This is a genomic window from Pseudonocardia sp. Ae505_Ps2, assembly GCF_001932425.1.
Lineage (GTDB): Bacteria > Actinomycetota > Actinomycetes > Mycobacteriales > Pseudonocardiaceae > Pseudonocardia.
In genome coordinates, this window is sequence record NZ_MCIP01000001.1 from 96,844 (window position 1) to 209,333 (window position 112,490).

Below are 112,490 nucleotides of genomic sequence, written 5' to 3' on the forward strand. Positions count from 1 at the left end.
GTCATGCACTGGTCGACCTGGCGCCGTGAACGCCAACAACAGGCCCGCGACTGCCACTACCGCCGACGCGGCGAACGACCCCCGAGCTGATCAACTGCCGTTGCAGTACAAAGCCTCATTGGCGAGAGTCGTCCAGGATCACGCATACTGAACGATTCAACGCCGCTCTTGCGCTAATGTCATGGCGAGGTGTCTGATTCTTGAAACGCTGACCTCCCAAGAGTGTTTGCTCTGCCACCACGAGGGTTCGATCGGCATTGCAGGCTGATCGCAGACCTGACGTATTCCTCGACTAATATCTTGAACGTTATTCGGATTGACAAACACGGCATTATCTTGAAGTGTCTCACGGAACACAGGAATGTCACTCACCACCGACTTCGTGCCGAAGAATGCCGCTTCGACCGGAGGCATCCCGAAGCCCTCATCGAACGACACGAAGACTAGCGCTCGAGTATTCTTGTACAACCACGTCAGCTCTGAGTCGCCGATATACCCAGTAAACAGAATCTCATTCCGATCTATCCCTTCGCGTGCGGATTCAGACAACTGTGATTGACGCCCATCACGCTCGCCGACCACTACCAGCGGAAAATCCTTGCATACAAGCCCGCTCGCTCGAGCTGCGTCGATCGCCCGTCCAAGGTTCTTTCTCTTATTGAGGCGTCCAACAGCGAGAATGAAGCTATCGGCGACCAGGCCGAGTCGCATCGCGACAGATTTCGTTGGCGTGATCTCGGTCAGTTCACTACTGAGGCCGAGACCGACTGCATCTACAGGCCGGGAGACATGCCTTGCGATTCGCTTGGCCTCAGATTCAGACGAGGTAACGATCGAGTCGGCGAATCGAGCGGTCAGACTCATGCCGCGAAAGTATGCACGCTCGACGAAGGAGAACCACTCCGGGTGCTCGAGGAACATCAAGTCGTGTATGTACGTCAGTTTAACGGCGGGATTCTTCAAGATCGGAGTAAAGTTCTGACCGATGTACACGCACGGCTGAAAGTCTCTCAAAGCCGCCCCGCTGCCCAACGCCACACCCAAGCCGTGGGGGCGCAGCCGGGTCCAATAGTAGACACCTGGGAAGTCGCCACCCTTGGCCAGCTCGTTGCGGTTGTTTTCGTAGAACACTCCGGCCAACTCGTCCTGCGGATATTCCGTGCTCCACGTGGTCACAATATCGCGAAGAACATGCCTGTTCGACGGCGGGCCCTCGAACCACCAGTAGCAGTCGAACATGACTCTCAAGCTTCTCTCCTAGCGGATAGGTGCAGCATCTCGGTCCTTCGGACGACAGGATCTACCAGGCTCGACGCATCACGAATTCTGCTCCGCACTGACTGTGTTGATCAAGCAAAGTCTGAGGTGGCGCTCGAGCACACAATCGATCATACTATTGACGTCTGTGTCAGCAGCCATACTGACATGCGCACCGGCCGGACGATGGGCTGTGATCGCAGCAGCAGTCCTGTTTTAATTGTTCCGCGGTCGGGCATAACCGGCCTCGGTCTCACAGAGGGCGTATCAGGCTTGCCACTCGTGCCGCTCTCCCACGGCGTCGTGCACGGCACCTTCTCACCACTCACCGTGACCGCGCTGATCCCGCGATCGCAGCCGAGGGATCAGGACACCGGCTACGCCGCGTCGCCGTTCGTCGCTCCCCGACGCTGCTGGCAACACAGCACCACGTGCGGCTCCACTCTCGCGGCCCGGTTCGACCGGGCGGACGACCTGCGGCTGTCCGGACTGGAGTCCGACGACGCACCGAACGGCCGCACCCGCCGGGCGCTCGACGTCACCAGGCCCGCCTGCAGCGTCGAATGCGAGAACGGTTCGTCAGCGTCGACCGTCCGCTACCCGCGTTGGTAGCCCGGTGCCACATGCGCGTCCTCGATCCACCCATGATCGACCGCTGAGCGTGACCGCACCGCCGGCCGCGCCTACACGGTCCTCAACGCCGTCGCCGCGCTGCTGCATCCTTCTGCTCGCCCCGGTAATGCTGGCCGTCGCGATCGCGGTGAAGCTCGACGGCGGCCCGGTGCTCTTCCGCCAGTCCCGCGTCGGCAAGCACGGCACCGAGTTCGGGATGCTGGCCCGCACCGCCGGTGCGATCGCCCGCGCCGGGGGCGCCTACTGACCCCGTTCCCCCACCTCCTCCACGACGGCGGAGATCATGAGGTGCATGACCGGGGTCGGGTCACCGCGGTCGACCGTCCACCGACCTGCGCCGGCCGGGTATGTTTCCGAACCGGAAGCACCGGGCCGAGGCGGCGTCGCTGCGGCGCCCCAGGTCGCAGCAACGCACCATCGCGCTGCGTAAAACTAGAGTTACGGACCGTGTCCGTTCCCGCACGGTGTGAGCCGGCGAACAGACACACGGCGCTAACAGTGCGGTAGTGGTGTTCGGTTCCCCTGTACGACAGGCGCCGCCGCCCACCACGCTCCCCACGAAGGAACGGATACTCAGCCCATGGATCCCGAGACCCCCGTCGTCATCCTCTGCGGAGGCAAGGGCACCCGCATCCGGGAGGCCTCCGAGAGCCTGCCGAAGGCGATGGTCGAGATCGGCGGACGGCCGATCGTCTGGCACATCATGAAGACCTACCGGGAGCACGGCTTCCGCCGGTTCGTCCTGTGCCTGGGCTACAAGAGCTGGGCGATCAAGGAGTACTTCCTCGACTACCGGGCCCGCTCCGCGGACTTCACCCTGTCCATGTCGGACCGGCACCGCATCGACTTCCACAACAGCGTCGACGAGGACTGGGAGATCACCTTCGCCGAGACCGGCCTGGAGGCCGCGACCGGCTCGCGCGTCCGGAAGATCGCGCAGTACGTCGACACCGAGAACTTCTTCCTCACCTACGGCGACGGCGTCGGCACCGTCGACATCACCGCCCTGGCCAAGGAGCACGAGGAGTCCGGGAAGATCGGCACCGTCACCGGGGTGCACCCGACCTCCAAGTTCGGCGAGATGAACGTCGAGGGCGACCGGGTCGTGGAGTTCAACGAGAAGCCCACCCAGGTCACCGGCTTCGTCTCCGGCGGCTTCTTCGCCTTCCGGCGCGAGTTCCTCGACAGCTACCTCGGCGAGCCCGGCGGCGACGGCGTCTGGCTCGAGCACGAGCCGCTGCAGCGACTGGCCCGTGACGGGCAGCTCAACGTGCACCGCCACGAGGACTTCTGGTCGGCGATGGACACCTTCAAGGACTACGAGTACCTCAACGACCTGTGGTCGCGCGGCGAGGCGCCCTGGAAGATCTGGGCCTGATCGGCCTTCACCGCGGGTCGGGGAGCGACGGCTCCCCGACCCGGTGGCTCATCAGGTCCCCCGGCTGGCAGCCCAGCACCGCACAGATCGCCGACAGCGTCGAGAACCGGATCGCGCGGGCACGGCCGTTCTTGAGCACCGACAGGTTCGCGTGCGTGACACCGACCCGGCGTGCGAGCTCGGTGAGCGTCATCCCCCGCTGTGCCAGCAGCGCGTCGAGGTGGATCTCGATCGCCGCCCCGTCCTCCGCCGGCACCGCTACACCGTCCCGTCGAGCTCGCGCCGCATCCCGACGCCCTCGACGATGATCGAGCGCAGCAACAGGACCCCGACGCCGACGGCCACCGTCGACCACTCGAGCGCCGCGCCGAACGCCGGGCCCAGCTCACCGCCGACGGTCGCACCTGCCAGCACCTGGCTGCGCAGGTACGCGGTGGTCGTCGCCTCGACCAGGGCCCACACCGGCTGGCCCGCCAGCGCCCAGCCCAGCAGGCCCACCCGGTGCGGCAGGCCGTCGCAGAACAGGCCCCGCTCCCGCGCCAGGTCCAGTGCCCGCAGCGCGAGGCCGATGACCACCGCCCCGTAGAGAGTGGGCAGGAGCTGCGGCAGCTCGGCGAGCACCGAGCCGAGGCGCGGCGAGTCGTGGCCGGTCACCAGGGGCGCTCCCTCGACCATCCGCGCGGAGTCCGCCAGCGGCGGGTGGTCGTACCCCAGCTCGAACACGTACGACGTCGGCTCCCCGGCCAGCGACTGTCCGATCTTCCCGACCGCCGCCGCGGCGAGGACCGCCAGCCCGACCGCCAGCAGCACGAAGTAGAGCCTCGCGACCAGCCTGACGGCGCTGAGCACCCATGAATCCACTGTCATGACACCCCCCCCAGATGCATCGTTCCTCGATACATCGAAGAACAGTACATCGAGGAACGATATAGATCACGACGGCGTCGAGCTCAGCGCCTCCGTCGGGTTGCGGTCCGCGTACTGCGCCACCGACCCGTTGCGGACCGCTCCCCACAGCTCCGCGCTGCGCTGCTCGTCCAGGTGGACGACCGACTGCTCGCCCTCCCGGCCCAGCCCGGCCACCGGCGCCGTCACGAACGCGACGCCCGACCCGCGTAGGTTGCGGTTCTCCAGGGCCAGCCGGACCAGCCCCGTGTTCGACAGCGAGTCGTCCACGCTCACCGCGTCGCCGACACTGGTCGCGAACGAGTAGAGCGCGGTCGGGTCCGTGGTGGCCTTCTCCTGCACCGTCGCGAGCAGCGCCTTGATCGCGTTCTGCTGGCGGGCGGCGCGGTCGATGTCGCCGTTCGGGAGGCCGTGGCGCTGACGGACGTAGGCCAGGGCCTGGGCGCCGTCGAGGTGGTTCTCCCCCGCCCGGAAGTCCACCCCGGCGTTGCTGGTGGCGTGCGCGACGGTCACGTCGATGCCGCCGACCGAGTCGACGAGCGAGGTGAACCCGGCGAAGTCGACGACGCCGAAGTGGTCCACCCGCACCCCGGTCAGCTTCTCCACGGTCTCGATGAGCAGCGGGGCACCGCCGAAGGCGTAGGCGGCGTTGATCTTGTTCATGCCGCGGCCGGGGACGTCGACCCAGGAGTCGCGCGGGATCGACACGACGCTGGCGTGCTCGCCGTCGGGGGCGAGGGTGCCGAGCATGATCACGTCGGACCGCTGGGAACCGGCGTCGACCCCCGGGGCGGCGTCGGTGCCGGTGGTGGGTGCCTCGGCCCGGGAGTCGGTGCCGACGAGCAGGAACGTGGTGCCGCCGGACGTGGCGGGACGGCTGCCCCCGTCGATCCCGCGGAACGCGTCCGGGATGCGGGCGATGCCGCCGCCGATGCTGGAGGTCAGGTAGGCCACCACGCCGCCGACCGCGAGCAGCAGCACGAGCACCAGCGCCAGCAGCACGGCCAGCACCCGCCGCCCGCGCCGACGGGGAGGCCCGCCACGCGGGCCGGGCACCACGTCGTCGTGCCGGGTCGGGGGGGACGGCATTGCGCATCGGGTCTCCTGGGTCGGGCGTGGGCGGTCGTCCGGTCCGTCGCGGCCACGCGCACGGCGTTACGCGACACCGCACGGTCCCACTCCCGGTGGTGCGACACGCCACCGGACCGTGCACGACAGACCTTCAGTGTGCACACAGCGCAGTCACAGGGACGTGCTGTGTCATCAGATGCAGGGAACCCACGGCGCTGGTGCTGACGGTCCCGACGGACGGGGCGATATCAGGGGCAGCACGGCCGCACGGCCCTCGTGCACCGAGGAGGAACCATGAACGTCACGCCCGAGACCCCCGCCACCACCGTCCCCGTCGGCACCGCCCCCGCCGCCGCGATCCCGGCTCCGCGGGCCGCTGCCGAGAACACCGCACTGCCGCCCGTCGCGACCACCTCGGTCGCGGTCGACCTGTGCCGCTGCGGTCACGAGCGCGACGCCCACGACCACTACCGCGCCGGCACCGACTGCGGTGTCTGCGGCACCTCCTGCCGCGCCTTCCACGCTCGCACCGGTTCCGCCCACGGCCGCCCGTCCGGTCGCGCCGCCCGGCTCACCTCGGCCCTGCTGCGCCGTCGCTGATTCCCTGCGTCCCCGGACGGTCCGCCGGGAGGCGGGGCACGAAGGCCCTCCCGGCGCCGGCCGGGCCGGGTCACGCCCGGACCGGGAGCGTGTCGGGGAGCAGCCACCGGCCGCCGGTCGCCTCCACCTGCGGCAATGCGCGGCGCATCTCCGGGAGCAGATCGTCGACGAACAGCAGCACCGACCGCGGCGCCGCCGCGACGAGCGCGTCCGGGGCGACGATCGGGATCGCCGTCCCCGGTGTGCGCCTGCCCTGCTTGGCGACCGAGCCGTCGGCGATCGCGGGCAGCAGGTCCGGGCCGATCCCGGCACGCGACAGCAGCGCCACCGCCCGCGACGCCGCGCTGTAGCCCCACACCGGGCGACCGGCGGCGCGCTCGGCCTCCAGGAACTCCCGCACACCCGTCGTCGTCCGGTCCGCGGCCCGCTGCAGTGACGAGACCGTCGCCGCGTCGCGCACGCCGGCGGCGTCCTCGGCGGCGACCATCGCCCGCACCGACTCCTGCTGCTCGCCGCCCGCCCGCGCGACGAGCAGCACGGTGCCGCCGTAGAGCGGGAACCACCAGGCCCGGACCGCGGCGAGGCCGACGGTCTCCAGCATCCCGACCAGCGCCGGGGTCGAGTAGTAGGCGAAGTGGCCGTGGCGCAGGGCGTTCCACTGCGCGCCCTCGACGATCGCGTGCAGCGTGTGGAACCCGATCACCAGCGTCCCGCCCGGCCGCAGCCGGGCGGCCCGCTCACGTACGGCGGTGGCCTGGTCGGCGTCGTGCATGAGACCGAGGTTGTCGACGACGACGTCGGCCGGTTCGTCCGGTGCCACCGGCGTCGCGCCGGTCGCGGAGAGGTCGGCCACCCAGGAACCGCCGTGCGGGCTGCCGTACTCGACGAAGGACACCCCCGGTCCGACGACGCCGGCCGCGGCGAGGGCGGCGACGGCGGACCGGCCCTGCTCGACCAGTGCCGCGGGCTCCAGGCCGACGACCTCCTCCACCCCGCCCGGGTCCTCGGCGAGCTGGGCCAGCCCGCAGGCGTCGCACAGCCACATGCGCAACGGGGACGTCGCGTCCGGCCCCGGGTCGGCGGCGGGCGGGAAGGTCGCGCAGTCCGGCTGGACACCGAGGTCGAGCACGACCTCCCCGTCGGTCCCCGCGCAGAACCGGCAGGCCGTCATCGGCGGCCCTCGTCGCGCGTGCTGGGGACCTCGACCGGAGCGCCGTCGAGGGTGCGCAGGTAGTCCGCCCAGGACGGCGCGACACGGTCCCGTTCGCTGGTGACCGACGGCGGCATCGGCCAGTCGACGCCGAGGTCGGGGTCGGCCCAGTGCACCGAGACGGCCTGGATCGGGTCGTGCACGCGGTCGATGGCGTAGCAGACGTCGGCGACCTCGCCGACCACCTGGAGCCCGACGAGCATCCGGCGCGGCACCCGGATCGAGACCAGGTCGCGGTCGTCGAGCCGGACGGCGACGTGACGGCCCAGCGTCGGCGACTCCAGTCGTCCGTCGACGACGACCAGGTGCGCCGCGCCGTGCGCCACCCGGATGATCTTGCCCTCGCCCCCGTGGTTGCGGCCGTGCAGCCCGCGGAGCACGCCGTGCCCGGAGCGGGACTGGCTGTCCTGGACGTAGTCGGCGCGGGTGATGCCCCACTGTCGCGCCACGGCGTCGTCGTAGGTGCGGGAGAAGAAGCCCCGGTCGTCGCGGAAGGGGCGCGGCCGGAAGAGCAGCACGCCCTCGATCGCGGTCGTCTCGACGTCCATCAGTGGTTCCTCCACCGCCGGCGGCCCGGTCGGCCGCACCGCGGGCGAGGTCGCCCCACCACTGATCAACGTTACGGGGTGTCGCGACGACGACGGCCCGTGCGGCGCAGACCAGCAGGAACCGGGGCGTTGCGCAACCGAACAGTGACCTTCAGTGACGATTGCGGCGGCCGAGCATCCGCACCACCGGGCCCAGGACGCGGCCCGCGGCGTCCCGCATCCGGGTGTCGGGCACCTCCACCACCGCGGTGTCCCGCCGCTGCGCGTCCAGCGCGGCCGACGCCACCTGCTCCGGGGTCGCCCACCGCCACGCCGGGACCCAGGACACGTCCTCGCCGTGCCGCTCGTGGAACGGGGTCCGGGTGAACCCCGGGCGCACCACGGTCACCCGCACCCCGTGCGGCGCCGCCTCGTGGCGCAGCGCCCCGGCGAGCGCCTCGACCGCCGCCTTCGTCGCCGAGTAGACGGGGGTGCCCGCCGTGGGGTGCACCGCCGCCGAGCTGGACACCATGACGACCCCGCCCCTACCGCGGCGCAGCATCGGGGGCAGCGCGGCCCGGGAGAGCCGCGCCACGGCGGTGAGGTTCAGCGCGACCTGGGCGTCGATGTCGTGGTCGGTGTGCTCGGAGAGCGTGCCCGGCCCGGCCGTCCCGGCGTTGTTCACCAGCAGCCCGACCGGGGCCTCGGCGATCGCCTGCTCGGTGGCGGCCAGACCGGCGTCGGTCGCCAGGTCGGCGACGAGTGTCCGGGACCGCGGCACCCCGGCGGCGACATCGCCGAGCCGCTCCGCGTCGCGCGCCACCAGCAGTACCGGGACCCCGCGGCGGCCCAGCTCCCGGGCGAACGCGGCGCCGATCCCGCTCGACGCGCCCGTCACGACCGCCTGTTCCGTCATCACGGTCCCTTCCGTCCCCCACGCCCCGGGTCCGGGATCTTGGCATGATCGGAGGTGTGTGTCACCGCCGCGTCCTCGTCACGCTCGTGCTGGTCGTGGCGGTGCTCGCCGGCTGCGCCGCCGCGGCCGCACCCCCGGCACCGTCGGGATCCGAGCCCACGAGCGCCCCCGCGGTGTGCGGGCTGTGGCTCGCCACCGGTGGCACCCCGACCGACGAGCAGGTCCGCTACGCGGCCGGGCGCTACGGCGTCGTCGTCCTCAACGCCTGGGAGACCGACGTCGCGCAACGGCTGCGCGCCCAGGACCCGGGGATCGTCCTGCTCGTCTACAAGGACCTGTCCTCCACCCGCGGCTACGCCGAGGTCGGGCTGCACGGCGGGCTCCTGCCGACCGGCGTCGACGGCGCCACCGCCGACCCGGCCTGGTTCGCCACCGACACCGCGGGCCGGCGCATCGAGTGGGCGCCCTACCCGCAGCACTGGCAGATGGCGGTGTGGGACGAGGCCTACCAGCGGGCCTGGACCGACCGCGTCGTCGCCGAGACCGTCCGCGACGGCTGGGACGGGGTGTTCGCCGACAACGACATGTCCTCGCTGCGCTTCTACTCCGACGCCGTGGTCGCCGGGACCCCCGACCGCAGCGGCACCGACGCCCTGCTGCGTGACGGCCTCGACGCGCTCGTGACCCGCGCCGGGACCGCGCTCGGCGAGCAGGGCAAGGTGCTCGTGCCGAACCTGTCCGAGGCGCGGCTGTTCCCCGGCCGCTGGACCCGGCACGCGCGCTTCGGCGGGGCGATGGAGGAGAACTTCGCCCAGTACGGCGACGACGGCGCCCTCACCACCTGGCAGGGCCACCAGTGGGCGGAGATGCTCGCCGCCCCACCGCAGGACCTGACGCTCCTGGTCACCGCGACCGCCGGACGGCCCGAGGCGCGGCCCGGCGCGGCCGAGCGGGCCGGGTTCGCCGGGGCCGCGCTGCTCGGCGGGCCGTCGCGCTCCTGCTGGACGCCGTCGACCACCCGGGACTACTCCCTGCCCGAGTGGTCCGGCTACCGGTCGCTCGACCTGGGCGCGGCGACCGGACCCGCGGTCCGCGACGGACGCACCGGTGTGTGGACCCGCGGGTTCGCCGGCGGCTGGGTGGCGCTCAACCCCACCCCCGACGACGCCGAGGTGCCGGCCCCGGGCGGGCTGCGGACCCTCGACGGGGGCCAGATCGGGGACACGGTGAGCATCGGATCCGCCGACGCGACGATCCTGGTGCGACGCTGACCCGCCCACCCCGGTCAGCCGAGCAGCGAGCGGTAGAGCGCCAGGTGCGACCGGGCCGACGCCGACGCCGAGTACCGCTCGGCGGCCCGGGCGGCGAGCAGCTTCCCGGTCAGGCCCGGGTCGGGGTCGGCGAACAGCGCGCGCAACGCCGTCGCCAGTGACTCCGGGTCGCCCGGGGCGGCGGTGAAGCGGGCGGCGCCGGGGGCGGCGAGCATCGTCGTGGTGTCGCCGGTGTCGGTGGCGAGCACCGGCTTGCCCGCGGCCATCGCCTCGATCACGACCAGCGGTTGCTGCTCCATCCGCGACGGCACGACGACGGCGTCCGCGGCACGCATCAGCTCCGGCACGTCGGTGCGGAACCCGAGCAGCCGGATCCGGCCGCCCGAGGCGGCCGCGCGGGCCTCGATCGCGGCGCGCTCGGGGCCGTCGCCGACGACGGTCAGCGTCGCGTCGGCGGGGAACACCCCTGGCCGCTCCACCGCGTCGATCAGGTCGGTGATCCCCTTGCGGGGCAGCAGGAGCCCGGCCGTGAGGAGGTGACGCACCGGCCCGGCGGGCGGGTGGGGCGGGCCGAGATCCAGGCCGTTGTCGATGTGCACGAGGCGGCGCGCGGGCACCCGCAGCCGCCCGGACAGGAACCGGCGCATCGGTTCGGCGCAGACCACGGTGCGGTCCAGCACCCGCCCGACGACGGCGTCCGCGGCGAGCGTCGCGCGGGTATAGCGGGACGGGGCGGGCGCTGCGGCGGTGCCGCGGAACCACGCCTCGCCGACGTCCTCGGGGACCCCGTGGTAGGTCTGCAGCAGCCACGGGCGGCGGCGGCGCCACGCCGTCGTCGCGAGGACGAGGCCGGCGCGGCGGTCGTGGGCGTGCACCAGGTCCGGGCCCCAGTCGTCGATCCGGGCGAGCAGCGCACGGGCCGCGGCGACGTCGGTCTTGTCCCCCACCCCCGACTCGGTGAACACCTCGGCCGGTACGCCGGGCCCCCGGGCGGGCCGCGGGCCGAACACCCGGACCGTGGCGGCACCGGTGCGGTGGAGCTCGCGGGCCAGCGTCAGGCACACCTCGACCGGGCCGCCCCGGTCCTGGGTGAGGACGAACGCGACGCGCGGCGGCCCCGCGGGGCTCACTGGGCGCCCCGGTACTCGCCGGGCATCGCCGACGCGGGCAGCGGGGTGTCCGAGCGCGCCCCCAGGAACCACACGCCGCTGGCGCCGTCGGACTGGAAGGGCTCCGGGATGACGCGGTCCAGCAGACGCAGCCAGGACAGGGCCAGCCGCACCGCCCGCCCGGCGGCGCGGGAGCGGGTCAGGCCGGTCACGACGGCACCGATCGTCCAGATCAGCTGCACGCCGGGCCCGCCGACCACCCCGGACCCGATGCGGTCGAAGCCGCGGAACAGCCAGCGGTGGCCGGACTCGGTGAACCGGGTGAAGTCGTAGGGGCCCTCGTGGACCTGCTGCAGGAACGGCGTCTCGGCGTAGACGAGACCGCCCGGGACGAGCACGCGGTGGATCTCGGCGACGACCGTCGCCGGATCGAGCACGTGCTCCAACACGGCCTGCACCACCACGCCGTGCACGACCCCGGCGGCGAACGGGATGCGGTGCCCGTCGGCGACGAACTGCACGTGCGGGCTCGCGTAGATGTCGAAGGCGAGGACCTCGACGCCCGCGTCGGAGTAGAGCCGGTCCGCGCCGTTGCCGATCTCCCCGCCCCCGACGACGAGCACCGTCGGGCGGGGGTGCCGGGCGCGGAGCCGGTCGAGGAACACGTCGAGGTTGCGACGGGTGCCGCTGTCGGGGTTGGTGATCCGGCGCAGGTTCCGGCGCAGCGCGGCGAGCGCGCCGTGCCCCCGGTCGATCTCGCTGGCGGCGCCGCCGGCGAGCAGCCGGTCCTTGTCGAGGACGCTGGTGGCGAAGTCGACGTACACCGGGGTGCCGCCGACGTGGAGCGGCTCGTCGGGCCACTCGACGAACGCGCTCAGCCGCTCTGCGGGTGCGAGCATGTTCCCACCTCCGGGTCGGTCGGGCGGGCCCCGTCGTCCGGGGCGTCGCGAAGCCCACCGCGCAGGTCGCGCAGCAGGTCGAGGTTGGTCACCGCGGCGACGGCGGCCACCGTCACGACGACGACGGTGCCGGCCGCCAGCAACGCGGGCACCGAGGCCGGGTCGTCGGCCCCCGCGGCGCGGACGGCGAGGTCGGCGAGCTCGCCCGCGGCGAGCGCCGCGGCCAGCCCGCCCACGGTCCGCAGCACCGGCCACGGCCGGGGGAGGCCACCGGCCCGGTACAGCACGAGCAGCGCGGGCGGGACCACCAGCCACACCGCGACGAGCTGCGCCCAGGCCGTCGCGACGACGCCGTGGGGGACCAGCAGCGCCAGCCCGGCGACCAGCAGCGCCAGGTGCGCGAGCTGCAGCAGCAGGTAGGCACCCGGCCGGTCCACGGCCCGCACGACCTCCTGCAGCATGTACTGCAGGCCGAAACCGAGGCCGTACCCGCAGAGCACGACGAGTACCGGGGCCGCCGGGGCCCAGCGGCCGTCGAGCACGACGATCCGTTCGGCGAGCAGGGCGAAGGCCACGTAGGGCACCCCGGCGAGCACGAGCAGCGCCCGGACGAACCGGGTGACCGCGGGCCGCAGGTCCCGGCGCTCACGGCGCAGCCGGGCGTACACCGGGAACGACACCGCACCCAGCACCAGCGACACCATCACGTACGGCGCCCAGGCGATCCGGAAGCCCAGCGAGTACACGCCGACCGCGTGCGGGCCGAGTGTGCGGGACACGGCGAGGTAGTCGACGTTCACCAGCAGCACCGCGACGACCGCGCCCGGGCCGACGACCCGGGTCCAGCGCAGCGCCTCGGCGGCGGCCGCGGTGTCCCAGCCGGGGCGGATCCGCACCCCGGCGGCGATCCCGAGCAGCGACAGCGCGCCGAACCCGCCCGCCGCGAGCGAGACCGCGAGCACCGAGGAGACCAGCGCGGACCCGACGTCGGGGACCATCCGGCGGCGGAACTGCAGGCTCCGGTGCATGAGCCCCATCTGCACGCCGCCGGCCGCGGTGAACGGCAGCGACAGCGACGCGATCCGCACGAGCGGTTCGGCGTGCGGCGCGCCCATCGCCGCCGCGATCGGGGCGGCGCCGAGCAGCCCGGCCAGCGCCAGCAGCACCCCGATGCCGACCGAGATCGTCATGAGGACGCCGGCCATCGTGCCGGGGTCGCGGTCGGTGCGGGCGACGATGTCGAAGACGCCCATCGACTGCACGACCTGCCCGACGCCGATCAGCGCGACGGCGACGGTGACCAGGCCGAGCTCGGACTCGGTGAGGAACGCGGCGAGCACGACCGTCAGGACGATCTGGCTGCCCTTGGCCAGCAGGTTGACCAGGCCGAGCCACAGGGTCCCGCGGGTGGCGCTGCGGGCGAGACCGGAGGCGGACCCGGTGTCGGCCCCGGTCGGGGTCACGGTCATCTCAGGACACGACGGCGGCGAGCACCCGGGTGCCCGGGCGCAGGGAGCGGACCACCGCGTCCAGGTCGGCCCCGTCGGCGGCCCGGTCGACGACGAGCACGAGCGACTCGTCGGCCCGCCCGCCCGCACGACCGCCGGGTTCCCGGGCCAGGTCGGCCTGCAGAGCGAGCACCGCGTCGGCGACGCCGGGCGACCCGGCAGCGACCTGGACCGGGCCGCCCGCGGCGCGGGCCAGCACGAGCAGGCGCTCGCCGGCGTCGGGGTCGCGGGCGCTCAGCACCGGGACGATCCCGTGCCCGGCCGCGACCAGCGTCGAGAGCACCGAGCGGCGCACGTCCCCGCGGCGGGCACGCATCCGGCCGACCAGCACCACGGCGGTGCCCAGCCCGGCGAGCGTCCCGGCGATCAGGCCCAGCCCGACGCCGAGCGTGAGGTCCGGGCCCTTCTCCAGCAGGGTGGCCTGCCGGTCGAGGACCCGCAACGTCCCGGCCGGGGCGAGGAGGTCGGCGGCGGCGACGCGGCCGGCGAAGGCCTCGGCCAGGCGCGCGGCGAGCTCCGGGGACCCCGCCGAGACCGACACCCTGGCCACACCGGAGCCGGCGAGCAGCTCCACCGACACGTCATCGGCCAACTCGGTGGGGGCCGGACTCCCGGGCACCGCGGCGGCGACGGCGTCGAGGGTCGACGGGGAGGTCACCAGGTCCGCGATCGAGGGCATCGCCAGGGTGACGACCTCGCCGTAGCTGGTGGACACCCCGGACTCGCTGATCAGCGCGGAACCGGTGGAGCCCGAGGGCAGGGCGAGCAGCCCCACCCGACCCTCCCAGCGGCCGGGCAGCACCGCGAACACCCCCGCGACGAGCGCAGCCACCAGCAGGCCCACGAGCACCGCGACCGCGGCGACGCGCAGTCCCGGGCGGCGCGGCCCGGCGGCCGGGGCCGTGCGGGTGGGCGGCTGGGCGGGGCCCAGAGGCGTCGTGCCCGGGGCGTGCCGATCGCGCACCACACCGTTCGACCTGCTCACCACGTTCCTCCCCCACCGGGCGGTCCTGTCGATCTCCCGGCTTCCCCTGACTCGTTCCCGGCCGTCGATCCGTTTCCCGGAGCCGTCTCCGGCGGGGATGACATGGGCCACTCCCCAGCGACCAGCTCGGCGACGAGCGCGGCGACCCGGGCCGTCACCCGGCTCCGGTCGAACAGCTCCTCGGCCCGGGCGCGGGCCGCCCGGCCCTCCCCGGCGGCCAGGCCGGGCGCGGCGAGCCGCAGGGCGATCGCGTCGGCGAGCGCGGGCACGTCGCCGGGCGGGACGGTCCGCCCGGCCGGTCCGACCGCCTCGGCCATCCCGGTCACCGCGAAGCCGACGACCGGTCGAGCGCTGGCCATCGCCTCCAGCGCCACCAGCGGCATGCCCTCCCACCGCGACGGCAGCACCACGACGTCCGCGGCCCGGTGGTACGGCGCGGGGTCGGTCGTCGGCGGGTGCAGCAGCACCGAGTCCCGCAGCACCGGGTCGGCCGCGCAGCGTGCCCGCAGCGCGTCGGCGTCCGGTCCGTCGCCGACGACCAGCAGCCGCGCACCGGGAACCCGGGCACGGACCGACGGCCAGGCGTCGAGCAGCAGGTCCTGGCCCTTCTGCTCGGTGACCCGGCCCAGGCACAGCGCCCACGGCCCCGGTCCGAGGCCGAGCACGGAGCGGGCGTCGTCCGGCCCGCCCGCGGTGAACCGGTCGAGGTCGACCCCGTTCGGGACGACGACCGCGGCACCGCCGATCCCCGCCGCGCGGCCGGTGGCGAGCTCGTCGGCGGAGACGCACAGCAGCAGGGAGGTCCAGCGGGCGCCGACCCGTTCCCAGGTCCGGGCGGCGCGGGCGAGGGGCCCGGCGACGGCGTCGAAGGACCAGGCGTGCGGCTGGACGATCGTCGGGACCCGACCGCGGACGGCGAGCCGCCCGGCCAGCCCGGCCTTCGACGAGTGCAGGTGCACGACGTCCGGTGCGGTGCGGGCCACGATCCGGGCGAGCGCGCGGACCTCCGCGAGGACCGACCGGCCGGGCGAACGGGTCGCCTGCCAGGTCCGTACCGGCACACCGGCACCGCGGGCGGCGTCGGCGAGCGGACCGTCGGGGCAGGCGAGGCTGACGTCCCAGCCGCGCTCGTGCTGGTCGGCGCACAGCGTGCGCACGACGGCGGCCACCCCGCCGTCGACGGGCTGGCTGACGTGCAGGACGCGTAGGGGGCGGCTCATCGGGGCTCCGCGGGGTGCGGTCGGTGGCGGCGTGGCGGCATGGAGGTTCAGTGGACGGACGCGAACACGACGATGTTGTCGGTGTAGGAGCGGACGGCACGGTCGAACGACCCGCCGCAGGTGATCAGCCGGAGCTGGGCGTTCGCGGTGCCGCCGTAGACCTCGGCGGCGGGGAAGGCGTCCTTCGGGTAGGTCGCGACCCGGTCGACGGTGAAGGTGGTCCGCTTGCCGTCGGTGCGCGGGACGACGATCTGCGCGCCGACCGGGATGTCGCGCAGCCGCCAGAACACCGCGGGCCCGGCGACCGAGTCGACGTGCCCGACGATCACCGCGGGCCCGGCCTGGCCGGGCCGGGGACCGGCGGCCCACCAGCCGATCCGGCCGAAGTCGACCGGGGCGCCGAGCGTCCCGTCCGGGCCGACGACCAGCTGTTCCGGTGCGCCGGCGGTCAGTCCGATCACGGGGACCACCAGCCCGGACGGCGGCGCGACCGGACGCGCGGCCCGGGACCCGGTCGTCGCGACGGTGGCGGCGCGGGTCGCCTCCGGGGCGGACGGCCCGGTGACCGAGGCGGCGGTGACCACCGGCGGCAACGACGGCCCCGGCTCCGCCGCCGGGGTCAGCACCGGGACCAGCGGCAGCGCGAGCACCGCGGCGGCGACGGCGGCCCGGGCCGCGGGCCCGCCCGGGGTTCGGGCGACCCCGGCGCGCGCGGACGCGCCCACCCCGGACGCCGCCGCCCGCAGCCGCCGGACCGGCCCGGGCGGGGTCCGCAGCGGCGGGGTCCAGGCAGGGGCGGTCGGCGTGCGCAGCGGCGCCCGCCAGGGCAGGCCGGTCGCGTCGAGCCAGGTCGGGTCGGGGGTTCCGTCGGGACGGGTGCCCTCGGTGCGGGTGCCCTCGGTGCGGGTGCTCTCGGTCCGCGGCACGGCCACCGTTCAGCCCCTGCGGCGGGCGGCGCGGAGCACCGAGGTCCCGTAGACGAGGACGGGCGCCGCGAGCAGGCACAGCACCAGTGGCAGCACGCCAGGGCCGTCGTCGTCCGCCGTGCCGCCGGCACCGGCGGGGACGCCGCCGCGGGGCGGCGGGACGCCGCCGTGAGCGGCGGCGGGCGCGGGGCCGACCGGCAGGCCGGGGGTGTCGGTGATCGGGTGCGCCGTGAGCGCCCCGCCGGGGCCACCGGTCACGACGACCGTGGTGACCGACCCGGCGCCGACCGGGAGCTGTGCGGCCTCGGTCGCGGCGCCGGAGGACAGGCGCACGTCCCAGGTGCGGGCCGCGACGGTCGCGTAGTCGGTGACGGCGCCGTAGGCGAGGTCGGTCGCCAGCCGGGGGCCGCCGACCGCCAGGGCCTGCAGCGGGGTGGGCGTCCGGACGCCCTGGACGATCCGGACCCGGCCGGAGCCGGCGGCGGGCGCGGTCAGGTCGTCGGGGACGAGGTCACCGCGGACCTGGCCGGAGCCGGTGTCGAAGAAGAACAGCGACTGCGTGGTGCCGGGTGCGATCTGCAGCCCCGCCGACAGCGGGGCCGGCCCGGCCGGGTCACTCCCGACCGGGCGCATGGTCACCGTGTAACGACCCGGGACGAGCCGCAGGTAGCCGGTGACGTCGCCGTACGCGGCGTCCCGGGCGACGACCTGCTCGGTCGAGCCCGCGCCCTCGGGGCCGGAGATCGTCGCGACGACGGCGCCGGTCCCCGGCGACAGGTGGCCGAGCCGCAGCTGCCCTGTCGGCTGCGCCGCGCCCGCGACCGGCGCGAACGCCAGTCCGACCGCCATCGCGAGCAGGACCGTGCCCACGAGGACGGCGGCCCGTTCACGCCCGCTCCGCCCGTGCATCCCGCTCTCCCCCCGCCCCGTGTCCGGCTCGGTCGCCGAGTCCATCGCATTACTGAATGCAACGATCTCGACAGCGAGACTACCCACGATCAGGGCATAGTGGCCAAGTTCGTCACTCTGCGTGCCCGACCGTGGACGAGCGGCTCACGCGGCGGCGGTCAACCACGGTTCCCAGGCCGGCAGCGGCTCCACGGCCAGCACCAGGACCCCGGCCCCGTTGCGGGCCGGCGGTGCCGGAGTGGTGCGCAGCGTCCAGCCGATCTCCTCGATCAGCCGGTCGGCCTTGCGGGAGTTGCAGGCCTTGCAGGCGGCGACGCAGTTCTCCCAGCTGTGCGCCCCGCCGCGGCTGCGCGGGACGACGTGGTCGATCGTGTCGGCACGTTTGCCGCAGTAGGCGCAGCGGCGGGCGTCGCGGCGCAGCACACCGGCCCGGGTCATGGGGACGACGCGGCGGTAGGGCACCCGGACGTAGCGGGACAGGCGCAGTACCGACGGGGCGGGGAGCGAGAGGGACTCGGAGCGGAACTCCGCCCCCTCGAGCGCCTCCTGGAGGCACTCGGCCTTGCCGGAGAGCAGCAGGCAGATCGCACGTTTCGACGTGACGACGGCCAGCGGTTCGAAGCTGGCGTTGAGGAGCAGGACCCGGGACCCCGCCGGGATGCGAGCCGTGGTCGGCGGCTCGGTCCCCGGTGCCGGGACGGGATCGTCGGGGAGCGGGTCGACCGCTCTCAGGTCGCCAGGGACGATCATCTCGGCACCACTGGGGACGGGTTGTCGGTACGGCACGCGACCACCTCCGGAACGCACGAGGTCCGTGATGTAGTCGACCATACGGAAGCCCGGTTACGCGAGGGTGATAACGCGGCCTCGGGGAGGTGACCGCGCGGCGCGGGCGCCCCGGGACCGCACACCCGCCCGCCGGTGCCGCACGACGGCCCTCCGGGTCCGCGCGACCGTTCGTCGGATCGGACCAGGTCAGGTCAGGACGACCGCCAGCACCCGATCCCGCTCCGGGACGGCCGTGAGGACACCGGTGAGGTCCTCGGTGCGGGTGCGCCGCGGGTCCGCGAGTGCCACGACCGCGCCGGGCCGCGCCGGGCCGGCCACCGGACCGTCGCGCAGCGCGAGTGCCTCGGTGATCCGCCGGGCGTCGGTCTCCAGGCCGAGACCGGCCGGCACCACCCGGGTGCGGTCCGGCCCCGCCAGCAGCCGGATCCGGTCGACGAGCACCGGGTCCGCCGCATCCAGCACCGCGACCGGGCCGCGGCCCGACGCGGCGACGGCGCGCAGCAGTCCCGAGTGCGGGGTGGCACGTCGGCGGGGCAGCAGCGCCGCCCCCGTCACGACGGCGACGACGATCCCCGCGAGCAGCGCGAGCGCCGCGGCCAGCGTGGTCGAGGTGGCGACCGGGGTGACCGCGGCCCGGGTGTCGACCGGCACCAGCCGCCCGGCCGGGTCGAGGACGTCGGCCGCCACGACCTGGTCGACGACGGCCTCGGCCAGCGCCTCCGCACGGCCCGGGTCGGGGTCGCGCACCGAGATCCGCGCCAGCCCCGACGCCGGGACCAGCTCGACCGACACGGCGCGGCGCAGCTGCTCGGGGTCGGGACCGCCGGGCACCGCCGCGGCCGCCCGGCCCAGCAGCGACGGCCCGGTCACGATCTCGGGCAACGCGGGCAGGGCCAGCGAGACGACCTCGCCGTAGCTGGTCGAGACCACGGGGCGGGCCGGGTCCAGCGAGACGGTCGCTCCGACGTCCGGGCGGGCCACCAGCGTGACGCTGGCCTGCTGGGTGACCGGTCCGAGCGCGACGGCCAGCAGCACCGCGGCCGTCGTCGCGAGCCCGGCCAGGGCGGCGACGCCGGCCAGCCAGAACCGGCCGGGCCCGCCGGCGCCCGCGGCACGGGCGTCGTGGAGCAGCGCGTCGTAGTCGGCGGCCAGCGCGGCCGGGTCGTGCTCGGCAGCCACCCGGGCCCGCCCGGCCGCGGCCAGTGCCCCGCGGCGGCGCGGGTCGGCCAGCCCGTTCAGCGCGGCGGCGACCGCGGCCGGGTCGCCCGGCGGTACGAGCAGCCCCGCCGCGGGTGCGTCGGCGCGCGGGCCGAGCGCCTCGCGGACCCCGTCGACGTCGGTGGCGACCACCGGGAGCCCGGCGGCCATCGCCTCCAGGACGACCATCGGCAGGCCCTCCCAGTCGCTGGTCAGCACGGCGACGTCGGCGGCGGCGAGCAGGGTGGGTATGTCGTCGCGGGCGCCGAGGAACCGCACCCGGTCACCCAGGTCCGCGACGCGTTCCTCGAGCCCGGCGCTCAGCGGGCCGTCCCCGGCGAGCAGCAGCACCGGCCCGCCCCGCACCGCGCGCCAGGCGTCGAGCAGCACGTCGTGGCGCTTCTGCGGGACCAGCCGGGCCGCGCACAGTGCGACGCCGACGTCGTCGGGCAGGCCGAGGGCGCGCCGGGCGTCGGCCCGGGCGGGCAGCACCGGCGGGGTGACGGCGTTGCGCAGCACCGCGATCCGGGTGTCGTGCAGGCCCGCGGCACGCAGCCGGTCGGCGACCGCCGCGGACACCGCGACCACGACGTCGGCGGCGCCCGACAGCAGCCGGGCCGCGGCCGGGTAGTCGTCGGCGGCGACGCCGTGGAACACCGTCACCAGCGTCGGTCGGCGGCGCCGGGTGTGCGCGGCGAGCCGGCAGACCAGCCCGACCAGCACGTTGTGGGCGAGCACGACGTCCGGGCGGTGCCGCCGGAGGGCGGCGGCCACGGCGAGGGCCCCGCGCAGGATCCCCACCGGGGTGCGGCGTACCAGCGGCATCGTCTCGGTGCGGTACCCCTGCGCGGCCAGCTCGTCGGCCCGCACCCCACCCGAGGACAGGACCATGGTGTCCCAGCCGAGGCCGGTCCCGTGCCGGGCGAGGTCGGCGACGACGCGCTCCGCTCCCCCGGTCCCCATCTCGTTGACGACCTGCAGGACCTTCACCGGATCGCTCCCTCGCTGCGCAGGCCCACGGCGCAGGCCGCGGCGGTCAGTGCCCACAGGGGCATGTAGTACTGCTCGGACAGGAACGTCGAGGCGACGCAGACCGCGATGAGCGCGGTCTGCACGGCCAGCGGCAGCAGCCGCCCGGGGCCGGGGCCGGCGGCCCGGACCGCCCGCTCGGCCGACCACAGCGCCGCCGCGATCATCCCGACGAAGCCGGCCAGACCGAGCACCCCGAGCTCGGCGGCGACCTCGACGTACATGTTGTGGGCGACCGGGGTCTGCTCCTCCAGCTCGGCGTTGTGGGACGCCGCGAGGTAGTGCGAGCGGAACCCTCCGGGCCCGACACCGAGCAGCGGTTGCTCGGGCAGCAGTGTGGCCGCCACCTCCCAGCGCAGCGCCCGGCTGTCGATGTTGGAGGCGGCGACCTGGTCCTTCTGGGAGAGCGCGCGGCCGACGTCGTCACCGAAGCCGGCGACCAGCCCGACCCCCGCGACCACGACGGCGACGGCGGCCGCGGCGAGCACCCGGGGCGCGATCGCCCCGCGCACCGTCAGCCACACCATGGCGACGACGAGCGCGATCATGCCGCCGCGGGACACGGTCACCGCCGCCCCCAGCACGAGCAGCACCAGCAGCACCCCGACCAGCACCTGCGCGGCCCGGGGTGCGCGCTCAGGCCCGTCCCGGCGCGGACGGCGCAGCCACAGCGCGAGCAGCAGCGGCACCGCCGAGACCAGCACGTAGGCCAGGTCGTTGGGGTCCTCCAGCGGCCCGGTCGCCCGCGGCGAGCCCTCGATGAGGAAGCTCCACAGGGCCCCGCTCGCGGCGACGGTCGCGCCGGTGACCGAGGCCCACACCGGCACCCGCACCGGGACCTCGCGGGAGCAGACGTCGATCAGCACCGTCACGGTGACCAGGAACGACACCCAGCGCTGGGCGTAGCTCATGGTGAAGGTGTCGCCGGCGTGCACCGCGGTCGAGGCGAGCACGGCCACGGCGAGCACGGCGAGCGGCACGTGGACCGGGTGGAAGCGCGGCAGCCGGAACGGGCGCAGCCGGGCCACCAGCCACACGAGCACGAGCGTCGCCGCGGGGAGCTTGGTGACGACGTCGTTGATGTCGAGCAGGTACCCCTCGCAGGAGGCCACGCCCACGGTCAGGAACACGAGCCCCTGCAGCAGCCGGGCCAGCGGCGTGCGGGTGGCGATCTCCTGCACCAGCGGGGTGCCGGGCCGCGGGCCGGTGTCCCGCAGGACCACCCCGGCCGGTGCGGTCCGCTGCACCATCCCGCCTCCGCCCGCCGCCCGCCGTGATCCGTACTGCGGTGCATTCGGCCGTTCACCAGGGATCGTTACCGCTCGTGGCGGAGATCGACGACACTGCGGCGTAACGCGGGTGCCACTCCGGGACGACGGTCATCCCAGCAACCCCGACAGAACGGACGAGAATGGGCCACCACCGTCAGGCACGTCCGCGGTTCAGCTTCCTGTCGACCGCCTACCGCACCGAGCACGCGGTGTCGGGGATGATCGGGTCGGTGCAGGCCCAGACCGATCCGGACTGGGAGCTCGTCGTCGTCGACAACGGGATGTCGGACGAGATGGCCCGGATCGTCGGTTCCCGCGCCGAGCGCGACGCGCGGATCGTGCTGGTCCGCCAGCCCAACCGGGGCGCCGCGGGCGGGATCAACCGCGCCTCGGCCGAGTCCTCGGGCCGGTACGTCACCCTGCTCAACTCCGACGACCGGGTGCTGCCCGAGTTCTGCGCCCGGCTCGGCGACGTGCTCGACTCCCGTCCGGACCTCGCCGCCGTCACCTGCGACGCCTGGTTCACCGACGCCGCCACCGGGGCGCGGCTGCCCGCCTCCTACCTGGAGAACGCCGGGGCGCCGACACCGGACCCGGAGCACGTGCTGACCCTGCCCGAGCTCATCGAGGGGCCGTGCCCGTACTACACCGGGGCGGTGCGCCGGGAGGTGTGGGACGCCCACGGCCACGTCGACGACGCCGGGGTGACCGTCGCGGACCTGCACCTGTTCCTGCGGATCGTCGCGGCGGGCCACCGGATGGTGACGCTGCCCGAGCGGCTCGCGAGCTACGCTCAGGCGCCGCAGTCGCTGTCCCGCGGCGGGCCCGCGGTGCTGGCCGTGGAACAGGCCCGGGAACGGGCGGTCCGCGCGGCCGCCGCACGCTCGGACGACCCGGCCGTCGCCGCCGCCCTGGAGCGGGAGCTGCGGCGCAGCCGGCACCGCCGCGGTGTCGTCGGCGCCCGGGTCGCGCTGTTCGAGGGCGATCTCGCGACCGCCCGCGCCCGGGTCCGGGCGGCGTTGCGGGAGCGGACCGACCCGCGGACCCTCGCCGTCGCCGCCGCGGTGCTGCTCGCCCCGGGCGCGACCCGCTGGGCCTACCGTCGCTCCCGGGGCGGGAAGGTCCCGGCGCCGGTCGTCCCGGTGCGGGTCACCGACGCCGCGCGCTGCGCGCGCTCACCCGGTCCGGCGGGCCAGCACGACGAGCTTGTTGCCCCGGCCCATCCGCCGGAACAGCGCCTCCGCCGCGGGCCAGCCGCGCGCGAGCAGCCGATCCACCGGGCCGGAGCCCTCGGCCCCGTGGTCGAAGGTGGCCTGCATCTTCGCCACCGGCGAGGTCATCCGGTGCACCTCGACGACGGTCACCCCGTGCGGCGCGAGGACCCGTTCCAGGCCCCGCTCGGTGAAGTAGATCTTGTGTTCCCAGTAGTACATGTTCTTGGCCAGGTCGATCCGCCCACCGGTGGCGCGGTGCAGCGCACGCACCAGCGGCCGCACCGGGAACGCGGCGTCCGGGGTCTCCAGCAGCACCCAGCCGCCGGGACGCAGCCGGGACAGCGCGTCGGTGAGGAACGGGCCAGGGTCCGCGACGTGCTCGATCACATCCCAGAGGGTGACCACGTCGACCTCGGTGTCCTGCGCGGCGAGCTGCTCGGGGGCGAACACCGTCAGCCCGCGGGCGGCCGCGCCGGCCAGCGCGCGCTCGTCGACGTCGGACCCGACGGCGTCCAGCCCGCGGTCCCTCGCCCACGCCAGGAAGTTCCCGATCCCACAGCCCACGTCGAGCACCCGACCGCACCGGCCGGCCCGGTCCTCCAGCCGGTCGAACACGGCGGCGTAGCGCTGCTCGTAGCCCACCCGGACGGCGTCGCCGGCGTAGACGTCGAACTTGTAGTCCTCCCAGTACTCCCCCGCCGTCGAGCCGCCGGGGACCGGGTCGCGCAGGAACTCGGTGCCGCAGCCGGTGCAGCGCAGCAGCCGGTACCGCTCCTGGACGACGTGGCGGAGCAGCCGGCCCGGCGCAGCGCAGGCCGGGCAGGCGGCGGCACCGGCCGACCCGGTGCCGGACGTGCGCTCGGCATGGTCGGCGTAGTCGGTGTGGTCGGCGTGGTCGGTGGTCATGGACGGCACCTCGTCTCGCGGCGGATCGTGCACCGCTGCGCTCGTGCCGGACCTGCCCGCCGTTACCCCCCGAGGGCGCCGATCACGTCCGCGAGGAGGTCGTCGGTGTCCTCCACCCCGCAGGACAGCCGCACCAGGCCGTCCGGCACCGCGTCGCCCCACCGGGCCCGCCGGTCCGCGGCCGTGCGCAGTCCGCCGAAGCTCGTCGCCGAGTCGACCAGCGTAGCGGCGGCCAGGAAGTCCGAGACGGCGTGGGTGTCGGCCAGGGTGAACCGCAGGATGCCGTTCCAGCGCCGCATCTGGGTCCGGGCGAGCAGGTGCGACGGGTCGTCGGCCAGCCCGGGCCAGCGGACGTCCCGTACGCCGGGGGTCTCCCGCAGCGCGACGGCGAGCGCGCGGGCGTTCTCGGCCTGCCGGCCCAGCCGCAGGTCCAGGGTGCCGAGCCCGCGCAGCGCCAGCCAGGTCTCCATCGGCCCGGCGATCGCGCCGCCGCGGGTGCGGAAGGCGCGGACCCGCTCGTGGTGCACCGGGTCGGCGGCGGAGACGTGCCCGAGCAGCAGGTCCCCGTGCCCGGACAGCGCCTTGGTGTCGCTGGCGACGACCAGGTCGGCCCCCAGCGCGAGCGGCTGCTGCCCGAGCGGGGTGCACGTGGTGTTGTCGACGGCGACGACCGCACCGGCCGCGTGCGCGGCGGCGGCGACCGCGGCGACGTCGCAGACCTCCAGGCCGGGGTTCGACGGCGTCTCCAGCATCACCAGCGCGGGCCGGTGCCGGGCGATCGCCGACGCCCAGTCGCCCGCGGTCGCGCAGTAGGCGACCGGCACCCCGAGCGGGGCGAGCTCCTCGTCGGCGAGCAGGCGTGCGACGTAGTAGCCGTCGCTGGGCAGCAGCACGCCGCGCCCGGCGCCGGTGAAGGCGCGCAGGACCGCCGCGACCGCGGCCATCCCGGACGGGAACACCGTGCACGGCCCGCCGTCTAGCTCGCCGACGGCGGCCTCGAACTCCCGCCACGTCGGGTTGTCCGCGCGGGCGTAGAAGTCCGCGCCCTGGTCGGCCTCCTCCGGACGTCCGAGGTGGTACGTGCTGGTCAGCACCGGTCCGCGATGGATCGGGTCGCCCACGGCGTGGGCGTGCTGCTCCCCGCCGTGCACACAGCGGGTGCCGTCTCCGAGCATGGGGTTCACTCCGGTTTCGGGGCCCGGGAGATCAGTTCCTTGGCCATCTGGTGGGCGGTCATGCCCTCGTGGCAGACCCGGCGGACCGCGTCGGCGATGGGCAGCTCGACCCCGGCGCGCTCGCCGAGCTCGCAGATCGACAGGCAGGACTTCACACCCTCGGCGACCTGGCCGTGGTTGGCCTTCTCCGCCTCGGCGAGGCTCGCGCCGCGCCCCAGCTGCTCGCCGAAGGTCCGGTTGCGCGACAGCGGGGAGCTGCACGTCGCCACCAGGTCGCCCATGCCGGCCAGGCCGGCGAAGGTCAGCGGCGAGGCGCCGAGCGCCATCCCGAGCCGCGACATCTCGGCCAGCCCACGGGTGATCAGCGACGCCCGCGAGTTGTCACCCAGCCCCATCCCGGAGGCGACGCCGACGGCGAGCGCGATGACGTTCTTGCCCGCCCCGCCCAGCTCCGCCCCGACGACGTCGGTGTTGGTGTAGGCGCGGAAGTAGCCGGTCGCGCAGGCGGTCTGCAGCGCCACCGCGCGCTCGTGGTCGGAGCAGGCGATGACGGTGGCCGTCGGCTGCTCGTGCGCGATCTCCGCGGCCAGGTTCGGCCCGGACACGACGGCGAGCCGGTCCGCGCCGACACCGGTGACGTCGTCGATGACCTCGGTCATCCGCTTGAGCGTCCCCAGCTCGACGCCCTTGGCCAGGCTGGTCAGGGTGACCCCGGCCGGGACCAGGTCACGCCACTGCTCCAGGTTGGCGCGCAGCGACTGCGACGGCACCGCGAGGATCACCGCGTCGACACCGTCGAGGGCCTCGGCGGCATCGTGGGTGGCGCGCAGCGTGTCCGGCAGCGCGACGTCGGACAGGTAGTCCGGGTTGCGCCGGTCGGCGTTGATCGCCTCGGCGATCTCACAGCGGCGGGCCCACAGCCGCACGTCCCGGCCGGCGTCGCCGAGGACCTTCGCGAACGCGGTGCCCCAGCTGCCCGCGCCGAGCACGGCGACGCGCTGGATCGAGTGCACCGGCTCGTTGACCGGGCGCTCCCCGAACGACGGGACCCCAGGGACGCTCATCGGCCTGCCTCGCTCTCCGGGCGTCGGCGGTAGAACTCCTCCGGCGCGTCCTCGTCGCGGACCTCGGCGAGCAGCTCCCGCACCCGTCCCATGATCAGGTCGGTGACCTCGCGCAGGACGTGGGCGTCCAGCGGGCGCCCGCGGTAGGCGCTCAGGTCCACCGGGTCCCCCGCGCGCAGCACGACGTCGGTGCGCGGCAGCGGGCGGAACTTCTTCTCGTAGCCGTTCAGGACCTCGCGGGTCCCCCAGTGCACCATCGGGATGACCGGCGCGTCCGAGGCCAGCGCCATCCGCGCGACGCCGGTGCGCGAGCGCATCGGCCACCCGTCGGGGTCCCGGGTGATGGTGCCCTCGGGGTAGATGATGACGATCTTGCCGTCGGCGAGCGCCTGCGTGCCCGCGGCGAGGCTCTGCTGGGCGTCGGCGGAGTCGCGGAACACCGGGATCTGGCCCGAGCCGCGCAGCACCGCGCCGAGCACCGGCACGTTCCACAGGCTGCTCTTGGCCAGGAAGCGCGGCACCCGGCCCGCGCTGTGGACGTAGGTGCCGGTGTGGATCGGGTCCAGATGGGAGATGTGGTTGCCGACCAGCAGCGCACCGCCGCGGGCCGGGAGGTGCTCGCGGCCCTGGTAGCGCGGCCGGCCGGTGAGCCAGCCGATCGAGTAGAAGAACGGGACGGCGAGACCGACCCAGAATCCGCCCTTCTCGCGTGCCACCGGCGGCCTCCTCCTGCCCGCCGCTGCGGCGGGTCGTGGGGTCGTCGCGGATCGGGATGATCCGGATCTGATCCGTGGAGTCTCCCCACAGAGGCCCCACGCTGTCACGCGGGGTGCCAGACTGGGGCCGTGACCCTGCGGGTGGACCTGGTGGTGCCGGTGAAGCCGCTGCCCCGCGCGAAGACCCGGTTGCGTGGTGCCGCCGACGGCGGGGTGGGTGATCTCGGCGCGCACCAGCGGCTCGCGCTGGCCCTGGCCCGCGACACGGTCGCCGCCGCCGTCGCCGCGACGGCGGTCCGGCACGTGCTGGTGATCTCCTCGGACCCGGCGGTGGCGGTGGAGGTCGGCGCGCTCGGCGCCGAGGTCGTCACCGACCCCGGGCGCAGGCTCAACGGCGCGCTGCGCCACGGTGCCGCGCTGCTGCGCTCGCGCGACCCGCACGTCGCGCTGGGGGCGCTGCAGGCCGACCTGCCCGCCCTGCGCCCGGCCGAGCTCGACGCCGCCGTCGCCGCGGCCGCCGTGCTGTTCGACGGCGGCGCGACCCGCGCCTTCCAGCCCGACGCGCCCGGCGAGGGCACCACGCTGCTGCTGGTCGCCCCGGGGCAGGACCTCGACCCGCACTTCGGCCGCGGGTCGGCCGCCCGGCACCGTGCCTCCGGGGCCCGGCCGCTGCCCGGTGACCGTCCCGGTCTGCGCCGCGACGTCGACACCGCCGCCGACCTCGACGACGCCGTCGCCCTCGGGGTGGGGGCGTGGACCCGGGCCGTGGTCGACGCCCGGCACGGACCCCCCGCCGTACCCCGCCCACCCGGATGTCACCCGCCGGGGGAGGCCGTCGCCCGACGGTGTGGCACACCACGTACGTGACGGTGTGGCAGGCCACGTACGTGACGTCGTCGGCCGGGGCCGTGTCCCCGTGGACGGTTGCGGAGCGGTACGAAACAATCGTGACGTGAGCGACGACTCGGCGACCCCGGACGGACGGAACGGCACCTCCGCGCACCCGGGCGGCCGTCCCCGGACGGCGGCGCGCCGTGCCCCGCGGCCGGCGTCGCGGCGGTTGCACACCGCGAGCCGCAGCGTCGCCGACCAGGCACCGTCCGCGGAGATCCCGGCCCAGCAGCACGCGCCCTCGGGTCCCGCGGCACCGCCCGCCCCGCCGGCCGCCACGCCGTCGCCGAGCCAGGGGGCGGCCCCGATCGCGCCGCCCGCGGGGGCGACCACCCCGGCGTCGACGATGGGCGAGCTGCTCCCCGAGGACCGCTACCTCAACCGCGAGCTGTCCTGGCTCGACTTCAACGCCCGCGTGCTGGCCCTGGCCGAGGACTCCAGCCAGCCGCTGCTGGAGCGCGCGAAGTTCCTCGCGATCTTCGCCTCCAACCTCGACGAGTTCTACATGGTCCGGGTCGCGGGCCTGAAGCGCCGCGACGAGACCGGCCTGTCCGTGCGCAGCGCCGACGGCCTCACCCCGCGCCAGCAGCTGGCCCGGATCACCGAGCGGAGCCGCGCGCTGTCGCGGGCGCACGCCGAGGTGTTCATGGACGAGCTGCTCCCCGAGCTCGACGCGGCCGGCATCCACCTGCGCAGCTGGGAGGACCTGACCGACGCCGAGCGCCTGCGCCTGTCGGACTACTTCACCGAGACAGTGTTCCCGGTGCTCACCCCGCTCGCGGTCGACCCGGCGCACCCGTTCCCCTACATCTCCGGGCTGTCGCTGAACCTGGCGGTGACCGTCCGTGACCCGGAGGGCCGGACCGAACGCTTCGCCCGGGTGAAGGTTCCGAACAACGTGCCGCGGCTGGTGTCGGTCGACCCGCCGGACACCGACACCCGCGCCGGGAACCGGCAGTGCACGTTCCTGCCGATCGAGGACCTGATCTCCGCGCACCTCGGTGACCTGTTCACCGGCATGGAGGTCACCGAGGTCCATCCGTTCCGGGTCACCCGCAACGCCGACCTCGAGGTCGAGGAGGACCGCGACGAGGACCTCCTGCAGGCCCTGGAGCGCGAGCTCGCCCGGCGCCGGTTCGGGCCGCCGGTGCGCCTCGAGGTGCTCGACACGATGTCCGAGCACGTGCTGGAGCTGCTGCTGCGCGAGCTCGACGTCGATCCCAACGACGTCGTCACCGTCCCCGGGCTGCTCGACCTCACCAGCCTGTGGCAGGTGCACGGGGTCAACCGCCCCGACCTGAAGGACGAGCCGTTCCGCCCCGCGACGCACCCCGCGTTCGCCGAGCGGGAGACCCCCCGCAGCGTGTTCGCGACGCTGCGCGAGGGCGACGTGCTCGTGCACCACCCCTACGACTCGTTCTCGACCTCGGTGCAGCGCTTCATCGAGCAGGCCGCCGCGGACCCGAACGTGCTCGCGATCAAGCAGACCCTGTACCGCACCTCCGGCGACTCCCCGATCGTCAACGCGCTGATCGACGCCGCCGAGGCGGGCAAGCAGGTCGTCGCCCTGGTGGAGATCAAGGCCCGGTTCGACGAGCAGGCCAACATCCGCTGGGCGCGCGAGCTGGAGAAGGCCGGCGTGCACGTCGTCTACGGCCTCGTCGGGCTCAAGACGCACTGCAAGACCTGCCTGGTCGTGCGCCAGGAGGGGTCGGAGATCCGTCGGTACTGCCACATCGGCACCGGCAACTACAACCCGAAGACCGCGCGGCTCTACGAGGACGTCGGCGTGCTCACCGCCGACCCGACGATCGGCGCGGACCTCACCGACCTGTTCAACTCCCTCACCGGCTACTCGCGGCAGACCTCCTACCGGAGCCTGCTCGTGGCGCCGTACGGGATCCGCCGCGGCATCGTCCGCCGCATCGACGACGAGATCGAGGCGCACCTGTCCGGCGAGGCCGGCGCGCGGGTGCAGATCAAGGCGAACTCGCTCGTCGACGAGGCGATCATCGACGCCTGCTACCGGGCGTCGCAGGCGGGGGTGCCGGTCGACATCGTGGTGCGCGGCATCTGCGCGATCGTCCCCGGGCGGCCGGGGCTCAGCGAGAACATCACCGTCCGGTCGATCCTCGGGCCGTTCCTGGAGCACTCCCGGGTGCTGCACTTCGGCTCGGCCGACGAGTACTGGATCGGCTCGGCGGACATGATGCACCGCAACCTGGACCGCCGGGTCGAGGTGATGCTGCGGGTCGCCGACCCGAAGCTCGCCGACCAGCTCGGCGCGATGTTCGACTCCTGCCTGGACCCGGCGACGCGCTGCTGGACGCTCGGCCCGGACGGGACCTGGTCGCCGTCGCCCGCGCCGGGATCGGAGAACATCCGTGTCCGCGACCACCAGGTGGAGATGATGAACTCCCGGCGAGGGAAGAGCGAGGACTGATGCTCTCCGCGCAGTTCCGGACCGACGGGGCCGAGGTCGACCCGGCGGGGATCGCCGACGTCGTCGCGGCCGGGACGGTGCCGTGGCGCCGCGCGGACGACGGCACCGTCGAGGTGGCCCTGGTCCACCGCCCCCGCTACGACGACTGGTCCTGGCCCAAGGGCCACCAGGACCCGGGCGAGGCGCTGACGTCGACCGCGCTGCGCGAGACCGTCGAGGAGGCGCACCTGGAGTGCCGCCTCGGCGCGCGGCTCGGCCACACCGCGTACGACGTGCCCGGCAAGGGCCACAAGGTCGTGCACTACTGGGCCGCCGAGGTCGTCCGCGACCCCGGCTTCACCGCCACCGACGAGACCGACGAGCTGAGGTGGCTGCCCCGCGACGAGGCCGCCACGCTGCTCAGCCGCCCGGCCGACGCCGAACTGCTGGACCGGCTCGACCAGGTGGGGCCGCCGTCGTCGACGGTGGTGCTCGTGCGGCACGCCAAGGCGGGCAGCCGGACCGCCTGGGAGGGCGACGACGACCTGCGCCCCCTCTCCGGCACCGGGTTCACCCAGGCCGACCGGCTCGCGGACTTCCTCGCCCGCTTCGGCCCGGACCGGCTCGCGACCGCCCCGCCGCTGCGCTGCGGCCAGACGATCGAGCCCTACGCACGGGCGTCCGGTGCGGGCGAGCCGGACGTGGAGCCGCTGCTGGGCGAGCACGGCTACTGGGTCTCACCCGCCGACGGCCTGGCCCGTTTCCGCACCCTCGCGGCCCAGCCCGGCGTGACGCTGCTGTGCAGCCAGGGCGGGGTCATCCCGGACGTCGTCGGGCACCTGCTGGCCGACGCGGGGAGGTCCCCCGACCCCGACCTGCCCTCGCACAAGGCCAGCACCTGGGTCCTGGGCTTCGGCGACGACGGCGCCCTGCTGTCGGCCGACTACTACCGCCGCCCGCCGGCCTGACCCGCCTCGCCGTCCCGCTCCGCCCGCCTCCCGGCATCCCCGGTGCCGCACCACTCGTCGATCAGCACCTGAGTGCTGTTCGGGCCCGGATCGACAACACTGGTGTGCTGATCGACCCCGGGTCCGGGAGGTGCCCTCCTCGCGTCGGGGTGTGCGATCGCGAACGGGCGCACCGGTTCCGGCCCGGCGGAGGTGGGCAGAGGTGCAGGGTGCGCGGGTGGAGGAGCCGTTCCGGGGGTCGGACGCCGTCGCGCGCGGGATCGTCACGCCGGCGCGGCTGCGCGGGCCACGGTTCGTGCGCCTGTTCCCCGACGTGTACGCGTCCGCCGCGGTCCCCGTGACGCCGGTGCTCCGGGCCCGGGCCGCATCGATCTACGCCGGGCCGCTCGGGGCGGCGTCGGCCTACTCGGCGGCCGAGATCCTCGGCGCGTCCTGCGGACCATGGGGTGCACCGGCCGAGCTCGTCGCGCCACGGCGGATCCGGCCCCGCCCGGACCTGCTCGCCCACCAGGGCGTCCCGCTCGAACCCGGGCTCTGCGACGGCGTCCGGGTCACCTCGCCCCGCGCCACGGCGTGGGAGCTGTGCCGGCGACTCGAACTCGTCGACGCCGTCGTCGCCCTCGACGCGCTCGCCGCCCGGAGGCGGGACCGGCCGGTGTTCGTCCCGCTGCGGGACACACCGGCACCCGAGCAGCGGAAGCTGTCCCGGATGCGGGTGCCGTGTCCCGGCTTCGACCCCGCCGACCTGCTGGTCCTGCGCTCGCTGTACCCGCACGTGCGGGGCTCGGCCCGACTCGACCGGGTCGTCGCGCTCGCCGACCCGCGTGCGGAGTCCCCGCCCGAGACCCGGCTACGGCTGCTGCTCGTGCTCTCCGGGCTCCCGGTCCCACAGGTCCAGTTCCCGCTGTACGACGACCGGGGCCGCCCCTGGGTGCGGTTCGACCTGGCCTACCCCGACGCCCTGCTGGCGATCGAGTACGACGGCGCGGAGCACGACGACCCGCTCGACCGCGTCCGCAACGCCCGCACCGCGGCGCTGGGATGGCAGACCCTGCGGATCACCGCCGACGGCCTCACCCGCAACGCCCGGCGCACCGTCAGGACGGTCCGTGCCCTGCTCGCCCAACGGACCCGCCTCGCGTCCCGCTGACCCGCACCGGCGCCGGCTCGGTCGGGCAGCACCGCGGGACAGGAGCGAGCCGCACGCGACGCCACCGGCCCGGAACCGCCTGGCTGCCCCCACCCAGCTCGACCCGCCCACACCGGCGCGCTCGCCGGGCCACCCCGATCCCAGGGCGCACACCGTCGGAAGCCCGTCGATCAGTACATGAGCGCTGTCCGCACCCGCTCGAACAGCACTCATGTACTGATCGACACGCGCAGGCAGCGCTGGGCGGGTGGGGCGGGGAGCGCGGGGGTGCGGTTACTTCTCCGCGGCGGTCTTCCGTCGGGCCGGCTTCTTCTCCGCAGCAGCCCCCTTCTTCGCGGAAGCGGCCGGCTTCTTCTCCGGGGCAGCTGCTGTCCTCGCCGGGGCAGCCGTCTTCTTCGCCGGAGCGGCCGTCTTCTTCCCGGGGGCGGCGCCGCCGGCCGAAGGGGCTCCGCCAGCCGGAGCGGCTGCGGCGGCCGGGGCGGCCGGGGCGGCTGCGGCGGCCGGGGCGGCCCGCTCGGCGCGGCGGGGGGCGCTGGTCGCGTTCGCGGCGGCGGCCTCGCTGGCGGCCACCCGCTCCTTGAAGGCCGCACCCGGCCGGAACGACGGCACCACGGTCTCCCCGACGGGCACCGTCTCCCCGGTGCGTGGGTTGCGGGCGGTGCGAGGAGCACGTCGACGCGGCTCGAACACCCCGAACCCGGTCAGGGTGACGGTCTCACCGCGGCCGACCGCGTCCACGATCACGTCGACCATCGCGTCGACGGCCGCCGTGGCGGCACGACGGTCTCCGAGCCGGGCGGTCAGCGCGTCGACGAGCTGAGCCTTGTTCATGGTCACGAAAGGTAGGGCTGCGCCCTGCCGCGCACCAGATCCCGGCGCGAGTCCAGGTCGCATACCCTCCATTGGTACAGGTCCGAACGGGTGATCACCACGACTTCTGTCAGGTCATGGTGACCACCCGTGTTCGGTTCAGGCCAGCGTGCGTGGCATCCGGGCGGGCCGGGTTCCCTCGAACGCGGTGATGTCGGCCTCGTGCCGCAGCGTGAGTCCGATGTCGTCGAGGCCCTCGCGCAGCCGCCACCGGGCGTAGTCGTCGATCTCGAACGGCACGGTCAGGTCGCCGGCCTGCACGGTCTTCTCGCCGAGGTCGACGGTGACCTGCGTGCCGGGCTCGTTCTCCAGCTTCTTCCAGAGCAGCTCGACGTCGGGCTGGGCGACCTGGGCCGCCACCAGACCGGCCTTCGCCGAGTTGCCGCGGAAGATGTCGGCGAACCGCGAGGAGATGACGACCCGGAAGCCGTAGTCCATCAGCGCCCAGACGGCGTGCTCGCGCGAGGACCCGGTGCCGAAGTCCGGTCCGGCGACGAGGACCGACCCGCGGGCGTAGGGCTCGGTGTTGAGCACGAACGACGGGTCCTGGCGCCAGGCCGAGAACAGGCCGTCCTCGAAGCCGGTGCGGGTGACCCGCTTGAGGTAGACCGCCGGGATGATCTGGTCGGTGTCCACGTTGGACAGGCGCAGCGGCACGCCGATCCCGGTGTGGGTCTCGAACTTCTCCATCAGTCCAGGTCCTCCGGGCTGCTCAGGGTGCCGCGCACGGCCGTCGCGGCCGCGACGAGCGGCGACACCAGGTGGGTACGACCGCCCTTGCCCTGCCGCCCCTCGAAGTTGCGGTTCGAGGTCGACGCACAGCGCTCGCCGGGCGCGAGCTGGTCGGGGTTCATGCCCAGACACATCGAACAGCCCGCCGAGCGCCACTCCGCGCCGGCGTCGAGGAAGACCTTGTCCAGCCCCTCCTCCTCGGCCTGGAAGCGGACCCGCATCGACCCCGGGACGACGAGCATCCGCACGCCCTTCGCGACCGTGCGCCCGTTCAGCACATCGGCCACCGAGCGGAGGTCCTCGATCCGGCCGTTGGTGCAGGACCCGACGAAGACCGCGTCGACCGGCACCTCGCGCAGCGGGGTCCCGCCGGTCAGGCCCATGTAGGACAGCGCCTTCTCCACCGCGGCGCGCTCACCGTCGTCGGTGATGGCGGCCGGGTCCGGCACCGACTCGCCCAGCGGCAGGCCCTGCCCGGGGTTGGTGCCCCAGGTGACGAACGGGGTGAGCTCGTCGGCGTCGATGTGCACGACCCGGTCGAACTCCGCGCCGTCGTCGGTGCGCAGGGTGCGCCAGTCGGCCACCGCGGCGTCCCAGTCGTCGCCGGCGGGGGCGTGCTCGCGGCCCTTCAGGTAGGCGAAGGTCGTCTCGTCGGGGGCGATCATGCCCGCGCGGGCACCGGCCTCGATCGACATGTTGCAGATCGTCATCCGGGCCTCCATCGAGAGGTTCTCGATGACGTTGCCCCGGTACTCCAGCACGTGGCCCTGTCCACCGCCGGTGCCGATCTTCGCGATCACCGCGAGGATGACGTCCTTGGAGGTGACGCCCGGACGCAGTGTGCCGTCGGAGCTGGTCACCTCGATCGCCATCGTGCGGAACGGCTTGAGCGGCAGCGTCTGGGTGGCGAGCACGTGCTCGACCTCGGAGGTGCCGATGCCGAAGGCCATCGCGCCGAACGCGCCGTGGGTGGAGGTGTGGGAGTCCCCGCAGACCACCGTGGTGCCCGGCTGGGTCAGCCCCAGCTGCGGGCCGACCACGTGCACGATCCCCTGCTCGGGGTCGTTCATCGGGTGCAGCCGGACGCCAAACTCCGCGCAGTTGCGCCGTAGGGTCTCCACCTGGACCCGCGACACCTCGTCCGCGATCGGGGCGAGCACGTCGAGGGTGGGGACGTTGTGGTCCTCGGTCGCGATGGTGAGGTCCGGACGCCGGACCGGGCGGCCGGCGAGCCGGAGACCGTCGAACGCCTGCGGACTCGTGACCTCGTGCACCAGGTGCAGGTCGATGTAGAGCAGGTCGGGCTCGTCACCCTCGCCCTTGCGGACGAGATGCCGGTCCCAGACCTTCTCGGCCAGCGTGCGCGGCTTGTCTGCGGTGGTCACGCCCGCCTCCCTCTGTGATCTGATCGCGGTGGACTTCCCAGATCGTGGGAAGTTAGTGTCGGAACGTGGGACAGTCTAGCGGGATCGGCGTGCTCGACAAGGCCGTGGGGGTTCTCCGGGCGACGGCGGAGGGGCCGTGTGGCCTGGCGGAGCTCTGTGAGCGCACCGGGCTGCCCCGGGCGACGGCGCACCGGCTCGCCGTCGGCCTGGAGGCACACGGGATGCTGCTGCGCACCCCGGACGGGCGCTGGCACCCCGGCCCCACCCTCGGCCAGCTCGCCGGCGGGCGGCCGGACCCGCTGCTCGACGCCGCGGCCGCGGTCCTGCCCCGGCTGCGCGACATCACCGGCGAGAGCGTGCAGCTCTACCGCCGCGACGGGATCCACCGGATCTGCATCGCGCACGCCGAGCCGCCGTCCGGGCTGCGCGACACCGTGCCCGTCGGCTCCCGGCTGCCGATGACCGCGGGCTCGGGGGCCAAGGTGCTCGCCGCCTGGTGCGACCCGGCCACCCAGCGCCTCATCCTTGCCGACGCCAGCTTCTCCGAACGCGTCCTCGTCGACGTCCGCCGCCGCGGCTGGGCACAGAGCGTCGCCGAACGGGAGGCCGGTGTGGCGTCGGTGTCGGCCCCGGTGCGCGACGCGGCGGGCCAGGTCGTCGCCGCGGTCTCGGTGTCGGGACCGGTGGACCGGATCGGGCGCCGGCCGGGGGTCCGCTGGGCCGCCGACCTGCTGGCCGCCGCGGACGCCCTGCAGCACCGGCTCGTCTAGGGGGCGCCCCTGCCGAGCCGCACCCCCTCCCACGTCCCGAGTCGGTCGAGGTCGTGGTTCCGGGCTCCACTACCGTGTGGTGGTCCGGCACCGGGCCGGACCCTTCGGACATGGTCGGCACACCGGGGAGACGATGGGTTACCTGCTGGGCATCGACGTCGGCACCACTCGGACGGCGGCCGCGGTCATCCACGCTGGCACCGTCGAGATGGTCACGCTCGGTGACCACTCGGTCGACATCCCGTCCGTGGTCTACGTGGCACCGGACGGCGGGCTGCTGTTCGGCGATGCCGCCGAACGCCGGGCCCTGACCGAGCCGGACCGCGTCGCACGCGAGTTCAAGCGGCGCATCGGCGACCCGACGCCGATCCCGCTGGGTGAGCAGTCCTTCGCCCCCGAGCAGCTGTCCGCGCTGCTGGCCGAGCACGTCGTCGACGTCGTCGCACGCACCGAGGGCGGCGCACCCGACCGCATCGCGGTGACCCACCCGGCGTCCTGGGGAATGCACAAGTGCGACCTGTTCGCCGCCGCCCTGGCCGAGCGCGGCCTGACCGTCACCTTCCTCACCGAGCCGCAGGCCGCCGCCCTGCACTACGCGACGAACGAGCGGGTCGAGCCCGGCGCGACGGTCGCCGTCTACGACCTCGGCGGCGGCACCTTCGACGCCGCCGTCGTCCGCAAGGAGGCCGCGGGCGGCGGGTTCACCCTGCTCGGCAGGCCCGAGGGTGTCGAGCAGCTGGGCAGCGCCGACTTCGACCAGGCCGTCGTCGACCACGTGCGCGACGCCGTCCCGGCCGCCTTCGAGGGCCTCGACGAGACCGACCCGAACGCCCTGTCCGCGATGGCCCGGCTGCGCCGCGACTGCCGCGAGGCCAAGGAGGCCCTGTCGGCCGACACCGAGGTCTCGATCCCGGTGTGGCTCGGCGAGGTCCGCACGACGGTGCGCCTGCACCGCAGCGACTTCGAGGAGCGCATCCGGCCCCGCCTGGAGGAGTCGGTCGAGGCGTTGCAGCGCGCGATCGCCTCGGCCGGGCTGGCCGCCTCCGGGCCGTCGGTGGTGCTGCTCGGCGGCGGGTCCTCGCGGGTCCCGCTGGTCGCCGAGCTGGTCTCCACCGGCCTCGGACGTCCCGTACAGGTCGACGCGGACCCGAAGAACACCATCGCGAAGGGCGCCGTCGTCGCGCTCGGACCGCCCGACCCCGTGCCCGGCACCGGCTCGGGCGGGTTCGGCGCGGTGTCGACGAGCAGCGGTCTCGCGCTGGCCCCCGACCCCGGCCCGCTGCCCTGGGAGAACCCGGACCCGGTCACCGACCGGATGCCGACCGGCGGCACGACCCAGCTCGACGGCGACCGCACCGCCTACCTGGAGAGCGCCCGCGCCGACCCGCCCACCGACCGCCTCCCCGTCGTCCCGCCGGTGGGCTACGACCAGACCGCCGTGCACGGCTACGGCGGGTACGGCGGTTACGACGACGGCGAGACCACCATCGCCCCCGGGCCGGCACCCGTCCGCCGCTCCCCCGCGCTGCTCATCGGCGCCGGCGGGGTCGTCGCGGCGCTGGCCGTGCTGGGCACGGTGTTCTTCTGGCCGCAGGACCGCACGATCAGCAACGCGACGCCCGAGCTGCCGGCGATCCCGACGACGACCCAGGCCCCGCCCCCGACGACCGTCGATCACGAGCCGGTGCGACAGCCGGAACGGACCCGGGAGCGGCCGACCGAGGCCGTCCCGACGACGACCGACGCGCCGATCCCCGAGCCGCCGCCGGTCGTCATCACCACGACGTCCGCTCCGCCTCCGCCGAGCTCGTCGTCCTCGTCGTCCTCGGCACCGCCCCCGCCGAGCAGCTCGACGCCGAACCCGCCGGAGGGGAACCCGGTCCCGCCGGGAACCTGATCCCACCGACAGATCGACAGTTTGGATTGATTAATCCGGACTGTCGACCTATCGTGGGTTGCATGTCGCAACCACCTACGGGGACCGCCGCCTCCACTGCCCGCGCGGTCCGGATCGGCGTCGGCCGGCTGCGCCGCCGCATGCGCGAGCACTACGACCGCGACCAGCTGACGGCGTCGCAGATCGCGCTGCTCGGCCGCCTCGACCGCGGTGGCCCCAGCACCGCCGCCGCACTCGCCGCCGCGGAGGGCGTCCGCCCGCAGTCGGTCGCGATGTCGATCGCCGCCCTGGAGGAGCGGGGCATGGTCGAGCGCCGCCCGGATCCGTCCGACGGGCGCCGGCAGATCGTCTCGGCCACCGACCTCGGCCGGCGGTTCACCGCCGACGCCCGGTCCGCCGGCGAGGACTGGCTCGCCGGGGCGCTCGCCGACCGGCTCAGCGCCGACGAGCTGCGCACCGTCGACAAGGCCATGCGGCTGCTGGAACGGGTGACCGAGCGATGACGCCGCGCCGGGGCCGCCGTACCGGGCCGTCCACGTTCGACCGCCGGCTGCTCCTCCCCATGATCGGCGGGGCCGTGCTGAACCCGGTGAACTCGTCGCTGATCGCGGTCGCGCTGGTGCCGATCGGGCTCGCCCTCGGGGCCCCCGCGACCGAGACCGCCTGGCTGGTGTCCGGGCTCTACCTCGCGACCGCGGTCGGCCAGCCCGTCACCGGACGCCTGGTCGACCTGTACGGGCCGCGGCCGCTCTACCTGGCCGGCGCCGTGCTGGTCGGTGTCGGCGGGGCCCTCGGAGCGCTCGCCCCGGACATCTGGTGGCTGGTCGCGGGGCGGGTCGTCATCGGGCTCGGGACGTGTGCGGGCTACCCGGCGGCGATGGCGCTGATCCGCGGCGAGGCCGACCGCACCGGCACCGACAGCCCGGAGGGCGTGCTGACGGTGCTCTCGATCGCGACGTCGACGATCGCCGTCGTCGGGCCGAGCCTGGGAGGTCTGCTCCTCGGGGTCTCGGGCTGGCGGGCGGTGTTCGTGGTGAACATCCCGCTGGCCCTGCTGTGCCTGGTGCTCGGTGCGCTGCGGCTCCCCCGTACCCGGGTCGCCCACCGGGGCGTGCGGGCCGCGCTGCGCCGGGTCGACCCGCCGGGCATCGCGCTGTTCGCGGTCACCACCGTCGCGCTGCTGCTCGCCCTGCTGCACCCCGACGCCGGCGCGGTCGCCCCCGCGCTGGTGGCCGTCGCCGCCGGGGCGGGGCTGGTGGTGCGCGAGCTGCGGACCCCCGAGCCGTTCCTGGACCTGCGGGTGCTCGGCGGGAACCTGCCGCTGCTGCTGACGTTCGTCCGGGCGCTGCTCACCGCGACCGTGTCCTACTGCGTGCTCTACGGCTTCACCCAGTGGCTGGAGCAGGGCCGCGGGCTCACCCCCGCGACGGCCGGGCTGGTCCTGCTGCCGATCTTCGTCACCGGGATCGGGGTGACCGCGCTGACCGGCAGGCGGCGCGCGATCCGGGGCAAGCTGCTCGTCGGCGGGGTGGCGCAGGTGCTGCTCGCCGCCCTGCTGTTCGCCCTCGGGCCGGCCAGCCCTGTCTGGGTCATCGTCGTGGTCGCGCTGCTCGCCGGGCTGCCGCAGGGCCTGAACAACCTCGCCGTGCAGAACGCGGTCTACCGGCAGGCCGACCCGGAGCGGGTCGCGTCCTCGGCCGGGCTAATGCGCACCTTCTTCTACCTGGGCGCCATCGCCGCCTCGGCCGCGGGCGGGATCGCCTTCGGCGGCAGTACGGCGGGCGACGGCCTGCCGGTCCTCGCCGCGGTGATGCTCGTCGCCTCGACGCTGTTCGTCCTGCTCACCCTCGCCGACCGTTCACTGGCCCGGCTCGCCGGGCCGGAAGGAGCACCGTCGTGACCGACCGACCGGCTCCCCGGGCTGCTCGGCGCGACCTGACCCGGACACGACGAAGGCCCCGCTCCGGAGAGCGGGGCCTTCGTGGAGTAGTCCCGACGGGATTTGAACCCGCGCTACCGCCTTGAGAGGGCGGCGTCCTAGGCCGCTAGACGACGGGACCAGGACAGTCGGCTCGGTCTCGATTGCGGACCCCTGCGCATGGAGTCCGTGGTAGTCCCGACGGGATTTGAACCCGCGCTACCGCCTTGAGAGGGCGGCGTCCTAGGCCGCTAGACGACGGGACCTTGGACGAGACCGTGCCGATTGTCAGAAATCGTCATTCCGAAGAAGTCGCGATTTCCGCTGGGGTACCAGGACTCGAACCTAGACTAACTGAACCAGAATCAGTCGTGCTGCCAATTACACCATACCCCATCGAAAAGCGGGCCTCGTTCCGGAGCGAGGCCCGCTCTCCGTTGATGTCAGTACTCTAACCCATGCTCCGGGAGCGTCGGACACCGGCCCCCAGGCGGGCGAGCGACCGCTCGCGGCCCAGCAGCTCCATGCTCTCGTAGAGCGGGGGGGACACCGTGCGGCCGCTGATCGCGACGCGGACGGGGGCGAACGCCTTCCGCGGCTTGAGCTCCAGACCGTCCACGAGCGAGGTCTTGAGCGACTCCTCGATCGCGGGGGCCGACCACTCCGGCAGGTCCGCGAGCCCGGCGACCGCGGCCTCCAGCACCGGGGCCGCGTCGGAGCCGAGGTTCTTCGCGGCGGCGTCGTCGTCGGGGGTGAAGGCCTCCTCGTCGCGGAAGAGGAAGGCCAGCATCCGGGCCGCGTCGGACAGGACCTGGCTCCGCTCCTGCACCAGCGGCGCGGCGGCGGCGAGCACCGAGCGATCGGGGTCGGTGATCCCCTCGGCCGCGAGGTAGGGCACGACCCGCTCGGCGAAGTCGTCGGGGGCGAGCAGGCGCAGGTGCGCGGCGTTGATCGCCTCGGCCTTCTTCAGGTCGAAGCGGGCGGCGTTGCTCGACACCCGGGACACGTCGAAGGCGGCGACCATCTCGTCGAGGGAGAACACGTCGCGGTCCTCGGCGATCGACCAGCCGAGCAACGCGAGGTAGTTGAGCAGCCCCTCCGGTACGAACCCGCGGTCGCGGTAGTGGAACAGGTTCGACTGCGGGTCCCGCTTGGACAGCTTGCGGCTGCCCTCACCGGTGACCAGCGGGAGGTGGGCATAGGTGAAGGGGCCGTGGCCGATGCCGACCCGGGCCAGCGCCTCCAGCAGCGCGATCTGCCGCGGGGTGGACGCCAGCAGGTCCTCCCCGCGCAGGACGTGCGTGATCTCCATCAGCGCGTCGTCGACCGGGTTGGTCAGCGGGTACAGCGGCGTGCCGTCACCACGGGCCAGCACGAAGTCGGGCACCTGCCCGGCCTTGAACGTGATCTCGCCGCGGACGAGGTCGGTGAAGGTGATGTCGTGGTCGGGCATGCGCAGCCGGTAGACCGGCGCCCGGCCCTCGGCACGGAAGGCGGCGCGCTGCTCGTCGGTGAGGTCGCGGTCGGCGTTGTCGTAGCCGAGCTTCGGGTCGCGGCCCGCGGCGCGGTGCCGGGCCTCGATCTCCTCGGCGCTGGGGAAGGACTCGTAGACCTCCCCGCCGTCGATCAGCCGGCGCAGCGCGTCGGCGTAGACCTCGCCGCGCTCGCTCTGCCGGTACGGCCCGTGCGGACCGCCCTTCTCGACGCCCTCGTCCCAGTCGAGGCCGAGCCACTCCAGCGCGTCGAGCAGGGACCGGTAGGACTCGTCGGAGTCACGGGAGGCGTCGGTGTCCTCGATCCGGAACACCAGTGCCCCACCGTGGTGACGGGCGTGGGCCCAGTTGAACAGGGCGGTGCGGATGAGACCGACGTGCGGGGTACCGGTGGGCGACGGGGAGAACCGCACCCGGACCTGGGCTGGAGTACTCATGGTCGGTCCAGCGTATCGACCCCGTCCGGAGGGGTGGTGCACGCGGGCGCCGGATGGGCCAGGGTGGAGGGTGCCGCGGCGCAGCGAGGCGCCGCACGACGCCCCCTCAGGAGGGAACACCCGTGTTCCAGCTGACCGCCCTGTACAACCACCCCGAGGACGCCGCCGCGTTCGACAAGCACTACGACGAGGTGCACGCCCCGCTGGCGAAGAAGATCCCCGGCGTGGCCCGGGTCACCGTCTCCCGTCCGGTCCCGGGGCCGGACGGCGCGCAGCCGCCGTACCACCTCGTGGCGGTCCTGGAGTTCCCGGACGCCTCGGCGTTCCAGGCCGGGATGGGCGGCCCCGAGGGCCAGGCCGCCGTCGCCGACCTCGACAACTTCGCCGGGGCCGGGGTGACCCTGCTGACCGGGCCGTCGAACCAGGTCTGAGCCGGTGGGTGGCCGCCGGGACCCGGCGGCCACCCGTACCGCGTCAGTTGGTGGCGACCTCGCGGCTCGACACGAGCGCGGCGAGCCGGTCCCCGATCGACGACGTGTTGCCGGTCGCCGCGTGGTCCCGGGTGGCCAGGTCGAACGCGACCGCGGCCTCGATGCGGCGGGCCGAGTCGCGGTCGCCCATGTGGTCGAGCAGCAGCGCGACCGACAGCACGGCGGCCGTCGGGTCGGCGATGCCCTGGCCCGCGATGTCCGGGGCCGAGCCGTGCACCGGCTCGAACATCGCCGGGTGGGTACGGCTGGCGTCGATGTTGCCGCTCGCCGCGAGGCCGATGCCGCCGGTGACCGCCGCCGCCAGGTCGGTGAGGATGTCGCCGAACAGGTTGTCGGTGACGATCACGTCGTACCGGCCCGGGTCGGTGACCAGGTGGATCGTGGTCGAGTCGACGTGCTGGTAGGCCACCGACACCTCGGGGTACTCCAGCGACACCTCCTCGACGATCCGCGACCACAGCGCGCCGGCGAAGGTCAGGACGTTGGTCTTGTGGACCAGCGTCAGGTGCTTCTTCGGCCGCCGCTGGGCGCGGGCGAACGCGTCGCGCACGACCCGGTCGATGCCGAACGCGGTGTTCTGGCTGACCTCGGTCGCGATCTCGTGCGGGGTGTCCTTGCGGAGCAGGCCGCCGGTACCGACGTACGGGCCCTCGGTCCCCTCGCGCACGACCACCAGGTCGATCTCCGGGTTGCCGGCCAGCGGGCCGCGCACCCCCGGGTAGAGCCGCGCGGGGCGCAGGTTCACGTGGTGGTCCAGCTCGAAGCGCAGGCGCAGGAGCAGGCCGCGCTCGAGGATGCCGCTGGGCACCGACGGGTCGCCGACAGCGCCCAGCAGGATCGCGTCGTGCTGCTTGATCTCGGTCAGCACCGTCTCCGGGAGCAGCTCGCCCGTGGAGTGCCAGCGGGCGGCACCGAGGTCGTACTCGGTCGTCTCCACGTCGCGGGCGACCTCGCCCAGGACCTTGAGTGCCTCGTTGATCACTTCCGGGCCGATGCCGTCACCGGGGATGACCGCAAGGCGCATGACCTCGTCCTCTCGTCGTACTGCTGGCCGCACGCTACCGCCTGCCGACGCAGGGTCATCGTTCGGCCACCCACTGGGGTGGTCCCGTCCGGGTGAGGTGTGCGCCGCACGCGGTCGGAGTACCCCCGACACACGGCCGTTCCGGGGACACCGGCGCGTGTCGAGGGGTGCGACGACGACCGCGACGGTCACCCGTCCGGGTGACGGGGAAGAAGCGCGACGACGGCGTCGTTGCCCCGGACGTGCCCACGCCCGACCGCCCGCTGCGTCGCCTCGGCTTCCTCACCATCGGCTCCTTCGACGGCGACGACCCGCGCCCCGGACACGAGACGACCCTGGAGATGATCGCCCTGGGCGAGCGTCTGGGCTTCGACTCGGCCTTCGTCCGGCACCGTCACCTGCAGTTCGGCATCTCCTCGCCGGTCGCGGTGCTCGCCGCGGCGACCCAGCGGACCTCACGGATCGAGCTCGGGACGGCCGTGGTCCCGCTCGGCTGGGAGAACCCGCTGCGTCTCGCCGAGGACCTGGCGACCGTCGACGTGCTCTCCGGCGGCCGGCTCAACCCGGGCGTCTCGGTCGGGCCGCCGATGCAGTGGGAGCACGTGCGGGACGCGCTCTACCCGGACACCGCCGACGTCGAGGACTTCGGCCGCGAACGGGTGTCGAGGCTGCTGCGCCTGGTCCGCGGGGAGCGGGCGAGCACCTTCTCCGGGACGGTCGGGATCGAGTCCTTCTCCGAGCGGGTGCAGCCGCACTCCCCCGGTCTGGCCGGACGCATGTGGTACGGCGCGGGCAGCGACTCCTCCGCCGTCTGGGCCGCGGAGCAGGGGCTCAACCTGCTCACGAGCAACGTGGTCCGCAGCGGCGGGGAGAGCGACTTCGCCGCGATCCAGTCCCGGCAGATCCGCGCCTACCGCGCGGCGAACCCGGCGGGACGGGTGTCGCAGGGGCTGGTCGTCGTCCCCACCGACTCCGCGACGCCCGCCCAGCGCGAGCGCTACGCCGCCTACGCCCGGGAACGCGACGCCAGGGTCGGCGTCCCGCAGGGCCCGGCCGGGCTGCTGTTCGCCCGCGACCTGGTCGGCACCTCCGCCGAGATCGCCGAGCGTCTGTGGGCCGACGCCGGGTTCCGGGAGGTCGACGAGGCGGTGTTCGCGCTGCCGTTCGGCTTCCCGCACGACGACTACGTCCAGATCGTCACCGACATCGCCGGCGCGCTCGGACCGGCACTGGGCTGGACCCCGCGCGGCTGACCCGCCCCGGCGGGCGGCCGCCCCGGGCTCAGTGCCCGGCGCGCGGCAGCGACCGGCGGGCCCGCACCCGGCCCGGCGCCTCGATCAGCCCGACGAGCGCGGCGAGGACCACGAGCATGCCGGGGCCGATCGTCATCGTCGCCGACGGCGGCCCGGTCACGATCGCCATCACCGACACGACGTAGGGCACGGTCAGCGACAGCCCGGTGACGAACCCGACGCCGAGCAGCACCAGGCACGCGACGCCGATCGCCGCACCGGCCAGCACCAGCGCCCGCAGCCAGCTCACTGGAGTACTCCCTCTCGACGTGGCGAGCGGACACGATCCCACGCCGGGCCCGGCCGGCACAGGTCCGTTCCCGCGATCCGGGACGTCAGTCGTCGAAGGAGATCAGCCGGATCGTCCGGGCGCCGACCGAGGCGCCGATCGGCTCCAGCACCGCCGGGTCGATCTGGCGGTCCACCCGCAGCAGCATGATGGCGTCGGTGCCGTCGGTGGTCTGCGAGATCTGGGCGGCCTCGATGTTGACCGCGGCCTCCCCCAGCAGCGACCCGACCCGGCCCATCACGCCGGGGCGGTCGGCGTACTCCAGCAGCACGACCTCGCCCTCGGCGCGCAGGTCGAAGTGCCGTCCGTTGATCTCGACGAGCTTCTCGACCTCGGCACGGCCGGTCAGGGTGCCGGACACGGTGACCTTCTCGCCGTCGGGCATGGCACCGCGCAGCTGCACCACGCTGCGGTGGTTGGCGCTCTCCGGACTGGTGGTGATCTCCACGGCGACCCCGCGCTCCTCGGCGAGCTGCGGCACGTTCACGAAGGTCACCTGGTCCTCGACGACGTGGGTGAACACCCCGCGCAGCGCGGCCAGGCCGAGGACCTGGACGTCCTCGCTGGCCAGCTCGCCCGCGACGTCGACGGTGACCGAGGTCGGGGTCCGCCCGGCGACGGCGTGCAGCGTGGTGCCCAGCTTCTGCACCAGCGGCAGCCAGGGCCGGACCTCCTCGCCGACGGCGCCGTGGATCTGCACGTTGACCGCGTCCGGCACGAACTCCCCGGCAAGCGCCAGCTGCACCGAGCGGGCCACGTCGGTCCCGGCCCGGTCCTGCGCCTCGGTGGTGGAGGCACCCAGGTGCGGGGTGACGACGACGTTCTCCAGCTCGAACAGCGGGCTGGACGTGGTCGGCTCGGTGACGTAGACGTCGATCCCGGCGCCACCGACGTGCCCGGAGCGGACCGCCTCGGCCAGGGCGTCCTCGTCGATCAGGCCACCGCGGGCGGCGTTGACGAGGAGCACCCCGGGCTTGGTGAGCGCGAGCTGGTCCTTGCCGATGAGCCCGAGCGTCTCCGGGGTCTTCGGCAGGTGCACGGTGATCATGTCCGCGGTGCGGAGCAGGTCGTCGAGGTTCAGCAGCTCGATGCCGAGCTGGGCGGCGCGCGACGGCGCGATGTAGGGGTCGTAGGCGACCAGCGTCATGCCGAACGCGGCGAGGCGCTGCGCGACGAGCTGCCCGATCTTGCCGAGACCGACGATGCCGACGGTCTTGCCACCCAGTTCGACCCCGCCGTAGGACGAGCGCCGCCACTCGCCGGACCGCAGCGCGGCGTCCGCCGCCGGGATGTGGCGCGCGGTCGCGAGCAGCAGCGCGATGGCGTGCTCGGCGGCGGAGACGATGTTGGAGGTCGGGGCGTTGACGACCATCACCCCGCGCGCGGTGGCGGCGGGGACGTCCACGTTGTCCAGGCCGACCCCGGCACGCGCGACGACCTTGAGCCGGCCGGCCGCGGCCAGCGCCTCGGCGTCGACCCGGGTGGCGGACCGGACCAGGAGCGCGTCGGCGTCGGCGAGTGCCGCCAGCAGGGCCGGACGGTCGGTGCCGTCGACGCGGCGGATCTCGACGCCGTCACCGAGCAGCTCGACGGCGGAGGGCGCGAGCGTCTCCGCGAGCAGGACGACGGGACGGTGGTCGGTGGCTGCGGTGCTCACGGTGTGCGAGTGCTCCCCGAGGTCGGTGCGCGAACGTCGACCATCCTAGGACCGCGCGGGCCGTCGCGGACCGGGACGGACGGACGGACGGGTCGTCGCACGGCACACCCCGAACGCGCGAAACCCCCGCCCGGTGTCGCCGGTACGGGGGTTTCGCGTCGCCTGGTCCGGATGGGTGCGTCCGGACCCGGGCATCCGCGGGCCGTCTGGGGCCCGGGCGGATTCATCCTGCCGGACGCGTCCGGCAGAGGGTCATACGAGGGTCACTTGGCCTTCTCGCCGACCCAGCTCATCAGGCCGCGGAGCTTCTCGCCGACCTGCTCGATCGGGTGCTCGGCGCCCTGCTGCTGCAGCTTGGTGTAGTTGCCGCGGCCGGCCTCGTCCTCGGCCACCCACTCGCGGGCGAAGGTGCCGTCCTGGATCTCGCCCAGGATCTTCTGCATCTCGGCCTTGACCGCGGGCGTGATGACGCGCGGGCCGCGGGTGAGGTCGCCGTACTCGGCGGTGTCGGAGATGGAGAAGCGCTCGTTGGCGATGCCGCCCTCGTACATGAGGTCGACGATCAGCTTGAGCTCGTGCAGGCACTCGAAGTAGGCGATCTCCGGGGCGTAACCGGCCTCGGTCAGCACCTCGAAACCGGTCTGGACCAGCGCGGCGGCACCGCCGCAGAGCACGGCCTGCTCACCGAACAGGTCGGTCTCGGTCTCCTCCTTGAAGGTGGTCTCGATGACGCCCGCGCGGGCACCGCCGATCCCGGCCGCGTAGGAGAGCGCGAGTGCCTTGGCGTTGCCCGAGGCGTCCTGCTCGACGGCGATCAGGGCGGGGACGCCCTTGCCGTCGACGAACTGGCGGCGGACCAGGTGGCCCGGGCCCTTCGGGGCGACCATGGCGACGTCGACGCCTCCCGGGGGCTTGATCAGCTCGTAGCGGATGTTGAAGCCGTGCCCGAAGAACAGCGCGTCGCCGTCCTTCAGGTTCGGCTCGATGTCCTGGGCGTAGATGAAGCGCTGCTTGGTGTCGGGCGCCAGGACCATGATCACGTCCGCCCAGGCGGAGACCTCGGCCGGCGTGCCGACCTCGAGCCCCTCGTCGGCGGCCTTCTGCCGGGACTTGGAGCCCTCGGGCAGACCGATCTTCACCTCGACCCCGGAGTCACGCAGCGACAGCGAGTGCGCGTGCCCCTGGGAGCCGTAGCCGATCACGGCGACCTTGCGGCCCTGGATGATCGACAGGTCGGCGTCGGCGTCGTAGTAGATGTTGACACTCATGGCTCTGGGACGGTTCCTCTCAGGGGGTGTGTAGCCGTCGGCTACGCGGTCTGTCTAACGGACGGCCGCGGCGGTGATGGACCGGGGGCCGCGGCCGACGGCCACCATCCCGGACTTCACCATCTCGCGGATCCCGTAGGGCTCCAGCATGCGCAGGAGCGCGGTGAGCTTGTCGGCCGAACCGGTGGCCTCGACGGTCAGTGCCTCCGGCGAGACGTCGACCACCTTGGCGCGGAACAGCTGCACGGTCTCGACGACCTGGCTGCGCACCGTGGCGTCGGCCCGGACCTTGACCAGCAGCAGCTCGCGCTGCACCGAGGCGTCCGGCTCCAGCTCGACGATCTTGATGACGTGCACCAGCTTGTTGAGCTGCTTGGTGACCTGCTCCATCGGGAGCTCGTCCACCTCGACGACGATCGTCATCCGGGAGACGTCGGGGTGCTCGGTCGGGCCCACGGCGAGGGAGTTGATGTTGAACCCGCGCCGGGAGAACAGCCCGGAGACCCGGGCCAGCACGCCCGGCTTGTCCTCGACCAGGACCGAGAGGGTGTGGAGCTCGCTCACTTCTCGCCCTCCAGGGCCTGCTCGGTGACATCGGCGACCGCGTCGACCGAGGCGGCCAGCTCGTCGTGCTCGAACTCCGGCCGGATGTCGCGCCGGACGTTGATCTCGTCGTTGCTCATCCCCGCGGCGACCATCGGCCACACCTGGGCGTCGGCGCCGACGACGAACTCCACGACGACCGGCCGGTCGTTGATCTCCATGGCCTGGTGGATGACCCGGTCGACGTCGGACTTGGACTCGACCCGCAGCCCCTCGCAGCCCATCGCCTGCGCGAGCATCGGGAAGTCCGGGATGCGCAGCTTGTGGGTGTTGAGGTCGGTGTTGGAGTACCGCTCGCCGTAGAACAGGTTCTGCCACTGGCGGACCATGCCGAGGTTGCCGTTGTTGATGACGGCGACCTTGATCGGGATGCCCTCGATCGCGCAGGTGGCGAGCTCCTGGTTGGTCATCTGGAAGCAGCCGTCGCCGTCGATGCACCAGACGACGGTGTCCGGCGCGCCGACCTTGGCGCCCATCGCGGCCGGGACCGCGTAGCCCATGGTCCCGAGCCCGCCCGAGTTCAGCCAGGTCCGCGGCTTCTCGTACTTGACGAACTGGGCGGCCCACATCTGGTGCTGGCCGACCCCCGCGGCGTAGATCGCGTCGGGCCCGGCGATCGCGCCGATCCGCTCGATCACGTACTGCGGGGACAGCGCACCGTCGCTCGGCTCGTCGTAGCCGAGCGGGTAGCGGTCGCGCAGCCCGCCGACCTGCTTCCACCAGGAGGACAGGTCCGGCTCGCCGTGCTCGGCGCGGTCGGCACGGACGGCCTCGACCAGGTCGGCCAGGACCTCCTTGCAGTCCCCGACGATCGGCACGTCGGCGCGCCGGTTCTTGGAGATCTCGGCCGGGTCGATGTCGGCGTGGATGATCTTCGCCTCGGGGGCGAAGCTCTCCAGCTTGCCGGTGACCCGGTCGTCGAACCGGGAGCCGAGGGCGACCAGCAGGTCGGCGCGCTGCAGCGCCGCGACCGCGGCGACGGTGCCGTGCATCCCGGGCATGCCCAGGTGCAGCGGGTGGCTGTCGGGGAACACACCGCGCGCCATCAGGGTGGTGACGACGGGCGCCCCGGTCAGCTCGGCCAGCTCCCGAAGCTCTTCGGCGGCCTCGGCCTTGAGGACGCCGCCGCCGACGTAGAGCACCGGCTTGGCCGACTCGCGGATGAGCCGGGCGGCCTCGCGGATCTGCTTGCCGTGCGGCCGGGTCGTCGGCCGGTAGCCGGGCAGCTGCAGCTCCGGGGGCCAGGAGAACGTGGTCTGCTCCTGCAGCACGTCCTTCGGGATGTCCACCAGGACCGGACCGGGCCGGCCGGTGGACGCCAGGTGGAAGGCCTCGGCGATCGCGCGCGGGATCTCCGTCGCGTCGGTCACCAGCATGTTGTGCTTGGTCACTGGCATGGTGATGCCGGTGATGTCGGCCTCCTGGAAGGCGTCGGTGCCGATCAGCGGCCGGGTCTGCTGACCCGTGATGGCCACCAGCGGCACCGAGTCCATGTGCGCGTCCGCGATCGGGGTGACCAGGTTCGTGGCCCCCGGTCCGGACGTCGCCATGCAGACCCCGACCTTGCCGGTGGCCTGCGCGTAACCGGTCGCAGCGTGTCCGGCGCCCTGCTCGTGGCGGACGAGGATGTGACGCACCTTCGTCGAGTCCAGGAGCGGGTCGTAGGCGGGCAGGATCGTCCCGCCGGGCAGCCCGAAGACGACCTCGCAGCCGATCTCCTCGAGCGAACGCACCAGGGACTGGGCGCCGGTCATGGGCTCGTCCACGATCCGCGGACCGGGGACGGCGGTGTCGGCGAGCGCAGAGGTGTGACTGCGGGACGTCGTGGTGCCGGCCGGAGCGGCGGACCGGCCGGGCGGCGGGCCCGGCTTCGGGCCGGACGAGCCGGACTTGGCGGGGACGGTGGTCATCTGGGTCTGCCTCGCTGGAGATCGTGTCGATCAGATGCCGGACATGGGCTGGACATGAAAAAACCCCCGCCGCCCGGTTGCTCCGGGCGCTGCGAGGGTGAGCGCGTCGTCGTTCGAGATGGTCGAACTCAGGCGACGACGCGCCCAAGAAGTACGAGAATTCGAACGGCGAACATGCGTCGACGCTAGCACGCGTCCCACGGACGGAGTCAAACGACCCCACCCGTCCGGGCCGCCGTCACCCCTCCCCCGTTTGCCACACTGGGGTCGTGAGCAGCACCGACGACCACGCCGTCCCCGCCGACACCACCTCCGCCGCCGCGCCGCGGGCCACGGCGGCGTCCCAGCAGGTGGACAGCGAGCTGGCGTGGACCCCACGGGTCCGCGACGAGGGCCGCAAGCTCCGCGTGGGCTCGCGCGCGCTGGTGTTCAAGCCGAGCCGGCTGACCATCTTCGCCATCCTGGTCGCGGTCGTCGGGTCGACGCCGCTGGTGTTCAGCCTGCCGTGGTTCTGGGTCGTGCTCGTGCTCCCGGTGGCGGCGATCGCCTGGATCCTGCGGGTCCGCACCACCGTGGACCCGGAGACGCTGACCGTGCGCAGCGCGTTCTCCTCCCGCACCGTGGACTGGGACGACGTGCGCGGTCTGCGGATCGGCTCGCGCTCGCGGGTCAGCGCGGTGCTGGGTGAGGACGACGACCTCGTCCTGCCCGCGGTGCACGCACGCGACCTGCCCGCGCTCTCGGTCGCCAGCGGCGGCCGCTTCGCCGACCCGGCCGCGGTGACCGAGCCGGAGGAGGACCCGGCCGAGGGTCACTGACGACACCGACGCCCGTCGCGGGGCGTACGGTTGCGGGCGATCGGCCCGCCGGCCGACGGGACGCGACCCGCCCCGCCGCCGTCGCGCCGCACCCCGGGCGGCTCGCGCCCACGCTCCGCGACGCGCCCACCGGGGTCCCCTCACGAACCACCACGGAAGACCCGGCTGGAGAAGACCGATGCCCGCCCTGCGTTCCCGCGTCACCACCCACGGTCGCAACGCCGCCGGAGCGCGTTCGCTCTGGCGCGCGACCGGCATGGGTGACGACGACTTCGGCAAGCCGATCGTCGCGATCGCCAACTCCTACACCCAGTTCGTGCCCGGCCACGTGCACCTCAAGGACATGGGTGACCTCGTCGCGGGCGCGATCAAGGAGGCGGGCGGGGTCGCCAAGGAGTTCAACACGATCGCCGTCGACGACGGCATCGCGATGGGCCACGGCGGGATGCTCTACTCGCTGCCCAGCCGCGAGATCATCGCCGACGCGGTGGAGTACATGGTCAACGGCCACGCGGCCGACGCCCTGGTCTGCATCTCCAACTGCGACAAGATCACGCCGGGCATGCTGAACGCCGCGATGCGGCTGAACATCCCGACCGTGTTCGTCTCCGGCGGGCCGATGGAGGCCGGCAAGGCGGTCGTCGTCGGCGGCGTCGCGCAGGCCCCCACCGACCTGATCACCGCGATCTCGGCGTCCGCGTCGTCGGAGGTGGACGACGCCGGCCTGGCCGAGGTCGAGCGCTCGGCCTGCCCGACCTGCGGGTCCTGCTCCGGGATGTTCACCGCGAACTCGATGAACTGCCTCACCGAGGCCCTCGGGCTCTCGCTGCCGGGCAACGGCTCCACCCTCGCCACCCACGCCGCGCGCCGCGAGCTGTTCCTGAACGCGGGCCGCACCGTGATGGACCTGGCGACCCGCTGGTACCGCGACGACGACGCCTCCGCGCTGCCCCGCAACATCGCCACCCGCGAGGCGTTCGAGAACGCGATGGCCCTCGACGTCGCGATGGGCGGCTCCACCAACACGGTGCTGCACATCCTGGCCGCCGCCCAGGAGGGCGAGATCGACTTCGACCTGGCCGCGATCGACGCGATCTCCCGGCGGGTGCCGTGCCTGTCCAAGGTCGCGCCGAACTCGGACTACCACATGGAGGACGTCCACCGGGCCGGTGGCATCCCCGCCCTGCTGGGCGAGCTGTGGCGGGCCGGGCTGCTCAACACCGGGGTGCACGCGGTGCACTCCCCCTCGCTGGAGCAGTGGCTCACCGAGTGGGACATCCGGTCGTCGGCGCCGTCGGAGACCGCGATCGAGCTCTACCACGCCGCGCCGGGCGGGGTCCGGACCACGCAGGCGTTCTCCACCGAGAACCGCTGGTCGAGCCTCGACACCGACGCCGCGGGCGGCTGCATCCGCGACATCGAGCACGCCTACTCCGCCGACGGCGGCCTGGCCGTGCTGCGCGGCAACCTCTCGGTCGACGGCGCCGTGATCAAGACCGCGGGCATCCCCGAGGACATCTGGGAGTTCGAGGGCCCGGCCGTGGTGCTGGAGAGCCAGGAGGAGGCCGTCTCGGCGATCCTCAAGAAGGAGATCAAGCCCGGCGACGTGCTGGTCATCCGCTACGAGGGCCCCGCAGGCGGGCCGGGTATGCAGGAGATGCTGCACCCGACCGCGTTCCTCAAGGGCGCCGGGCTGGGCAGGGTCTGCGCCCTGATCACCGACGGCCGGTTCTCCGGTGGCTCGTCGGGCATCTCGGTCGGCCACGTCTCCCCCGAGGCGGCCGCTGGCGGCACGATCGGCCTGGTCGAGAACGGCGACCGGATCCGGCTCGACGTCCGCGCCCGGTCCCTGGAGCTGCTCGTCGATCCCGAGGTGCTCGCCGACCGGCGCGCCAAGATGGAGTCCTCCGAGCGGCCGTGGCAGCCCGTGGACCGGCAGCGCGTCGTGTCGAAGGCGCTGCGCGCCTACGCCCACATGGCGACCAGCGCCGACACCGGGGCGGTCCGCCGCATCCCCTGATCCGCACGTCACGACGGCCCCGGTCCGCGCCCTGCGGACCGGGGCCGTTCGCGTCTAGGTTGATTGGCATGGCTACCGGAACCGGCCTCGGAACCCGTCGACTCGGCGATCTCACCGTCTCTGCCCAGGGCCTGGGCTGCATGGGCATGAGCCAGGCCTACGGCGACACCTCCGACCGCGCCGAGTCGATCGCGACGATCCACCGCGCCCTCGACCTGGGCGTCACCCTGCTCGACACCGCGAACGTCTACGGCGACGGCGCCAACGAGGAGCTCGTCGGCGCCGCGATCGCCGACCGGCGCGACCGCGTGGTCCTGGCCACGAAGTTCGGCATCACCCGCGACGCGGACGGCAACCAGGGCGCCCGGGGCGACGCCGCCTACGTGCGGCAGTGCGTCGAGGAGTCGCTGCGGCGCCTGCGCGTCGACCACATCGACCTGTACTACCAGCACCGGGTCGACCCGGACACGCCGATCGAGGAGACCGTCGGCGCGCTCGTCGGGCTGATCGAGGAGGGGAAGATCCGCCACTACGGCCTGTCCGAGTGCGGCGCGGACACGCTGCGCCGCGCGCACGCGGTGCACCCGCCGGCCGCGGTGCAGTCGGAGTGGTCGCTGTGGACGCGTGACATCGAGCGCTCCGTCGCGCCCACCTGCGCGGAGCTCGGTGTCGGCATCGTGCCGTTCTCCCCGCTGGGCCGCGGCTTCCTGACCGGCGCGATCACCTCGACCGGCCAGTTCGGCGAGGGCGACATGCGCCGCGGCCTGCCCCGCTTCTCCGAGGAAAACCTGGCCGCCAACCTCGCGATCGTCGACGCGCTGAAGGCCGTCGCGCAGCGCCGTGGGGTCACCGCCGGGCAGCTCGCGCTGGCCTGGGTGCAGAGCCGCGGGGAGCACGTCGTCCCGATCCCGGGCACCAAGCGCCGGACCTACCTGGAGCAGAACGTCGAGGCGGCGACGCTGGAGCTGACCGCGCAGGAGCTCGCCGAGATCGAGGCCGCCGCACCGGCGTCCGCGGTCGCGGGCGAGCGCTACCCGGAGCACCTGCAGCGCAACGTCGGGCGTTGACCCTGCGATGACTCTGCGATGTTTGCCCGTTTCCGAGGAAGGACACCCGTCGTACATGACCTCCTACGTCACGACCAACCCCGCCACCGGGAAGACCGAGAACGAGTTCCCCGAGCTCACCGACGCCGAGGTCGGTGACGTCCTGCGCCGGGTCACCGAGGCGTTCCCGTCCTGGCGTTCGACCCCGGTCGGGGACCGGGCGCAGATCCTGGTCCGGGTCGCCGAGGCCTACGAGGCCCGCCGTGACGAGCTCGCCACCCTGATCGCGACCGAGATGGGCAAGCCGGTCCGGGAGGCCGCGGGCGAGGTGGCGCTGGCGGCGTCGATCTACCGCTGGTACGCCGAGCACGGCCCGGAACTGCTGGAGCAGGAGACGCTCGACCCGCAGGGCGCCGCGGAGTCGGTGGTGCAGACCGAGCCGGTCGGGCCGCTGATCGGCGTCATGCCGTGGAACTTCCCCTACTACCAGGTGGCGCGCTTCGTCGCGCCGAACCTGATGGTGGGCAACACGATCGTCCTCAAGCACGCCCCGATCTGCGCGGCGTCGGCCGCGGTGATGGCCGAGATCTTCCACGACGCCGGCGTCCCGGCCGACGTCTACGTCAACGTGTACGCGACCAACGACCAGATCGCGGAGATGATCGCCGACCCGCGGGTGCGCGGGATCTCGCTGACCGGCAGCGAGCGGGCCGGTGCCGCGGTCGCCGAGACCGCGGGCCGGAACCTGAAGAAGGCCGTGCTGGAGCTGGGCGGCTCGGACGCCCTCATCGTGCTCGACGACGCCGACATCGCCCGCACCGCGAAGGTCGCCGCCCGGGCCCGCCTGATGAACGCCGGCCAGGCCTGCAACTCCCCGAAGCGGATGATCGTGCCGAACGACAAGGTCGAGGAGTTCGTGTCGGTGCTGGTCTCGACGTTCGAGTCGACCGAACCGGGCGACCCGACCGACCCCGGCACCCGGCTCGGCCCGCTGTCCTCGGTCACCGCCCGCGACGGCGTCGCCGAGCAGGTGCGTCGCGCCGTGCAGCAGGGCGCCACCCTGCACACCGGCGGCGACGTCGTCGACGGCGACGGCGCCTTCCTCCGCCCCGCGGTCCTGACCGGCGTCACGAAGGACATGGACGCCTACTCCGAGGAGATCTTCGGCCCGGTCGCGGTGGTGTACGGCGTCGACTCCGTCGACGAGGCCGTCTCCCTGGCCAACGACGTGGACTTCGGGCTCAGCGGGTCGGTGTGGAGCACCGACTCCGACCGCGCCCGGGAGGTCGCCGACCGCCTCGATGTGGGCATGGCCTACGTCAACGAGCACGGCACCACGCTGCCCGGACTCCCCTTCGGCGGGGTGAAGCGCTCCGGCTTCGGCCGCGAGCTGGGCCGCTGGGGCATGGGCGAGTTCGTCAACACCCGGCTGCGCCGTACGGCCGAGGCCCGCGACTGAGGGCACGCCGAGAGGCACCTCAGGGCCGTCCGCGGACGCGCCCGGCAGCCGTGGGGTGCCTCTCGGCGACCGTGTCCCGGCGCAGGGACCACGCGATCGCGACGAGGACGGCGAGTCCCCAGAGCGGCAGATTGGCGGCGACCAGCTGGTCCAGCACACCGCCGCTCCCGTTCCGGACCAGCCAGTGGGGCCCGATCGCGAACAACGGCACACCGGCGAGGAGCACCCCGCACAGCGCTCGGGAGCGGCTCCGCCGCGCGTGCTCGACCAGGACGGGCCCGAAGGCCAGGACCCAGACCCAGTGATGCGACCACGAGATCGGCGAGACCAGCGCCCCGGCGACGGCCAGTACCGCCGCCCCCACCAGCGGGAACCCCTCCCGTATGCAGCGCCGGGCCAGGACCAGTGCAGCCGCGCCCACCGCGGCGGCCGCCACGCACCACAAGCCGATCGTCACGGTGCCGGTCGCACCGGACCGGACCAGGATCCCGCGCAGGCTCTGGTTCTCGACGTAGCCGAGATCGAGCGGGATCCCGACCCCGCTGAGCCGCTCGGACCAGAAGGCGACCGAGTCCGCCGGAGCGAGCACCGCACCGAGCACGATCGACGCCGCGAAGGTGGCCAGCGCGACGACGGCCCCCCGGCGGTCACCCCGCATGACCAGCCAGACCACGAAGACCAGCGGCGTCAGCTTGACCGCCGCCGCGAGCCCGATCGGCACCCCGCGCCACCGGTCCCAGAACGCACCCCGGGCGAGCAGCCCGGCAGCGACCAGGCCGACCAGGAGGATGTTGACCTGGCCGAGGAACAACACCAACCGGACCGGGTCGGTCAGCAGCACCACCGGAGTCGCCGCCGCGAGCCACCGGGCCCGGACCGGTCGGCCCACCGCGCGCTGCATCGCCGCTCCCACGACCGGCACCAGCGCGGCCGACACCACGGTCAGCAGCGTGGCCGCGAGCGGCATCGGCACCGACGTGAGTGGGACGAACAGCACCGCCGCGATCGGCGGGTACACGAACGGCAGGGGCTCGCCGTACCCGGTCGGGAACACCTCGGTGTAGAGCGGTCGTCCCGTCAGCCACGCCTGGGCCGCCTGGCGGTACACGTCGAGGTCGATCCGGTACTGGGCCGTCCACCCGGTCGACAGGAGCCCGATGCCCTCGATCCCGTGCAGGAACAGGAAGGCCACGCCCACCGATGCGGCGAACGTCGCGAGCGGGAGCAGCGGTCCGTGGCGCGAGAGCAGCATGACGGCACCCTCCGGTGGTGGAGGGGGCCGAGGCGTCACCCCGGGGCGGGAACCCCGTCCGGCTCTCCAGGGGGATCAGCGCCCCGGTTCGACCAGTCCGCTCTCGTAGGCGACCACGACGGCCTGGGCCCGGTCGCGCAGGTGCAGCTTGGAGAACAGCCTCCCGACGTGCGACTTGACCGTCTCCTCCGCGACGACCAGGTCGGCGGCGATCTCGCGGTTCGACAGGCCGCGGGCGATCAGCCGCAGCACGTCCCGTTCACGGGAGGTGAGTGCGGCCAGGCGTGCGGTCTCCGCGCGTGACGGCGGGCGGTGGGCCGCGAACCGCTCGATCATCCGGCGCGTCACCGACGGCGCCAGCAGTGCGTCGCCTGCGGCGACCGTGCGCACCGCGGTGGCGAGCACGTCCGGCGGGGCGTCCTTCAGCAGGAACCCGCTCGCCCCGGAACGGAGCGCCTCGTAGACGTAGTCGTCGACGTCGAAGGTCGTCAACACGACGACACGGGGGCGATGGCCACGCGCGTCCGCCAGCAGCTCCCGGGTGGCCGCGATGCCGTCGAGGACCGGCATCCGGACGTCCATCAGAACCACGTCGGGACGGCGGTCCCGGACGACGGCGACCGCTTCCCGTCCGTCGGCCGCCTCGCCGAGGACGGTGATGTCCGGTTCCGCGTCCAGCAACGCCGCGAAGCCGGCACGCACCATGGCCTGGTCGTCCACCACCACGACACCGATCACGTCGTCCCCCACGGCAGACGGGCCCGGACGACGAACCCGCCGTCGTCGGTCGGGCCGCTCTCCAGCGTCCCGCCGAGCAGACGGGCACGCTCGGCCATGGCACGCAGCCCGGTCCCCGCCCCCGGTGCCGGCACGGGCGGTGCCGGCGGGCGGGCGTTGGTGACCTCGATGCACACCGGTCCGCCGGGCGTGGCCGTGACCCGGACATCGATCGCGGCGCCCGTCGCGTGCCGGACGGCGTTGGCCAACGCCTCCTGCACGATCCGGTGCACCGAGACGGCGACGACGTCGGGGACGCGGTCGCCGCCGTCCACGTCGAGGGTGACCGGGCAGCCGGCTCCCCGGGTGGCCTCGACCAGGGCCGGCAGGTCGGAGAGACCGGGCTGGGGCGCGTTCCCGGCCCGGTGCGGATCGTCGTCCGGGTCGTCGTCGCGCAGCACCCCGACCAGGCGACGCATGTCGGCGAGAGCGGACCGGGACAGGGCGGCGAGCTCGTCGAACTCGACGGCGGCCGAGTCGGGGACGCCCGGGATGCGTCGGGTCGCGCTGGCCGAGCGCACCGCCAGGACCGACAGGTGGTGGGCGACGACGTCGTGCAGCTCCCGCCCGATACGGTCCCGCTCCGTCCGGAGTGCCCGCGTCCGGAGCTCCTGCTGCTCGTCCACGAGTGCCGACCACCGGTCCCGGCTCCGGATCCCCACCGCAGCGGCCAGCAGCATCGAGACGACCCACAGCACGGCGAGCGACCACTCTGGGCCCGTCCATTGCCCCGAGTCCGGCGAGACGACCGTCCGGAGCGTCGCGGCGAGCGCCATCAGACCTCCCAGGACGGCGGTGCTCCGCGGCCGCAGCGCCGACGCCGCGACGAGCAGGATCGCCGCCTGGGAGAGATGGGTGTCCACCATCCAGGGGAGCGGTGCACCGCCGGGTCCCGGCCACGGAAGCTGCAGGAGCACCGTGGCCGCGAGTGCCCACCCCGGGCGGTCGCGGGCCACCACCAGGGCGATCGCGAAACAGACCGCCCGTGCGAGCAGCAGAACGTCGTCGAGCTGCTGGAAGGTGAGGACGGCCAGGGCCGCCACGCCCAGTGCCGCCGGCAGGAACGGCCATCGCGGCCAGACCCGGCGGCCGCTGTCCGGCCACACCGGCACCCGCGCCGACCGCACGTCCGACCACAGGCCGCCCACGTCACCCACCCACGATCGCGCCGAACTCGTCCAGCGCCGCGGTCACCACGGCGACCATGGAGGTGGCCCGGTCGCCCGGCTGGTGATCGGCGGCGAACGACAGGTACTGCACGTGGGCCTGGGCTCGCGCCCACGCGGTCTCGGCAGCGACCATCGCGGGCGGGTCCGGTGCGCCCAGAGCGGCGTGGAGCGTGTCCCGGTAGACCACGGGGACCGGCGCCGCCGGTGCGTCGGCGGGCCCGTCGGCGGGCGGCGCGGTGAGCACCACCACGTCGAGCGACCCGGCCGCGACGCGGGCGTTGCCCCAGTCCAGCAACGTCGCCCCGGACGGGCCGACGAGGACGTTCCCCCGGTGGGCGTCGCCGTGGCACAGGGTGCGGGGCAGGACGCGCAGCGCGGTGCGGGCGCGCTCGTCGTCCGCCCACCTCGCGACGAGGTCCGCCCCGTCGTGCCCGGCGGTGCGCAGGCGCTCGGCGGCGTGCCCGCACCGGGCCGCCCACCAGGCGTCGTCGACGACAGGGATGCCGCGTGGGCGGTTGCGCCGCCAGTGCGCGTGCACCAGCGCGAGGGTGCGCCACACCTCGTCGGGGACGGGGGCGTCGTCGGGCAGCGGGGTCCCGTCGACGTGCTCCAGCAGCACCCAGCCGTCGCCGGAGGCGAGCAGCCGCGGGAGCCGCACGGGGCCGTTGACCACCGCGACGGCGCGCAGCGCGGCGGCCTCGACCGCACCGGTCCGCTTGAGGACGACCGCGGTGCCGTCGTCGAGGTCGATCCGTTCGGCACCGCCGGAGCCGTATCCGCCGCTCAGCGGGGTCCGGTCGCGGACCGCGACCGTACGCCGGCGGCGCCGGGCGAGCGGGCCCAGCCAGGCCTGGTCGGGAACGGTCACCGCCGCAGCACGAACAGGACCAGCAGCGCCACCGCGACGCCGACGACCAGCGACAGCACCGCCCACGGCAGCGGGCGGCGCTGGTAGGTGCGTCCGGCGTCGAGCGCGATCCGCCCGGCCCCGGCAAACACCAGCGCCGCGGCCCCGGCGCCGAGCAGCAGGTCCAGCTCCAGGGAGTTCGCGCCGTCCGAGGCGAACAGCGGCACGCTGGTCACCGGCACCAGCGCGACCGTCACCGCGACGATCTTCGTGGCCAGCAGGCCCGCCGCGGCGAACGGGGTCAGCAGACCCAGTACGAGCAGCACGCCGGACACCAGCTGGCCGACCGCGAGCACCCACGCCAGCGGCCCGGCGAACGCGACGAACCCGGCGTCGGCGAGTGCGGCGGCGCTCGCGTCGAGACCGATGCCGCCCGCGACGCCGAAGAGCTTCCGCGCACCGGCCGCGGCGAACGAGGCGCCGACGACCAGGCGCAGCACGAGCAGCCCGATGTCGGAGGAGACGTGCGCGGGCACCGGGAGCCGCTCCGGCCGGGTCGACTCCGGCGGTGCGTCGCCGGAGATGTTGCCCCAGTCGTAGTGCTGCGTGGGCCCGCTCATGGCGCCGGACCCTACCGGGACACCGGTCGTCTCCCCCGGCGCCGCGCGGCCCCGAGTGGCGCCGGGCCCGCTCAGCGCACCGACCGGACGAACATCACCGTCACGACGGCCGCCGCCACCAGCCCGGCCGCGACCGTGTACAGCAGCGGGTAGCTGTCGCCGGAAGCCGCCAGCACCGAGACCGCGACCACCGGTGCGAGGGACTGCGAGACCGTCCCGGCGACGTTGTACAGCCCCAGGCCGAAACCGCCGTGGGCGTCGCCCTCCGGGAGCACCTCGGTCGCCAGCGCGAGGTCCACGGCCAGGAAGACGCCGTAGGCGACGAAGCCGACCGAGGCGCCCAGCACGAACGTCGTGACGTCCTGCGCCAGCGCGATCAGCAGCATCGACACCGCGAACAGCGCCGCCGAGCAGCCCACCAGCACCCGGCGCCTGCCGAGCCGGTCGGACAGCCAGCCGGCCAGCGGGGCCACCACGAGCTTCAGCACCGCGCTGAGCGTGCTGTTCAGCGCCACCACCGAGGTCGCGACCGCGACGGTCACGCCCAGGTGGTCGGTCAGGGTGTAGAGCTGGAAGTTGAAGAAGATGTAGTAGCCGGTGAGCAGCAGGAACCGGCCCGCCCAGACGAACCCGAAGTCGCGGTAGCGCGCCAGCTGGGCGAGGCGCTCGCCCCACGGGACGCGCCCGGCCGGGGCGCGCGTCCCGGGTCCGGCCGACCGGTCGGGCAGCACGACGAGCAGCGCCGCGGTCGTCAGCACCGCGAACGCGGCCGGGCCGAGGAACAGCGCGACCGGCTGGTTCCCCAGCCAGACCGCGCCCCAGGTCCCGGCGCTCAACCCGGCCTGCAGGGCGACCCCGATCCAGCCGGAGACCCGGCCGCGCCGATCCGGCGGGACCTGGTCGGCGAGCACCGCGAACAGCGCCGAGAACGCCAGGTTGAGGAACAGCGACGCGATCGACCAGCCGAGCACCATCCCCCAGCGCTCCGGCACCAGCGCGATCACCAGCAGGCCCGCGACCCCACCCAGCAGGCCCAGCACCAGCCACGGCCGGCGACGGCCCCAGCGGGAGACGGTGCGGTCGCTGAGCCAGCCGCCCAGCGGCTGGGCGACCGAGGCGAACACCGTGCCGATCGCCAGGGTGGTGGCGAGGACGGCGGTCTTCTCCTCGCCGTAGAGCTGCTGGGCGCGCAGGGCGAGCGTCACCGCCACGGGGGTGGCCGTCGTCGCCATCAGCCCGGCGAACGCGAGGAGGTAGAACGGCATGAACAGCCGCGACGTCCGAGGGGCCGGTGCGGCGGTCTCCTGCCGGGTGCCCGGGCTGGTGGTCACGGCGCGGTTCCGCCCGGAGCGGGGTCGAAGCCGGCGGCCGCGGCGAGGACGGCGTCGTTCGCCGGGGGAAGGCCGGTGCTGACCCGCACCCCGAGCCCGTCCTGGTCGCGGACCGCGATCCCGGCGGCGGCGAGGCGCTCCACGAACGCCCGGCTGCGCCCGCCGAGGCGGACCCACACGAAGTTGCCGCCGCTGGGCGGCACGTCGAAGCCGAGCGCCAGCAGTCCGTCGCGGACCCGGTCGCGTTCGGCGGCCACCGCACGGCACTGCTCGCGCATCCGCTCCTCGGCGTCCATGGCGGCCAGCGCGGCCGCCTGGCCGAGGGTCGGCACCCGGTAGAACGGCGTGCTGGGCCGGATCGGTGCGGTGACCCGCTCGGCGGCGACGAGGTAGCCCACCCGCAGGCCCAGCAGCCCGTGCGACTTGGAGAAGGTGCGGACCACCACGACCCGGTCGTCGTGCGCGGCCAGGCCGAGCACGTCGGCGACCGCGTCCGGGTCGGCGAACTCGCGGTAGGCCTCGTCGACGAGCAGCAGGACGTGCGGGGGCAGGTCGTCGAGCAGCTGCTGCACCGCCGCGGTGCCGAGTACCTCACCGGTGGGGTTGTCCGGGTTGCAGAGCACCACGACACGGGTGTCGTCGGTGACCGCCTTCGCCACCCCGGCGAGGTCGCTGCCGTCGGGGCCGTCCGGCACGGCGACGGCCGTCGCGCCGGTGTTGCGGATCAGCAGCGGGTACATCGCGAACGACGGCGCGGTGTGCACGACCGTCGTGCCGGGGGTGCAGTGCGCGGCGAGGAACTGCTGGAGCAGCGCGCCCGATCCCGCGCCCGCGACGACCCGGGTCGCGGGCACCCCGAGCCGCCGGGCGATCTCGGCGGTGAGGCCCTCGGACAACGCGTCGAGTGTGTGGCCGATCGTGTCCAGCGACCCGGTCAGCGCCTCGCGCACCCCGGGCAGGACGGGCCAGTGGTTCTCGTTGAAGGACAGCTGGTGGACGACGGGGGTCACGCTCGTCGCTCCTGTTCCTGGTCGGGGGTGGGGCCCAGCAGCACAGGGAAGGTCCGCGGGGCGTGGACGTGCACGCTGCGCCGGAAGGTCAGCTCGTCCTCCGCCGCGGTGGCCCGCAGCTGCGGGAACCGGCCGAACAGCGCGGTGAGCGCCACGTCGGCCTCCAGCCGCACCAGCGCCGCACCGAGGCAGCGGTGGATGCCGTGGCCGAAGGCGACGTGCCCGGCGGTGTCCCGGTCGGGGTCGAGCCGCGTCGGGTCGTCGAACCGGCTCGGGTCACGGTTCGCGGCCCCGGTGGACAGGGTCACCGACGCGCCGCGCGGGATCGCCGTCCCACCGATCTCCATGTCCTCGGTCGCGAAACGCAGCGAGGCGTTCAACGCCGGCGACGCCCACCGCAGCAGCTCCTCGACCAGCGCGGGGGCCGTCTCCGGCGAGGCGAGCCGCCGCCGGGCGTCCGGCTCGGTCAGCAGTACCCGGACACTGTTCGTCACGAACACCGCCGTCGTCTCGTGCCCGGCCATGAGCAGCAGCATCGCCATCGCGACGATCTCGATGTCGGAGAGCTGCTCGCCGTCCTCGGAGGCGGCGATCAGGCCGGAGAGCAGGGCCTCGTCGGGGTCGCGGCGACGCGCGGCGACCAGGCCGCCGAGGTAGTCGGCCATCTGGTTCGACGCCCGGACCAGCTCCGGCTCGGGGCACTCGTCGATCAGCACCGTCGACCAGTGGGCGAAGTCCTCGCGGTCCAGCTCGGGGACCCCGATCAGCTCGCAGATGACCTCCATCGGCAGCGGGATCGCGTACCGGCCGACCAGGTCGACCGGCTCGTCGACGGGGAGCGCGTCGAGCAGGTCGTGGGCCAGCTTCTCGACCCGCGGCCGCAGCGCCGCGATCCGCCGGGCGGTGAACGCCTGGGTCACCAGCCGGCGCAGCCGGGTGTGCTCCGGCGGGTCGAGCGAGGTCAGCATGTGCGACATCGGGGCGGGCAGCCCCGGCGGCGCCGCGGCGCGCTCGGCGGGCGGCAGCGACGCCCGCCAGTCCTTGGCGAGGCGCTCGTCGGCCAGCCCCGCCCGGACGTCGGCGTAGCGGGTGACCAGCCAGGTCGGGCCGGTCTCGAAGGTGACCTCGCGGACCGGGCAGTCCCGGCGGGCCCCGGCCAGTGCGGTGTGCGGGTCATGCCAGTAGGTCTCGAGGAACTCCTCGGACCCGGCGCTCGTGGTGGTCGTCTCGCTCATGGCGGTCTCCCCTGCTGCGGTGCCGGTCGGTTCGTGCCGGTCGTGCCGGTCAGTCCTTGACGGCCGTCGCGCTCATCCCGGCGGCCTGGTGGTGCGGCCAGCGCGCCGGCTCGCCCTTCGGGTGGTCGCCGAGCACGGTGACGCGGCGGCCGACCCGGCGGCCGGTGTAGTCGTTGACGGCGTAGTGCTGGGTGGCCCGGTTGTCCCAGATCGCGACCCCACCCTCGCTCCAGCGGTAGCGGCAGACCCGCTGCGGGCTCTCGGAGACGTCGAACAGGTGGGCCAGCAGCGCGGTGCTCTCCCCCGGGGTCAGCTGCGGGATGCGCCGGGTGAACATCCGGTTGACGTACAGCGAGCGCCGCCCGGTGTCCGGGTGCACCCGGACGACCGGATGCTCGGCCTCGCTGCGGTAGGAGCCGTTCGGGTGCTCGAAGACGTGCAGCGCGGTGAGCCCGTCGAGCAGCTCCCGCAGCGGGGCGGACAGCGCCTCGTAGGCGAGGTACTGGTTGCTCCACATGGTGTCGCCGCCGACCTCGGGGCCCTGCACGATCTGCAGCACCGACGCGATCGGCGGGGTCTGGGAGAACGTGACGTCGGTGTGCCAGACGTCGGCCTTCGCCCCCTGGTCGGAGTCGAGGAGGACGATCTCGTCGTGCCCGTCCAGCTTCGGCAGGAACGGGTGGACCTCCAGTGGGCCCAGCCGCCTGCCGAACGCCTCGTGGTCGGCCGGGTCGAGACCGGCGTTGTCGGGCAGGAAGAGCACGAGGTGGTCGAGCAGGAGCCGGTACAGGTGCGCGAACACCTCGTCGTCCACGTCGGCGAGCGCGAGCCCACGCACCTCGGCCCCCAGCGCTCCGGAAACCGGACGGACGTCGAGCGAAACCATGTGAAAACCTTTCCGTACGCATTGTTCGACCGCCGTACCGCGCCGGCGGAATCGGTCGGGGAAATGCTGTGTCGAATTGTCACGGACCCTTGTCGGAATCCGCTCCGAACTGCCATCGTCAGTGGCGGACCGACTTCCCCTCCCGTTCGTCGAAAGGAACTCCGTGACCAGTCCGACCACGCAGGACGGCACCGCCGCTCTCGCCGCACTCGTCGACCTGGCGACCCCGTTCGCGGTGCGCACCGCGGTCGCCCTGCGGCTGCCGGAGCTGGTCCGGGACGGTCGAACCGACGCCGGTGAGCTCGCCGCGGCCTCCGGTGCCGATCCCGACGCGCTCGTCCGGCTGCTCCGCCATCTCGTCTCGGCCGGACTGTTCGCCGAGCCCGCGCCGGGCCGGTACGCGCTGACCCCGGTCTCCGAGGCGTTGCTGGACGACCGCAACGCACTGCTGCGTGCCTGGCTCGACGCCGACGGGCCGGGCCTGCGGATGGACCTCGCCTACGGCGGGATGCTGCACGCGGTCCGCACCGGCCGCTCGGCCTACCCCGCGGTGCACGGCCGAGAGTTCTGGGCGGACTACCGCGCCGACGAGCGGCTGCGCCTGTTCTTCGGCGCGACGATGGCCGGCTTCGCCTGGCAGACCGGTCCCGAGGTCGCCGCCGGGTACGACTGGGCGCCGGTCTCCTCGGTGCTCGACGTCGGCGGCGGCACCGGGGCGCTGCTCCACGCGGTCCTGTCCGCGCACCCGCACCTGCACGGCGCCGTGCTCGACCTGCCGGAGGTCGCCCCGGAGGCCGAGGAGTTCCTGTCCGGGGCCGGGCTGGGCGAGCGGGCCCGCTTCGTCGGCGGCAGCTTCCTGGAGCCACTGCCCACCGGCTACGACGTGCTGCTGGTGTCCCGGGTGCTCACCGACTGGCCCGACGAGGACGCCGTCCGGATCCTGCGCCGCTGCGCCGAGGCCGTCGCGCCCGACGGCCGGGTGCTGGTGGTCGAGGTGCTGGCCGGGGAGGAGCACGCGAAGAACAACGCGTCGTTCGACCTGCAGTCGCTGACCCTGCTGGGCGGCCGGGAGCGGGCACCGGAGGCCTTCGACGTCCTCGCGGCCGAGGCCGGTCTGGTCGCCCGGGGTCGCCGGGACGGCGCGAACGGTCTGGTCGTGCTGGAGTACGCCAGGGCGTGAGGTCCGTGGGGTCATCGGGCCGCCGCACCCGACCCGCGGACCGTCCGGGCCCAGCCGGGTAGCCGGGCGGCCCGCGGGTCGGGGAGCAGCCCGATCTGGTGCAGGCGGTCCACCGGGGTCAGGCGCCGGATCCCGAGTCCGGACATGGTGTGCATGACCTCGTGCCGGATCCGGTCGTTGGCACCGGTCCCGGTCAGCGCGCGGTCCCCGATCCAGGACCGTCCGGTGATCATCCGGGCGGCGTTGTGGCTGGTCCGGCCGATGTGGTGCAGGTCGTGGCGGCGTGCGGTGTCGTAGCGGCGCAGCGCGTGGTCGACGACGTCGGCCTGCAGCGAGCCGCCCTGCCGGAGCATCGCGGCCAGGGTGTGGGCGTCGGCGATCGAGCTGTTCATGCCCTGCGCCGCCATCGGGTGCACCAGGTGTCCGCTCTCCCCGACCAGGGCCAGCCCCGGCACCGTCAGCGCCGGCGCGAGTGCCCGGGACACCGGCAGCACCTGACGGTCCGCGACACCCGCGCGGAACGCCTCGGCCACCGGGTCGAGCCCGGGGCAGCCGCGCAGCACCCGGTCGCTCCAGGCGCGGAGCCCGTCCGGCCCGAGCCCGCGCAGCTCGTCCGCGGCGACCTGGACGTACAACCGCACCCGGCCCCCCGGGAGCGGGTACCGCAGCCGCAGCCCGCCGTCGGTCACGTAGGCGGAGAAGTCCGGCGGGACGGTGCCCGCCAGCTCGAAGGCGGCGAGCCGGTGCGGGTAGTCGGAACGGGGCGCGGTCAGCCCGGCCTCGCGCCGCAGCCGCGAGGAGACGCCGTCGGCGGCGACGACCAGCGCGGCCGTGACCGCGGTGCCGTCGCACCGGACGCCGGTGACCCGGTCACCGGTCCGGACCAGTCCCTCGACCAGCGCCCCGCGCCGCACCTCGACGCCAGGGGGCAGGGAGTCGCCGAGCGCCCGCAGGATCGTCGGGTAGTCGTGGGCCAGCAGCCAGGGCTGCGGGGTGGGCAGGTGCCCGTAGTCCAGCCGCATCCGGGGCGTCCCGTCGGCGGCCCGGGCGACCAGGTGCTCCAGCCGCAGCGCACCCGCCGCCTCCAGCCGGTCCGCCACGCCCCACTCCCGCAGGATGCCGAGGGATCCCGGCTGCAGCACCTCGCCCTTGGCGACCTGCTGCGGCTCCGGGCGCTTCTCCAGCACCAGGACCCGGTGCCCGAGCCTGCCCAGCGCGCAGGCCGCGGCCAGACCGGCCACCCCGGCGCCGCACACCACCGCGTCGTACTCGGTGTCGTAATCGGTGTCGCAGTCGGCGTCGTAGTCGGTGTCGTGTCCGTGGCTCACGTCAGGGCCTTCCGGTAGCGGCCGAGCGCGCGCAGCGCCATCCCGTGGGTGAACCCCGGGTTGGCGTAGCGGCTCACCCGGCGGACGTACTCGTGCACCGGCGCGGCCGGCCAGCCGCCGTCCGGCAGGCGGGCCGCCAGCAGCCACCGCACGGCCGGTTCCACCTCCGCCGGGGCCGCACCGGCGGCGAGCAGTGCCGCGACCGCCCAGCCGGTCTCCTCCACGGTTCCCGGGGCGCCGTGGCCGTCGCCCCAGGACCCGTCGGGGTTGCGGGTGCGCTCCAGCAGGGCCCTGGCGCGGACCGCGGGCCCGTCCCCGCCGCGGCCGCAGCGGGCGAAGGTCTCCAGCACCGCGGCGGTGCCCATCGTGTGCTCGCGGTACCAGACCGACTCGAAGCCACCACCGGTCAGCTGGGCCCGGCCCAGCCAGCGCAGCGCGCGACGGACCCGCCGGTCGTCGGCCGGCACCCCGGCGTCGAGCAGGGCGTCGAGCGCCTGCGCGGTCGTCGTCGGGCAGGGGCCGCTGTTCGCGACCCTGGTGTTGCGCACGCACAGCCCCCAGGAGCCGCGGGAGTCCTGCCGGTCGGTGAGCCAGCCGACCCCCTCGGCGACGGCGGCGCCCTGCACGGTGCCGGGGAGCCTGCTGAGCACGGACACGATCTCGCCCGTCTCCAGCACCGCGGGCCAGCCGCGCCCTGCGGTCCAGCCCCAGAAGCCGGGCGGGCAGCCGAAGGCGAGGAAGGGCCGGTGCTGTTGCAGGCCCAGCAGTGCGTCCCGGGAGGCGACCAGGCGCTCGTCGTCGCCGTAGCCGGCCTCGACCAGGCCCCGTACCGCGTACATCGTCCAGGCCGCGTCCAGCGGGGTCGTGGCCCACGAGCCGTCCGGGTGCATGGACCGGCGCAGCCAGCCGACGGCGGCGTCCACCATGTCCTGGCCGACGCCGGCGCGGGCCAGCCCGGTGCAGACCAGGCCGGTCACCCAGGCGTCCTCCGACCAGGATCCCGCGGATCCCTCGTGCTCGTAGGTCTGGCGGATCACGCGCAGCGCGTTCGGTTCGGCCAGCCGGGACAGCGTGCGCTGCACCCGGGTCATCCGGCGGTGCCGGGTCTGGGCGAGCCCCAGCGCCGAGGCCATCGGCAGCCGCAGGTCGAACAGCCGCCGGTACAGGCCGGGCAGCAACGCCAGCTCCAGCGGGAAACGCCGCATGTCGGCCGGCGCGATCCAGCCGACGAACCCGTAGAACTGCCGGCACCAGAGCACGACCTCCGGGTGCGGGATCGCGGCGAGGCCGCCGTAGCGCTCCATCCACCGCCGCCCGGCCGCGACCTGCTCGGCGGACCCCGCCGGGTCGACGAGGTGCAGCGCGGCGGCCGACACGGCGGTCGGGCCCGGCTCCGCGGGCAGACCGGGCACCATCGCCCAGCCGCCGTCCTCGGTCTGGGTGCGACGCAGCCGTGCGGCCCCGGCGGCGATCAGGTCGGCGGTCCCACCGGGATCGGCGAAGTGCAGCGCGGTGACCGCACCCGCCGTCGCGAGGGTGGACCGCAGGCTGTCGGCGCCGTAGTCGAACACGCCGTCGTCGCGGCGCGACCGCAGCAGCGCCTCGGCCCCTCCCGCGATCGCCTCCGCCACCTCGTCGGCGAGCCGGCCGGTCCCGGCGTGGGCCGGTGTCATGGTGTGTCCTCTCCGTCCCCGGCATCGGCCGGGAACTCGTGCCGGGCCCGCATCCGGGCCTGCATGACCAGCGATGAGACGAGTGCGGGCAGCACCACCGCCCCGGCCACGAGCGGCCCCGCGGCACCCGCGACGACGGCGCCCGCGAGCAGCATTCGTTCGGCGACCAGCACCTCGTGCGAGCGCAGCGCACGACGGGGCGTCACCGTGCCGGGGCGCACCACGACGAAGGCACAGCCACCGACGAGCACCGCCAGTGCCAGACCACCGAACTGGGCGGCAGGCCGGTCCGCGACGACGGCGCCCACCCCGACCGCGACCATCGCCGACAGCCAGAGCACGGCCGCGGTCCGGACCGCCGTCGCGGTGCCGTGCCGGACCGGCACCGACCGGTAGCCACCCGCGCGGTCGCCGTCGACGTCGCGCACCGTCCCGATCAGGTTGGACGCGGTGTCGTGCAGGGCGAAGCCCAGCGCGGCGGGCAGCAACGCCCAGGGGGGCCACGGCGCGACGGCCATCGCCCCCACGACCATCGCGAGCGCGGAGAGCACCCCGCGGTTGAGGTTGCCGGCCAGCCCCCGCTGCTTGAACAGCCGGCTGTAGGTGATGATCCCGGCGACCGCGCAGGCGAACACCGGCAGCGTCCGCCAGTTCACCACGGTGGTCAGCACCAGCGAGCCGGCGACGCAGGCGATCCCGCAGGTCAGCGCGGCCCGGGGGGTGAGCCTGCCGGACGGGATCGGGCGGTGCGGCTTGGCGATCGCGTCCAGGTCCCGGTCGAAGTAGTCACCGAGGTAGTGCCCGGCCAGCCAGCCGAGCACCGGGACCAGCACCGCGACGGCGAGCGGCCCCGGGGAGCTGCCGCCCGCCACCAGCGCCCCGGCCAGTCCCAGCAACGCCGGGTGCCAGGTGGTGTACGGCCGCCAGGTCTCCCAGTGCGCCTGCCAGGTCCCCCCCGCCCCGCCGCGGTGCGGCACGGGCGTCGGCGCGCAGGGTGCGCCCGTCAGCGGTCACGGTCGACGGCGATCGCGGCGATCCCGGCGAGCCGGCGTGCCGCCTCGGCACCGGGGAGCTCACCGAGGCGGGCCACGGCCCGGTCGGCGTGGCCGCGCGCCCCGCACCGCGCCGCGTCCCAGAGGTCGTCCGCGGTCACCGCCGCGCGGAGCATCTCGTGCGCCTCGCTCGGGCCGAGATCCCCGGACAGGGCGGTCTCCACCGCCCGCCGCACGGCGGGTCCACCGTCGCGGTGTGCCAGCAGGACCGGCCAGGTGGGCCGCAGGTTGGCGGCGTCGCTGGTCGCGGGCTTGCCCGTGACCACGGCGTCGTCGAGGTAGGGCAGCAGGTCGTCGAACAGCTGGAACGCGACCCCGGTGTGGTGGCCGTAGTCCCCGAGCAGGTCGACCTGCCCGGCGTCCCCGCCGCCGAGCGCGGCGCCCGCCCGGCACGCCCCCCCGGAACAGGGCTCCGGTCTTGAGAGCGGCCACCTCGAGGTAGTCGTCCAGTGTGCTTCCCGGTCGGCCGGGTCCGGGCGCGACGAGCTGGGACTCCTGGACCTGTCCGCGGCACAGGTCGCTACCGGCACGGGCCAACTCGGCGACGGCCGTGACGACGGCCTCCGGCGGGGCCGCACACTCGGCGACGACGGCGAACACCTCGAACAGCAGCGCGTCGCCGGTCACGATGGCGTCCGGGACGCCGTAGCGGGCGTGCACCGACGGCCGGCCGCGACGCAGGTCGTCGTCGTCGATGATGTCGTCGTGCACCAGTGAGGCGACGTGCAGGTGCTCGACCGCCGCGGCGGCGGGGAGCACGTCCTCGCGCCGGCCGCCGACGGCCTCCGCCGCGGTGAGCAGCATGAGCGGTCGCAGGAGCTTGCCCGGCGCGAGCAGCGCGTAGCGGGTCATCTCGTCGAACCGGGAGCCGGTGTCCGGACGACGCTCGGCGAGCGCGGAGCGGACGAGGCCGCGGGCCACCGCGTCGTCCCGGGCGGTGTCGCCGTCGGTGAGCGACAGCGCCCGGCTCACTGTGCCCGGCACAGGGCAGGTCTCCGACAATTCCTCGTCGAGCATTGCGGGCGAGCGGTCCGGATCATCAGGCAGAACCTCCCCGAGAGCGGCACAGGCACGATCGGTGCCGTGTCAGCCGGTGAACGCGGCCCGAACGTACGATTACGTCATAGGTCGGGCAAGCGCTTGCGGCGCCGGCCGGACATCGCTTAACACCCGAACTCCGGGGTTTTCACCAGACTCTGCGACCGCGTTCTCCGCAGCCGCCGACACCGCCCTCGGGGCAGGAACGACTCCGCTCAGTACGCCCCGGTCACCAGGTTCGGAGGCTCCTCGCCCCGGACGAACGCCGCCAGCTGCTCGGCCGCGACGCCGTAGGCCCGGCGCATCGCCATCGGCACGGTCCCCCCGACGTGCGGCGTCAGCAGGAGCCCGGGTGCCGACCAGAGCGGGTGCCCCGGCGGCAGCGGCTCGGGGTCGGTGACGTCGACGGCGGCCCGGATGCGGCCCGAGGTGAGCTCGGCGAGGAGCGCGTCGGTGTCCACCACCGGTCCGCGGGCGCCGTTGACCAGGAGCACCCCGTCGGGCATGGCGGCCAGGAAGTCGGCGTCGACCATGCCGCGGGTCTCGTCGGTGAGCGGGACGATCAGCACGGTCGCGTCGTACCGCGGGAGCAGGGCGGGCAGCTCGTCCCAGCCGTGGACGCCGTCGCGGGCGGTGCGACCGACCATCGCGGTCTCCACCTCGAAGGGCTCCAGACGGGCCCGGGTCTTCTGCCCCACGTCGCCCGCGCCCACGATGAGGATCTTCTTGCCGGCCAGCTCCTCGGTCTGGTGGTAGTCCCACTCACCGCGGTCCTGGGCCCGCACGAACCGGTCGAGGTGGCGGTAGACGGCGAGCAGCACCGACACGACCCACTCGGCGGTCGCGCCGCCGTGCGCGCCACGGCCGTCGGAGAGCGCGACACCGTCGGGCAGCCGTCCGATCCACGCCTCGGCCCCGGCGGTGAGCAGCTGCACCAGCTCCAGGTGCGGCATCTGCTCGGTCATCGCGACGGCCTCGGAGGTCGCCAGGAACGGGGCGACCAGGACCCGGGCCCGCCCCGCCTCGTCCGGCAGCGGCTTCTCCGGGTCGTAGACGACCGGCTCCAGCCCGTCCACCTCGGACAGGATCTCGGCTCCGGCGGCGTGCGGCACGAGGACGGTCACGGGACTGCTCATGGCGTCCGACCGTACTCACCGGGCACTCACCTCGCGGGGCCTAGCCTGGCTCCTCGTGACCGCCCGGCTGCTGCTGATCGTCGCGACGCTCGTCGTGCTGCTGGCCGGTTGCGCCACCTTCCCCGACGCGGGCACGCGCGACTGGCGACCCCAGGCCGAGGGCGCCGGCGAGCTGGGCGGGCCGCCCCGGATCGCCCCGGAGGAGCAGGCACCGCCGTCGGGCCGGCCGCCGTCGCCGCAGCAGCAGGGGCCCGCGGCGGCCCCGCAGCCGTGCGTCGACCCGGACCCCCAGGTCGTGGCCGCGTGCCTGGGGCCGGTCGGGGCGGTGGCGGTGCTCCCGCAGGGCGACCACGCACTCGTCGCCGAGCGGCGGACCGGACGGGTGCTGGAGGTCCGCCGCAACGCCACGCCGCGGCCGGTCGCGACGGTGCCGGTCGATCCGGCGGGTGGGCTGACCGGGCTGGTCCTCTCCCCCGGCTACGCCGAGGACCGCCTGCTCTACGCCCTGTCCGAGGGCCGGGTCTGGCGGATCGCACCCGGTGAGGCGCCGAAGCCGGTGCTGGCGGGGCTGCCCCCGGGAGGGGCGCTGGCCGTCGACGCCGACGGCTCCTCGCTGTTGGTCGCCACGCCCGCCGGGGCGGGTCCGCTCGCCGGGGCGGTGCTGCGGATCGACACCCTGGGCCGGCCGGCCCCGGGCAACCCCGACCGCGCCTCGCCGGTCCTGGCCCGCGGGCTCACCGCACCGGGCGGGGTGTGCGTCGACCCGGCGGCACGGACCACCTGGGTCACCGACCGGACGGCCGGGCGCGACGTCCTGTACCGCGTCGCCCCGGGCGCGCTCGGTGCGCCGGCGTGGACCTGGCCGGACCGTCCCGGAGTCGCGGGGTGCACGGTGCTGCCGGGCGCGGTCGTCGTCGCCCAGAGCACCGGGAAGGCGCTGTTCGTGCTCAACCCGGGTCCCGAGGGCACCTTCACCGGTGACCCGAAGCCGGTGCTGGAGGACACCTACGGCCGCATCGGCCCGGTCACCCTCGCCCCGGACGGCCTGCTCTGGCTGGGCACCGTGAACCGCGACGGCGGCGCCCCCGGCAGCACCGACGACCGGGTGGTCCGCATCCAGCCGCCGACCGGCGGCGGGGCCAGCGCGATCTGACACCGGCTCGGCGCGGGCCCGTCTCCGGCCGAGCGCCCCGGACGCTCAGCCGAGCAGCGCGTACAGCGCGTCCAGGTCGCGGGCGACCTGCATCGCGCTGTAGACGCTGCCGTAGTTGACGTTGCCCGTGGTCTCGACGACCTTCCCGGCCCGCACCGCGGGGAGCTCGCGCCACACCGGGACGTCACGCATCGTCGCGAGCGCCCGTTCGGTGCCGGTGTTCTGCAGGTAGAATCCGTCGGCGTCGCGGAACCGGCTCATCTCCTCCAGCGGCACCTCCTGGTCCGCGGCGTAGGCGCGTTCCTCCCCGGCCAGCGAGCCGCCCAGGTCGGTCAGCACCTGCTGCTGCAGCCTGCCCGCCGTGTTCACCACGAACGTGCCCGCCTCGGGCCGCCACTGGGCGACGACGATCCGCCTGGTCGCCAGCGCCCCGCGGCGGCGCTCCCGGACCCCGGCGGCGACCGCGTCGTACTCGGCCAGCACCCGGTCCAGTGCGTCGCGCCGGTCGAGCTGGGTGGCGATCGTGGTCAGGTCGGTGCGCCACGGCACGTCGAACGAGGTCGGGACGACCGGCGCGATCCGCTGCAGCCGGGCGGTCGGCCAGTACTCACCGTCGTCCTCGGCGGAGCAGACGATCAGGTCCGGGCGCAGCGCGAGGACCTCCTCGTCGACGATCGGACCCTTCAGGACCGGCAGCCCCGGCGGGGCCGGGACCCACGCGGCCGGGGGACGCAGGCTGGTCGCCGACACCGGCAGGCCGAGCGCGACGGCGGTCTCCAGGTCGACCCGCGAGTCGACGGCCAGCACCGACACCGGCGCGACCGGGACGTCGTAGGTGCCGAGCGAGGTGGTGACGCTGCGGGTCGCGCCCGCCGGGGCCGCGCCGACGGGCGCCGACGGGCGACCGCAGGCGGCGAGCAGGCCGGTGGCGCCGACGGCGGCGAGCAGTTGGCGGCGGGTGGCGTTCTCGACGACGGGGCGCTCGAGCAGTGCAGTGGACACGGGCCCTCCGGAGGCGTGGGATCTCCGGTGAGCTTAGCCTCGCCTCACTTGGCGGTCGCGTGTCGCGGACGAGGAACGGGCCCCGGTCCGGTCGGTTGCTCCGACCGGACCGGGGCCCGTCACGCGTGCCACTCCGGTCAGGCCCCGACCCGCTCGACGATCAGCTCGCGGACCCGCTTGGCGTCGGCCTGGCCCTTCGTCGCCTTCATGACCGCGCCGACGATGGCCCCGGCCGCCTGGACCTTGCCACCGCGGATCTTCTCCGCGACGTCGGGCTGCTCGGCCAGCGCCGCGTCGACGGCGGCGACCAGCGCGCCCTCGTCGGAGACGACCTTCAGCCCGCGGGCGGCGACGACCTCGTCCGGGCCGCCCTCGCCGTCGAGCACGCCGTCGACGACCTGGCGGGCGAGCTTGTTGGTCAGCTCCCCCGCCGCGACCAGCTCGATCACCCGGGCGACCTGTGCCGGGGTGATCGCGAGCTCGGCGAGCTCGACCGAGCGGGTGTTGGCCTGCTGGGCCAGGTAGGACACCCACCACGAGCGGGCCTCCTGCGACGGCGCACCGGCCGCGACGGTGGCCTCGACCAGCTCCAGCGCCCCGCCGTTGACCAGGTCGCGCAGCTCCTCGTCGGAGATGCCCCAGTCGCTCTGGATGCGCTTGCGGCGCTCCCACGGCAGCTCGGGCAGGGTGCCGCGCAGCTCCTCGACCCACTCGGCGGACGGGGCGATCGGGACCAGGTCGGGCTCCGGGAAGTACCGGTAGTCCTCCGAGGTCTCCTTGCGTCGCCCGGCGCGGGTGTGGCCGGTCGCCTCGTCGAAGTGCCGGGTCTCCTGGACGATCTCCCCGCCCGCGTCGAGCACGCCGGCCTGCCGGCTCATCTCGTGCCGGACCGCGCGCTCGACCGACCGCAGCGAGTTGACGTTCTTCGTCTCGGTGCGGGTGCCCAGCGGGCCGCCCTTCGGCGACAGCGAGAGGTTCACGTCGGCACGCATCGAGCCCTGGTCCATCCGGACGTCGGAGACGCCCAGGGACCGGATCAGGTCGCGCAGCGCGGTGACGTAGGCGCGGGCCACCTCCGGGGCACGGGCCCCGGTGTCCGGGATCATCGTCGTGACGATCTCGATCAGCGGGACGCCTGCCCGGTTGTAGTCCAGCAGCGAGTGGTCGGCGCCGTGGATGCGACCGTCGGAGCCGCCGACGTGCAGCGACTTGCCGGTGTCCTCTTCCATGTGCGCGCGCTCGATGCCGATCCGGACGACCTCGCCGTCGTCGAGGGTCAGGTCCAGGAACCCGCCCGTGGCGATCGGCTCGTCGTACTGGGAGGTCTGGAAGTTCTTCGGCATGTCCGGATAGAAGTAGTTCTTCCGGGCGAACCGGCCCCACGGCGCGATCGAGCAGTTCAGCGCCAGGCCGATCCGGATCGCCGACTCCACCGCGGCCCGGTTGACCACCGGCAGCGCGCCGGGCAGCCCCAGGCAGACCGGGCAGACCTGGGTGTTGGGCTCGGCCCCGAACTCCGTCGGGCAGCCGCAGAACATCTTGGTGTTCGTCGACAGCTCGACGTGCACCTCGATGCCCAGGACGGGGTCGTACCGGGCGACGACATCGTCGAAGTCGACCAGCTCCACGGCCGCGGTCATGCCCTCACCTCAGCAACGTCCGGGACGCGGGCGATCAGCGGACCGCCCTCGTCGGCGTCGCGGGCGGCCTCGAACGCCGCCCCGACGCGGTACATGACGGCCTCGCCGAGCGCGGGGGCCATGATCTGCAGGCCGGTCGGGAGCCCCTCGGAGATCCCGTTGGGCACCGACATGCCGGCCACCCCGGCCAGGTTCGTCGGGATGGTGGCCAGGTCGTTCAGGTACATGGCCAGCGGGTCGTCGACCTTGTCCCCGATCGGGAACGGCACGGTCGGCGCCGTCGGCGACACGAGCACGTCGGCCTGGGCGAACGCCGCGGCGAAGTCCCGGCTGATGAGCGTGCGGACCTTCTGCGCCTGGCCGTAGTAGGCGTCGTAGTAGCCGCTGGACAGCGCGTAGGTGCCGAGCATGATCCGCCGCTTGACCTCGGGCCCGAAGCCCTGCTCGCGGGTGTTGGCCATGACCTCCTCGGCGGAGCGGCCCTCGGAGGCGCGCAGGCCGTAGCGCATGGCGTCGAACCGGGCGAGGTTCGACGACACCTCACTGGGGAGGATCAGGTAGTACGCGGCCATCCCGTACTCGAAGTGCGGGCAGGCGACCTCGACGATCTCGGCACCCAGCTTCTCCAGCCGGCGCAGCGAGGCGTCGAACGCCGAGCGGACGCCGGGCTGGTAGCCCTCGCCGCCCAGCTCGCGCACGACGCCGACCTTCAGCCCGGACAGGTCCCCGGTCGCGCCCTGGCGTGCCGCCTCGACGACGGCCGGGACCGGCCGGTCGATCGAGGTCGAGTCGAGCGGGTCGTGGCCGGCGATGACCTCGTGCAGCAGCGCCGCGTCCAGCACGGTGCGCGCGCACGGCCCACCCTGGTCCAGCGACGACGCGCAGGCGACCAGCCCGTAGCGGGACACCTGGCCGTAGGTGGGCTTGACGCCGACGGTGCCGGTGAACGCGGCGGGCTGGCGGATCGAGCCGCCGGTGTCGGTGCCGATCGCCAACGGCGCCTCGAACGCGGCCAGCGACGCCGCCGACCCGCCGCCGGAGCCGCCCGGCACCCGGGTGGTGTCCCACGGGTTGCGGGTGACGCCGTACGCCGAGTGCTCGGTGGAGGAGCCCATCGCGAACTCGTCCATGTTGGTCTTGCCGAGGATCGTGATCCCGGCGGCGCGCAGGCGCGTGGTGACCGTCGCGTCGTAGGGCGGCTGCCAGCCGTCGAGGATCCGCGAGCCGCAGGTGGTGGGCATGTCCGAGGTGGTGAACACGTCCTTGAGCGCCAGCGGCACCCCGGCCAGCGGGGACTCCGGGACCTCGCCCGCGGCGATCCGCTCGTCGACCAGCGCGGCGGCGGCCACCGCGGCCTCGGCGCCGACGTGCAGGAACGCGTGCACCTCACCGTCGACGGCGGCGATCCGGTCGAGGTGGGCCTGGGCGACCTCGACGGCGGAGACCTCGCGGGAGTGGATCTTCTCCGCGAGCTCGGCCGCGGTGAGGCGGATCAGGTCGCTCACTGCTCCTCCCCCAGGATCCGCGGGACGCGGAAGCGCCCGTCCTCGGCGGCCGGGGCGCCGGCGAGCGCCTGCTCCTGGCTCAGGCCGGGGCGGCGCTCGTCCGGGCGGAAGACGTTCTCCAGCGGGACGGCGTGCGAGGTCGGCGGGATGTCGTCGGCGGCGACCTCTCCGACCCGGGCCACCGACCCGATGATCACGTCGAGCTGCGACGCGAAGGTGTCCAGCTCGGAGTCGGTGACGGCCAGGCGGGCCAGCCGGGCGAGGTGTGCGACCTCGTCCCGGGTGATGACCCCGCCCGTCCGCTCCGCGGAATCGGCGGTCATGCCCCTCCTCTGGGATGGTGTCCGATGATGACGACGGCGGGTGGACGGTCGCGACGACGGTGCGGCGACGACGGTGCGACCGCCGGTCCGGCTGCCGACACGACCCGGCCGCTCCCGCGCGCGCCGGTCCATCGGGCGAGTCTATTCCCGCCGGTCCACCGGCCGATCGCCCCCCGGTGACCAGGTACGCACACCATGATGCGGGTGGCGGGTGACCGACGGCCCCGAGGGTGGCAGGATCATCGTTCCCGCCCGGAACCGCCCCCCGCCACTCCGGTGCGGTGCACACGCGTGCCGATGAGGCGCTCGCTGTCGAGGGAGAGGATCCACTCCGTGTCGTTCCTGCTCCGGGTCGTCCTCCCGGACAAGCCCGGCAATCTCGGGGCCGTCGCCTCCGCCCTCGGCGGGGCGGGGGCGGACATCCTCAGCGTCGACGTCGTGGAGCGCGGCGACGGACAGGCGGTCGACGACATCGCCGTGGAGCTGCCGACCAACCGGCCGCCGGACGTGCTCATCACCGCGGCCGAGTCGGTGCCCGGGGTGTCGGTGGAGTCGGTGCGCCCGCACACCGGGCAGCTGGACACCCACCGCGAGCTGGAGCTGCTCGACGAGATCGCCGGCGACCACGCGCACGGGCTCGACCTGCTCGCCGGCGAGGTGCCGCGGCTGTTCCGCGCCGGCTGGGCGCTGGTCGCGGTCAGCGAGAACGGTCGTTCCTTCCGGATCGCGGAGAGCGCCGCGGCGCCCGAGACCCGGTCCGGGGACCTGCCCTGGCTGCCGCTGGACCGGGCGATCGCCCTCGACGACAGCCACTGGGTGCCCGAGCCGTGGCGGGCGATGGACACCGAGCTGGCCGCCGCGCCGTTCGGGACCGGGGAACCGCCGAAGACGCTGGTGGTCGGACGGCCGGGTGGCCCGGTGTTCCGGCCGTCGGAGCTGGCGCGGCTGGCGCACCTCGCGGGGATCGTCGCGACGGTGCTGAAGGCCTGACCCCCGCCGCCCGCCCCGGTCCACCCGGGTCGCCGGGGCGCGGGTGCGGCGGATCCAGGTCAGACCCGGATCGACAGGGCGGTGCGGACGAGGTCGTCGTTGCCGGTCGCGAGCCAGCCGTCGGGGCGCACCAGTACGTCCTCGAAGCCGATCCGGGTGTCGATGTTGACCCGGGTCGCGTACTCCAGCACCGGCCAGGCGCCCTCCTCCTCGCCGTGCAGCAGCACGGGAACGGGGGGCTGGCCGAGCGCGCGCAGGATCCGGATGCCCTCGGCGACGGCGGTCTCCGGGTCGATCACCGTCGACTCCGCGATCACCCGGCGGGTGCCCGGGGGCAGCCCGTTCTGGCGGAGGGTGACGGCGTCACCGCTGGTCCAGACACCGAGCTCGACGGCGATGCCGACCGACCACGCGGCGTGGCAGACCTCGGTCCAGCCGAGCTCGTGCACATTGACGCCGCACACGTCGGGCTTGCCGGAGCCGAGCCGGCCCCAGGACAGGACGGTCTCGACGCGGTCCTTGGGGTCGGGCTGGATCCAGCGACCGGTCGGGACGCCGATCTCGATGCCAGGGGCCTCCTGGCGGATCAGCGACACGACGTCGCCGACCACGGCGGGCTCGATCGTCTCGGCGCCGCTGTCGTCGCGCGGGTGCACGTGCACCGAGGTGACGCCGAGCCGGGCGACGGCCCGGGCGTCACGGGCGAGGTGGCGGGCCAGGGTCGGCAACGCCGGGTGCGCGTCCGCCGGTCGTGAGCCGTTGAGCGCCGCCTGCAACACCGTGTGTTCCCCGATCCGAGTGGTCGTCCTCCCGCCGGGACGACCCCGGCGTGCGACCGAGGGTAGGCGGTGATCGTCCGCGGCCGGCGTCCGGGCGCGGACGCGTCCGGGCGACGTCGGCGTCCGGACGCCGGGCCGCGCCGGACGCCCGACACGCCCGGTGAGTGGTCGCTCACCGTCGGCGTGCTGCAGGTCCGGCCGCCGGGCGGATTCCCCGGTCACGCGGCGGACCGGACTCCGGGCCGTCAGGCGTCGGCGGCCTGCTCCCGCGCCGCGTCGGGGCCGCGGTCGAGCAGGACCTCGAACCCGGCCTCGTCCAGCACCGGCACCCCGAGCTCGACGGCCTTGTCGTACTTCGAGCCGGGCGCCTCCCCCGCGACGACGAAGGCCGTCTTCTTCGACACCGACCCGGCCGCCCGCCCGCCGCGGGCCATGATCGCCTCCTTGGCCTCGTCGCGGGACCAGTTCTCCATCGAGCCGGTGATGACGATCGAGAGGCCCTCCAGGAAGCGGGGCACCGAGTCGTCGACCTCGTCCTCCATCGCGACGCCCGCGGCCCGCCACCTCTGCACTACCTCGCGGTGCCAGTCGACGGAGAACCAGTCCCGCACCGCCGCGGCGATGGTCGGGCCGACGCCGTCGACCCCGGCGATCGGCGCGAGCGCCTCCGCGACGGCCTTCGCCCGGGCACGCGCCGCGGCCCGCTCCTGCTTCGCGGCCTCCACGGCCGCGGCGTCGGCGGCCCCGTCGCCGGGCGCCCCTTCACCGGGCGCCCCGTCGTCTGGCGCCCCGTCGCCGGCAGACCCATCACCGGCAGACCCGTCGCCGGGTGCCGCCTCCGCCTCGCCTGCGGCAACCGCCGCCTCCGCCTCGGCGGCCTCGACGTCGCCGGTCGCCTCGGCCGCGGCACCCTCGGGCGTCGACGCGGCGGCCTCGGCCGCGGCGTCGTCCTCCCCCGCCGTCCCGTCGGAGACGATCGCGACCCCGGCGGCCTCGGTGTCCGCCTTCGCCTGTGCCGCGGCGCGTTCGAGGGCCTCCATCGACCCGAACTCGCGGGCCAGCGCCTGCGCGGCGGTCGGCCCGACGTGCCGGATCGACAGCCCCACCAGCACCCGCCACAGCGGCCGGTCCTTGGCCGCCTCCAAATTCCTCAGCAGCTTGCGGCCGTTGACCGTCAGCTCGCCCTTCTGGTTGCGGAACAGCTCGGTCCGCAGCAGGTCGGCCTCGGTGAGGGAGAAGACGTCGCCCTCGTCGGTCAGCACGCCCGAGGTCAGCAGCGCCACCGCGGCCTCGTAGCCGAGCCCCTCGATGTCGAACGCGCCCCGGCCCGCGACGTGGAACAGCCGCTCCCGCAGCTGCGCCGGGCAGGAACGGGCGTTCGGGCAGCGCCGGTCGACGTCGCCCGACTTCTGCTGCACGAGCGCGGTGCCGCACTCGGGGCAGTGCGTCGGCATGACGAACTCGCGCTCGGAGCCGTCGCGCACGTCGGTGACCGGCCCCAGCACCTCGGGGATGACGTCGCCCGCCTTGCGGATGACCACCCGGTCACCGATCAGCACGCCCTTGCGACGCACCTCGTCGGCGTTGTGCAGGGTCGCCATCTCGACCGTGGACCCGGCGACCTTCACCGGCTCCATCACCGCGAACGGGGTGACCCGGCCGGTCCGCCCGACGTTGACCCGGATGTCGAGCAGCCGGGTGGTGGCCTGCTCCGGCGGGTACTTGTAGGCGATCGCCCAGCGCGGGAACCGGGAGGTCGCGCCGAGCCTGCGCTGCAGCGCCACCTCGTCGACCTTCACGACGACGCCGTCGATCTCGTGCTCGACGTCGTGCCGGTGCTCACCCCAGTACTCGACGTACTCGATCACCTTCTCGATCCCCTGGAGCACCCTGGTGCGCGGGGAGACCGGCAGGCCCCAGGCGACCAGTGCGTCGTAGGCGTGGGACTGGGTGTCGGGGGTGAACCCCTCCCGCTTGCCCAATCCGTGGCAGATCAGCCGCAGGTTGCGCGAGCCGGTGACCCGCGGGTCCTTCTGGCGCAGGGAGCCGGCCGCGGTGTTGCGCGGGTTCGCGAACGGCTCCTTGCCCGCCTCGACCAGCGAGGCGTTGAGCCGCTCGAAGTCCTCCAGCCGGAAGTAGACCTCGCCACGGACCTCGACGAGCGCCGGCACCGGGAACTCGTCGGTGCCGGTCAGCCGCTCGGGCACCTCGGCGAGGGTGCGCATGTTGAGCGTGATGTCCTCGCCGGTGCGCCCGTCGCCGCGGGTCAGGGCCCGGGTGAGCCGCCCGCCCTCGTAGAGCAGGTTGACCGCGAGCCCGTCGATCTTGAGCTCGCACAGGTAGTGCAGGTCCCCGCCGACCTCCTTCGTCACCCGCTCGTGCCAGGTGCGCAGGTCCTCGGGCGAGAAGGCGTTGTCCAGCGACAACATCCGCTCGAGATGGTCGTAGGAGGTGAAGTCGGTGGAGAAGGTCCCGCCGACGCGCTGGCTCGGCGAGTCCGGCGTGACCAGCTCGGGGTGGGCCTCCTCCAGCGCGAGCAGCTCGTGCCACAGCTCGTCGAACTGGCCGTCGGAGACGACCGGGGCGTCCAGCACGTAGTAGCGGAACTGGTGGTCGGCCACCTCGGCCGCCAGCTGCGCGTGGCGCTCGCGGGCCTGCTGGGCGTCGGACTGGGAACTCACGAGGCGCAGGTTAGCCGCGCCCCCCGACAGTCATGCGCAACCGAGCAGGGGAATCTACGGTCGGGGGATGGACCAGGCTGCCGTGGAGCTCGCGCACCGGATGTTCGACCTGGCCCGCGAGGGCGCGGCGGACCGGCTGGGCGCCTACCTCGACGCGGGCGTCCCGGTCGGCCTGACCGACCCCAAGGGCGACACCCTGCTGATCCTCGCCGCCTACTACGGCCACGACGCCGTCGTCGCCGACCTGCTGGCCCGCGGCGCGGAGCCGGACCACACCAACGACCGCGGCCAGACCGCGCTCGCCGCCGCGCTGTTCGCCCGGTCGGCGCCGTCGGTCACCGCGTTGCTGGCCGCGGGCGCCGACCCGCACCACGGCAGCCCGTCGGCGTGGGCGACCGTCGAGCACTTCGACCTGCCCGACATGCGGGCGCTGCTGGAAGCGGGGGCCTGAGCCGTGCTGAGGCTCGGGTTCCCGGTGGTCGGCGTCGTCGACCTCGACCGGGCCGCCGCGTTCTGGGCCGCCGCGCTGCACCTGCACGTCTCCGACGAGTGGTCGAGCCCGTCCTGGCGCACCCTGACCGGCTCCGACGGCGAGCGGGTGCTCGGCCTGATGCGCAGCGCGTCCCCGCCCGAGCCCAGACCCCGGCTCCACCTGGACCTCCTGGTCGACACCACCGACGAGCAGGACGCCGAGGTGGCGCGGCTGACCTCGCTGGGCGCGACCCGGCCGGCCTGGGACGACTACCCCGCCGCGCCCGACTTCGTCGTCCTCGCCGACCCCGACGGCAACGTCTTCTGCGTGGTCGACCTGAGCCGGGCGCCGTCGTCGGGGGGTGTCGGTGGCGACGCCTAGAATGCAGGTGTGAGCACCATCGAGAACGTCACCCGGCAGACCGGCACCGCCACCGACGCGCGCGTCGTCGGCGAGACCGCCCGCCGCCGGACGTTCGCGGTGATCTCCCACCCCGACGCGGGCAAGTCGACCCTGACCGAGGCGCTGGCGCTGCACGCGGAGGTCATCGACTCCGCCGGTGCGGTGCACGGCAAGTCCGGCCGCAAGGGCGTCACGTCGGACTGGATGGAGATGGAGCGTGCCCGCGGCATCTCGGTGTCCTCGGCGGTGCTGCAGTTCTCCTATCGGGACTGCGTGATCAACCTGCTCGACACCCCCGGCCACGGCGACTTCTCCGAGGACACCTACCGGGTGCTCGCCGCCGTCGACGCCGCGGTGATGCTGCTCGACGCGGCGAAGGGTCTCGAGCCGCAGACCCTCAAGCTCTTCGACGTCTGCCGCTCGCGCGGCGTCCCGATCGTCACCTTCGTCAACAAGTGGGACCGGCCGGGCCGCGAGGCCCTGGAGCTGCTCGACGAGGTCGAGCAGACCATCGGCCTGCGCCCGATGCCCCTGACCTGGCCGCTGGGCATCGCCGGGCAGTTCAAGGGGCTCATCGAGCGCAGCACCGGCGAGTACACCGCGTTCACCCGGGCCGCCGGCGGCGCGACGAAGGCCACCGCACAGGTCGTCGACGCCGAGACGATCGCCGCGCAGGAGCCCGAGTACTGGCAGAACGCGCAGGACGAGCTGGGCCTGCTCGACGAGATCGGCGCCGGTTTCGACGAGGAGGGCTTCCGCTCCGGCACGGCCACCCCGGTCCTGTTCGGCTCGGCGCTGTCCAACATCGGCGTCGCCCGGCTGCTCGACTCGCTGGTCGACCTCGCCCCGCCGCCCGCCCCGCGGCCCGACGTGAAGGGCGAGGACCGCCCGCTGGAGGCGCCCACCTCCGGGCTGATCTTCAAGGTCCAGGCCGGCATGGACAAGGCGCACCGTGACCGCATGGCGTTCCTGCGGATCTGCTCGGGCCGCTTCGAGCGCGGCATGGTGCTCACCCATGCCGCGACGGGCAAGCCGTTCGCGACCAAGTACGCGCAGTCGGTGTTCGGCGCCGAGCGCACGACCGTCGAGGAGGCGTTCCCCGGCGACATCGTCGGCCTGGTCAACGCCACCGCCCTGCGTCCCGGGGACACCCTCTACGCGGCCGACCCGGTCGAGTTCCCCTCGATCCCGGCGTTCGCCCCCGAGCACTTCGCGGTGATCCGCGCGAAGGACGCGGGCAAGTACAAGCAGTTCCGCAAGGGGATCGAGCAGCTCGGCAACGAGGCGGTCATCCAGATCCTGCGCTCGGACCTGCGCGGCGACCAGGCACCGGTGCTGGCCGCGGTGGGGCCGCTGCAGTTCGACGTGGTCACCACACGGCTGGAGACCGAGTTCAACGCGCCGGTCACCCTCGACCGGCTGCCGTACCAGATCGCGCGCCTGGTCGACGCCGAGGCGGTCGAGAAGCTGGCCGGGCAGTCCGAGTGCGAGGTCCTGCGCCGCGACTCCGACGGCGAGCACCTCGCGTTGTTCACCAACAAGTGGCGGATGGACATCATCCAGCGCAAGTTCCCGGACATGCGGTTCGAGGCCATGCCCGCCGGGTCCTCGATCTCCTGATCCGCTGAACACCGTCGCCGCGGTCGGCGCCGCGCTGCTCTCGGCGCTGCTCTTCGCGCTCGCCGCCGTCGCGCAGCAGACCTCGGCGGCGGCGGACCCGCACGACCGGGGGCTGCGGATGCTGGCGCGGCTGGTCCGCGATCCGCGCTGGCTGGCCGGGTCGCTGGGTGACACGGCAGCGTTCGCGATGCAGGCCGTCGCGCTCGGGTTCGGGTCGCTGCTGCTGGTGCAGCCGATCATCGTCACCCAGCTGGTGTTCGCGCTGCCGCTGGCCGCGTGGTGGGCCGGGCGGCGGCCGTCCCGCCGGGAGCTGGCGTGGGCCGCGGTGCTGGTGGTGGCGCTGGCGCTGTTCGTGACCGTCGGGGAGCCGACCGCGGGTGTCGACCGGGCCGGGCTCACCGCGTGGGCGCCGACGGGGTCAGTGCTGCTGGTGCTGTTCGCCGCCTGTCTCGTGGCGGCCCGGTCGACGACGGGGACGGCCCGGGCACTGCTGCTGGCCGCGGCCACCGGCATCGCCTACGGCGTCGTCGCCGCGCTCACCCTGGGCGTGGTCGACACGCTGTCCGACGGGATCACCACGGTGCTGACCTCGTGGGAGACCTGGGCGCTGGTCGTCGCCGTGGTCGGCGGGACCCTGCTGCAGCAGGCCGCGTTCCAGGCCGGGGCGCTGGGGGCGTCGCTGCCCGCGGTGGTCGTCGGGGAGCCGGTGGTGGCCGCGGTCGTCGGCGTGACCGTGCTCGACGAGCGGCTGTCCACCGGCGGGGCCGGGTGGGCACTCGTCGCGGTGCTGGTGGCCGTGCTCGTGGTGGCGACGATCGCGCTGGCCCGGGCGAGCGCCGGGACCGAGGCGGAGAGCGGCGGGCGGGCGCCGTAGCAGCGCGGTGCCGTCGGGGTGCTAGGACGACAGGGTCCTCGGACGACGGGCCGAACGCGTCGCCGGGCCGCGGTTCAGGGGGTGTGGCAGACCCCGGGCCCGCAGGCCGGCGCGGTGCCGGCCCCCTGCACGGGCGGCGGTCCCGGCCCGGTGACGGCGAGCATCACGAACGCGGCCAGCCAGATCAGCCCGCCGGCCAGCCCGGCCACCGACAGCCCCGCGGCCGAGATAGCCGTCCGGGACCGGCCCGGGCAGGCACGGACCGCGCCCAGCGTGCCCAGCACCAGACCGCCGATGGCGAGGACGACCCCGGCGGAGGCGAACGCGAGACCGGCGACGGTCAGCGGCGACACCGCGGACAGCGCGATCGCGACGGCGACGGCGACGAACACCGAGCCCAGCGCTCCCAGCACCAGCGCGGACGACCCGAGACCACCCAGCGGGGTGGTCGGGTGTCGGACGTCGGACCGGTCTCGGAGCACGGCACAAGGATCAGGGGTCGGACGGCCCTGCCGCTGTCGGGGACACCGCAGATCCTCAGTTCTGGGTACGCGGCGGGGGCCCCGGAACCGGCCTACGGTGATCACATGACCTCCATCGCCGAGAAGGCCACGAAGCTGCAGGAGCTGCACGCCGCACCGGAGCTGCTGCTCGTCGTCAACGTCTGGGACGCGATCACCGCGAAGGTCGTCGCCGAGACCCCGGGCACGACGGCCCTGGCCACCGCGAGCCACGGGATCGCCGCGTCCCGCGGCTACCCCGACGGCGAGCACATCCCGCGCGACCTCATGATCGCCGAGGTCGGGCTGATCGCGGAGGTCGCCGGGGACCTGCCGGTGACCGCCGACCTGGAGGCCGGCTACGGCGACCCCGGTGGCACCGTCGCGCGCGCGATCGACGTCGGCATCGTCGGCTGCAACCTGGAGGACCAGGTCAAGCCGCTCACCGAGGCGGTGAAGGCCGTGGAGGCCGCCGTCGCCGCGGCCGAGAAGGCCGGGATCGACTTCGTGCTGAACGCGCGCACCGACGCCTTCCTCAAGGCCGGTGACAAGGACCCCGAGGCCGTGCTGGCCGACGCGATCGAGCGCGGGAAGGCGTACCTGGACGCGGGCGCGTCGAACTTCTTCGTGCCCGGCAAGCTCGACGAGACCCAGGTCGGACGCCTGGTCGAGGCGCTCGGCGAGCGCAAGGTCAACCTGATCGGCATCCCGGGGTCGATCCCGCTGGGGACCGCCCAGCAGCTGGGCGTCGCCCGCGTGTCCTACGGCCCGTGGAGCCAGAACGTCGCGCTGACCGCGCTGCAGGACCTCGCCACCGACGTCTACGCCGGCGGCGGGCTCCCCGAGGGCACCCGCAAGCTGAACTGAGTGGCCCGGGGAGAAGCACTCCGCCGCCGCCCGGCGCGCACTGATCCGCCCCGCGCACGGTGATCCGCCGGGCGCGCGGTGATCCGCTCGGCGCGCGCGTCCGGACGCACGCGCGGAACACGGAGGCGCGCGCGACGCCGATCATGCGGGGTCAGCGCCCGTCGGCGGGCGCGACCTCGTCCGGATCGGCGAAGGCCTTTCCCAGCTCGCGGGACAGGGCGAGCGCACGCTGCGCCCAGGCTGGGGAGGCCCCGGCGAGCCCGCAGGCGGGCGTCGGGACGGCGAGGCGGGCCAGCCGCGGCCGGTCGAAGCCCAGCCGGTCGGCGAGGTCGTAGCCGGCGCGGGCCAGGTCGCCGATCGCCGGTTCGCGGGACGGCGTGGTGCCGGGCAGCAGCCCGAGGAACAACGGGACGCCGCTGTCCCAGGTCTCGCCGATCGCGTCGAGGGCGCGCGGTTCGGCGGTGCTCCCGGTGAACGCCGGTCGGGTCGCGTCGATGCCGACCGCGGCCGCACCGGTGCCGGCGAGCAGCCGGATCGGCGCACGGTCCGCGCAGCAGTGCACGACGACCGGTGCGTCGACGCCGTCGACCAGGTCGCGGAGCAGGTCCTGGGCGTCCGGCGCGGCGATCGCGCGGACGGTGCCGTAGCCGGACGCGGTCGGCAACGACCCGGCGAGCACCGCGGGCAGACCGGGCTCGTCGAGCTGGACGACGACCGTCGCCCCGGTCCGTTGCGCGACCTCGGCGACGTGTGTGCGCAGCCCCTCGGTCAGGCTGGCGGCGAACTCGCGGACAGCCCCGCGGTCGGTGAGCACCCGGTGCCCGGACGCGAGCTCGACCGAGGCGGCGAGCGTCCACGGGCCGGTGACCTGGATCTTCACCCAGGACGGGCGGATGTGGTCGCAGGCGTCGTCGAAGGCGTCCAGATCGCCGGACATCAGGTCCCGGGACCGGCGCAGGTCGCGTCCGGGGTGCGCGGTGACCCGCCAGCCGGTCGGCACGACCTCGACGGCGAGGTCCACCAGCAGCCCGGCCGTGCGCCCGATCATGTCCGCGCCGACGCCGCGGGCGGGCAGCTCGGGCAGTGCCGGGAACTCGGGGTTCTCGCCGGTGACCAGCGCACACGCCTCGCGGATGTCGGTGCCGGGCAGTGATCCAACGCCGGTGCCGACGCCGGCGGGCCACAGGGCGCGGGGCGCGGCGGGCTCGGCGGGGGTGTCGTCGACGACCTCGATCCGGGGCTGCGGCGCGACGGTCTCGCCGGGACGGACGTCGCCGAGTCCGGCGGCGGCGAGCGCGGCGGCCAGCGGGTCGGTGGGGTCCGGGATGGTCACCCCCACAGTGTCCTCCGCGGTCCGGGCCCGACGCGTGCGGCCCCGGCCCGTCGGCGGCGGGCATGATCGCCAAATGTGGCGCGCGGAGGCGGGTGAGCCGCACCCGATGCTCCACAGTCGGCGATCACCGGAGGGATCACCGCAGAGCGATCACCCCCGAGCGGTCACCACGGAGCGATCGCCCCGGAGCGGTCACCGCAGGCCGAATGCTGCAGGGCGATCGCTGCAGGGCGAACGCTGCAGGGGGCGATCGCTGGAGTTCTCATTGCAGGGCGAACACCGGGTGGTGGGGTGCGGCGGCGGCCAGCTCGGCGTCGGACGAGGAGGCGTCGACACCGTCGAAGAACGCCCCGACCTCCCAGGCCCAGCGGCGCAGGTACTCCCGCAGCACCGGGACGGCGACGGCCGGGTCGGTCAACTCCGTCGCGGCCACCCGCTCGGTGCGACGGCCGACGGTCAGCTCGGCCTCCCCCGCGACGCGCAGGTTGCGCACCCACTGGGTCTCGCCGCGGGCGGCGACGAGGTACCGGACGCCGTCGTGGCGCAGCGGGTTGACCGGCGTGGTGCGGACCTCGCCGGAGCGACGGCCGCGGACGCCGAGCACCGCGGAGCCGGCCAGCGGGAGACCGAGCCGGGTCAGGCCGGCGACCAGCGGGTTCATCACGCGTCGGGTGAACCGGCCGGGGGCGAGGTAGCGGGACCGAGAGCGACGATTCGTCATGAGAGCAGTGTTCACCCTTCACTATGTTAAAGCAAGAGCAGTGCTCTCGCCGGAGGTGCGTCGAGATGCAGATCAGCGGGCTCCAGCGACGCGCGGGGCCCGCTGAGGTGCATCTCGGCGGACGGCGATCCGCCACGACAGCGCCGCGCCCCGGCGGTGGCGGCGCACTCCCGGCGGCCGAGTCCGGGCGGGCCCCGGCCGGACGTGGTCGGCCCGGGAGTACATGCCGGACGCTTCCGGTCGGGCGGTCCCGGTCGGGCGGTCCCGGTCGGGCGGTCCCGGTCAGACAGTCCCGGTGATCGTCGCCGACCCCAGGACGATGTCGCCGTCGTCGTCGGGGCGATAGAAGGCGACGGCCTGCCCCGGGGCGACCCCGCGCAGCGGCTCGGCCAGGTCCACCTGCACGGCGGAGCCGAGCGGGGTGACGGTCGCGGGTGCGGTGCCGCCGTGCGCGCGGACCTGCACGACGCAGCCGAACGGCGCGGCCGGCGCCACGCCCGAGGTCCACACCGGGGTGCGCGCGGTGATCGCGGTGACGTCGAGCGCCGCCTCCGGGCCGACCCGCACGGTGCCGCTGACCGGCTCGATGCCGAGCACGTAGCGGGGACGGCCGTCGGGGGCCGGGCGGTCGATCCCGAGACCCTTGCGCTGCCCGACGGTGAAGCCGTGCACGCCGTCGTGGGTGCCGAGGGTCTCGCCGGTGGCGGCGTCGACCAGGGCACCGGGAGTGCTGCCCAGGCGGTCGGCCAGGAAGCCCTGGGTGTCCCCGGTGGGGATGAAGCAGATGTCGTGGCTGTCGGGCTTGCCGGCGACGCGCAGCCCGAGCCGGGCGGCCTCGGCCCGGATCTGCGGCTTGGGGGTGTCGCCGACCGGGAACATCGCGTGCCGCAGCTGGTCGGCGCGCAGCACGGCCAGCACGTAGGACTGGTCCTTGCCGCCGTCGGCCGAGCGGCGCAGCACCGGTCCGGCCGGGTCGAGCCGGGCGTAGTGACCGGTGCAGACGGCGTCGAAGCCGAGGGCGAGCGCCCGGTCCAGGACCGCCGCGAACTTGATCTTCTCGTTGCACCGCAGGCAGGGGTTCGGCGTCTGGCCGGCGGCGTAGGCGGCGACGAAGTCGTCCACCACGTCGCGGGTGAACTCCTCGGACAGGTCCCAGACGTAGTACGGGATGTCGAGGACGTCCGCGGCGCGGGCGGCGTCGCCCGCGTCCTCCTTGGAACAGCAGCCGCGCGACCCCGACCGCATCGCGTCGCGGGTGCGCGACAGCGCGAGGTGCACACCGACGACGTCGTGCCCGGCGGCGACCGCCCGCGCGGCGGCGACCGCGGAGTCGACGCCACCGCTCATCGCAGCGAGGACCCGCACGGCTCAGCCCGTGACCGACGCGGGGGTGCGACGGCTCGCGTTGCGGGCCCGCTCCACGACCGACCCGATGGCCCCGGCGACCGCGGCCACGTCGGCGGAGGTGCTGGTGTGCCCCAGGGAGAAGCGCAGCGACCCGCGGGCGGTGCACTCGTCGGCGCCCATCGCCAGCAGCACGTGGCTGGGCTGGGCGACGCCCGCGGTGCAGGCCGAACCGGTGGAGCAGTCGATGCCGTGGGCGTCGAGCAGCATGAGCAGGCTGTCGCCCTCGCAGCCGGGGAACGACAGGTGCGCGTTGCCGGGCAGCCTGCCGGGACCGCCGTCGACCCGGGAGTCGGTCGTGTCACCGTTCAGCGCCGCGTCGGGCACCTCGGTGCGCACGACGCGGATCAGCTCGTCGCGCAACCCGGCCAGGTGCACCCGGCGGCGCGGCGCGGCGGCCACCGACTCGACGACGGCCGCCGCCAGTCCGGCCAGCGACGGGACGTCCAGGGTGCCGGAGCGGACGTCGCGCTCCTGGCCGCCGCCGTGCAGCAGCGGGGTGCAGGCGACCTCGCGGCCGAGCAGCAGCGCGCCCGCGCCGTAGGGGCCGCCGAGCTTGTGCCCGGTGAGGGTGAGCGCGTCGGCACCGCTCGCGGCGAAGTCGACGTCGAGGATGCCGACGGCCTGCACGGCGTCGGTGTGGAAGGGCACCCCGAACTCGTGGGCGACGGCGGCGAGCTCGCGCACCGGGTTGACGGTGCCGACCTCGTTGTTGGCCCACATGACCGAGACCAGGGCGTTCCCGTCCGGGTCCTCGGCGAGCGCGGCGCGCAGCGTCTCCGGGTGGACCCGGCCGGTCGCGTCGACCTCGAGCAGCCGCAGCCGGGCACCTTCGTGGGTGGCCAGCCACTCCGCCGCGTCGACGACCGCGTGGTGCTCGACGGCCGAGACCAGCACCCGCGAGCGGCGGGGGTCGGCGGCCCGGCGGGCCCAGAACAGGCCCTTGACCGCGAGGTTGTCGCTCTCGGTGCCGCCGGTGGTGAACACGACCTCGGACGGGCGCGCGCCGACCGCCTCGGCGATCCGCTCACGCCCCTCCTCGACCGCGCGCCGGGCGCGGCGCCCCGACGAGTGCAGCGACGACGCGTTGCCGGTGCGGCCGAGCGCGTCGCTCAGAGCGGCGACGGCGGCGGGCAGCATCGGTGTGGTCGCCGCGTGGTCCAGGTACGTCATCGGCCTCCAGGGTAGACCCCGCCGTGACAGCGGTGCGTGCCGAACCCGTCGTGGACGACCGTCCGTCTCACACGGCCGTGGCGGTCGCGGCGGGGCGCGGGTGACGGACCCGGTCGCGGGCCCGTGCGGCCAGCGCGCGCCGGTCGGTGCGCGGGCCCGGCTCGACGAGCTCGCCGACGGTGACCTCGCAGACCAGTCCGGGCAGCCGGAGCACCCGGCCGACGGTGTCGCCGAGGGTCTGCTCGCCGACGAACGCGGCGGCCGTCGTCGGCCGCCCGTCCGGGGTGGTGATCGCGACGGTGACCGGCCGGACCGGGGCCCCCGCGTCGATCGCGGCCTGGAACGGCGCGCGCCGGTAGTCCCCGGAGATCGCGCCGCACCACGTCGTCGCCTCGGGGAAGACCCCGACCAGCGTGCCACCCCGCAGCGCATCGGCGCAGGTCGCGACGGTGCCGGGCAGCCGGGACAGGCCCTCGCGGTGCACGAACAGGGTGCCGGTGCGGGCCGCGAGCGCACCGATCAGCGGCCAGTCCCTGACCTCCCGCTTGGCGAGCATGGTGACCGGGCCGATCGCGCCGAGCGCCGGGATGTCGATCCACGACGTGTGGTCGGCCACGACCAGCGCGCCCCGCCCGTCCGCGGGCGCCAGCGGTCCGCCGCGCACGACGAGCCGGACCCCGGCGGCGCCGAGCACCGCGCGGTGCAGCGCCCGCAGGACCGGCTCCAGCACGCGGGCACCGCACAGCGCGGCAACCGGGACGGTCGTCGCGGCCACCGCCAGCACCGCGAGCAGCGTCGCGGTGCGGCGGGCCAGGCGCAGCGTGCCGGTCGTCGTGCGCGGGGGCAGGCACTCCTGCGGGGTGCACGGTGACCAGGCCGCCCACGGCCCGCCGGGACGCTGCGACGCGGGCGGTGCCGGCGGGTGCGTGGGGTGGTCGACGACCGGGCGCACCGGGGTCCGCAGGGCGGCACGGGCCGGGTGGTGCGCAGCACCGCGTCGGTCCCCCGTCGCCGGGTCTGCCGGGGTGGGCGAGAGCGCCGGGTCCGCCGGGGTGGGCGGGAGCACCGCGGCCCCGGCGGAGGGGACGACAGCGGAGGCACGACCACGGGGCCGGAAGCGGCGGAGCGGGCGGAGGGGCGCGCCGGCGTCGCCCTCCGGTCCGGCGGCGAGGGTCATGCGCCCGTCACCCCGGCGGCGTCCTCGCCCAGGAAGAAGCGCAGGTAGCGCTGGTCGATGTGGTCCATCCCCAGCAGCACCGGGAAGTCCGCGACGCCGAAGTCCGGGTCGTGCGCGGGCGGCCCGCACACCCAGGTGCCCAGCCGCAGGTAGCCGCGCAGCAGCGGCGGGACCGCGACACCCCGGCCACGCGGGACGTCGGTCGGGTCCCAGGGGCGGAGCGGGACGGTGCGGTACTCGGAGGGGGCGAGGTGCTTGGCGCGGACCCGGTCCCAGACGCCCGCGGCCTGGGCGCCGCCGTCGGCCAGGGAGACGCTGGCGCAGCCGATCAGCCAGCGGTGCCCGGTGAGCAGCATGTAGCGGGCGAGCCCGGCCCACGCCAGCCCGACGACGGCGCCGCCGCGGTGGTCGGGGTGCACGCAGGAGCGCCCGGTCTCGACGATGCCGGACCGCAGCGGGTCGAGGTTGGTGAGGTCGAACTCGCCGTCGGCGTAGAGGCCGCCCGCGGCGCGCGCCCGCTGCGGCGGGAGCATCCGGTAGGTGCCGACGATCTCGCCGGTGGCGTCCTCGCGGACCACGAGGTGGTCGCAGTGGGCGTCGAAGCGGTCGACGTCGCGGCCGGGGACGGCGCTGTCGAGCCGGGCGCCGAGCTCGTCCGCGAACACCCGGTGCCGCAGCGCCTGCGCCGCGGCGACGTCGCCGTCGTCGGTCGTGAGGAGCAGGGAGTACCGCCGGGCCGCGGTCTCCGGGGTCGAGACGATCACCTGGGTCACACCGGGTTGGTACCGGGCGGGTGCGACACCCGGACGGTTCCGCGACGACACGTCGGTGGCATCGGAGTGAACGGTCCCGGACAGGTGTCGTCGCAGGCAGGAGCAGGTGAACGGGCCCCGCACACACGACGACGCCCGGGTGCGCGGGGCACCCGGGCGTCGAGCGTGTGGTGGCGGACCGGGAGGGTCAGCCCTTGCGCTTGGCGACTTCCTCCTGCAGCTGCGGCGCGACCTTGAACAGGTCGCCGACGATGCCGAAGTCGGCGATCTCGAAGATCGGCGCCTCCTCGTCCTTGTTCACCGCGACGATCGTCTTCGACGTCTGCATGCCGGCACGGTGCTGGATCGCGCCGGAGATGCCGAGGGCGATGTAGAGCTGCGGCGAGACCGACTTGCCGGTCTGGCCGACCTGGAACTGCGGCGGGTAGTAGCCGGAGTCCACCGCGGCACGCGAGGCACCGACGGCGGCACCGAGGGAGTCCGCCAGACCCTCGACGACGCTGAAGTCCTCGGCCGAGCCGACACCGCGGCCACCGGAGACGATCACCGTCGCCTCGGTCAGCTCCGGACGCGACCCGCCCTGGATCGGCTCACGGCCGGTCACGGTCGCGGCACGCCCCGACGGCGCCGGGACCTCGACGGTCTCGCGGGCACCCGCACCGGCGGCCGGGGAGATCTCGACCGAGCCCGGGCGCACCGTGATGACCGGGTGCTCGGTGTTGGCCTTCGCCTCGGCGGTGTAGGCACCACCGAAGATCGAGTGCGAGACGCCGTCGGCGGAGACGCCCACGACGTCGGACAGCAGCCCGGAGTTCGTGCGGATCGCCAGGCGGCCGGCGACCTCCTTGCCGTTGCCGGTGGCCGCGAGCAGCACGGCGGCCGGGGAGGCGGAGTTCACCAGCGACTCCAGGACCGTCGTCTCCGGGGAGAGGAAGTCGGTGGAGTCGGTCTCGGCGACGTAGATCTTCTCGGCGCCGTGCTCGGTCAGGCCGTCGGCCAGCTTGTCGGCGGTGCCCGCCGGGCCGACGACGACCGCCGACGGCTCGCCCAGCGCGCGGGCGGCGGTCAGCAGCTCGTAGGTGGTCTTCTTGATGTCGCCGTCGACGTGGTCGACGAGGACCAGAACCTCAGCCATGAATATCTCCTGTGCAGAAGTGGTGTCGGTCGTCGATCAGCGTCAGATCAGCTTCTGGCCGACCAGGAACTCGGCGATCTTCGCGCCGCCGTCGCCCTCGTCGGTGACCTTCTCGCCGGCCTGCTTCGGCGGCTTCGGCGACGCCGACACGACCGAGGTCAGGGCGTTCGCCAGCCCGACCTCGGAGGGGTCGATCCCGGCGCCGGCCAGGTCGAGGGTCTGCACCGGCTTCTTCTTCGCCGCCATGATCCCCTTGAAGGAGGGGTAGCGCGGCTCGTTCGACTTCTCGCCGACCGAGACCACGGCGGGCAGCTCGGCGGTCAGGTGGGTGACGCCCTCGTCGGTCTCCCGCTTGGCCTTCACCGTGGTGCCCTCGACGGACAGCTCGTTGGCGTGGGTCAGCGACGGCACACCGAGCAGCTCGGCGATCATCGCCGGGACCGCACCGATCTGGCCGTCCGAGGCCGAGTTGCCCGCGATGACCAGGTCCCAGCCCTCGACGGTGCCGATCAGCTTGGTCAGCGCCTTCGCGGTCTGCACCGCGCACGAGCCGTGGATCGCGGAGTCCGACAGGTGCACCGCGGAGTCCGCGCCCATCGACAGCGCCTTGCGGATCGCGTCGGTGGCCCGGTCCGGGCCCATGCACACGACGACGACCTCGGAGCCGTCGTTCGCCTCCTTGAGCAGCAGGGCCTGCTCCACGGCGCGCTCGTTGATCTCGTCGATCACCGCCTCGGCACCCTCCCGGTCGAGGGTGTGGTCGGAGTCGGACAGCTTCCGCTCCGAGTAGGTGTCGGCCACCTGCTTCACCAGGGTCACGATCTTCATAGGACCTCTTCGACCTCCTGCCGCGGCGGCCTGCGCCCACGCGCACACCGCGTCGTCCTCTTCGCGATCCGCCCCGTCGGGGTCCGGACCGTCTCGCGTCACCGTGACGGTGCTGCGCCGCGCGCTCTCGCGAGAGCGGGGTGGGCCGCGGCGTCGCGCCCGTCGTAGCCGGTGACTCTGCCACTGGTCGTGCCGTAATGGCACGCCGTGCCACTGTGACGTTCATTGTTACCAACGAGTAGCGCCCCGGCAAACCGGGGTCGGTCGTGACCGTACTCACGCGCGGTTCTCCTCACCTGGTGCACGCACGACGTCACACGCCGTACGCCCTGATCGGGGGTGGGGTTTCGCTACCGTCGACATCTCGCGCACTCGGCAGGAGGGAGCCGTCGTGCAGGTGACGGGGTTCGACGACCGTCTGGGGACCGGCTACGTGCTCAGCACGGGGCCGCACGCCGAATCCGACGTTGCGGGCAGCAGGACGGTGGAGCACGGCGGTATCACCGTCCAGGCCACCGAGGGTCTGGCCGCGATGCTGGAGGACGCGCTGGTCCACCGGCCCACCACCCGTCTGGGGTGGGGCGGGCCGGAGGTGCCGCTGACCCTGGAGGACACGACGCTGCTGGCGTGGCTGCGCCAGGACATCGGCGGGGTGGTGGCCGTCAGCGGGGAGCCCGAGCCCGTCTGAGCCGCCCTCAGCGGCCCAGGTGGGCGAGCGCGCGGCGCGCGGCGTGCGCGCCGCACATCCCGTGCGCACCCGGTCCGGGCGGCGTCGCGGCCGAGCAGAGGAAGTGCCCCGGTGCTCCGGTGTCGTAGGGCTGCACCGTCGTGCGCGGCCCGAGGACCAGCTGTCGCAGGTCCTTGGCGCCGGTGAGGATGTTCCCGCCGACGTAGTTCGGGTTCCCCGCGAACGCGGCCGGGTCGGTGACCAGGGTCCCGACGACCCGCTCCCCGAACCCGGGAGCGAACCGCTCGATCTGCGCGGTGATCGCCGCGGTCGCGTCACCGGTGTACCCGTACGGGACGTGCGCGTAGGCGTAGACCGGGTACACGTCGCCGACCGACCGCGTCGGGTCGGCCAGGTACTGCTGCCCGACCAGTACGAACGGACGCTCCGGCATCCGGCCCGCGTGCACCTCGCGCTCGACGAGCGCGGTCTCCGCGGCCGACCCGGCGACGTGCACGGTCCCGGCCCGCCGCGCCCCGGGGGACGTCCACGGGATCCCGCCCTGCACCGCGTAGTCGACCTTGAACGCGGCCGGGCCGTACCGGAACCGCCGGTAGGCCCGCGCGGCCCGCGGCGGCAGACGGTCGCCGAGCAGCTGCGGGAGCCGGTCGGGGCCGACGTCCCACACCACGACGTCCGGGTCGCCCAGCTCGTCGGCGGAGCGGACGTGCACGCCCGTCTCGATCTTCGCTCCGTGTCCGGCGAGCACCGCGGCCAGCGCGTCGGAGATCGCCCGGGAGCCGCCCTGCGCGACGCCCCAGCCGTAGCGGTGCCCCGCGGTGAGGATGCCCATCCCGATCGCGCTCGACAGCGGGCGGTTCAGCGGCCGGAACGCGTGCGCGGCCGTGCCGAGGAACAGGGCGCGGCCCCGCTCGGTGCGGAACGCCCGTGCCAGCAGCTCGGCCGGCAGGACGGTCGGCGCACCGAAGCGGGCGAGCAGCAGCGGGTGGCCCGGGAATCGCAGCAACGGGCCCAGGAAGTCCTGGGACAGCGCGTCGTAGTTCCGGGACGGGCTGCCGAACAGCGCACGCCACAGCGGCCCGTCGGCGCCCAGGCCCGCCGCGGTGTCGGCGACGGAGCGCAGCAGGACGCCGGCGTCGCCGTCGTCGAGGGGGTGGGCGCAGTCGACCTCGGGCAGGCGCCACCGCAGCCCGTGCCGGTCCAGGCCCAGCTCGGCCAGGACCGGCGAGCCGACCGCCATCGGGTGCACCGCCGAGCAGTGGTCGACGAGCAGGCCGGGCACGATCGCCTCGACCGTGCGGGTGCCACCGCCGATCTCGTCGGCGGCCTCCAGCACGGTGACCTCGACCCCGGCCCTGGCGAGCACGGCGGCGGCGGCGAGACCGTTGGGGCCGGAACCGACGACCGTCGCGGTGCTCATGTGTGTTCTCCCGTTCCAGCGGACCGACAGCAGGTGGTTCCCCCGCCGTCGCAGTTGTACCCGGACCCGGTGGCACAGGACGCCCCGTCCCGGGGACGGCTCACGACCGACCCTGTGTCCCGGCGGTGCGGGGGCCCGGGCGCGACGACGCGGGCGAGCCGATCATCGTGGCGGTCCGCCACACCGCCACGCAGACGCGACGGGGGTTCCCGGGGGCTTCCTCAGAGCAGCGACGCATCGAGTCCGCCGTCCAGGACCAGGCCGCTCCCGGTGCAGAACCGGGACCGCTCGCTGGCGAAGAACAGCGCCGCCTCGGCGACGTCGGCAGGGGTGCCGTAGCCCCCCTGCTTCTGCGCGATGAGACCGTCGAACCCGCCGGCGGGCAGTCCGAGCGCCGCCTCGAACCCCGGCTGCGCCGCCGTCACCAGGTCGGTGTCGATGAAGCCGGGCAGCAGCGCGTTGACCCGCACGCCGTGGGGCCGGAACTCCGTCGCCGCGGTCTTGGTCAGGTTCACGACGGCGGCCTTGGCGGCGGCGTAGTGGCCGATCAGCGGCGAACCGGTGGTCGCGGTGACCGAGGCGAGGGTGACGATCGTGCCGCCGCCCGCGGCGATGATCGCCGGGGCCGCGTAGCGGATCGACAGGAAGACCCCGTCGAGGTTCACCGAGGTGACCGCGCGCCAGGCGGCGAGGTCCATCTCCAGCAGCGGCTCGGGCCGCCCGACGCCGGCGTTGGGCACCATCACGTGCAGTCCGCCGTGCCGTTCGACGGCGTGGGCCACCAGCGCCTGCACCTGCGCCTCGTCGCGCACGTCGCACGCCAGGTACGAGGCGCCCGCGATCCCGTCCGCGACCGACTTCGCGGCGGCCTCGTCGATGTCGGAGACGACGACCGTCGCGCCCTCGGCGCCGAAGCGCTCCGCGATGGCCCGTCCCAGTCCCTTGCCCGCGCCGGTCACGATCGCGACCCGGCCGTTCAGTGCGTCACCCATGGTGCGTTCCTTCTTCGTCGATGGGACGTCGGATGGGTCGGCGGGGCGGGCGGGCGTCGTGCTCCGCCCGCCCCGCCGGGACTCAGACCGCCGGGGCCCCGGCGGTGTCCTCGTCGGCGGCCGACCGCTGCGGGGCACGCCAGGTGACGGTCAGCGGGATGGGCCCGTTCGGCAGCCACGGCTGCTCGTTCACCGCGTCGGCCACGTTCCAGTACCCGCGCTCGACGACGCCGAGCGCCGCGTCGATCAGCTGGTAGTGCTGGACCTTCGCGTGGATCGCCTGCGACTCCACCCAGCAGACGACGAGCTCGCCCGGGGCGAAGCCGACCCGCCGCTGGACCGCGGCGATCATGTGCGCGTCGTGCAGGTGACCGTCGCCGAAGTTGAAGCCGATCAAGGAGTTGCAGGTGAACTCGGCCTCACGCACGGTGCGGGAGTCGAGGTCGTCGAGCCGGGCCGACAGCACCGAGAACAGCCCGCGGCCCTGCGAGTGCATCGACCGCCAGGCGATCGTCTGCTGCATGGTGACCTCCGCGACGGCCGCGGGGTAGCCCATCGCCCGGAGCTGGTCGACCTGGTTCCTGGTCGGCCGGTGCGCGATCGAGTTGAGCTTCTCCTCGGCGCCGGGGGCGAAGGTCCACAGCGCCGACGCCCAGTTCCCGGCGTACTGGCGCATCGACGGGAGGAAGGACACGAGGTCCGGGCGCAGGTTGCCGAGGACCGGGAAGAACGCCAGCGCGGCGACGATCACCAGGGTCAGCGCCGGGGAGGACATGTCGGTGACGCCGAAGCCGTCGCCGTTGGGGAAGCCGAGGAACAGGAACACGGCGAGGTAGCCGAACAGGATGTTCCACTCCAGCGGCACGGCCAGCGGGAACGTCGAGGTGATGAACAGGTGGAACACCACCATGAGGACCACCCCGGCCAGCGTCAGCCAGTAGTTGGTGGAGAACAGCAGCACCAGCGGGGTGATGATCTCGACGGTGGTGCCGCCGACGTGCGCCATGAACGTCGCGAGCTTCGACGGGCGGATGTCGCGCGGGAAGTCCCGGTAGTGGGCCCGCTTGACCCACTTCGACGGGACGCACGGGCTGTTGGACACCATCGGCGGGATCACGTTGGTGAAGTGCCGACCGAACTTGGACACGCCCGCCCCGATCCACACCGCGCAGATCAGCAGCTTCGCCGCGACGATCATGTCGACGAAGGGCAGGACACCGAAGAACACCATCGCCGGCAGGTACTGCTCACCGCGGGAGGCGAGGAAGATCGTCTTGTCGCGCAGGCCGCAGAGGATCAGCAGCACGATCGGCGCGACCATCAGCCATGGCGCGACCAGACCGGAGGTGTTGTCGGGCAGCACCGCCGACAGCGACGCGCTCGGCACGCCGGGCAGCACGACAGCGGTCAGCAGCGAGGCGAGCAGACCCAGGTAGAGCACGACGTCGAGCACCGTGCGGGTGTCGCCGTCGGTCCCCGGGACCGCCTTCCACGGACGCAGCCGGATGGTCCCGGGGCGGGCCCAGAACAGGATGCCACCGGTCATCGGCTTGAACTTGCCCGCGATCGGACCCCAGGAGCCCGCGACGCCGATCGCCTCCAGCAGCACCGTCCACAGCACGAGCTTCTGGTAGACGATGGGCTCGTTCCACCAGCCCGCGACGTCCCAGACCGGGCCGACGCCGGAGGTCCAGGTGATCAGGGTGGTGCCCACGAGCACGTAGAGGACCACCAGCTTGACGACGTAGGTCGTCGGGATCATCTTCGGCGATCCGAAGCCGTACTCCACCCAGTGCAGGGCGAGCGCCTTCGTGCGTTCGAACAGCGGCTTGTCGAGGAAGGTGTCGAGATCGACCGGGGGGAAGTCCCCCGTCTTGAACCCCATTGTTCATCCCCTTTCGGAGGGTGGCATGCGGTAGCCGTCCGCGGGCGTTTCCGGGCAGGTCGGCTCCCCCGCCGGACCGGGGCGGTCCGCGGGAGGTCGGTGTCGTATCGGTGTCGGGTCGTGCCGGGTCGTGCCGGGTCAGCCGGTCGGGACTGCCGCCCGGCGCAGGGTGGGTTTGTCGATCTTGCCGACGGAGTTCTTCGGCAGGGCGTCCACGATCGTGATCCGGGTGGGGATCTTGATCCGGGCCAGTCGCCCCGCGCAGTGCTCGACGAGCTCCTCCGGGCTCGCGACGGCCCCGGGGAGCAGGGCCACGTGGGCGACGGGGACCTCGCCGAGGACCGGGTCGGCGGCACCGACCACGGCGGCCTCGTGCACGGCCGGGTGCGCGTAGAGCGCGTTCTCGATCTCCTTGGGGTAGAGGTTCTCCCCACCTCGGATGATCATGTCCTTGATCCGGTCGACCAGGACCAGGTAGCCGTCGTCGTCGAACCGGCCGACGTCGCCGGTGTGCAGCCAGCCGTCGCGGATCGTCTCGGCGGTGGCCCCGGGCAGGTTCAGGTAGCCGCGCATCACGTTCGGACCGGAGATCACGACCTCGCCCGGGCCGTCGTCGACGAGGGTGCCGTCGGGGCCCATCAGCGCGACGGTCTGTCCTGGGAGCGGCAGTCCGACGGTGCCGGGACGGCGCGGCCCGCCGGGCGGGTTCAGGGTCGAGGCGCAGGTGCCCTCGGAGAGTCCGTACCCCTCCACCAGCGGCACGTCGAACCGGCCCTCGAAACGGGCGATCAGCTCGGCGGGCATGGGCGCCGCCCCGCAGATGACCAGGCGCAGCGAGCTCGTGTCGGCCACCGCGTCGGCGGGCAGGGCGGCGAGCATGGCGTAGATCGCGGGGACCGCGGAGAAGTAGGTGGGCCGGACCCGGGCGACCACGTCGAGGAAGGTCTCCGCCCGGAACCGGCCGGCGATCGTGGTGCGCCCGCCTGCCAGGAGCGGGGACAGGACGGAGACGACGATGCCGTTGACGTGGAACAGCGGCAGGATCAGCAGGCTGTGGTCGGTGTCGTCGAGCCCGATCCCGGCGATGATCATCTCGCACATGGCGCGGACGTTGCGGTGGTCGAGCATGACGCCCTTGGGCCGCCCGGTGGTACCGCTGGTGTAGATCAGCAGGGCCAGCGCGTCGTCGTCGGTGACCGGTTCCGGCGCGGCGGCCGGGTCCCCGGCCAGCTCGGCGACGTCGAGGGTCACCAGCGGCGACGCCGCCCGTTCCCCCACCACGACACGCGCGGCGGAGTCGGTGATCTGGTGCCCCGCCTCGTCGACGGTCAGTGCCGGGTTGACCGGGGTGACGGCGGCCCCGAGCCGCCAGGCCGCGAACAGGGTGACCACGAGCTCGACCCGGTTGGGCAGCACGACCGCGACCACGTCGCCCCGACCGGCCCCCGCGGCGTGCAGGGCGGCGGCAGCACCCGCGACGGCGTCGGCGAACGCCGCGTTGTCGAGCGCGCGGGTCTCGTCGGCGATGCACGGTCCGGTCGGCGCAGCCCGGACGCGATCCTGCGGGAGCACGGCGATGTGCATCGGGGTCCTTCCCCTCGGTGTCGGACACGGCGTCGTCGATCGACCCGCCCAAGGTAGGAGCGCCGTGTGACCGACGCCATGGGCGTGGATCACGAACCCGGCCGGGCCGGTTGTACCGAGGACACAAAGCAGCGCCGAGTTCCTCGCGCTGCACCACTCGGACCGCGATCCTCGTCCGGGACGGACGTGCCGCGGTACCCACGACGATCCCCTCGCCGCGCGGGCCGGCGGTCGGTCACCGGTACGGTCCTGCCGCTCGACGGCGGCCCGTCCCGACCCGCTCACCGCGCCCGACCCGCCGACCCGCCCGATCCGCCGCCCCCGACCCGAAGGAGCCGTCATGGCCGCACCGTCGCAGCTGCTGTCCCGCAGCGACCTGGACTTCCTGCTGCACGACTGGCTCGACGTCACCGCGTTGACCGCCCGTCCGCGGTTCGCCGAGCACTCCCGGGAGACCGTCGACGCCGTCCTCGACGTCTGCGCCGAGATCGCGGCCGAGCGGTTCCGCCCGCACAACAAGCGCAACGACGCCGAGGAACCGCGCTTCGTCGACGGCCGCGTCGAGATGCACCCGGAGGTGGCACCCGCGCTGGCGGCGCTGGCCGGCACCGGCCTGCTCGGTGCCACCGCCGACGCCGACGCGGGCGGCCTGCAGCTCCCCCAGGTCGTGCACACGGCGTGCTCGGCGTGGTTCGCGGCGGCGAACATCAGCACCTTCGCCTACGCCATGCTCACCACGGCGAACGCGAACCTGCTGCTCGCGCACGGTTCCCCGGAGCAGGTGGACACCTGGGTGCGGCCGATGCTGGAGGGCCGCTTCCACGGCACGATGTGCCTGTCGGAGACCCAGGCCGGGTCGTCGCTGGCCGACATCACCACCCGCGCCGAGCCCCGCGGCGACGGCACGTACCGGATCACCGGCACCAAGATGTGGATCTCCGGCGGGGACCACGAGCTCGGCGAGAACATCGTCCACCTGGTGCTCGCGAAGATCCCCGGCGGTCCGGCGGGGGTGAAGGGCATCTCGCTGTTCGTGGTGCCGAAGTTCCTGCCCGACGGGGACCGCAACGACGTCGTGCTCGCCGGACTGAACCACAAGATGGGCTACCGCGGCACCACCAACACCGTGCTGAACTTCGGCGAGGGCGCGCACACCCCGGGTGGCGAGCCGGGGGCGGTCGGACACCTCGTCGGCGAGCCGCACACCGGGCTCGCGCAGATGTTCCACATGATGAACGAGGCCCGGGTCGGTGTCGGTGCCGGCGCGGTGGCGCTGGGCTACACCGGCCAGCTCGCCGCGGTGGAGTACGCGCGGAGCCGGCCGCAGGGCCGCCCGGTCGACGCGAAGGACCCGGCGGCGCCGCAGGTCCCGATCGTCGACCACGCCGACGTCCGGCGGATGCTGCTCGCGGGCAAGTCCTACGTGGAGGGTGGGCTGGGCCTGGTCCTGTACTGCGGGCGGCTGCTCGACGACCAGCGCACCGCCGAGGACCCGGCCGACCGCGAGCGGGCCGGGCTGCTGCTCGACGTGCTCACCCCGATCGCGAAGAGCTGGCCGTCGCAGTGGTGCCTGGCGGCCAACGACCTGGCGATCCAGGTGCACGGCGGCTACGGCTACACCCGCGAGTACGACGTCGAGCAGCACTACCGCGACAACCGGCTCAACCCGATCCACGAGGGCACCCACGGCATCCAGGGCCTGGACCTGCTCGGACGCAAGCTCGCCATGCGCGGCGCCGCCGGGCTCGACGCCCTCGACGCGGTGCTCGCCGCGACCGTCGCACGGGGCCGCGCCGCGGGCGGCGAGGCGGCCGAGCACGCCGACGCGCTCGACGCGGCCCGGGTGCGGATGGTGGAGGTGACCCGCGCGCTGCACGCCGAACCCGACGTCGCGGCGCGGCTCGCGAACGCCTCGGTGCACCTGGAGGCGACCGGGCACGTCGTCGTCGCGTGGGTGTGGCTGGAGCAGCTGCTCGCCGCCGCCGGCCGCGACGACGACCTGGGCCGGGGCAAGCGGGCCGCCGCCCGGTACTTCTTCCGCTACGAGCTGCCGCGGACCGGGCCCTGGTTCGACCTGCTCGCGTCGCTGGACCGGACCACCGTCGACCTCGATCCGGCCTGGCTCTAGGTTCGTCGTCGTGCCCGCCGACGTCGACGAGGTCGTGGCGGCCGTCGCCCGCGACATCGAGGCCCGGCTGCCCGAGCTGACCACCGAGATGACCGACTGGTTCGTCGGGGTCATCCCGGAGTTCCGGCACGACGAGACGGTCCGGCGGCTGATGGTCGCGAGCACCGCGGCGAACCTGTCGGCGATCGTCGGGATGCTCGCGCACGCCATCCCGATGGAGCAGATCACGGTGCCGCCGGCGGCCGCCGAGTACGCCCGCCGGTTCGCCCAGTACGAGCTGTCGCTGGAGGCGCTGCTGCGCGCCTACCGGCTCGGCGAGCACATGTTCGACCAGTGGGCGATCGACGCGCTGCGCCGGCTGGACCGGCCGGGTCCCGACCCGCTCACCGTCCTGTCCGAGCTGACCGGCCGCACCAACCGCTACATCGACCAGGTCATCGGAGGCCTGATCGACATCTACGAGACCGAGCGACGGCGGTGGAGCACGCGTTCCGGCGCCGACATCGCCGCGCGGGTGCGGATGGTCCTGGAGACCGAACCGCTGAGCGAGGCCGCCGCCCGCGAGCTGCTCGGGATCCCGGTCGGGGGCTGGCACCGGGCCGCGGTGCTGTGGGCGCCCGGGGCGGCGGGCGAGCCGGTCGACGACGCCGTCCTCCAGGCCGGGGCACGGCTGCTCGGCGAGGCGTCGAGCCGACCACCGCTGACCGTGCTCGCCGACAGCCGCACCCTGTGGGCGTGGCACAGCGCGCCCGACGTGCCCCCGCTCGACGTCGCACTGCTGCGGGAGCGGCTGCCGGGGCACCTGCGCCTCGCGCTCGGCGGAGCGGGCCGGGGCCTGGCCGGGTTCCGCGGGTCACTGGCGGAGGCCGTCCGGGCGCGGGCTGTCGCCGAGACCGACGAGGCCCGCCCGGCGGTCACCGACTTCGACGAGGTCGCGGTCGCCGCGCTGCTGACCGACCGGTCCGACGAGCTGCGCCGCTGGGTGGACCGGGTGCTGGCCGGGCTGACCTGCGAGGAGCCGGGCGTGGACCAGCTCCGGGCGACGCTGCGGGTCTTCCTGGCCGAGGGCGGCAGCTACACCCGGGCCGCGGCCCGGCTGCACCTGCACAAGAACACCGTGCACTACCGGGTGCGCAAGGCCGAGGAACTGCTCGGACGCCCGGTCGGGAAGGACCGGCTGCAGGTCGAGGTGGCGCTGCTGGCGGCCTCGCTGCTGCGGGGACGGCTGTAGGACTCAGCCGACGGACGGCTGTAGGGCTCAGCCGACGCGGCGGCCGGGCGGGGGCTCGGCGTCGGCGCGGTCCTCCTCGGGCACGACCATCGACAGCACCTCGCCGAGGGCCTCGTCGTCCATCGCGCGCGGCTCGACCGGCTCGTCACCGAGCACGCCCGACACCACCCAGGAACCGGACCGCCCGGTGATGGTGAGCGACAGCGTCTCGTTCTCGTCCGCCGGGTCGTTCATCCTGGGCTCCTCTCGGCACGACGCCGTGGGCGTCACCCGACCCGCACGGCCGGGGGAAGGGCGGATACCCGTCGGTGGGCCGGCGGTACCCGTCCGGGAGCGATCGCACGGCGACCGGCACGAACCGTGCGCCGACCGCGAACCGGACGTGCGCGACCCGACTGAGGCCCTAGTGCGGCTCAGCCCGGGTGCCGGCGGCCGGGCGCGGGGGCCGGGTACGCGGGGCCGTGCGCGGCCGACGGGGGGACCGGCAGCATCGCCCACAGCATCTCGGCGAGGGCGCCGTCGTCCAACCCCTTGAGCGGCAGCGGTTCCCGGCCGAGCACACCCGACACGAGCCAGGATCCGCTACGGCCGGTGATGGTCAGCGTCACCGTGTCCTCGTCGGTCGCGATGTCGGTCATGGGTCTCCCTCCGTCGTGCCTGGCAGGTCCTGCGTCGGGCTCCACGTCTCCAGACGTCCGCGGTGACGCTGCGTTGCCCCGCGTCGACGAGCGGTAGCGCACGCGAGGGGACCGGTGGGAGGTCTCACCGACGGGCGTGGTGAAGTCGGAGGGTGACCAGCAGCCTGCCCCTCACCGGGGAGCGCACCGTCCCGGGCATCAGCCACGAGAACTACTGGTTCCGCCGCCACGAGGTGGTCTACGCGGCCATCGCCGCCGACTGCTCGGGCGGCGTCGTGCTGGAGGCCGGATGCGGCGAGGGCTACGGCGCCGACCTGCTCGCCGGGACCGCCCGCGCAGTGCTGGCGCTGGACTACGACGTGGCGACCGTCGCCCACGTCCGGGCCCGCTATCCGCGGGTCGGGGTGGCCCGGGCCAACCTGGTGGCGCTGCCGGTGCCCGACGGGAGCGTCGACGTCGTCGTGTCGTTGCAGGTCATCGAGCACCTGTGGGAGCAGGAGCGGTTCCTGCGCGAGTGCCTGCGGGTGCTGCGCCCCGGCGGGCGGCTGATGGTGTCGACACCGAACCGGATCACCTTCTCCCCCGGCCGCGACACCCCGCTCAACCCGTTCCACACCCGCGAGCTCGACCCCCGCGAGCTGGCCGGTCTGGTCACCGACGCCGGGTTCGGCCGGGTCGTGGTGCAGGGGCTGCACCACGGTCCGCGGCTGCGCGAGCTCGACGCCCGCCACGGCGGCCTGATCGAGGCGCAGACCGCGCTGGCGCTGTCCGGGCAGCCGTGGCCGCAGGCGCTGGCCGTCGACGTCGCCGGGGTGCGGTGCTCGGACTTCGTGCTGCGCACCGGCGACCAGGCCGACCTCGACGCCTCGCTCGACCTGCTGGTCACGGCGACCCGGCCGTGAGCGGCACGCCCGTCGGGACGTTCTGCCTGGTCCTGCACTCGCACCTGCCGCTGCTGGCCCGGCACGGCCGGTGGCCCGTCGGCGAGGAGTGGCTCTACCAGTCCTGGGCGCACTCCTACCTGCCCGTCGTCGCGACGCTGCGCGAGCTGGCCGACGAGGGCCGCACCGGACTCGCCACCCTCGGGGTGACGCCGGTCCTGGCCGCCCAGCTCGACGACCCGCACTGCCTGCGCGGGGTGCACGACTGGCTCGGCGGATGGACGCTGCGTGCGCATTCGGCGGCGGGCCGGCTGCCCGACCTGGCCGCGCACGAGCACCGGGTGTCGACGGCGGCGACGGCGGAGTTCGAGCGGCACTGGCGCCACGGCGGGTCGCCCGCGCTGCGCGGGCTGCGCGACTCCGGCGCCGTCGAGCTGCTGGGAGGGCCGGCCGCGCACCCGTTCCAGCCGCTCCTCGACCCGCGGGTCCGTGCGTTCTCGCTGCGCGCCGGGCTCGACGACCACGCACTCCGCCTGGGTGCCCGACCGGCCGGGATCTGGGCGCCCGAGTGCGGCTTCGCGCCCGGGATGGAGCACGACTACGCGGCCGCCGGGGTGCACCGCTTCCTCGTCGACGGCCCCGCGCTGCGCGGTGACACCGCGTTCGCCCGGCCGGTGGGGACCTCCGACGTCGTGTGCGTCGGCCGCGACCTGGAGATCACCTACCGGGTGTGGTCGCCCCGCAAGGGCTACCCCGGCTCGGCCGAGTACCGCGACTTCCACACCTGGGACCACGACTCCGGCCTCAAACCGGCGCGGGTCACCGGACGGCGGGTGCCGACCGGGCGCAAGAAGCCCTACGACCCCGCGCTCGCCGCCCGCGCGGTCTCCCGCGACGCCGACGACTTCGTCGACACCGTCGTCGCGCGGCTGAGGGCACTGCGTGCCGAGCGCGGCCGCCCGGCACTGACCGTCGCCGCGTTCGACACCGAGCTGTTCGGGCACTGGTGGCACGAGGGGCCGGCGTGGCTGGCCGCCGTGCTCCGCCGGCTGCCCGAGGCAGGGGTCGCCGTGCGCACCCTCGGCGACGCCGTCGACGACGGGCTGGTCGGCGATCCGGTCGACCTCCGGGAGTCGTCCTGGGGCTCGGGCAAGGACTGGCGGGTCTGGGCCGGGCCGCAGGTCGCCGACCTGGTCGCGACGAACGCCGCCGTCCAGTCCGACCTGCTCGCCGCCCCGCACCCCGGGCCCGTCCGGGACCCGCTGGCCGACCTGCTCGCCGACCAGGCGTTGCACGCCCTGTCCAGCGACTGGGCGTTCATGGTCAGCAAGGACTCCGCCGCCGGGTACGCCCGCTCACGCGCCGCCCTGCACGCCGGGCGGGTGGCCGAGCTGTCCGGGCTGCTGCGCGCCGGTCGGCGGCGGGCCGCTCGGCGCCGGGTCGCGGCCTGGGTGGACGCGCCGCTGCCGACCTTCGGGCACGTGGACGCGCGGGACCTGAGCGGACACGCCGCTGCCACCCTGCCACCGGCCTCCGGACACGTGGACGCGGGACCTGGAGCGGGTCTGACCGCGAACTCGCTTACCCGGTAAGCGAATACGGCGAGGTGGGTGTCCGTGGGCCACCGACCCCGGGCGCCGGACTCACCACCCCGCCGGGCACCGGGTCCACCGCCCCGCCGGGCGCGGCGGGGGCCGCGGGGTCGCGGGGCCCAGCGCGGTGGACGACGCCCCGGGGGTTACCACCGGTCCGGCGTTTGCCAGGATCGGGCGATGCGGGTGCTGATGGTCAGCTGGGAGTTCCCGCCGGTCGTCGTCGGCGGGCTGGGGCGGCACGTGCACGCGCTGTCCCGTGAGCTCGTCGCGGCCGGGCACGAGGTCGTCGTGCTGTCCCGGGCCCCCACCGGCACCGACGCCGAGACCCATCCGACCCGCGCCGAGACCGTCGACGGGGTCCGGGTACTGCGGGTGGCCGAGGACCCGCCGGAACTCGAGTTCGCCGACGACCTGGTCGCGTGGACGCTCGCGATGGGGCACGCGATGCTGCGCCACGCCCTGACAACGCTGCTGCCGGGCTGGCGGCCGGACGTCGTGCACGCCCACGACTGGCTCGTCGCGCATCCGTCGATCGCGCTCGCCGACGTCCTCGGCGTCCCACTGGTCGCGACCGTGCACGCCACCGAGGCTGGCCGGCACTCCGGCTGGCTGCCGGGCCCGCTGAACCGGCAGGTGCACTCCACCGAGTGGTGGCTCGCCCAGCGTGCGGACGAGGTCATCACCTGCTCCGCCGCGATGCGCACCGAGGTCTCGGCCCTGCACGACCTCGACCCGGCCGCCGTCCACGTGGTGCACAACGGCATCGACCCGCGTCGCTGGCGGTCCCGCGCCGCCGCGGCACCGGCTGGCGACGGGCCGCGGATCGTCTACGTCGGACGCCTGGAGTACGAGAAGGGCGTCCAGGACCTGATCGCGGCGCTGCCCAGGATCCGGCGGCGGCACCGCGGGACCCGGCTGCTCGTCGCGGGGACCGGGACCCAGCAGGACATGCTGGTCGAGCGCGCCGCGCAGCACCGGGTGACGCGCTCGGTGACCTTTCTCGGCCACCTGCCCGACGGCGAGCTGACCGCCCTGCTGCGCGGTGCGGACGCCGTCGTGCTGCCGAGCCGCTACGAGCCGTTCGGGATCGTGGCGCTGGAGGCCGCAGCGGTGGGCGCGACGCTCGTCGCCTCGACCGCGGGCGGGCTCGGCGAGCTGGTCCGCGACGGCGAGACCGGTCTCGGGTTCGCCCCCGGCGACGTCCCCGGGATCGCCGACGCCGTGGACCGCGCGCTCGCCGACCCGGCCGCGGCCCGCCGCCGGGCCCGCGCCGCCCGGGCCCGGCTGCGCACCGACTTCGCCTGGCCGGTGATCGCCGGGCACACCGCGCGCATCTACGCCGGTGCCACCGCGGCCGGGCCGAGGGAGCTCCCCCGCCCGAAGATCCCCACCGGGAACCTGTTCGACACCTGAGCCCGCGGGGTGCTCAGGCCCGGTCCAGCCGGGCCTGCAGGGCCCGATCGGCCTTGCGGGCCATGTCGGCGACGGCGGCACGCTCGGCGGCCGCGGCCTCGTAGTCGGCCCGCCGGTCCCGCACCACCCGCGCCGGGGTCCCGACGGCGATCGACTCCGCGGGGATGTCCCCCCGCGCGACCGCGTGCGCCCCGAGCACGCTCCCCGGGCCGATCCGGGTGCCGCGCAGCACCGAGGTCTTCACCCCGAGCCAGCAGCCCTCGCCGATCCGGACCGGCGACTTCACGATGCCCTGGTCCTTGATCGGGCGCCGGACGTCGTCGGTGCGGTGGTCGAAGTCGGTGACGTAGACCCAGTCGGCGACCAGCGTCGTCGCGCCGATCTCGACGTCGAGGTAGCAGTTGACGGTGTTGTCGCGGCCGAACACGACCTTGTCGCCGATCCGCATCGAGCCCTCGTGGCAGCGCAGGGCGGTGCCGTCGCCGATGTGCACCCACCGGCCGATCTCGAGCCGCCCGAACCCGGGGCGGGCCTCGATCGTGACGTCCTTGCCCAGGAACACCATGCCGCGCAGCACGACGTGCGGGTGCCGCAGCCGCAGCTTCGCCAGCCGCCAGTACCGCCGCAGGTACCAGGGGCCGTACGCGCGGTGGCGCAGGATCCAGCGCAGCGAGGTGAGGCTGAACAGCTTCGCCTGCTCCGGGTCGGCGTCGGGGATCGGCGGACGTCGCACCCGCCAGACACTAGGCGTGTGCACCCCTGCGGCGACGGGTACCTCCCGAGGACCGCGATCCCCACCCGAGAGGCCAGCCCGTGAGCGACCACCGCCAGCCCGACGACGGCACCGACGTCGGTACCGACGAACTGACCTCCGGAGGCGGCGGCACCTCCCGCGTCGACGCCGACAAGGCGGGCAACCCCCGACCCGCCGCGACGACCGACGACTCCGGGGCCACCGGAGCGGCCGCCCGCGAGGTCGACGCCGAGCACGAGGACGAGCCCACCCGGAGCGAGTGACCGCCCCGGCGGGCCGGTCGTAGGCTCGCCGGTGTGCCCCGTCCGTTGATCATCTCGACCGACCCCGGTGTCGACGACGCCGTCGCGCTCGTCCTCGCCCTGCGCAGTCCCGAGGTGGACGTCCGGGCCGTCGTCGCCACGTTCGGCAACGTCGGCCTGGACGCCACGCTGCCCAACGCGGGACGGCTGCTCGCCCTCGCCGGGCGGCCGGACGTCCCCCTGGGGGTCGGGGCCGCCCGCCCGCTGGTGCACCGGCGCGAACAGCGGGCCGGGCACGTGCACGGCTCCGACGGGCTCGGCGGGCGCGCCGCGGCGCTGCCGGAGCCGGTCGCGCCGGTGGCCGGATCCGGGGTCGCGTTGATGGCGCGGGTGCTCGAGGAGGCGACCGAGCCGGTCACGATCGCCTCGATCGGCCCGCTGACCGACACCGCGATCCTGCTGGCCGCCCGTCCCGACCTGGCGGGGCATATCGAGCGGGTCGGCGTCATGGGCGGGGCGATCGGCGGCGGGAACGTCACCGCCGCGGCCGAGTTCAACGTCCACGCCGACCCGGAGGCCGCGCACCGTGTCCTCGCCCAGGACCCCGGCGCGGGCTCCGCGCCGGTCGCGCTGGTGCCGCTGGAGACCACGCTGGGCTGTGCCGCGGGCCCGGAGTGGGTCGCCGCACTGGGCGACGCCGATCCGGTCGGCGCCGAGCTGGCCGCGATGATCGCCCCGTACATGCGGTTCTACCGGGGCCGCTACGGCCGCGACGCCGTCGCCCTGCACGACGCGACGGCACTGCTGGAGTGCGTCGCGCCCGGGTCGCTGACCCCGACGCCCACGGCGCTGACCGTGGAGACCGGCTTCGGGCCTGCCCGTGGGGCGACGGTGCCCGCCGAGCCGGGCACCCGGCCGGTGGACGTGCTGTCCGCGCCCGACGTGCCCGCCGTGCTCGACGCGGCACTGGCCCGGCTCACCGCGCGTCGGTAGCCGGCGCGGGCGCTGCTCCCGCGAGCCTCGCGGGGTCTCAGCCCGCCCACACCGCCACGGCGACCAGCGCCGCCGAGAGCCCGAGCCCCGCCCAGGCCGTGACGGCGCGCCCGGAAGGGCGCAGCGGCAGGTCGCGGCCCCGCAGCACGGCGAGGACCAGCGCGGCCGCTGCCGGGGCGAGCACGAGGCCCCACACCCAGCCCCCGACCGAGGCCCACGGACCCCGGTTCCACAGCAGCACCAGCCCGAACACCGCGGTCAGCAGGCCGTCGGCGATCGGCAGCAGGGCCCCCTCCCGCAACGCGCGGCGCAGCGCGAGCAGCGAGAACAGCGCCGCGGCCGCGACCGGCGCCCAGGCGAGGAGGCCCGCGCCGCCGTCGGACGGAGGTGTGCCGAACAGCAGGGTGCCGGCGACCGGTTCGACCCCGGCGGTGGTGTCGCCGAGCACGACCACGGCCCGGCCGCCGTCGCGGTCGAGGGCGACCATGCTGCTGAACCCGGCGGTGCCGCCGTTGTGCCAGACGTAGGGGTGCCGGGCGCCGTCGGCGCCGGTGGCCTCGCTGGTGACCCAGATCCAGCCGATCGACGTGCCGGGCCCGTCCTGCGCGGTCGGGGTCAGCGCGGCGGTCCCCGGTGCGACGCCGGTGAGCTGGGCCGCGGCCCA

Annotated in this window: 104 protein-coding genes, 3 tRNA genes and 1 pseudogene (1 of these 108 running past the window's edge); 35 read left to right on the forward strand and 73 right to left on the reverse strand. The window is 74.4% G+C overall.

What is annotated here, in order from left to right; all coding sequences use genetic code 11:
- Positions 1-156: 156 nt before the first annotated feature.
- On the reverse strand, positions 157-1,239 hold the full coding sequence (locus Ae505Ps2_RS00455; RefSeq protein WP_075553320.1) for a glycosyltransferase family 1 protein: 1,083 nt from the start codon (positions 1,237-1,239) through the stop codon (positions 157-159).
- Positions 1,240-1,365: 126 nt separating this feature from the next.
- Here Ae505Ps2_RS00455 and Ae505Ps2_RS00460 point away from each other — a divergent pair, with 126 nt between their 5' ends.
- The 3 genes from Ae505Ps2_RS00460 to Ae505Ps2_RS00470 all read left to right on the forward strand — a co-directional run bounded on the left by Ae505Ps2_RS00460 (position 1,366) and on the right by Ae505Ps2_RS00470 (position 3,268).
- Positions 1,366-1,869 carry a hypothetical protein gene (locus tag Ae505Ps2_RS00460; protein ID WP_139320103.1) on the forward strand — a complete coding sequence of 168 codons (504 nt, stop codon included), beginning with the start codon at positions 1,366-1,368 and terminating at the stop codon, positions 1,867-1,869.
- 127 nt (positions 1,870-1,996) lie between these two features.
- A complete protein-coding gene (locus Ae505Ps2_RS33920; RefSeq protein ID WP_083695205.1) occupies positions 1,997-2,137 on the forward strand; it encodes a sugar transferase in 141 nt (46 codons plus the stop codon).
- Positions 2,138-2,470: 333 nt separating this feature from the next.
- On the forward strand, positions 2,471-3,268 hold the full coding sequence (locus Ae505Ps2_RS00470; RefSeq protein WP_075310726.1) for a glucose-1-phosphate cytidylyltransferase: 798 nt from the start codon (positions 2,471-2,473) through the stop codon (positions 3,266-3,268).
- A 7-nt stretch (positions 3,269-3,275) separates the two neighbouring features.
- Here the strand turns inward: Ae505Ps2_RS00470 and Ae505Ps2_RS00475 are convergent, their stop codons facing one another.
- The 3 genes from Ae505Ps2_RS00475 to Ae505Ps2_RS00485 all read right to left on the reverse strand — a co-directional run bounded on the left by Ae505Ps2_RS00475 (position 3,276) and on the right by Ae505Ps2_RS00485 (position 5,263).
- Positions 3,276-3,524: a helix-turn-helix transcriptional regulator gene (locus Ae505Ps2_RS00475; protein ID WP_075310724.1), complete on the reverse strand. Its 249-nt coding sequence runs from the start codon at positions 3,522-3,524 to the stop codon at positions 3,276-3,278.
- Between the two features lie 2 nt (positions 3,525-3,526).
- Complete coding sequence (locus Ae505Ps2_RS00480; protein ID WP_075310721.1) at positions 3,527-4,117, reverse strand: hypothetical protein; 591 nt, start codon at positions 4,115-4,117, stop codon at positions 3,527-3,529.
- An 84-nt stretch (positions 4,118-4,201) separates the two neighbouring features.
- Positions 4,202-5,263, reverse strand: a complete 1,062-nt coding sequence (locus tag Ae505Ps2_RS00485; protein ID WP_075310719.1) for an LCP family protein — start codon at positions 5,261-5,263, stop codon at positions 4,202-4,204.
- Positions 5,264-5,539: 276 nt separating this feature from the next.
- On the opposite strand from Ae505Ps2_RS00485, the gene Ae505Ps2_RS00490 reads away from it, so the two are divergent.
- Positions 5,540-5,845: a hypothetical protein gene (locus Ae505Ps2_RS00490; RefSeq protein WP_075310717.1), complete on the forward strand. Its 306-nt coding sequence runs from the start codon at positions 5,540-5,542 to the stop codon at positions 5,843-5,845.
- A 70-nt stretch (positions 5,846-5,915) separates the two neighbouring features.
- On the opposite strand, the gene Ae505Ps2_RS00495 is transcribed toward Ae505Ps2_RS00490, so the two are convergent.
- From Ae505Ps2_RS00495 to Ae505Ps2_RS00505, 3 genes are all read right to left on the reverse strand, one after another.
- Positions 5,916-7,016 (reverse strand): class I SAM-dependent methyltransferase, encoded by a 1,101-nt coding sequence (locus Ae505Ps2_RS00495; protein WP_075333779.1) that lies wholly within the window; start codon positions 7,014-7,016, stop codon positions 5,916-5,918.
- Positions 7,013-7,603 (reverse strand): dTDP-4-dehydrorhamnose 3,5-epimerase, encoded by a 591-nt coding sequence (rfbC, locus tag Ae505Ps2_RS00500; protein ID WP_075554150.1) that lies wholly within the window; start codon positions 7,601-7,603, stop codon positions 7,013-7,015. Before rfbC ends, Ae505Ps2_RS00495 begins: the two co-directional genes overlap by 4 nt.
- A gap of 151 nt (positions 7,604-7,754) precedes the next feature.
- Positions 7,755-8,498 (reverse strand): SDR family NAD(P)-dependent oxidoreductase, encoded by a 744-nt coding sequence (locus Ae505Ps2_RS00505; protein ID WP_075310712.1) that lies wholly within the window; start codon positions 8,496-8,498, stop codon positions 7,755-7,757.
- A gap of 44 nt (positions 8,499-8,542) precedes the next feature.
- Here Ae505Ps2_RS00505 and Ae505Ps2_RS00510 point away from each other — a divergent pair, with 44 nt between their 5' ends.
- The gene (locus Ae505Ps2_RS00510) at positions 8,543-9,769 is read left to right on the forward strand and encodes a putative glycoside hydrolase (protein ID WP_075310710.1); all 1,227 of its coding nucleotides are present in this window, start codon (positions 8,543-8,545) and stop codon (positions 9,767-9,769) included.
- Positions 9,770-9,783: 14 nt separating this feature from the next.
- Here Ae505Ps2_RS00510 and Ae505Ps2_RS00515 read toward each other — a convergent pair whose 3' ends face one another.
- From Ae505Ps2_RS00515 to Ae505Ps2_RS00585, 15 genes are all read right to left on the reverse strand, one after another.
- Positions 9,784-10,899 carry a glycosyltransferase family 4 protein gene (locus Ae505Ps2_RS00515; RefSeq protein WP_075310708.1) on the reverse strand — a complete coding sequence of 372 codons (1,116 nt, stop codon included), beginning with the start codon at positions 10,897-10,899 and terminating at the stop codon, positions 9,784-9,786.
- A complete protein-coding gene (locus Ae505Ps2_RS00520; protein WP_075310706.1) occupies positions 10,896-11,777 on the reverse strand; it encodes a methyltransferase domain-containing protein in 882 nt (293 codons plus the stop codon). Before Ae505Ps2_RS00520 ends, Ae505Ps2_RS00515 begins: the two co-directional genes overlap by 4 nt.
- Complete coding sequence (locus Ae505Ps2_RS00525) at positions 11,753-13,246, reverse strand: oligosaccharide flippase family protein (protein WP_075553321.1); 1,494 nt, start codon at positions 13,244-13,246, stop codon at positions 11,753-11,755. Before Ae505Ps2_RS00525 ends, Ae505Ps2_RS00520 begins: the two co-directional genes overlap by 25 nt.
- A 1-nt stretch (position 13,247) precedes the next feature.
- Positions 13,248-14,270, reverse strand: coding sequence for a hypothetical protein (locus Ae505Ps2_RS00530; RefSeq protein ID WP_139318952.1), 1,023 nt, complete (start codon positions 14,268-14,270; stop codon positions 13,248-13,250).
- A complete protein-coding gene (locus tag Ae505Ps2_RS00535) occupies positions 14,267-15,490 on the reverse strand; it encodes a glycosyltransferase (protein WP_075310702.1) in 1,224 nt (407 codons plus the stop codon). The genes Ae505Ps2_RS00530 and Ae505Ps2_RS00535 overlap by 4 nt, the downstream gene beginning before the upstream one ends.
- Before the next feature lie 47 nt (positions 15,491-15,537).
- Complete coding sequence (locus tag Ae505Ps2_RS00540) at positions 15,538-16,422, reverse strand: sortase (protein WP_233147637.1); 885 nt, start codon at positions 16,420-16,422, stop codon at positions 15,538-15,540.
- A 3-nt stretch (positions 16,423-16,425) separates the two neighbouring features.
- Complete coding sequence (locus Ae505Ps2_RS00545; RefSeq protein WP_075310700.1) at positions 16,426-17,370, reverse strand: DUF4397 domain-containing protein; 945 nt, start codon at positions 17,368-17,370, stop codon at positions 16,426-16,428.
- A 99-nt stretch (positions 17,371-17,469) separates the two neighbouring features.
- Positions 17,470-18,075, reverse strand: a complete 606-nt coding sequence (locus Ae505Ps2_RS00550; protein WP_020624110.1) for an HNH endonuclease — start codon at positions 18,073-18,075, stop codon at positions 17,470-17,472.
- Between the two features lie 225 nt (positions 18,076-18,300).
- Entirely contained in the window at positions 18,301-20,301 is a 2,001-nt protein-coding gene (locus Ae505Ps2_RS32385) for a glycosyltransferase (RefSeq protein WP_075553322.1), read from the reverse strand.
- The gene (locus Ae505Ps2_RS00560) at positions 20,298-21,590 is read right to left on the reverse strand and encodes an O-antigen ligase family protein (protein ID WP_075333783.1); all 1,293 of its coding nucleotides are present in this window, start codon (positions 21,588-21,590) and stop codon (positions 20,298-20,300) included. Before Ae505Ps2_RS00560 ends, Ae505Ps2_RS32385 begins: the two co-directional genes overlap by 4 nt.
- A gap of 211 nt (positions 21,591-21,801) precedes the next feature.
- Positions 21,802-22,038 (reverse strand): hypothetical protein, encoded by a 237-nt coding sequence (locus Ae505Ps2_RS32985; protein WP_249265197.1) that lies wholly within the window; start codon positions 22,036-22,038, stop codon positions 21,802-21,804.
- 748 nt (positions 22,039-22,786) lie between these two features.
- A complete protein-coding gene (locus Ae505Ps2_RS00570; protein WP_075310692.1) occupies positions 22,787-23,731 on the reverse strand; it encodes a class I SAM-dependent methyltransferase in 945 nt (314 codons plus the stop codon).
- 62 nt (positions 23,732-23,793) lie between these two features.
- Positions 23,794-24,906, reverse strand: coding sequence for a cystathionine gamma-lyase (locus Ae505Ps2_RS00575; RefSeq protein WP_060714811.1), 1,113 nt, complete (start codon positions 24,904-24,906; stop codon positions 23,794-23,796).
- Positions 24,907-24,911: 5 nt separating this feature from the next.
- Positions 24,912-25,970 (reverse strand): NAD(P)H-dependent glycerol-3-phosphate dehydrogenase, encoded by a 1,059-nt coding sequence (locus Ae505Ps2_RS00580; protein WP_060712981.1) that lies wholly within the window; start codon positions 25,968-25,970, stop codon positions 24,912-24,914.
- Positions 25,967-26,686 (reverse strand): lysophospholipid acyltransferase family protein, encoded by a 720-nt coding sequence (locus tag Ae505Ps2_RS00585; RefSeq protein ID WP_075310690.1) that lies wholly within the window; start codon positions 26,684-26,686, stop codon positions 25,967-25,969. Before Ae505Ps2_RS00585 ends, Ae505Ps2_RS00580 begins: the two co-directional genes overlap by 4 nt.
- 129 nt (positions 26,687-26,815) lie before the next feature.
- Between Ae505Ps2_RS00585 and cofC the strand changes: the two genes are divergently transcribed.
- The 4 genes from cofC to Ae505Ps2_RS00605 all read left to right on the forward strand — a co-directional run bounded on the left by cofC (position 26,816) and on the right by Ae505Ps2_RS00605 (position 32,117).
- Positions 26,816-27,553 (forward strand): 2-phospho-L-lactate guanylyltransferase, encoded by a 738-nt coding sequence (gene cofC / locus Ae505Ps2_RS00590; protein ID WP_075310688.1) that lies wholly within the window; start codon positions 26,816-26,818, stop codon positions 27,551-27,553.
- Between the two features lie 85 nt (positions 27,554-27,638).
- Positions 27,639-30,020, forward strand: coding sequence for an RNA degradosome polyphosphate kinase (locus tag Ae505Ps2_RS00595; RefSeq protein ID WP_233147639.1), 2,382 nt, complete (start codon positions 27,639-27,641; stop codon positions 30,018-30,020).
- Positions 30,020-30,967, forward strand: a complete 948-nt coding sequence (locus Ae505Ps2_RS00600) for an NUDIX hydrolase (RefSeq protein ID WP_075553323.1) — start codon at positions 30,020-30,022, stop codon at positions 30,965-30,967. The genes Ae505Ps2_RS00595 and Ae505Ps2_RS00600 overlap by 1 nt, the downstream gene beginning before the upstream one ends.
- 217 nt (positions 30,968-31,184) lie before the next feature.
- On the forward strand, positions 31,185-32,117 hold the full coding sequence (locus Ae505Ps2_RS00605) for a hypothetical protein (RefSeq protein ID WP_139318951.1): 933 nt from the start codon (positions 31,185-31,187) through the stop codon (positions 32,115-32,117).
- Between the two features lie 273 nt (positions 32,118-32,390).
- Here Ae505Ps2_RS00605 and Ae505Ps2_RS00610 read toward each other — a convergent pair whose 3' ends face one another.
- From Ae505Ps2_RS00610 to leuC, 3 genes are all read right to left on the reverse strand, one after another.
- Entirely contained in the window at positions 32,391-32,948 is a 558-nt protein-coding gene (locus Ae505Ps2_RS00610; RefSeq protein WP_075310682.1) for an HU family DNA-binding protein, read from the reverse strand.
- Positions 32,949-33,086: 138 nt separating this feature from the next.
- On the reverse strand, positions 33,087-33,677 hold the full coding sequence (leuD, locus tag Ae505Ps2_RS00615) for a 3-isopropylmalate dehydratase small subunit (RefSeq protein ID WP_020625107.1): 591 nt from the start codon (positions 33,675-33,677) through the stop codon (positions 33,087-33,089).
- Positions 33,677-35,104, reverse strand: coding sequence for a 3-isopropylmalate dehydratase large subunit (gene leuC / locus Ae505Ps2_RS00620; protein WP_020625106.1), 1,428 nt, complete (start codon positions 35,102-35,104; stop codon positions 33,677-33,679). The genes leuD and leuC overlap by 1 nt, the downstream gene beginning before the upstream one ends.
- Positions 35,105-35,169: 65 nt before the next feature.
- On the opposite strand from leuC, the gene Ae505Ps2_RS00625 reads away from it, so the two are divergent.
- From Ae505Ps2_RS00625 to Ae505Ps2_RS00640, 4 genes are all read left to right on the forward strand, one after another.
- Positions 35,170-35,874 carry an IclR family transcriptional regulator gene (locus Ae505Ps2_RS00625; RefSeq protein ID WP_051050238.1) on the forward strand — a complete coding sequence of 235 codons (705 nt, stop codon included), beginning with the start codon at positions 35,170-35,172 and terminating at the stop codon, positions 35,872-35,874.
- 133 nt (positions 35,875-36,007) lie between these two features.
- Positions 36,008-37,771: an Hsp70 family protein gene (locus Ae505Ps2_RS00630; RefSeq protein ID WP_075554151.1), complete on the forward strand. Its 1,764-nt coding sequence runs from the start codon at positions 36,008-36,010 to the stop codon at positions 37,769-37,771.
- A 62-nt stretch (positions 37,772-37,833) separates the two neighbouring features.
- Positions 37,834-38,274, forward strand: coding sequence for a MarR family winged helix-turn-helix transcriptional regulator (locus Ae505Ps2_RS00635; RefSeq protein WP_075553324.1), 441 nt, complete (start codon positions 37,834-37,836; stop codon positions 38,272-38,274).
- Positions 38,271-39,671, forward strand: a complete 1,401-nt coding sequence (locus Ae505Ps2_RS00640; RefSeq protein WP_075310678.1) for an MFS transporter — start codon at positions 38,271-38,273, stop codon at positions 39,669-39,671. Before Ae505Ps2_RS00635 ends, Ae505Ps2_RS00640 begins: the two co-directional genes overlap by 4 nt.
- Before the next feature lie 87 nt (positions 39,672-39,758).
- On the opposite strand, the gene Ae505Ps2_RS00645 is transcribed toward Ae505Ps2_RS00640, so the two are convergent.
- The 4 genes from Ae505Ps2_RS00645 to gltX all read right to left on the reverse strand — a co-directional run bounded on the left by Ae505Ps2_RS00645 (position 39,759) and on the right by gltX (position 41,619).
- A tRNA-Glu gene (locus Ae505Ps2_RS00645) sits at positions 39,759-39,831 on the reverse strand.
- A gap of 48 nt (positions 39,832-39,879) precedes the next feature.
- A tRNA-Glu gene (locus Ae505Ps2_RS00650) sits at positions 39,880-39,955 on the reverse strand.
- 58 nt (positions 39,956-40,013) lie between these two features.
- Positions 40,014-40,085: transfer RNA gene (locus Ae505Ps2_RS00655), tRNA-Gln, on the reverse strand.
- 55 nt (positions 40,086-40,140) lie between these two features.
- On the reverse strand, positions 40,141-41,619 hold the full coding sequence (gene gltX, locus Ae505Ps2_RS00660; RefSeq protein WP_075553325.1) for a glutamate--tRNA ligase: 1,479 nt from the start codon (positions 41,617-41,619) through the stop codon (positions 40,141-40,143).
- 122 nt (positions 41,620-41,741) lie between these two features.
- Between gltX and Ae505Ps2_RS00665 the strand changes: the two genes are divergently transcribed.
- The gene (locus Ae505Ps2_RS00665) at positions 41,742-42,050 is read left to right on the forward strand and encodes an EthD family reductase (RefSeq protein WP_020625275.1); all 309 of its coding nucleotides are present in this window, start codon (positions 41,742-41,744) and stop codon (positions 42,048-42,050) included.
- Positions 42,051-42,093: 43 nt separating this feature from the next.
- Here the strand turns inward: Ae505Ps2_RS00665 and Ae505Ps2_RS00670 are convergent, their stop codons facing one another.
- Positions 42,094-43,134, reverse strand: coding sequence for a 3-isopropylmalate dehydrogenase (locus tag Ae505Ps2_RS00670; RefSeq protein ID WP_020625276.1), 1,041 nt, complete (start codon positions 43,132-43,134; stop codon positions 42,094-42,096).
- A 242-nt stretch (positions 43,135-43,376) separates the two neighbouring features.
- Here Ae505Ps2_RS00670 and Ae505Ps2_RS00675 point away from each other — a divergent pair, with 242 nt between their 5' ends.
- On the forward strand, positions 43,377-44,387 hold the full coding sequence (locus tag Ae505Ps2_RS00675) for an LLM class flavin-dependent oxidoreductase (RefSeq protein WP_075312899.1): 1,011 nt from the start codon (positions 43,377-43,379) through the stop codon (positions 44,385-44,387).
- Positions 44,388-44,415: 28 nt separating this feature from the next.
- Here Ae505Ps2_RS00675 and Ae505Ps2_RS00680 read toward each other — a convergent pair whose 3' ends face one another.
- The 5 genes from Ae505Ps2_RS00680 to Ae505Ps2_RS00700 form a co-directional block, all read right to left on the reverse strand.
- Positions 44,416-44,676 (reverse strand): hypothetical protein, encoded by a 261-nt coding sequence (locus tag Ae505Ps2_RS00680; protein WP_020627336.1) that lies wholly within the window; start codon positions 44,674-44,676, stop codon positions 44,416-44,418.
- Between the two features lie 85 nt (positions 44,677-44,761).
- Positions 44,762-46,372: a phosphoglycerate dehydrogenase gene (serA, locus tag Ae505Ps2_RS00685; RefSeq protein ID WP_075310674.1), complete on the reverse strand. Its 1,611-nt coding sequence runs from the start codon at positions 46,370-46,372 to the stop codon at positions 44,762-44,764.
- Positions 46,373-46,635: 263 nt separating this feature from the next.
- Complete coding sequence (ilvC, locus tag Ae505Ps2_RS00690; protein WP_075310672.1) at positions 46,636-47,640, reverse strand: ketol-acid reductoisomerase; 1,005 nt, start codon at positions 47,638-47,640, stop codon at positions 46,636-46,638.
- A 54-nt stretch (positions 47,641-47,694) separates the two neighbouring features.
- Complete coding sequence (ilvN, locus tag Ae505Ps2_RS00695; RefSeq protein ID WP_060712994.1) at positions 47,695-48,204, reverse strand: acetolactate synthase small subunit; 510 nt, start codon at positions 48,202-48,204, stop codon at positions 47,695-47,697.
- Positions 48,201-50,153 (reverse strand): acetolactate synthase large subunit, encoded by a 1,953-nt coding sequence (locus tag Ae505Ps2_RS00700; protein WP_075553326.1) that lies wholly within the window; start codon positions 50,151-50,153, stop codon positions 48,201-48,203. The genes ilvN and Ae505Ps2_RS00700 overlap by 4 nt, the downstream gene beginning before the upstream one ends.
- Before the next feature lie 269 nt (positions 50,154-50,422).
- On the opposite strand from Ae505Ps2_RS00700, the gene Ae505Ps2_RS00705 reads away from it, so the two are divergent.
- The 4 genes from Ae505Ps2_RS00705 to Ae505Ps2_RS00720 all read left to right on the forward strand — a co-directional run bounded on the left by Ae505Ps2_RS00705 (position 50,423) and on the right by Ae505Ps2_RS00720 (position 55,496).
- Positions 50,423-50,971: a PH domain-containing protein gene (locus tag Ae505Ps2_RS00705; RefSeq protein ID WP_020627341.1), complete on the forward strand. Its 549-nt coding sequence runs from the start codon at positions 50,423-50,425 to the stop codon at positions 50,969-50,971.
- A gap of 178 nt (positions 50,972-51,149) precedes the next feature.
- Positions 51,150-52,991 (forward strand): dihydroxy-acid dehydratase, encoded by a 1,842-nt coding sequence (gene ilvD, locus Ae505Ps2_RS00710; protein WP_020627342.1) that lies wholly within the window; start codon positions 51,150-51,152, stop codon positions 52,989-52,991.
- A gap of 68 nt (positions 52,992-53,059) precedes the next feature.
- Positions 53,060-54,058 (forward strand): aldo/keto reductase, encoded by a 999-nt coding sequence (locus Ae505Ps2_RS00715; RefSeq protein WP_075310668.1) that lies wholly within the window; start codon positions 53,060-53,062, stop codon positions 54,056-54,058.
- Between the two features lie 55 nt (positions 54,059-54,113).
- Positions 54,114-55,496 (forward strand): NAD-dependent succinate-semialdehyde dehydrogenase, encoded by a 1,383-nt coding sequence (locus Ae505Ps2_RS00720; RefSeq protein WP_075310666.1) that lies wholly within the window; start codon positions 54,114-54,116, stop codon positions 55,494-55,496.
- 19 nt (positions 55,497-55,515) lie between these two features.
- Here Ae505Ps2_RS00720 and Ae505Ps2_RS00725 read toward each other — a convergent pair whose 3' ends face one another.
- From Ae505Ps2_RS00725 to Ae505Ps2_RS00765, 9 genes are all read right to left on the reverse strand, one after another.
- The gene (locus Ae505Ps2_RS00725) at positions 55,516-56,748 is read right to left on the reverse strand and encodes a glycosyltransferase 87 family protein (RefSeq protein ID WP_075310664.1); all 1,233 of its coding nucleotides are present in this window, start codon (positions 56,746-56,748) and stop codon (positions 55,516-55,518) included.
- Between the two features lie 75 nt (positions 56,749-56,823).
- Positions 56,824-57,486 carry a response regulator transcription factor gene (locus tag Ae505Ps2_RS00730; RefSeq protein ID WP_139320104.1) on the reverse strand — a complete coding sequence of 221 codons (663 nt, stop codon included), beginning with the start codon at positions 57,484-57,486 and terminating at the stop codon, positions 56,824-56,826.
- Positions 57,483-58,673 (reverse strand): histidine kinase, encoded by a 1,191-nt coding sequence (locus tag Ae505Ps2_RS00735; RefSeq protein ID WP_139320105.1) that lies wholly within the window; start codon positions 58,671-58,673, stop codon positions 57,483-57,485. The genes Ae505Ps2_RS00730 and Ae505Ps2_RS00735 overlap by 4 nt, the downstream gene beginning before the upstream one ends.
- A gap of 1 nt (position 58,674) precedes the next feature.
- The gene (locus Ae505Ps2_RS00740) at positions 58,675-59,562 is read right to left on the reverse strand and encodes an aminoglycoside phosphotransferase family protein (protein ID WP_075310662.1); all 888 of its coding nucleotides are present in this window, start codon (positions 59,560-59,562) and stop codon (positions 58,675-58,677) included.
- Positions 59,559-60,161: a DoxX family protein gene (locus Ae505Ps2_RS00745; protein ID WP_075333788.1), complete on the reverse strand. Its 603-nt coding sequence runs from the start codon at positions 60,159-60,161 to the stop codon at positions 59,559-59,561. The genes Ae505Ps2_RS00740 and Ae505Ps2_RS00745 overlap by 4 nt, the downstream gene beginning before the upstream one ends.
- A 71-nt stretch (positions 60,162-60,232) precedes the next feature.
- Positions 60,233-61,492, reverse strand: coding sequence for an MFS transporter (locus Ae505Ps2_RS00750; RefSeq protein ID WP_075310658.1), 1,260 nt, complete (start codon positions 61,490-61,492; stop codon positions 60,233-60,235).
- Positions 61,489-62,502: an aminotransferase class I/II-fold pyridoxal phosphate-dependent enzyme gene (locus Ae505Ps2_RS00755; protein ID WP_139320106.1), complete on the reverse strand. Its 1,014-nt coding sequence runs from the start codon at positions 62,500-62,502 to the stop codon at positions 61,489-61,491. The genes Ae505Ps2_RS00750 and Ae505Ps2_RS00755 overlap by 4 nt, the downstream gene beginning before the upstream one ends.
- A complete protein-coding gene (locus Ae505Ps2_RS00760) occupies positions 62,499-63,737 on the reverse strand; it encodes a cytochrome P450 (protein ID WP_075310656.1) in 1,239 nt (412 codons plus the stop codon). Before Ae505Ps2_RS00760 ends, Ae505Ps2_RS00755 begins: the two co-directional genes overlap by 4 nt.
- Positions 63,738-63,786: 49 nt before the next feature.
- The gene (locus Ae505Ps2_RS00765; RefSeq protein ID WP_075310654.1) at positions 63,787-64,623 is read right to left on the reverse strand and encodes a TauD/TfdA family dioxygenase; all 837 of its coding nucleotides are present in this window, start codon (positions 64,621-64,623) and stop codon (positions 63,787-63,789) included.
- Between the two features lie 163 nt (positions 64,624-64,786).
- On the opposite strand from Ae505Ps2_RS00765, the gene Ae505Ps2_RS00770 reads away from it, so the two are divergent.
- Positions 64,787-65,803 (forward strand): methyltransferase, encoded by a 1,017-nt coding sequence (locus Ae505Ps2_RS00770; RefSeq protein WP_075310652.1) that lies wholly within the window; start codon positions 64,787-64,789, stop codon positions 65,801-65,803.
- A gap of 11 nt (positions 65,804-65,814) precedes the next feature.
- Here Ae505Ps2_RS00770 and Ae505Ps2_RS00775 read toward each other — a convergent pair whose 3' ends face one another.
- From Ae505Ps2_RS00775 to Ae505Ps2_RS00795, 6 genes and pseudogenes are all read right to left on the reverse strand, one after another.
- Positions 65,815-67,131 (reverse strand): NAD(P)/FAD-dependent oxidoreductase, encoded by a 1,317-nt coding sequence (locus tag Ae505Ps2_RS00775; protein WP_083695213.1) that lies wholly within the window; start codon positions 67,129-67,131, stop codon positions 65,815-65,817.
- Positions 67,128-68,804, reverse strand: coding sequence for a prenyltransferase/squalene oxidase repeat-containing protein (locus Ae505Ps2_RS00780; RefSeq protein ID WP_075310650.1), 1,677 nt, complete (start codon positions 68,802-68,804; stop codon positions 67,128-67,130). The genes Ae505Ps2_RS00775 and Ae505Ps2_RS00780 overlap by 4 nt, the downstream gene beginning before the upstream one ends.
- Positions 68,801-69,781, reverse strand: a complete 981-nt coding sequence (locus tag Ae505Ps2_RS00785) for a UbiA family prenyltransferase (protein ID WP_075553327.1) — start codon at positions 69,779-69,781, stop codon at positions 68,801-68,803. The genes Ae505Ps2_RS00780 and Ae505Ps2_RS00785 overlap by 4 nt, the downstream gene beginning before the upstream one ends.
- Before the next feature lie 26 nt (positions 69,782-69,807).
- The gene (locus Ae505Ps2_RS00790) at positions 69,808-70,386 is read right to left on the reverse strand and encodes a polyprenyl synthetase family protein (protein ID WP_283160348.1); all 579 of its coding nucleotides are present in this window, start codon (positions 70,384-70,386) and stop codon (positions 69,808-69,810) included.
- Positions 70,313-70,873 (reverse strand): annotated as a pseudogene (locus Ae505Ps2_RS34160) (polyprenyl synthetase family protein); the annotation flags it as partial. The gene Ae505Ps2_RS00790 and the pseudogene Ae505Ps2_RS34160, both read right to left, overlap by 74 nt.
- Before the next feature lie 236 nt (positions 70,874-71,109).
- Positions 71,110-72,030 carry a 2-hydroxyacid dehydrogenase gene (locus tag Ae505Ps2_RS00795; RefSeq protein ID WP_075553328.1) on the reverse strand — a complete coding sequence of 307 codons (921 nt, stop codon included), beginning with the start codon at positions 72,028-72,030 and terminating at the stop codon, positions 71,110-71,112.
- Between the two features lie 55 nt (positions 72,031-72,085).
- Here Ae505Ps2_RS00795 and Ae505Ps2_RS00800 point away from each other — a divergent pair, with 55 nt between their 5' ends.
- Positions 72,086-73,183 (forward strand): glucose dehydrogenase, encoded by a 1,098-nt coding sequence (locus Ae505Ps2_RS00800; protein WP_233147642.1) that lies wholly within the window; start codon positions 72,086-72,088, stop codon positions 73,181-73,183.
- Between the two features lie 45 nt (positions 73,184-73,228).
- Here Ae505Ps2_RS00800 and Ae505Ps2_RS00805 read toward each other — a convergent pair whose 3' ends face one another.
- The 4 genes from Ae505Ps2_RS00805 to gatC all read right to left on the reverse strand — a co-directional run bounded on the left by Ae505Ps2_RS00805 (position 73,229) and on the right by gatC (position 77,653).
- Positions 73,229-74,185, reverse strand: a complete 957-nt coding sequence (locus Ae505Ps2_RS00805) for an ABC transporter substrate-binding protein (RefSeq protein WP_075310644.1) — start codon at positions 74,183-74,185, stop codon at positions 73,229-73,231.
- A gap of 137 nt (positions 74,186-74,322) precedes the next feature.
- Complete coding sequence (gene gatB, locus Ae505Ps2_RS00810) at positions 74,323-75,825, reverse strand: Asp-tRNA(Asn)/Glu-tRNA(Gln) amidotransferase subunit GatB (protein WP_020622202.1); 1,503 nt, start codon at positions 75,823-75,825, stop codon at positions 74,323-74,325.
- Positions 75,822-77,330, reverse strand: a complete 1,509-nt coding sequence (gatA, locus tag Ae505Ps2_RS00815; protein WP_075310642.1) for an Asp-tRNA(Asn)/Glu-tRNA(Gln) amidotransferase subunit GatA — start codon at positions 77,328-77,330, stop codon at positions 75,822-75,824. The genes gatB and gatA overlap by 4 nt, the downstream gene beginning before the upstream one ends.
- Positions 77,327-77,653, reverse strand: a complete 327-nt coding sequence (gene gatC, locus Ae505Ps2_RS00820; RefSeq protein WP_020622204.1) for an Asp-tRNA(Asn)/Glu-tRNA(Gln) amidotransferase subunit GatC — start codon at positions 77,651-77,653, stop codon at positions 77,327-77,329. Before gatC ends, gatA begins: the two co-directional genes overlap by 4 nt.
- Positions 77,654-77,986: 333 nt before the next feature.
- On the opposite strand from gatC, the gene Ae505Ps2_RS00825 reads away from it, so the two are divergent.
- Positions 77,987-78,643 (forward strand): amino acid-binding protein, encoded by a 657-nt coding sequence (locus Ae505Ps2_RS00825; RefSeq protein WP_075310640.1) that lies wholly within the window; start codon positions 77,987-77,989, stop codon positions 78,641-78,643.
- 59 nt (positions 78,644-78,702) lie between these two features.
- Here Ae505Ps2_RS00825 and Ae505Ps2_RS00830 read toward each other — a convergent pair whose 3' ends face one another.
- The gene (locus tag Ae505Ps2_RS00830; protein ID WP_060713011.1) at positions 78,703-79,422 is read right to left on the reverse strand and encodes a 3-keto-5-aminohexanoate cleavage protein; all 720 of its coding nucleotides are present in this window, start codon (positions 79,420-79,422) and stop codon (positions 78,703-78,705) included.
- A gap of 245 nt (positions 79,423-79,667) precedes the next feature.
- Positions 79,668-82,103, reverse strand: coding sequence for an NAD-dependent DNA ligase LigA (gene ligA / locus Ae505Ps2_RS00835; protein ID WP_083695214.1), 2,436 nt, complete (start codon positions 82,101-82,103; stop codon positions 79,668-79,670).
- 67 nt (positions 82,104-82,170) lie between these two features.
- On the opposite strand from ligA, the gene Ae505Ps2_RS00840 reads away from it, so the two are divergent.
- The 4 genes from Ae505Ps2_RS00840 to Ae505Ps2_RS00855 are packed head-to-tail and all read left to right on the forward strand — an operon-like array spanning position 82,171 to position 85,471.
- Positions 82,171-82,554, forward strand: coding sequence for an ankyrin repeat domain-containing protein (locus Ae505Ps2_RS00840; RefSeq protein WP_020627726.1), 384 nt, complete (start codon positions 82,171-82,173; stop codon positions 82,552-82,554).
- A 3-nt stretch (positions 82,555-82,557) separates the two neighbouring features.
- Positions 82,558-82,956, forward strand: a complete 399-nt coding sequence (locus tag Ae505Ps2_RS00845; RefSeq protein WP_075333794.1) for a VOC family protein — start codon at positions 82,558-82,560, stop codon at positions 82,954-82,956.
- A gap of 18 nt (positions 82,957-82,974) precedes the next feature.
- A complete protein-coding gene (locus Ae505Ps2_RS00850; RefSeq protein ID WP_043282029.1) occupies positions 82,975-84,597 on the forward strand; it encodes a peptide chain release factor 3 in 1,623 nt (540 codons plus the stop codon).
- Between the two features lie 34 nt (positions 84,598-84,631).
- Positions 84,632-85,471, forward strand: a complete 840-nt coding sequence (locus Ae505Ps2_RS00855) for a DMT family transporter (RefSeq protein ID WP_283160354.1) — start codon at positions 84,632-84,634, stop codon at positions 85,469-85,471.
- 74 nt (positions 85,472-85,545) lie between these two features.
- On the opposite strand, the gene Ae505Ps2_RS00860 is transcribed toward Ae505Ps2_RS00855, so the two are convergent.
- Positions 85,546-85,953, reverse strand: a complete 408-nt coding sequence (locus Ae505Ps2_RS00860; protein ID WP_075310632.1) for a hypothetical protein — start codon at positions 85,951-85,953, stop codon at positions 85,546-85,548.
- A 105-nt stretch (positions 85,954-86,058) separates the two neighbouring features.
- Between Ae505Ps2_RS00860 and Ae505Ps2_RS00865 the strand changes: the two genes are divergently transcribed.
- On the forward strand, positions 86,059-86,838 hold the full coding sequence (locus Ae505Ps2_RS00865; RefSeq protein WP_075310630.1) for an isocitrate lyase/phosphoenolpyruvate mutase family protein: 780 nt from the start codon (positions 86,059-86,061) through the stop codon (positions 86,836-86,838).
- A gap of 151 nt (positions 86,839-86,989) precedes the next feature.
- Here Ae505Ps2_RS00865 and Ae505Ps2_RS00870 read toward each other — a convergent pair whose 3' ends face one another.
- The 8 genes from Ae505Ps2_RS00870 to Ae505Ps2_RS00905 all read right to left on the reverse strand — a co-directional run bounded on the left by Ae505Ps2_RS00870 (position 86,990) and on the right by Ae505Ps2_RS00905 (position 95,382).
- A complete protein-coding gene (locus tag Ae505Ps2_RS00870; protein WP_075312891.1) occupies positions 86,990-88,024 on the reverse strand; it encodes a methionine synthase in 1,035 nt (344 codons plus the stop codon).
- 409 nt (positions 88,025-88,433) lie between these two features.
- Positions 88,434-88,892, reverse strand: a complete 459-nt coding sequence (locus Ae505Ps2_RS00875; protein WP_075310628.1) for a nitroreductase family deazaflavin-dependent oxidoreductase — start codon at positions 88,890-88,892, stop codon at positions 88,434-88,436.
- Positions 88,893-89,174: 282 nt separating this feature from the next.
- A complete protein-coding gene (gene mnmA / locus Ae505Ps2_RS00880) occupies positions 89,175-90,257 on the reverse strand; it encodes a tRNA 2-thiouridine(34) synthase MnmA (protein WP_043276717.1) in 1,083 nt (360 codons plus the stop codon).
- 3 nt (positions 90,258-90,260) lie between these two features.
- The gene (locus Ae505Ps2_RS00885) at positions 90,261-91,469 is read right to left on the reverse strand and encodes a cysteine desulfurase family protein (RefSeq protein ID WP_020622514.1); all 1,209 of its coding nucleotides are present in this window, start codon (positions 91,467-91,469) and stop codon (positions 90,261-90,263) included.
- 67 nt (positions 91,470-91,536) lie between these two features.
- Positions 91,537-92,646: a lysophospholipid acyltransferase family protein gene (locus Ae505Ps2_RS00890; RefSeq protein WP_075310624.1), complete on the reverse strand. Its 1,110-nt coding sequence runs from the start codon at positions 92,644-92,646 to the stop codon at positions 91,537-91,539.
- Positions 92,643-93,419, reverse strand: a complete 777-nt coding sequence (locus tag Ae505Ps2_RS00895) for a GNAT family N-acyltransferase (protein ID WP_075310622.1) — start codon at positions 93,417-93,419, stop codon at positions 92,643-92,645. Before Ae505Ps2_RS00895 ends, Ae505Ps2_RS00890 begins: the two co-directional genes overlap by 4 nt.
- A 187-nt stretch (positions 93,420-93,606) precedes the next feature.
- The gene (locus Ae505Ps2_RS00900) at positions 93,607-94,554 is read right to left on the reverse strand and encodes an electron transfer flavoprotein subunit alpha/FixB family protein (protein ID WP_075333797.1); all 948 of its coding nucleotides are present in this window, start codon (positions 94,552-94,554) and stop codon (positions 93,607-93,609) included.
- Between the two features lie 42 nt (positions 94,555-94,596).
- Positions 94,597-95,382 (reverse strand): electron transfer flavoprotein subunit beta/FixA family protein, encoded by a 786-nt coding sequence (locus tag Ae505Ps2_RS00905; protein WP_020626655.1) that lies wholly within the window; start codon positions 95,380-95,382, stop codon positions 94,597-94,599.
- A 391-nt stretch (positions 95,383-95,773) separates the two neighbouring features.
- Here Ae505Ps2_RS00905 and Ae505Ps2_RS00910 point away from each other — a divergent pair, with 391 nt between their 5' ends.
- Positions 95,774-96,070, forward strand: a complete 297-nt coding sequence (locus Ae505Ps2_RS00910; RefSeq protein ID WP_075310618.1) for a hypothetical protein — start codon at positions 95,774-95,776, stop codon at positions 96,068-96,070.
- Positions 96,071-96,077: 7 nt separating this feature from the next.
- Here Ae505Ps2_RS00910 and Ae505Ps2_RS00915 read toward each other — a convergent pair whose 3' ends face one another.
- The 4 genes from Ae505Ps2_RS00915 to Ae505Ps2_RS00930 all read right to left on the reverse strand — a co-directional run bounded on the left by Ae505Ps2_RS00915 (position 96,078) and on the right by Ae505Ps2_RS00930 (position 101,951).
- Positions 96,078-97,490: an NAD(P)/FAD-dependent oxidoreductase gene (locus Ae505Ps2_RS00915; protein ID WP_075310616.1), complete on the reverse strand. Its 1,413-nt coding sequence runs from the start codon at positions 97,488-97,490 to the stop codon at positions 96,078-96,080.
- Between the two features lie 221 nt (positions 97,491-97,711).
- Positions 97,712-98,482, reverse strand: a complete 771-nt coding sequence (locus Ae505Ps2_RS00920) for an SDR family oxidoreductase (RefSeq protein ID WP_075310614.1) — start codon at positions 98,480-98,482, stop codon at positions 97,712-97,714.
- Between the two features lie 82 nt (positions 98,483-98,564).
- Complete coding sequence (locus tag Ae505Ps2_RS00925; protein WP_075310612.1) at positions 98,565-100,367, reverse strand: DUF3556 domain-containing protein; 1,803 nt, start codon at positions 100,365-100,367, stop codon at positions 98,565-98,567.
- 138 nt (positions 100,368-100,505) lie between these two features.
- Positions 100,506-101,951 (reverse strand): AMP-binding protein, encoded by a 1,446-nt coding sequence (locus Ae505Ps2_RS00930; RefSeq protein WP_075553330.1) that lies wholly within the window; start codon positions 101,949-101,951, stop codon positions 100,506-100,508.
- 340 nt (positions 101,952-102,291) lie between these two features.
- On the opposite strand from Ae505Ps2_RS00930, the gene Ae505Ps2_RS00935 reads away from it, so the two are divergent.
- Positions 102,292-104,079, forward strand: coding sequence for an acyl-CoA dehydrogenase (locus Ae505Ps2_RS00935; RefSeq protein WP_075553331.1), 1,788 nt, complete (start codon positions 102,292-102,294; stop codon positions 104,077-104,079).
- Positions 104,080-104,089: 10 nt separating this feature from the next.
- On the forward strand, positions 104,090-105,310 hold the full coding sequence (locus Ae505Ps2_RS00940) for a helix-turn-helix domain-containing protein (protein ID WP_020625246.1): 1,221 nt from the start codon (positions 104,090-104,092) through the stop codon (positions 105,308-105,310).
- Positions 105,311-105,337: 27 nt separating this feature from the next.
- On the opposite strand, the gene Ae505Ps2_RS00945 is transcribed toward Ae505Ps2_RS00940, so the two are convergent.
- The gene (locus Ae505Ps2_RS00945) at positions 105,338-105,544 is read right to left on the reverse strand and encodes a hypothetical protein (RefSeq protein ID WP_020625245.1); all 207 of its coding nucleotides are present in this window, start codon (positions 105,542-105,544) and stop codon (positions 105,338-105,340) included.
- A 179-nt stretch (positions 105,545-105,723) separates the two neighbouring features.
- A complete protein-coding gene (locus tag Ae505Ps2_RS00950) occupies positions 105,724-105,948 on the reverse strand; it encodes a hypothetical protein (protein WP_020625244.1) in 225 nt (74 codons plus the stop codon).
- Positions 105,949-106,100: 152 nt separating this feature from the next.
- On the opposite strand from Ae505Ps2_RS00950, the gene Ae505Ps2_RS00955 reads away from it, so the two are divergent.
- The 3 genes from Ae505Ps2_RS00955 to Ae505Ps2_RS00965 all read left to right on the forward strand — a co-directional run bounded on the left by Ae505Ps2_RS00955 (position 106,101) and on the right by Ae505Ps2_RS00965 (position 109,837).
- Positions 106,101-106,850: a class I SAM-dependent methyltransferase gene (locus tag Ae505Ps2_RS00955; protein ID WP_020625243.1), complete on the forward strand. Its 750-nt coding sequence runs from the start codon at positions 106,101-106,103 to the stop codon at positions 106,848-106,850.
- Positions 106,847-108,421, forward strand: a complete 1,575-nt coding sequence (locus tag Ae505Ps2_RS00960; protein ID WP_020625242.1) for a glycoside hydrolase family 57 protein — start codon at positions 106,847-106,849, stop codon at positions 108,419-108,421. The genes Ae505Ps2_RS00955 and Ae505Ps2_RS00960 overlap by 4 nt, the downstream gene beginning before the upstream one ends.
- A gap of 180 nt (positions 108,422-108,601) precedes the next feature.
- Positions 108,602-109,837 (forward strand): glycosyltransferase family 4 protein, encoded by a 1,236-nt coding sequence (locus Ae505Ps2_RS00965; protein ID WP_075310606.1) that lies wholly within the window; start codon positions 108,602-108,604, stop codon positions 109,835-109,837.
- A gap of 13 nt (positions 109,838-109,850) precedes the next feature.
- Here Ae505Ps2_RS00965 and Ae505Ps2_RS00970 read toward each other — a convergent pair whose 3' ends face one another.
- Complete coding sequence (locus tag Ae505Ps2_RS00970) at positions 109,851-110,570, reverse strand: acyltransferase (protein WP_020624509.1); 720 nt, start codon at positions 110,568-110,570, stop codon at positions 109,851-109,853.
- An 80-nt stretch (positions 110,571-110,650) separates the two neighbouring features.
- Between Ae505Ps2_RS00970 and Ae505Ps2_RS00975 the strand changes: the two genes are divergently transcribed.
- Together Ae505Ps2_RS00975 and Ae505Ps2_RS00980 are read left to right on the forward strand one after the other, a co-directional pair.
- Complete coding sequence (locus tag Ae505Ps2_RS00975; RefSeq protein ID WP_075310605.1) at positions 110,651-110,854, forward strand: hypothetical protein; 204 nt, start codon at positions 110,651-110,653, stop codon at positions 110,852-110,854.
- Between the two features lie 33 nt (positions 110,855-110,887).
- Positions 110,888-111,826: a nucleoside hydrolase gene (locus tag Ae505Ps2_RS00980; protein WP_075553332.1), complete on the forward strand. Its 939-nt coding sequence runs from the start codon at positions 110,888-110,890 to the stop codon at positions 111,824-111,826.
- A gap of 37 nt (positions 111,827-111,863) precedes the next feature.
- Here the strand turns inward: Ae505Ps2_RS00980 and Ae505Ps2_RS00985 are convergent, their stop codons facing one another.
- Positions 111,864-112,490, reverse strand: partial view of a serine hydrolase domain-containing protein gene (locus Ae505Ps2_RS00985; protein WP_075333800.1) — the final stretch only. The gene runs 855 nt beyond the window's last position; the window shows 627 of its 1,482 coding nt (coding positions 856-1,482); the start codon falls outside the window, past its right edge; the stop codon is at positions 111,864-111,866.

What these genes read in the sequence shown, in the direction of transcription:
- Ae505Ps2_RS00455 (WP_075553320.1), bottom strand. Translation starts at nt 1,239, where the DNA reads ATGTTCGACTGCTACTGGTGGTTCGAGGGCCCGCCGTCGAACAGGCAT.
- Ae505Ps2_RS33920 (WP_083695205.1), top strand. Translation starts at nt 1,997, where the DNA reads ATGCTGGCCGTCGCGATCGCGGTGAAGCTCGACGGCGGCCCGGTGCTC.
- Ae505Ps2_RS00470 (WP_075310726.1), top strand. Translation starts at nt 2,471, where the DNA reads ATGGATCCCGAGACCCCCGTCGTCATCCTCTGCGGAGGCAAGGGCACC.
- Ae505Ps2_RS00485 (WP_075310719.1), bottom strand. Translation starts at nt 5,263, where the DNA reads ATGCCGTCCCCCCCGACCCGGCACGACGACGTGGTGCCCGGCCCGCGT.
- Ae505Ps2_RS00490 (WP_075310717.1), top strand. Translation starts at nt 5,540, where the DNA reads ATGAACGTCACGCCCGAGACCCCCGCCACCACCGTCCCCGTCGGCACC.
- Ae505Ps2_RS00495 (WP_075333779.1), bottom strand. Translation starts at nt 7,016, where the DNA reads ATGACGGCCTGCCGGTTCTGCGCGGGGACCGACGGGGAGGTCGTGCTC.
- rfbC (WP_075554150.1), bottom strand. Translation starts at nt 7,603, where the DNA reads ATGGACGTCGAGACGACCGCGATCGAGGGCGTGCTGCTCTTCCGGCCG.
- Ae505Ps2_RS00505 (WP_075310712.1), bottom strand. Translation starts at nt 8,498, where the DNA reads ATGACGGAACAGGCGGTCGTGACGGGCGCGTCGAGCGGGATCGGCGCC.
- Ae505Ps2_RS00510 (WP_075310710.1), top strand. Translation starts at nt 8,543, where the DNA reads ATGATCGGAGGTGTGTGTCACCGCCGCGTCCTCGTCACGCTCGTGCTG.
- Ae505Ps2_RS00520 (WP_075310706.1), bottom strand. Translation starts at nt 11,777, where the DNA reads ATGCTCGCACCCGCAGAGCGGCTGAGCGCGTTCGTCGAGTGGCCCGAC.
- Ae505Ps2_RS00525 (WP_075553321.1), bottom strand. Translation starts at nt 13,246, where the DNA reads ATGACCGTGACCCCGACCGGGGCCGACACCGGGTCCGCCTCCGGTCTC.
- Ae505Ps2_RS00535 (WP_075310702.1), bottom strand. Translation starts at nt 15,490, where the DNA reads ATGAGCCGCCCCCTACGCGTCCTGCACGTCAGCCAGCCCGTCGACGGC.
- Ae505Ps2_RS00545 (WP_075310700.1), bottom strand. Translation starts at nt 17,370, where the DNA reads ATGGACTCGGCGACCGAGCCGGACACGGGGCGGGGGGAGAGCGGGATG.
- Ae505Ps2_RS00550 (WP_020624110.1), bottom strand. Translation starts at nt 18,075, where the DNA reads ATGATCGTCCCTGGCGACCTGAGAGCGGTCGACCCGCTCCCCGACGAT.
- Ae505Ps2_RS00560 (WP_075333783.1), bottom strand. Translation starts at nt 21,590, where the DNA reads ATGGTGCAGCGGACCGCACCGGCCGGGGTGGTCCTGCGGGACACCGGC.
- Ae505Ps2_RS00570 (WP_075310692.1), bottom strand. Translation starts at nt 23,731, where the DNA reads ATGACCACCGACCACGCCGACCACACCGACTACGCCGACCATGCCGAG.
- Ae505Ps2_RS00575 (WP_060714811.1), bottom strand. Translation starts at nt 24,906, where the DNA reads ATGCTCGGAGACGGCACCCGCTGTGTGCACGGCGGGGAGCAGCACGCC.
- Ae505Ps2_RS00580 (WP_060712981.1), bottom strand. Translation starts at nt 25,970, where the DNA reads ATGAGCGTCCCTGGGGTCCCGTCGTTCGGGGAGCGCCCGGTCAACGAG.
- Ae505Ps2_RS00600 (WP_075553323.1), top strand. Translation starts at nt 30,020, where the DNA reads ATGCTCTCCGCGCAGTTCCGGACCGACGGGGCCGAGGTCGACCCGGCG.
- Ae505Ps2_RS00610 (WP_075310682.1), bottom strand. Translation starts at nt 32,948, where the DNA reads ATGAACAAGGCTCAGCTCGTCGACGCGCTGACCGCCCGGCTCGGAGAC.
- leuD (WP_020625107.1), bottom strand. Translation starts at nt 33,677, where the DNA reads ATGGAGAAGTTCGAGACCCACACCGGGATCGGCGTGCCGCTGCGCCTG.
- Ae505Ps2_RS00630 (WP_075554151.1), top strand. Translation starts at nt 36,008, where the DNA reads ATGGGTTACCTGCTGGGCATCGACGTCGGCACCACTCGGACGGCGGCC.
- Ae505Ps2_RS00635 (WP_075553324.1), top strand. Translation starts at nt 37,834, where the DNA reads ATGTCGCAACCACCTACGGGGACCGCCGCCTCCACTGCCCGCGCGGTC.
- Ae505Ps2_RS00640 (WP_075310678.1), top strand. Translation starts at nt 38,271, where the DNA reads ATGACGCCGCGCCGGGGCCGCCGTACCGGGCCGTCCACGTTCGACCGC.
- gltX (WP_075553325.1), bottom strand. Translation starts at nt 41,619, where the DNA reads ATGAGTACTCCAGCCCAGGTCCGGGTGCGGTTCTCCCCGTCGCCCACC.
- Ae505Ps2_RS00670 (WP_020625276.1), bottom strand. Translation starts at nt 43,134, where the DNA reads ATGCGCCTTGCGGTCATCCCCGGTGACGGCATCGGCCCGGAAGTGATC.
- ilvC (WP_075310672.1), bottom strand. Translation starts at nt 47,640, where the DNA reads ATGAGTGTCAACATCTACTACGACGCCGACGCCGACCTGTCGATCATC.
- Ae505Ps2_RS00700 (WP_075553326.1), bottom strand. Translation starts at nt 50,153, where the DNA reads ATGACCACCGTCCCCGCCAAGTCCGGCTCGTCCGGCCCGAAGCCGGGC.
- ilvD (WP_020627342.1), top strand. Translation starts at nt 51,150, where the DNA reads ATGCCCGCCCTGCGTTCCCGCGTCACCACCCACGGTCGCAACGCCGCC.
- Ae505Ps2_RS00715 (WP_075310668.1), top strand. Translation starts at nt 53,060, where the DNA reads ATGGCTACCGGAACCGGCCTCGGAACCCGTCGACTCGGCGATCTCACC.
- Ae505Ps2_RS00720 (WP_075310666.1), top strand. Translation starts at nt 54,114, where the DNA reads ATGACCTCCTACGTCACGACCAACCCCGCCACCGGGAAGACCGAGAAC.
- Ae505Ps2_RS00725 (WP_075310664.1), bottom strand. Translation starts at nt 56,748, where the DNA reads ATGCTGCTCTCGCGCCACGGACCGCTGCTCCCGCTCGCGACGTTCGCC.
- Ae505Ps2_RS00745 (WP_075333788.1), bottom strand. Translation starts at nt 60,161, where the DNA reads ATGAGCGGGCCCACGCAGCACTACGACTGGGGCAACATCTCCGGCGAC.
- Ae505Ps2_RS00760 (WP_075310656.1), bottom strand. Translation starts at nt 63,737, where the DNA reads ATGAGCGAGACGACCACCACGAGCGCCGGGTCCGAGGAGTTCCTCGAG.
- Ae505Ps2_RS00765 (WP_075310654.1), bottom strand. Translation starts at nt 64,623, where the DNA reads ATGGTTTCGCTCGACGTCCGTCCGGTTTCCGGAGCGCTGGGGGCCGAG.
- Ae505Ps2_RS00780 (WP_075310650.1), bottom strand. Translation starts at nt 68,804, where the DNA reads ATGACACCGGCCCACGCCGGGACCGGCCGGCTCGCCGACGAGGTGGCG.
- Ae505Ps2_RS00795 (WP_075553328.1), bottom strand. Translation starts at nt 72,030, where the DNA reads ATGAGCAGTCCCGTGACCGTCCTCGTGCCGCACGCCGCCGGAGCCGAG.
- gatB (WP_020622202.1), bottom strand. Translation starts at nt 75,825, where the DNA reads ATGACCGCGGCCGTGGAGCTGGTCGACTTCGACGATGTCGTCGCCCGG.
- gatC (WP_020622204.1), bottom strand. Translation starts at nt 77,653, where the DNA reads ATGACCGCCGATTCCGCGGAGCGGACGGGCGGGGTCATCACCCGGGAC.
- Ae505Ps2_RS00840 (WP_020627726.1), top strand. Translation starts at nt 82,171, where the DNA reads ATGGACCAGGCTGCCGTGGAGCTCGCGCACCGGATGTTCGACCTGGCC.
- Ae505Ps2_RS00865 (WP_075310630.1), top strand. Translation starts at nt 86,059, where the DNA reads ATGACCTCCATCGCCGAGAAGGCCACGAAGCTGCAGGAGCTGCACGCC.
- Ae505Ps2_RS00875 (WP_075310628.1), bottom strand. Translation starts at nt 88,892, where the DNA reads ATGACGAATCGTCGCTCTCGGTCCCGCTACCTCGCCCCCGGCCGGTTC.
- Ae505Ps2_RS00885 (WP_020622514.1), bottom strand. Translation starts at nt 91,469, where the DNA reads ATGACGTACCTGGACCACGCGGCGACCACACCGATGCTGCCCGCCGCC.
- Ae505Ps2_RS00890 (WP_075310624.1), bottom strand. Translation starts at nt 92,646, where the DNA reads ATGACCCTCGCCGCCGGACCGGAGGGCGACGCCGGCGCGCCCCTCCGC.
- Ae505Ps2_RS00900 (WP_075333797.1), bottom strand. Translation starts at nt 94,554, where the DNA reads ATGGCTGAGGTTCTGGTCCTCGTCGACCACGTCGACGGCGACATCAAG.
- Ae505Ps2_RS00905 (WP_020626655.1), bottom strand. Translation starts at nt 95,382, where the DNA reads ATGAAGATCGTGACCCTGGTGAAGCAGGTGGCCGACACCTACTCGGAG.
- Ae505Ps2_RS00915 (WP_075310616.1), bottom strand. Translation starts at nt 97,490, where the DNA reads ATGAGCACCGCGACGGTCGTCGGTTCCGGCCCCAACGGTCTCGCCGCC.
- Ae505Ps2_RS00920 (WP_075310614.1), bottom strand. Translation starts at nt 98,482, where the DNA reads ATGGGTGACGCACTGAACGGCCGGGTCGCGATCGTGACCGGCGCGGGC.
- Ae505Ps2_RS00925 (WP_075310612.1), bottom strand. Translation starts at nt 100,367, where the DNA reads ATGGGGTTCAAGACGGGGGACTTCCCCCCGGTCGATCTCGACACCTTC.
- Ae505Ps2_RS00930 (WP_075553330.1), bottom strand. Translation starts at nt 101,951, where the DNA reads ATGCACATCGCCGTGCTCCCGCAGGATCGCGTCCGGGCTGCGCCGACC.
- Ae505Ps2_RS00935 (WP_075553331.1), top strand. Translation starts at nt 102,292, where the DNA reads ATGGCCGCACCGTCGCAGCTGCTGTCCCGCAGCGACCTGGACTTCCTG.
- Ae505Ps2_RS00945 (WP_020625245.1), bottom strand. Translation starts at nt 105,544, where the DNA reads ATGAACGACCCGGCGGACGAGAACGAGACGCTGTCGCTCACCATCACC.
- Ae505Ps2_RS00950 (WP_020625244.1), bottom strand. Translation starts at nt 105,948, where the DNA reads ATGACCGACATCGCGACCGACGAGGACACGGTGACGCTGACCATCACC.
- Ae505Ps2_RS00965 (WP_075310606.1), top strand. Translation starts at nt 108,602, where the DNA reads ATGCGGGTGCTGATGGTCAGCTGGGAGTTCCCGCCGGTCGTCGTCGGC.